Origin of the sequence: Mesorhizobium sp. M0870, assembly GCF_040319775.1 — a bacterium.
Lineage (GTDB): Bacteria > Pseudomonadota > Alphaproteobacteria > Rhizobiales > Rhizobiaceae > Mesorhizobium.
In genome coordinates, this window is the sequence record NZ_JAMYOI010000007.1 from 108932 (window position 1) to 223078 (window position 114147).

At 61.9% G+C, this 114147-nt stretch carries 112 protein-coding genes, 2 tRNA genes, 3 pseudogenes and 1 riboswitch (2 of these 118 only partly in view); of the genes and pseudogenes, 70 read left to right on the forward strand and 47 right to left on the reverse strand.

Features of this window, described 5'->3' with window-relative positions:
• Nucleotides 1-926: the 5' portion of an NADH:flavin oxidoreductase/NADH oxidase gene (locus tag NKH97_RS11065; RefSeq protein ID WP_352796727.1), read on the reverse strand. It extends 178 nt beyond the left edge of the window; only the first 926 of its 1104 coding nucleotides appear in the window; it begins with the start codon at nt 924-926; the stop codon falls past the left edge of the window.
• A 225-nt stretch (nt 927-1151) separates the two neighbouring features.
• Between NKH97_RS11065 and NKH97_RS11070 the strand changes: the two genes are divergently transcribed.
• A complete protein-coding gene (locus NKH97_RS11070; protein ID WP_352555253.1) occupies nt 1152-1730 on the forward strand; it encodes an NUDIX domain-containing protein in 579 nt (192 codons plus the stop codon).
• Between the two features lie 44 nt (nt 1731-1774).
• On the opposite strand, the gene NKH97_RS11075 is transcribed toward NKH97_RS11070, so the two are convergent.
• Nucleotides 1775-1859 (reverse strand) — tRNA-Leu (locus tag NKH97_RS11075).
• Between the two features lie 373 nt (nt 1860-2232).
• On the opposite strand from NKH97_RS11075, the gene tig reads away from it, so the two are divergent.
• A complete protein-coding gene (gene tig / locus NKH97_RS11080; RefSeq protein WP_352555251.1) occupies nt 2233-3699 on the forward strand; it encodes a trigger factor in 1467 nt (488 codons plus the stop codon).
• A 160-nt stretch (nt 3700-3859) separates the two neighbouring features.
• On the forward strand, nt 3860-4384 hold the full coding sequence (locus NKH97_RS11085) for a hypothetical protein (RefSeq protein ID WP_023810444.1): 525 nt from the start codon (nt 3860-3862) through the stop codon (nt 4382-4384).
• 254 nt (nt 4385-4638) lie between these two features.
• Here the strand turns inward: NKH97_RS11085 and NKH97_RS11090 are convergent, their stop codons facing one another.
• The 8 genes from NKH97_RS11090 to radC all read right to left on the reverse strand — a co-directional run bounded on the left by NKH97_RS11090 (nt 4639) and on the right by radC (nt 12754).
• A complete protein-coding gene (locus NKH97_RS11090) occupies nt 4639-5955 on the reverse strand; it encodes a M20 family metallopeptidase (RefSeq protein ID WP_352796731.1) in 1317 nt (438 codons plus the stop codon).
• Nucleotides 5955-6914, reverse strand: coding sequence for an ABC transporter permease (locus NKH97_RS11095; protein WP_128303348.1), 960 nt, complete (start codon nt 6912-6914; stop codon nt 5955-5957). The genes NKH97_RS11090 and NKH97_RS11095 overlap by 1 nt, the downstream gene beginning before the upstream one ends.
• Nucleotides 6911-7858 (reverse strand): ABC transporter permease, encoded by a 948-nt coding sequence (locus NKH97_RS11100; RefSeq protein WP_352440213.1) that lies wholly within the window; start codon nt 7856-7858, stop codon nt 6911-6913. Before NKH97_RS11100 ends, NKH97_RS11095 begins: the two co-directional genes overlap by 4 nt.
• Before the next feature lie 47 nt (nt 7859-7905).
• Nucleotides 7906-8892 (reverse strand): autoinducer 2 ABC transporter substrate-binding protein, encoded by a 987-nt coding sequence (locus NKH97_RS11105; RefSeq protein WP_027036878.1) that lies wholly within the window; start codon nt 8890-8892, stop codon nt 7906-7908.
• A gap of 33 nt (nt 8893-8925) precedes the next feature.
• Nucleotides 8926-9696, reverse strand: a complete 771-nt coding sequence (locus NKH97_RS11110; protein WP_023810449.1) for an ATP-binding cassette domain-containing protein — start codon at nt 9694-9696, stop codon at nt 8926-8928.
• Nucleotides 9697-9723: 27 nt separating this feature from the next.
• Complete coding sequence (locus NKH97_RS11115) at nt 9724-10497, reverse strand: glutamine amidotransferase (RefSeq protein WP_023810450.1); 774 nt, start codon at nt 10495-10497, stop codon at nt 9724-9726.
• A gap of 59 nt (nt 10498-10556) precedes the next feature.
• A complete protein-coding gene (locus NKH97_RS11120; protein ID WP_352440215.1) occupies nt 10557-11738 on the reverse strand; it encodes a carbohydrate kinase family protein in 1182 nt (393 codons plus the stop codon).
• A gap of 254 nt (nt 11739-11992) precedes the next feature.
• A complete protein-coding gene (gene radC / locus NKH97_RS11125; protein WP_023810452.1) occupies nt 11993-12754 on the reverse strand; it encodes a RadC family protein in 762 nt (253 codons plus the stop codon).
• 251 nt (nt 12755-13005) lie between these two features.
• Here radC and NKH97_RS11130 point away from each other — a divergent pair, with 251 nt between their 5' ends.
• The 3 genes from NKH97_RS11130 to NKH97_RS11140 are packed head-to-tail and all read left to right on the forward strand — an operon-like array spanning nt 13006 to nt 15985.
• Nucleotides 13006-13860 (forward strand): MipA/OmpV family protein, encoded by an 855-nt coding sequence (locus tag NKH97_RS11130; protein WP_352796739.1) that lies wholly within the window; start codon nt 13006-13008, stop codon nt 13858-13860.
• A 41-nt stretch (nt 13861-13901) separates the two neighbouring features.
• Nucleotides 13902-14663, forward strand: coding sequence for a response regulator (locus NKH97_RS11135; protein WP_032900681.1), 762 nt, complete (start codon nt 13902-13904; stop codon nt 14661-14663).
• Nucleotides 14660-15985, forward strand: coding sequence for a sensor histidine kinase (locus tag NKH97_RS11140; protein WP_352440217.1), 1326 nt, complete (start codon nt 14660-14662; stop codon nt 15983-15985). Before NKH97_RS11135 ends, NKH97_RS11140 begins: the two co-directional genes overlap by 4 nt.
• 27 nt (nt 15986-16012) lie before the next feature.
• Here NKH97_RS11140 and map read toward each other — a convergent pair whose 3' ends face one another.
• Nucleotides 16013-16840, reverse strand: a complete 828-nt coding sequence (gene map, locus NKH97_RS11145) for a type I methionyl aminopeptidase (protein WP_013532002.1) — start codon at nt 16838-16840, stop codon at nt 16013-16015.
• Between the two features lie 200 nt (nt 16841-17040).
• On the opposite strand from map, the gene NKH97_RS11150 reads away from it, so the two are divergent.
• The 11 genes from NKH97_RS11150 (at nt 17041) to NKH97_RS11200 (ending at nt 23894) form a co-directional block, all read left to right on the forward strand.
• A complete protein-coding gene (locus NKH97_RS11150) occupies nt 17041-17463 on the forward strand; it encodes a hypothetical protein (RefSeq protein WP_352440218.1) in 423 nt (140 codons plus the stop codon).
• 113 nt (nt 17464-17576) lie between these two features.
• Entirely contained in the window at nt 17577-17702 is a 126-nt protein-coding gene (locus NKH97_RS11155) for a hypothetical protein (protein WP_352440219.1), read from the forward strand.
• Nucleotides 17703-17862: 160 nt separating this feature from the next.
• Nucleotides 17863-18159 (forward strand): DUF982 domain-containing protein, encoded by a 297-nt coding sequence (locus NKH97_RS11160; protein WP_352440220.1) that lies wholly within the window; start codon nt 17863-17865, stop codon nt 18157-18159.
• Between the two features lie 215 nt (nt 18160-18374).
• Nucleotides 18375-18638 (forward strand): DUF6074 family protein, encoded by a 264-nt coding sequence (locus NKH97_RS11165; protein ID WP_023810460.1) that lies wholly within the window; start codon nt 18375-18377, stop codon nt 18636-18638.
• Between the two features lie 327 nt (nt 18639-18965).
• Entirely contained in the window at nt 18966-20147 is a 1182-nt protein-coding gene (locus NKH97_RS11170; protein ID WP_081734815.1) for a pilus assembly protein TadG-related protein, read from the forward strand.
• A 19-nt stretch (nt 20148-20166) separates the two neighbouring features.
• Nucleotides 20167-20592, forward strand: a complete 426-nt coding sequence (locus NKH97_RS11175) for a TadE/TadG family type IV pilus assembly protein (protein WP_050592670.1) — start codon at nt 20167-20169, stop codon at nt 20590-20592.
• Nucleotides 20582-20989: a TadE/TadG family type IV pilus assembly protein gene (locus tag NKH97_RS11180; RefSeq protein ID WP_023810463.1), complete on the forward strand. Its 408-nt coding sequence runs from the start codon at nt 20582-20584 to the stop codon at nt 20987-20989. The genes NKH97_RS11175 and NKH97_RS11180 overlap by 11 nt, the downstream gene beginning before the upstream one ends.
• Nucleotides 20990-21383: 394 nt before the next feature.
• Nucleotides 21384-21626 (forward strand): hypothetical protein, encoded by a 243-nt coding sequence (locus NKH97_RS11185; protein ID WP_081734816.1) that lies wholly within the window; start codon nt 21384-21386, stop codon nt 21624-21626.
• Between the two features lie 114 nt (nt 21627-21740).
• Nucleotides 21741-22043: a DUF1330 domain-containing protein gene (locus NKH97_RS11190; RefSeq protein WP_023810464.1), complete on the forward strand. Its 303-nt coding sequence runs from the start codon at nt 21741-21743 to the stop codon at nt 22041-22043.
• A gap of 451 nt (nt 22044-22494) precedes the next feature.
• Complete coding sequence (locus tag NKH97_RS11195; RefSeq protein ID WP_127297149.1) at nt 22495-22794, forward strand: hypothetical protein; 300 nt, start codon at nt 22495-22497, stop codon at nt 22792-22794.
• Nucleotides 22795-23066: 272 nt separating this feature from the next.
• Entirely contained in the window at nt 23067-23894 is an 828-nt protein-coding gene (locus NKH97_RS11200; protein WP_164892885.1) for a class I SAM-dependent methyltransferase, read from the forward strand.
• A gap of 492 nt (nt 23895-24386) precedes the next feature.
• On the opposite strand, the gene NKH97_RS11205 is transcribed toward NKH97_RS11200, so the two are convergent.
• On the reverse strand, nt 24387-24686 hold the full coding sequence (locus tag NKH97_RS11205) for a hypothetical protein (protein ID WP_245273186.1): 300 nt from the start codon (nt 24684-24686) through the stop codon (nt 24387-24389).
• A gap of 38 nt (nt 24687-24724) precedes the next feature.
• A complete protein-coding gene (locus NKH97_RS11210) occupies nt 24725-24943 on the reverse strand; it encodes a hypothetical protein (protein ID WP_352440221.1) in 219 nt (72 codons plus the stop codon).
• 769 nt (nt 24944-25712) lie between these two features.
• Here NKH97_RS11210 and NKH97_RS11215 point away from each other — a divergent pair.
• Nucleotides 25713-25945: pseudogene (locus tag NKH97_RS11215) on the forward strand (hypothetical protein).
• A 155-nt stretch (nt 25946-26100) separates the two neighbouring features.
• On the opposite strand, the gene NKH97_RS11220 reads toward NKH97_RS11215, so the two are convergent.
• On the reverse strand, nt 26101-26343 hold the full coding sequence (locus tag NKH97_RS11220) for a DUF6894 family protein (RefSeq protein WP_023810468.1): 243 nt from the start codon (nt 26341-26343) through the stop codon (nt 26101-26103).
• 656 nt (nt 26344-26999) lie between these two features.
• Here NKH97_RS11220 and NKH97_RS11225 point away from each other — a divergent pair.
• The 5 genes from NKH97_RS11225 (at nt 27000) to NKH97_RS11245 (ending at nt 31383) form a co-directional block, all read left to right on the forward strand.
• A complete protein-coding gene (locus NKH97_RS11225) occupies nt 27000-28226 on the forward strand; it encodes a tyrosine-type recombinase/integrase (protein ID WP_352796750.1) in 1227 nt (408 codons plus the stop codon).
• Nucleotides 28223-29071 (forward strand): hypothetical protein, encoded by an 849-nt coding sequence (locus NKH97_RS11230; protein WP_352796752.1) that lies wholly within the window; start codon nt 28223-28225, stop codon nt 29069-29071. Before NKH97_RS11225 ends, NKH97_RS11230 begins: the two co-directional genes overlap by 4 nt.
• 179 nt (nt 29072-29250) lie before the next feature.
• Entirely contained in the window at nt 29251-29523 is a 273-nt protein-coding gene (locus NKH97_RS11235) for a helix-turn-helix transcriptional regulator (protein ID WP_352796753.1), read from the forward strand.
• 1 nt (nt 29524) lies between these two features.
• Nucleotides 29525-29797, forward strand: a complete 273-nt coding sequence (locus NKH97_RS11240; RefSeq protein ID WP_352796756.1) for a hypothetical protein — start codon at nt 29525-29527, stop codon at nt 29795-29797.
• Between the two features lie 2 nt (nt 29798-29799).
• On the forward strand, nt 29800-31383 hold the full coding sequence (locus tag NKH97_RS11245) for a hypothetical protein (RefSeq protein WP_352796759.1): 1584 nt from the start codon (nt 29800-29802) through the stop codon (nt 31381-31383).
• Nucleotides 31384-31702: 319 nt separating this feature from the next.
• On the opposite strand, the gene NKH97_RS11250 is transcribed toward NKH97_RS11245, so the two are convergent.
• From NKH97_RS11250 to NKH97_RS11260, 3 genes are all read right to left on the reverse strand, one after another.
• Nucleotides 31703-32683, reverse strand: a complete 981-nt coding sequence (locus NKH97_RS11250; RefSeq protein ID WP_352796761.1) for a TIR domain-containing protein — start codon at nt 32681-32683, stop codon at nt 31703-31705.
• Between the two features lie 133 nt (nt 32684-32816).
• Nucleotides 32817-33407, reverse strand: coding sequence for a hypothetical protein (locus NKH97_RS11255; protein WP_352796763.1), 591 nt, complete (start codon nt 33405-33407; stop codon nt 32817-32819).
• Nucleotides 33404-33943 (reverse strand): hypothetical protein, encoded by a 540-nt coding sequence (locus NKH97_RS11260; RefSeq protein WP_352796766.1) that lies wholly within the window; start codon nt 33941-33943, stop codon nt 33404-33406. Before NKH97_RS11260 ends, NKH97_RS11255 begins: the two co-directional genes overlap by 4 nt.
• A gap of 434 nt (nt 33944-34377) precedes the next feature.
• Here NKH97_RS11260 and NKH97_RS11265 point away from each other — a divergent pair, with 434 nt between their 5' ends.
• From NKH97_RS11265 to NKH97_RS11280, 4 genes are all read left to right on the forward strand, one after another.
• The gene (locus NKH97_RS11265; RefSeq protein ID WP_352796768.1) at nt 34378-34575 is read left to right on the forward strand and encodes a hypothetical protein; all 198 of its coding nucleotides are present in this window, start codon (nt 34378-34380) and stop codon (nt 34573-34575) included.
• Nucleotides 34572-34991, forward strand: coding sequence for a hypothetical protein (locus tag NKH97_RS11270; protein WP_352796771.1), 420 nt, complete (start codon nt 34572-34574; stop codon nt 34989-34991). Before NKH97_RS11265 ends, NKH97_RS11270 begins: the two co-directional genes overlap by 4 nt.
• Entirely contained in the window at nt 34988-36496 is a 1509-nt protein-coding gene (locus tag NKH97_RS11275) for a terminase large subunit domain-containing protein (RefSeq protein WP_352796774.1), read from the forward strand. The genes NKH97_RS11270 and NKH97_RS11275 overlap by 4 nt, the downstream gene beginning before the upstream one ends.
• Before the next feature lie 75 nt (nt 36497-36571).
• Complete coding sequence (locus NKH97_RS11280; RefSeq protein WP_352796777.1) at nt 36572-37264, forward strand: hypothetical protein; 693 nt, start codon at nt 36572-36574, stop codon at nt 37262-37264.
• A 169-nt stretch (nt 37265-37433) separates the two neighbouring features.
• Here NKH97_RS11280 and NKH97_RS11285 read toward each other — a convergent pair whose 3' ends face one another.
• From NKH97_RS11285 to phaC, 6 genes are all read right to left on the reverse strand, one after another.
• A complete protein-coding gene (locus NKH97_RS11285; RefSeq protein ID WP_352796780.1) occupies nt 37434-39275 on the reverse strand; it encodes an ATP-binding protein in 1842 nt (613 codons plus the stop codon).
• A 50-nt stretch (nt 39276-39325) separates the two neighbouring features.
• Nucleotides 39326-39841 carry an ABC-three component system middle component 5 gene (locus NKH97_RS11290; protein ID WP_352796783.1) on the reverse strand — a complete coding sequence of 172 codons (516 nt, stop codon included), beginning with the start codon at nt 39839-39841 and terminating at the stop codon, nt 39326-39328.
• Nucleotides 39828-41294, reverse strand: coding sequence for an ABC-three component system protein (locus tag NKH97_RS11295; RefSeq protein ID WP_352796786.1), 1467 nt, complete (start codon nt 41292-41294; stop codon nt 39828-39830). The genes NKH97_RS11290 and NKH97_RS11295 overlap by 14 nt, the downstream gene beginning before the upstream one ends.
• 482 nt (nt 41295-41776) lie before the next feature.
• Nucleotides 41777-41851, reverse strand: a tRNA-Glu gene (locus tag NKH97_RS11300).
• Between the two features lie 241 nt (nt 41852-42092).
• Complete coding sequence (locus NKH97_RS11305) at nt 42093-43340, reverse strand: YcbK family protein (RefSeq protein ID WP_023810470.1); 1248 nt, start codon at nt 43338-43340, stop codon at nt 42093-42095.
• Nucleotides 43341-43556: 216 nt separating this feature from the next.
• Nucleotides 43557-45392 (reverse strand): class I poly(R)-hydroxyalkanoic acid synthase, encoded by a 1836-nt coding sequence (gene phaC, locus NKH97_RS11310; RefSeq protein ID WP_023810471.1) that lies wholly within the window; start codon nt 45390-45392, stop codon nt 43557-43559.
• 97 nt (nt 45393-45489) lie between these two features.
• Here phaC and NKH97_RS11315 point away from each other — a divergent pair, with 97 nt between their 5' ends.
• From NKH97_RS11315 to recJ, 8 genes are all read left to right on the forward strand, one after another.
• Nucleotides 45490-45882, forward strand: coding sequence for a hypothetical protein (locus tag NKH97_RS11315; protein ID WP_023810472.1), 393 nt, complete (start codon nt 45490-45492; stop codon nt 45880-45882).
• Between the two features lie 44 nt (nt 45883-45926).
• Nucleotides 45927-47144, forward strand: a complete 1218-nt coding sequence (locus tag NKH97_RS11320) for an LL-diaminopimelate aminotransferase (protein ID WP_023810473.1) — start codon at nt 45927-45929, stop codon at nt 47142-47144.
• Between the two features lie 47 nt (nt 47145-47191).
• Nucleotides 47192-48505 (forward strand): homoserine dehydrogenase, encoded by a 1314-nt coding sequence (locus NKH97_RS11325; RefSeq protein ID WP_023810474.1) that lies wholly within the window; start codon nt 47192-47194, stop codon nt 48503-48505.
• Between the two features lie 134 nt (nt 48506-48639).
• Entirely contained in the window at nt 48640-48996 is a 357-nt protein-coding gene (locus NKH97_RS11330; protein ID WP_352796791.1) for a hypothetical protein, read from the forward strand.
• A gap of 71 nt (nt 48997-49067) precedes the next feature.
• Entirely contained in the window at nt 49068-49235 is a 168-nt protein-coding gene (locus NKH97_RS11335) for a Thivi_2564 family membrane protein (protein ID WP_352796793.1), read from the forward strand.
• A gap of 197 nt (nt 49236-49432) precedes the next feature.
• Nucleotides 49433-50416 carry a class II fructose-bisphosphatase gene (glpX, locus tag NKH97_RS11340; protein WP_352440226.1) on the forward strand — a complete coding sequence of 328 codons (984 nt, stop codon included), beginning with the start codon at nt 49433-49435 and terminating at the stop codon, nt 50414-50416.
• 73 nt (nt 50417-50489) lie between these two features.
• Nucleotides 50490-50723 carry a DUF6434 domain-containing protein gene (locus NKH97_RS11345; RefSeq protein ID WP_023810478.1) on the forward strand — a complete coding sequence of 78 codons (234 nt, stop codon included), beginning with the start codon at nt 50490-50492 and terminating at the stop codon, nt 50721-50723.
• A 180-nt stretch (nt 50724-50903) separates the two neighbouring features.
• Nucleotides 50904-52688: a single-stranded-DNA-specific exonuclease RecJ gene (recJ, locus tag NKH97_RS11350; RefSeq protein ID WP_352720258.1), complete on the forward strand. Its 1785-nt coding sequence runs from the start codon at nt 50904-50906 to the stop codon at nt 52686-52688.
• A 7-nt stretch (nt 52689-52695) separates the two neighbouring features.
• Here the strand turns inward: recJ and NKH97_RS11355 are convergent, their stop codons facing one another.
• The 3 genes from NKH97_RS11355 to folE all read right to left on the reverse strand — a co-directional run bounded on the left by NKH97_RS11355 (nt 52696) and on the right by folE (nt 54884).
• Nucleotides 52696-53670 (reverse strand): patatin family protein, encoded by a 975-nt coding sequence (locus NKH97_RS11355; protein WP_352440228.1) that lies wholly within the window; start codon nt 53668-53670, stop codon nt 52696-52698.
• A gap of 81 nt (nt 53671-53751) precedes the next feature.
• Entirely contained in the window at nt 53752-54213 is a 462-nt protein-coding gene (gene hisI / locus NKH97_RS11360; protein ID WP_023810481.1) for a phosphoribosyl-AMP cyclohydrolase, read from the reverse strand.
• A 35-nt stretch (nt 54214-54248) separates the two neighbouring features.
• Nucleotides 54249-54884, reverse strand: a complete 636-nt coding sequence (gene folE, locus NKH97_RS11365) for a GTP cyclohydrolase I FolE (protein ID WP_023810482.1) — start codon at nt 54882-54884, stop codon at nt 54249-54251.
• 239 nt (nt 54885-55123) lie between these two features.
• Here folE and NKH97_RS11370 point away from each other — a divergent pair, with 239 nt between their 5' ends.
• The gene (locus NKH97_RS11370; protein WP_352552879.1) at nt 55124-55561 is read left to right on the forward strand and encodes an iron-sulfur cluster assembly scaffold protein; all 438 of its coding nucleotides are present in this window, start codon (nt 55124-55126) and stop codon (nt 55559-55561) included.
• An 18-nt stretch (nt 55562-55579) separates the two neighbouring features.
• On the opposite strand, the gene NKH97_RS11375 is transcribed toward NKH97_RS11370, so the two are convergent.
• A complete protein-coding gene (locus NKH97_RS11375) occupies nt 55580-56485 on the reverse strand; it encodes a LysR substrate-binding domain-containing protein (RefSeq protein ID WP_352552880.1) in 906 nt (301 codons plus the stop codon).
• A gap of 90 nt (nt 56486-56575) precedes the next feature.
• Here NKH97_RS11375 and NKH97_RS11380 point away from each other — a divergent pair, with 90 nt between their 5' ends.
• The 7 genes from NKH97_RS11380 (at nt 56576) to NKH97_RS11410 (ending at nt 62034) form a co-directional block, all read left to right on the forward strand.
• Nucleotides 56576-56734: a hypothetical protein gene (locus NKH97_RS11380; protein ID WP_081734812.1), complete on the forward strand. Its 159-nt coding sequence runs from the start codon at nt 56576-56578 to the stop codon at nt 56732-56734.
• Between the two features lie 85 nt (nt 56735-56819).
• Nucleotides 56820-57194: a membrane protein insertion efficiency factor YidD gene (gene yidD, locus NKH97_RS11385; protein ID WP_023810485.1), complete on the forward strand. Its 375-nt coding sequence runs from the start codon at nt 56820-56822 to the stop codon at nt 57192-57194.
• Nucleotides 57195-57341: 147 nt separating this feature from the next.
• Nucleotides 57342-58169, forward strand: coding sequence for a class D beta-lactamase (blaOXA, locus tag NKH97_RS11390; RefSeq protein WP_352796801.1), 828 nt, complete (start codon nt 57342-57344; stop codon nt 58167-58169).
• A gap of 175 nt (nt 58170-58344) precedes the next feature.
• Nucleotides 58345-60321, forward strand: a complete 1977-nt coding sequence (gene thrS / locus NKH97_RS11395) for a threonine--tRNA ligase (protein WP_352673713.1) — start codon at nt 58345-58347, stop codon at nt 60319-60321.
• Between the two features lie 86 nt (nt 60322-60407).
• Nucleotides 60408-61346 carry a lysophospholipid acyltransferase family protein gene (locus NKH97_RS11400; protein WP_023810488.1) on the forward strand — a complete coding sequence of 313 codons (939 nt, stop codon included), beginning with the start codon at nt 60408-60410 and terminating at the stop codon, nt 61344-61346.
• Between the two features lie 108 nt (nt 61347-61454).
• Nucleotides 61455-61730, forward strand: coding sequence for a type II toxin-antitoxin system ParD family antitoxin (locus NKH97_RS11405; protein ID WP_023810489.1), 276 nt, complete (start codon nt 61455-61457; stop codon nt 61728-61730).
• Nucleotides 61720-62034 (forward strand): type II toxin-antitoxin system RelE/ParE family toxin, encoded by a 315-nt coding sequence (locus tag NKH97_RS11410; RefSeq protein ID WP_352440234.1) that lies wholly within the window; start codon nt 61720-61722, stop codon nt 62032-62034. The genes NKH97_RS11405 and NKH97_RS11410 overlap by 11 nt, the downstream gene beginning before the upstream one ends.
• Nucleotides 62035-62068: 34 nt before the next feature.
• On the opposite strand, the gene NKH97_RS11415 is transcribed toward NKH97_RS11410, so the two are convergent.
• Entirely contained in the window at nt 62069-63031 is a 963-nt protein-coding gene (locus NKH97_RS11415; RefSeq protein ID WP_027036844.1) for an RgsD C-terminal domain-containing protein, read from the reverse strand.
• A 158-nt stretch (nt 63032-63189) separates the two neighbouring features.
• Between NKH97_RS11415 and NKH97_RS11420 the strand changes: the two genes are divergently transcribed.
• Nucleotides 63190-63774: a nitroreductase family protein gene (locus NKH97_RS11420; RefSeq protein WP_352440235.1), complete on the forward strand. Its 585-nt coding sequence runs from the start codon at nt 63190-63192 to the stop codon at nt 63772-63774.
• Nucleotides 63775-64383, forward strand: a complete 609-nt coding sequence (locus NKH97_RS11425; protein WP_352796808.1) for a flavin reductase family protein — start codon at nt 63775-63777, stop codon at nt 64381-64383.
• Here the strand turns inward: NKH97_RS11425 and NKH97_RS11430 are convergent.
• On the reverse strand, nt 64380-65111 hold the full coding sequence (locus tag NKH97_RS11430) for a TetR/AcrR family transcriptional regulator (RefSeq protein WP_352796810.1): 732 nt from the start codon (nt 65109-65111) through the stop codon (nt 64380-64382). The two genes, NKH97_RS11425 and NKH97_RS11430, sit on opposite strands and share 4 nt — an antisense overlap.
• 108 nt (nt 65112-65219) lie before the next feature.
• Between NKH97_RS11430 and NKH97_RS11435 the strand changes: the two genes are divergently transcribed.
• The gene (locus NKH97_RS11435) at nt 65220-65894 is read left to right on the forward strand and encodes a methyltransferase family protein (RefSeq protein ID WP_352552893.1); all 675 of its coding nucleotides are present in this window, start codon (nt 65220-65222) and stop codon (nt 65892-65894) included.
• A 7-nt stretch (nt 65895-65901) separates the two neighbouring features.
• On the opposite strand, the gene NKH97_RS11440 is transcribed toward NKH97_RS11435, so the two are convergent.
• Nucleotides 65902-66783, reverse strand: coding sequence for an HpcH/HpaI aldolase/citrate lyase family protein (locus tag NKH97_RS11440; protein ID WP_352796813.1), 882 nt, complete (start codon nt 66781-66783; stop codon nt 65902-65904).
• Between the two features lie 3 nt (nt 66784-66786).
• A complete protein-coding gene (locus NKH97_RS11445) occupies nt 66787-67239 on the reverse strand; it encodes a MaoC family dehydratase (protein WP_023810497.1) in 453 nt (150 codons plus the stop codon).
• A 150-nt stretch (nt 67240-67389) separates the two neighbouring features.
• Between NKH97_RS11445 and NKH97_RS11450 the strand changes: the two genes are divergently transcribed.
• Complete coding sequence (locus NKH97_RS11450; RefSeq protein ID WP_352610678.1) at nt 67390-68514, forward strand: DUF2336 domain-containing protein; 1125 nt, start codon at nt 67390-67392, stop codon at nt 68512-68514.
• Here NKH97_RS11450 and NKH97_RS11455 read toward each other — a convergent pair.
• Complete coding sequence (locus tag NKH97_RS11455) at nt 68511-70577, reverse strand: FUSC family protein (protein ID WP_352796817.1); 2067 nt, start codon at nt 70575-70577, stop codon at nt 68511-68513. The two genes, NKH97_RS11450 and NKH97_RS11455, sit on opposite strands and share 4 nt — an antisense overlap.
• A gap of 45 nt (nt 70578-70622) precedes the next feature.
• The gene (gene parE, locus NKH97_RS11460; protein ID WP_352664626.1) at nt 70623-72677 is read right to left on the reverse strand and encodes a DNA topoisomerase IV subunit B; all 2055 of its coding nucleotides are present in this window, start codon (nt 72675-72677) and stop codon (nt 70623-70625) included.
• Nucleotides 72678-72914: 237 nt separating this feature from the next.
• Here parE and cpaB point away from each other — a divergent pair, with 237 nt between their 5' ends.
• The 10 genes from cpaB (at nt 72915) to NKH97_RS11510 (ending at nt 83087) form a co-directional block, all read left to right on the forward strand.
• Nucleotides 72915-73841: a Flp pilus assembly protein CpaB gene (gene cpaB, locus NKH97_RS11465; RefSeq protein WP_352796820.1), complete on the forward strand. Its 927-nt coding sequence runs from the start codon at nt 72915-72917 to the stop codon at nt 73839-73841.
• 59 nt (nt 73842-73900) lie between these two features.
• Entirely contained in the window at nt 73901-75319 is a 1419-nt protein-coding gene (locus NKH97_RS11470) for a type II and III secretion system protein family protein (RefSeq protein ID WP_502897076.1), read from the forward strand.
• Nucleotides 75320-75323: 4 nt separating this feature from the next.
• Nucleotides 75324-75593, forward strand: a complete 270-nt coding sequence (locus NKH97_RS11475) for a hypothetical protein (protein ID WP_128303365.1) — start codon at nt 75324-75326, stop codon at nt 75591-75593.
• Between the two features lie 49 nt (nt 75594-75642).
• The gene (locus NKH97_RS11480) at nt 75643-76857 is read left to right on the forward strand and encodes a CpaE/TadZ family protein (RefSeq protein WP_127297210.1); all 1215 of its coding nucleotides are present in this window, start codon (nt 75643-75645) and stop codon (nt 76855-76857) included.
• Nucleotides 76854-78278, forward strand: coding sequence for a TadA family conjugal transfer-associated ATPase (locus NKH97_RS11485; protein WP_352796826.1), 1425 nt, complete (start codon nt 76854-76856; stop codon nt 78276-78278). The genes NKH97_RS11480 and NKH97_RS11485 overlap by 4 nt, the downstream gene beginning before the upstream one ends.
• Nucleotides 78279-78282: 4 nt before the next feature.
• Nucleotides 78283-79248 (forward strand): type II secretion system F family protein, encoded by a 966-nt coding sequence (locus NKH97_RS11490; RefSeq protein WP_352630171.1) that lies wholly within the window; start codon nt 78283-78285, stop codon nt 79246-79248.
• 1 nt (nt 79249) lies between these two features.
• Entirely contained in the window at nt 79250-80212 is a 963-nt protein-coding gene (locus NKH97_RS11495; protein WP_127322803.1) for a type II secretion system F family protein, read from the forward strand.
• A gap of 96 nt (nt 80213-80308) precedes the next feature.
• Nucleotides 80309-81115: a PA3715 family protein gene (locus NKH97_RS11500; protein ID WP_352610686.1), complete on the forward strand. Its 807-nt coding sequence runs from the start codon at nt 80309-80311 to the stop codon at nt 81113-81115.
• Between the two features lie 160 nt (nt 81116-81275).
• Nucleotides 81276-81746: a hypothetical protein gene (locus NKH97_RS11505; RefSeq protein WP_023810509.1), complete on the forward strand. Its 471-nt coding sequence runs from the start codon at nt 81276-81278 to the stop codon at nt 81744-81746.
• A gap of 165 nt (nt 81747-81911) precedes the next feature.
• Nucleotides 81912-83087, forward strand: a complete 1176-nt coding sequence (locus NKH97_RS11510; protein ID WP_023810510.1) for a GGDEF domain-containing protein — start codon at nt 81912-81914, stop codon at nt 83085-83087.
• Here NKH97_RS11510 and gcvP read toward each other — a convergent pair whose 3' ends face one another.
• The 3 genes from gcvP to gcvT are packed head-to-tail and all read right to left on the reverse strand — an operon-like array spanning nt 83088 to nt 87390.
• A complete protein-coding gene (gcvP, locus tag NKH97_RS11515; RefSeq protein ID WP_352440247.1) occupies nt 83088-85898 on the reverse strand; it encodes an aminomethyl-transferring glycine dehydrogenase in 2811 nt (936 codons plus the stop codon).
• A gap of 17 nt (nt 85899-85915) precedes the next feature.
• Nucleotides 85916-86284 carry a glycine cleavage system protein GcvH gene (gcvH, locus tag NKH97_RS11520; protein ID WP_128303368.1) on the reverse strand — a complete coding sequence of 123 codons (369 nt, stop codon included), beginning with the start codon at nt 86282-86284 and terminating at the stop codon, nt 85916-85918.
• Between the two features lie 5 nt (nt 86285-86289).
• On the reverse strand, nt 86290-87390 hold the full coding sequence (gene gcvT / locus NKH97_RS11525; RefSeq protein WP_352630168.1) for a glycine cleavage system aminomethyltransferase GcvT: 1101 nt from the start codon (nt 87388-87390) through the stop codon (nt 86290-86292).
• 149 nt (nt 87391-87539) lie between these two features.
• A riboswitch (glycine riboswitch) is annotated at nt 87540-87626 on the reverse strand.
• A 243-nt stretch (nt 87627-87869) separates the two neighbouring features.
• Here gcvT and NKH97_RS11530 point away from each other — a divergent pair.
• Nucleotides 87870-88871: pseudogene (locus tag NKH97_RS11530) on the forward strand (hypothetical protein).
• Nucleotides 88872-88910: 39 nt separating this feature from the next.
• On the opposite strand, the gene NKH97_RS11535 reads toward NKH97_RS11530, so the two are convergent.
• Together NKH97_RS11535 and NKH97_RS11540 are read right to left on the reverse strand one after the other, a co-directional pair.
• Nucleotides 88911-89639, reverse strand: coding sequence for a GntR family transcriptional regulator (locus tag NKH97_RS11535; protein WP_352796833.1), 729 nt, complete (start codon nt 89637-89639; stop codon nt 88911-88913).
• Between the two features lie 8 nt (nt 89640-89647).
• A complete protein-coding gene (locus NKH97_RS11540) occupies nt 89648-90928 on the reverse strand; it encodes a D-amino acid dehydrogenase (RefSeq protein ID WP_352796835.1) in 1281 nt (426 codons plus the stop codon).
• A 218-nt stretch (nt 90929-91146) separates the two neighbouring features.
• Here NKH97_RS11540 and NKH97_RS11545 point away from each other — a divergent pair, with 218 nt between their 5' ends.
• On the forward strand, nt 91147-91941 hold the full coding sequence (locus tag NKH97_RS11545) for a maleate cis-trans isomerase family protein (RefSeq protein WP_352796838.1): 795 nt from the start codon (nt 91147-91149) through the stop codon (nt 91939-91941).
• A 40-nt stretch (nt 91942-91981) separates the two neighbouring features.
• On the opposite strand, the gene NKH97_RS11550 is transcribed toward NKH97_RS11545, so the two are convergent.
• The 5 genes from NKH97_RS11550 to NKH97_RS11570 form a co-directional block, all read right to left on the reverse strand.
• Entirely contained in the window at nt 91982-92773 is a 792-nt protein-coding gene (locus NKH97_RS11550) for a molybdopterin-binding protein (RefSeq protein ID WP_352796841.1), read from the reverse strand.
• A 1-nt stretch (nt 92774) separates the two neighbouring features.
• On the reverse strand, nt 92775-93653 hold the full coding sequence (locus NKH97_RS11555) for a cytochrome b/b6 domain-containing protein (protein WP_352796844.1): 879 nt from the start codon (nt 93651-93653) through the stop codon (nt 92775-92777).
• A gap of 97 nt (nt 93654-93750) precedes the next feature.
• The gene (locus tag NKH97_RS11560; protein ID WP_352773284.1) at nt 93751-94428 is read right to left on the reverse strand and encodes a DUF1345 domain-containing protein; all 678 of its coding nucleotides are present in this window, start codon (nt 94426-94428) and stop codon (nt 93751-93753) included.
• Nucleotides 94429-94451: 23 nt separating this feature from the next.
• Complete coding sequence (locus NKH97_RS11565; protein WP_352773287.1) at nt 94452-94922, reverse strand: YaiI/YqxD family protein; 471 nt, start codon at nt 94920-94922, stop codon at nt 94452-94454.
• A gap of 67 nt (nt 94923-94989) precedes the next feature.
• The gene (locus tag NKH97_RS11570) at nt 94990-96117 is read right to left on the reverse strand and encodes an S-(hydroxymethyl)glutathione dehydrogenase/class III alcohol dehydrogenase (protein ID WP_127270241.1); all 1128 of its coding nucleotides are present in this window, start codon (nt 96115-96117) and stop codon (nt 94990-94992) included.
• Nucleotides 96118-96315: 198 nt separating this feature from the next.
• Here NKH97_RS11570 and NKH97_RS11575 point away from each other — a divergent pair, with 198 nt between their 5' ends.
• The 3 genes from NKH97_RS11575 to NKH97_RS11585 all read left to right on the forward strand — a co-directional run bounded on the left by NKH97_RS11575 (nt 96316) and on the right by NKH97_RS11585 (nt 102834).
• On the forward strand, nt 96316-98328 hold the full coding sequence (locus NKH97_RS11575; RefSeq protein ID WP_352773290.1) for an acetyl-CoA carboxylase biotin carboxylase subunit: 2013 nt from the start codon (nt 96316-96318) through the stop codon (nt 98326-98328).
• A 107-nt stretch (nt 98329-98435) separates the two neighbouring features.
• Entirely contained in the window at nt 98436-101963 is a 3528-nt protein-coding gene (gene dnaE, locus NKH97_RS11580; protein ID WP_352773293.1) for a DNA polymerase III subunit alpha, read from the forward strand.
• 67 nt (nt 101964-102030) lie between these two features.
• Nucleotides 102031-102834 (forward strand): potassium channel family protein, encoded by an 804-nt coding sequence (locus tag NKH97_RS11585; protein ID WP_352440260.1) that lies wholly within the window; start codon nt 102031-102033, stop codon nt 102832-102834.
• Nucleotides 102835-102846: 12 nt separating this feature from the next.
• On the opposite strand, the gene NKH97_RS11590 is transcribed toward NKH97_RS11585, so the two are convergent.
• The gene (locus tag NKH97_RS11590) at nt 102847-103728 is read right to left on the reverse strand and encodes a DMT family transporter (protein ID WP_352796852.1); all 882 of its coding nucleotides are present in this window, start codon (nt 103726-103728) and stop codon (nt 102847-102849) included.
• A gap of 197 nt (nt 103729-103925) precedes the next feature.
• Here NKH97_RS11590 and NKH97_RS11595 point away from each other — a divergent pair, with 197 nt between their 5' ends.
• Nucleotides 103926-104432 carry a hypothetical protein gene (locus tag NKH97_RS11595; protein ID WP_352440262.1) on the forward strand — a complete coding sequence of 169 codons (507 nt, stop codon included), beginning with the start codon at nt 103926-103928 and terminating at the stop codon, nt 104430-104432.
• On the opposite strand, the gene NKH97_RS11600 is transcribed toward NKH97_RS11595, so the two are convergent.
• A complete protein-coding gene (locus tag NKH97_RS11600) occupies nt 104429-105757 on the reverse strand; it encodes a DNA polymerase IV (protein ID WP_352440263.1) in 1329 nt (442 codons plus the stop codon). The genes NKH97_RS11595 and NKH97_RS11600 overlap by 4 nt on opposite strands.
• A 65-nt stretch (nt 105758-105822) precedes the next feature.
• Between NKH97_RS11600 and NKH97_RS11605 the strand changes: the two genes are divergently transcribed.
• Complete coding sequence (locus NKH97_RS11605; protein ID WP_023810530.1) at nt 105823-106398, forward strand: GNAT family N-acetyltransferase; 576 nt, start codon at nt 105823-105825, stop codon at nt 106396-106398.
• A gap of 107 nt (nt 106399-106505) precedes the next feature.
• Complete coding sequence (locus NKH97_RS11610) at nt 106506-108029, forward strand: hypothetical protein (protein WP_352796857.1); 1524 nt, start codon at nt 106506-106508, stop codon at nt 108027-108029.
• A gap of 17 nt (nt 108030-108046) precedes the next feature.
• Here the strand turns inward: NKH97_RS11610 and NKH97_RS11615 are convergent, their stop codons facing one another.
• Both NKH97_RS11615 and NKH97_RS11620 read right to left on the reverse strand, forming a co-directional pair.
• Nucleotides 108047-108700: a hypothetical protein gene (locus NKH97_RS11615; protein WP_023810532.1), complete on the reverse strand. Its 654-nt coding sequence runs from the start codon at nt 108698-108700 to the stop codon at nt 108047-108049.
• On the reverse strand, nt 108697-108996 hold the full coding sequence (locus NKH97_RS11620) for a DUF3572 domain-containing protein (protein ID WP_127296144.1): 300 nt from the start codon (nt 108994-108996) through the stop codon (nt 108697-108699). The genes NKH97_RS11615 and NKH97_RS11620 overlap by 4 nt, the downstream gene beginning before the upstream one ends.
• A gap of 225 nt (nt 108997-109221) precedes the next feature.
• On the opposite strand from NKH97_RS11620, the gene NKH97_RS11625 reads away from it, so the two are divergent.
• The 5 genes and pseudogenes from NKH97_RS11625 to NKH97_RS11645 all read left to right on the forward strand — a co-directional run.
• A complete protein-coding gene (locus NKH97_RS11625) occupies nt 109222-109593 on the forward strand; it encodes a response regulator (RefSeq protein ID WP_013531932.1) in 372 nt (123 codons plus the stop codon).
• Between the two features lie 33 nt (nt 109594-109626).
• A complete protein-coding gene (locus NKH97_RS11630) occupies nt 109627-111000 on the forward strand; it encodes a PleD family two-component system response regulator (RefSeq protein ID WP_023810534.1) in 1374 nt (457 codons plus the stop codon).
• A 522-nt stretch (nt 111001-111522) separates the two neighbouring features.
• A pseudogene (locus NKH97_RS11635) lies at nt 111523-112991 on the forward strand (FAD-dependent monooxygenase).
• Nucleotides 112992-113130: 139 nt separating this feature from the next.
• Entirely contained in the window at nt 113131-113865 is a 735-nt protein-coding gene (locus tag NKH97_RS11640; RefSeq protein ID WP_352796861.1) for a FadR/GntR family transcriptional regulator, read from the forward strand.
• A protein-coding gene (locus NKH97_RS11645) for a PLP-dependent transferase (RefSeq protein WP_352440268.1) crosses the window boundary here: on the forward strand, nt 113862-114147 show its 5' portion. Its footprint extends 902 nt past the window's final position; only the first 286 of its 1188 coding nucleotides appear in the window; the start codon lies at nt 113862-113864; the stop codon falls past the right edge of the window. The genes NKH97_RS11640 and NKH97_RS11645 overlap by 4 nt, the downstream gene beginning before the upstream one ends.

Below are 114147 nucleotides of genomic sequence, written 5' to 3' on the forward strand. Positions count from 1 at the left end.
TGCTTGGGGTCGTCGATCAGGCCGACGGCACGGGTCGGAATATCAGCACCCTTGCGCACCGCCTCCGCCAGATGCACCTGATAGCCGGGGCCGGTGGGCAATTTCTGCAACGGCGAATTGCCGCCGCTCGAGCAGCAGAGATAGGCAACGCCCTCGTCCTTGAGCGCTTTGGCCACTTCGATCGCGTCCGCCACGTCGAAGCCGCCATCGACCCAATCCATCACCGACAGCCGCGCGCCGAGCATCAGCTTTGGCGTAGCCTTGCGCACCGCCTTGGCGATTTCGACGGCAAGACGCATGCGGTTTTCCAGCGAGCCACCCCAGCGGTCCGAGCGCTGGTTGGACAAGGGCGACAGGAACTGGAAGATCAAATAGCCATGCGCGGCGTGCAGTTCGATGAAATCGAAGCCGGCGCGTTCGGCTCGCCTTGCGGCCTCGGCGAAGCGTTCGATGAGCTGCAGGATCTCCTCGTCCTCTAGTGCGTGCGGCACGTTCCAGCCGGTGTCGTAGGGGATGGCCGAGGCGGAAACGGTCTGCCAGGGATCCTCGTTTGGCTGCAATGGCCCGCCGCCTTCCCACGGCTTGCGGTTCGAAGCCTTGCGGCCGGCATGGGCGAGTTGGGAGCCGAATTTCGTGCCGGGTGCGGCGACGCGTCGTGCGGCGTTCAGTGCGCGGCGGGCGGCGGCTTCATTGTCTTCGGAATAAAGGCCGAGGCAGCCATGGGTAATACGCCCGCGCCGCTCGACATCGGTCATCTCGACTGTGACCATGCCGGCGCCGGACATTGCGAGATTCATCCAGTGATGGAGATGCCAGTCACTGGCCGAGCCGTCGTCGGCGGAATACTGGCACATCGGCGCGACGGCGATGCGGTTGGGAAAGGTGAGGCCGTCGAGGGTGATCGACTGGAAAAGCGACGCTGTCATGAGAAACTCCGGGAGGGTTCGCAGCTATTTAGGCGACCGATGGCGCCTGCGCCAGACACGAGGCGGTGAAAGGGGTTCTGGACCAATCACTGACGGGATTGCCGAAATGCCGGTTCGCGGATAGGCCTCGGCAATGCATGGCGCCCAAAAGTGGCCCCGGTTTGGGAGAACGACACGCATAAAACAGGAGCATAAAGCGCGACGCGCTTTTGCATGGAGACCACGATGGAAGATCGTATTCGCGTCCGTTCGGAGGAAATCCTCTCCGACGACTGGGCCGTCCTGAAGAAGACCGTTCTCGACTACCGTCGGCGCGACGGTCAGTGGGAGACGCAAATCCGCCAGACCTATGATCGCGGCGATGGCGCGGTGATCCTGCCTTACGACCCCTTGCGTTCGACCGTGCTTCTGGTGCGCCAGTTCCGCTATCCCGCCTACGTCACCGGCCACCGCGAGCCGCTGATCGAGGCCTGTGCCGGCCTGTTGGACGAAAACGATCCCGAAACCTGCATCCGCAAGGAGGCGGAGGAAGAACTCGGCTATCGGCTGCAGAACGTCGAGCGGCTGTTTTCGCCCTATATGAGCCCCGGCAGCGTCACCGAACGTCTCTGGTTTTTCATCGCCCGTTATTCACCCGCCGACCGCATCTCGGCCGGCGGCGGCGCGCAAGAAGAGGGCGAGGACATCGAGGTCCTGGAAATGCCGCTCGACGAGGCCCTGGCCGGCATCGCCGATGGCCGTATCCTCGACGCCAAGACCATTATTCTGATCCAGCATCTGAAGCTCAATCCGATCGCTGCCTGAACCGAGCTTCGGTGGCCGCCACCCGAAGCTCGCAGAGCGAAGGGTGGTGCGGATGAAGGGACTCGAACCCCCACGCCTTTCGGCACTGGAACCTAAATCCAGGGCGTCTACCAGTTCCGCCACATCCGCATGGACCGGCAATCCCATGTGGCCATCATTCTGTCAATGTCAGAGACAAGATGTGGGTCAGCGACAAGATGTGGTCAGGCCCGAATGCTGGTTATTCGCCGGAATGCGAAGACTGTTGAAAATTGGCCTCGCCTGTGACAAAAGGCGTGTCAAATGTGACGGGACGCGACGATCCGCTTCTGCAGAATGTGATAAGAAGTAGGAAAAACAAGAACTTATTCACATTTTGGAACGCAGTTTGGGAGAGTTTGAGCCGGGTTTTCGGTCAAATCGCCAGGTTCCGTACCAAAAGCCATTCCCGGCAAGAATATACCGGCAGGCTGTGAACGGCAGAGGCCGTGGCAGTCTCATTGGTGAAAACAAAGGTTTTACGATGCAGGTCACCGAAACGCTCAACTCCGGTCTCAAGCGAGAGATCAAGATCACCGTGCCGGCCGGTGACATGGAAGCCAAGCTGATGGCGCGGCTTTCGGATGCCCGCAACAAGGTCCGCATCAACGGCTTCCGTCCCGGCAAGGTGCCGGTGCAGCACCTGCGCAAGGTTTACGGCAAGTCGTTCATGGCCGAAGTGGTCAACGAAATCCTCAACGATTCGACCCGTTCGATCATTACCGGGCGTGGTGAAAAGGCTGCCATGCAGCCCGAAGTCATCATGACCGAGGATGAGAAGGAAGCCGAGAAGATCCTGGCCGGCGGCGCCGACTTCGAATTCCGCCTCAACTACGAGATCATCCCGGCGATCGAGATCAAGGACTTTTCCGACATCAAGGTGACACGCCAGGTGTTCGACGTTCCGGATACCGAGATCGACGAGCAGGTTCAGCGCGTTGCCGAATCGGCGCGCAGCTATGAGCCGAAGACCGGCAAGGCCGCCAATGGCGACCGCGTCACCATCGACTATGTCGGCAAGATCGACGGCGAGGCCTTCAATGGCGGCGCCGGCACCGATCAGCCGCTGGTGTTGGGTTCGAAGGAATTCATCCCCGGCTTCGAGGATCAGCTGGTCGGCGCCAAGGCCGGTGACGAAAAGCAGGTCACCGTGACTTTCCCGGAAAACTACCAGGCCGCGCATCTGGCCGGCAAGGAAGCGACCTTCGACGTCACCGTCAAGGAAGTGTCCCAGCCCGGCGCGCTGGAAATCAACGACGAGACCGCCAAGAACCTCGGCCTGGAGTCGCTGGAGCGCCTGCGCGACGTCGTACGCGGCCAGATCGAGAACCAGTTCGGCGCTATGACGCGCCAGAAGGTCAAGCGCCAGCTGCTCGACCAGCTCGACGCGGCCTATTCGTTCGAGGCGCCATCGAAGCTCGTCGACGCCGAGTTCAACAACATCTGGGCGCAGGTCAATCGTGACCTGGAAGCAGCCGGACGCACCTTCGCCGACGAAGAGACGACGGAAGAAGAGGCGCGCGCCGAGTATCTGCGGCTTGCCGAGCGCCGCGTACGCCTTGGCCTGGTACTGGCTGAAATTGGCGAGAAGGCCGGCGTCACCGTATCGGACGAAGAGCTGCAGCGCGGCCTGTTCGAGCAGGTGCGCCGCTATCCGGGCAACCAGCAGCAGGAAGTCTTCGAGTTCTACCGCAACAACCCGGAAGCGTTGAACACGCTGCGGGCACCGATGTTCGAGGAAAAGGTGGTCGACCATCTGCTCGGTCAGATTTCGGTCACCGACGTCAAGGTCAGCAAGGAAGAGCTGATGGCCGACGACGAAGAGGACGAGACCGCCGTCAAGGCGAAGCCGGCGAAGAAAGCCGCCGCCAAGAAGGCCGACGCCAAGAAGGCCGACGACGCGGAAGAGCCCAAGAAGAAGGCTGCGCCGAAGAAGAAGGCCGCCGAATAACACCAGCGCTCCGCTGAAACAGGAAGGCCGCCGTCGAGGTGGCCTTTTTCGTTGCCAAACTGCAACAGCCGCCATGCTTCGCACGCGACGGCCTGTGGCGACCAAGCTTTGATCATTATCTGCGCTTCTATTGCAAGCCGCTTGGTTGTTGGAGGGCGTGTTGAGACTGTTCGTCGAATTGGGACACGCTTCGGCAATCGCGCTGATGCTTGTCTCGGTCTGCGGCATTGCCCAGGCCGGCACGGTGCCTGACAACTGGCGGTTCGGCACGAGTGAAGACGGCCTCGTCACGGCCTCGCTCTATGCCACCAACAAGCTGATCACCGGCGGCGGTGCCTTGAGCTACAGCCCGATCCTGACGATTGCCTGCCGGGTAAACGGCGAGCCGCATTGGACTGAATGGCTGCAACTGAACGACGCTGTTTCGGCCAGCCGCAAGATCACCATGTCGATCACGGTCGATCAGGAGAGCAAGTTCGATGAAAGCTGGTCGGTCGGGCCGCGCGGCCGGATGCTGGTGCGCGATGGAGCCGACGGCATCAGGCGCCTTGTCGCCGCGAACCGGCTCCAGCTTTCCTGGCGGTTCGGGCTGCTGGCGGGGCGCGGCGAGGCCGATTTCGACCTCGCCGGGTTCGGCGAAGCGGTCAACCAGGTAGCCGGCAGCTGCAACACCGATCCGCCGTGAACGGACCGCAACGGGCACGGCTTGCTGCACAGGCGTTCAGCTCAAATCACGTGCGCAAGCTCGCCGGGTGTCAGAACGCGACGACGTCACCAGGCAGGGGCGCAACCATGCCTGCAGTGCGGCAAAGATCGATCACTTGCCGCATGGCGGGAACTCGAGGGCGTGCCGCCGCCGGTCGATGACCAGAAGCTGCGGCTCCTGTCGAAGGGCCATGGCCCCTATGCTGCGTTGTCGCACTGCCAATCGTCTGCCCGCTAGCGGCACCATTTTTCGACGGCAATTGCAATTGCCTTGGTGCAATCGACGAGATCGCGCACCGAAACGCGTTCGTTCGGCTGATGCGCCTGCGCGGGGTCGCCGGGACCGAAATTGACGGTCGGGGTGTTGCCGAGGCCGGTCGGCAGGCCGATGTCGCTGTGCGCGCCAAAGCCACTCAGGACCGGCGAGAGATTGGCTTCTTTGACGGCCTCCTGGAAGACGCCGACAAAGGGATTGTCCGCTGGGATCTCGGCGCAGTCGGCGTCGAGAATCCATTCGACGCGGGCAGGGCGCTGGCGAAGATAAGGGTCTGCCTGGCAGACATTGGCTATGTGCTCTTCGATTTCGCGTTTGACGTTGCCGCCCAATTTGAACTCGTCATGCTCGCTTGGCAGATACTGGGCGTCGATGATGATCTCGCCGCGCCCTGCCACGGAGGACGGATGTTCGCCGGCGCTCATCTGGGTGACGATGATCTGGTTGGGCAGGTCCATCAACGGATGGTTCTTTCTGGGATCGAACATCCAGCGCCGGTTGAGGATGTCGATGCCGTCGAGGATCTGCCGGCAAAGCTGGACGGCATCGACCGGGCCGCTCGAATACCAGGCATTGGGCGTCAGCTCCGCATGCCCGCCTATGCCGTCAATGATGATCCTCCCCCACAGAATGCCGTGACAGAGCGGTGCGATCCTGTTCGCGGTCGGTTCGGTCATGATGCCGGCGTCGGCGTGAAAGCCGCGATCGACCATGGCCAGCGACCCCATGCCGCCGATTTCCTCATCGACCACGGTGGTGAAGACGACGTCTCCGGACAGGGGAATGTCGAGTCCCCTCAGGATCTCGACGGCCATCAGCATGCAGGCGACGCCGCCTTTCATGTCGACCGTACCACGGCCGTGTAGAAAACCGTCCTTGAGGACGGGCTGGAACGGGTCGGTCGTCCAGTGACCGGCGGCGCCGGGCGGGACGACATCGATATGGCCGGTCAGCATGATGGAGCGACCGCCGCCCGTGCCCTTCAAGACGCCGCCGAGATTGGGCCGGCCTTCGAACGTCCTGCCTTTGTTGGCGCCGGCCCGCCCCTTGTATTTTTCGTAGAGTGCTGGGCCGTCCGGGTCCCATAGATCGGTCGAGAAGCCTAGCGCCTCGATCCGCTTTTGCAGATAGAGCTGGCAATCACGCTCGCCGGGGCCGGCCTCCTTTGGATCGGATTTCACGATCGAGGGGAAGGCGACGAGATCGCTCAGCGTTTGGACGATACGGTCAGCGCTTGCTTCGACGCGCGCGGCAATGATCTCTTCCATGGACGGCATCATGATCTCCAACGTTGGGAAAGTCGGTCGGCGAGAAGGACGAAAACCAGAAGGGCGCCGACAATCCCCACCTGCCAAACCGTGTTGATGTTCAATTGCAGAAGGCCGGTCTTCAGCGTGACCAGCAGCAGGACGGCCGCGAACACGCCGCCGACGCCGCCACGCCCGCCGGTGATGGCGATGCCGCCGAGCATGGCGGCAGTCAGCGATTCGAGTTCGAGGTTCTGGCCGATATTGGGCCTGCCGCTGCCGAGCCAGGCGATCGAGACGAGTCCCGCGGCGCCGGCGAGCGCGCCACTCAAGGCGTAGAGGACCAAGCGAACGCGATCGACCGGAATACCGACCAGCCTGGCCGAGCGTTCGTTGAAGCCCATGGCGTAGATCCAGCGCCCCCACGCTGTCGAGAGCAGCACCAAACCGGCTAGCGCAAAGCAGGGGATGGCAAGGGTGAGAAAGGGCAGGGGAATGCCCATGACGACGCCGCGCCCCCACACAAGCAGCCAGGAGGGCACGCCGGCTTGGGCCGCGCCGCCGGTAATGGCAAGTGCAGCGCCGGAATAGACGAAGAAGGTGCCGAGCGTCGCGATGAAGGGGAGAAGCGCGAGCCCGTTCACCAGCCATCCGTTCAAGGCACCGAGCATCGCGCCGGCCAGGATGCAGACGGCGGGCAGCAGGACCGGCGGCAATCCCAGCTTGAGGCAAAGCATCGCGACGATGGCGGACAGCGAGACCGCGCCGCCGACCGAGAGGTCGATGCCGGCGCCACCGGCCATGATGACCAATCCCTGCCCAAGGCCGACCAGGGCCAGGATCGTCGAGAACTGAAGAATGGTGGTGACAGTGCCGAGATGGAAGACAGACGGCTTGAGCGCCAGCAGGCCGACAATGACGATCAGCCAAAGGGTACAGAGCAAAGCCAGGGTAAGGGCCGGGCCCTGCAGGTTGCGGAACGTTTTCATGCGCGGGCTCGTTGAAATCTGCCGAGCGGCAATCGGTTGCAAACAGCTTCGAAGCCAAGCACGCCGATGATGAGAACGCCGGTGACGACAGGCTGCCAAAGGGAGGGGACACCGATCAGCAGCAGACCGTTTTGCAGGATTCTAAGCAGAAGCACGCCGAGCACGGTGCCGATCAGGCTGCATCTGCCGCCCAATATGCTGGTGCCGCCAAGAATGACCGCGGCAATGGCGTCGAGCGCCAGCGTGCTGCCGATCGTCATCTCCACATTGCGATAGGTGGCGACATAGAACGTGGCGGCAATGCCAGTCAGCACACCGCTGATGGCGAAGGTCATGAAGCGGATCTTGATCACTGGGATGCCAGAAAGCCGCGCTTTTTCCTCCGAATTGCCGATCGCCAGCAGATGCAGCCCATAAGGGGTTCGCCGCAGCGCCAGCCAGACGGCCAGATAGGCAGCGGCAATCACCAGGGCAGGGACGGGGACGCCGAGCACGCTGGTTGCAAGAAGATCTGTAAGGCTCGAGGGCAGGCCCGAAAGCCATTGCCCTCCGAGAAGTACGAAGACGGCGGTGCGGTAGACACCGAGCAGGCCGAGTGTACCGACAATTGCCGGAACGCGGCCGAGGACAACGACGGCGGCGGTCACGCATCCCAGCACCGCACCGACCAAAGGACCCGCAATGAGCGCCAGCAGCGGATTGCCGCCGGCGCCGAGCACGCGCCCGATGGCGATCGCCGCCAGACCCATGACGATGCCGATCGAGACATCGATGCCGCCCATGGCGAGCAGCAGGGTCATGCCAAGGCCGATCAGCAGCAGTTCGACGCTGTTGCGCAAGACCGTGGCTGCATTGCCTGATGTCGCGTAGTGCGGCGATGCGACAGAAAAGATGACGATCGCCAGCAAACAGGCGACAAGCAGAGACCACTCCCGCCCGTTCATGGAGAAGACACCGTTTCCAAACTGCCGCACTACGTTCATCTCAGAGCTCAGAAGTTGAACTTGTCGACATTGTCCTTGGTGAAGACAGCCGGCGGCCCGAGAAGCAAAATGCCCTTGGCGGCATCATAGGTGACTGGCTTTTCCAGGCCGGCGACCTTGTTTTCCGCTTCGAAGCTCTTGCCGTCGATCAGCTGTTTGCCGGCCCAGACCGTGAGATAGCCGAGTTGCTCGGGATCCCAGAGCACGGTGAAGCCGAAGGCTCCGCTCTTCAGGTAGGACCGTGCCGTGTTCGGGCTGCAATAGCCGGCACCGATGACCGAGCCGATCTTGCCTGCGGTTTCGATGGCCTGGGCTACGCCCGGGCATGTCGAGGAGGCGACGGCGATGATGGCCTTGATGTCCGGGTTGGCCGCCATCAGATCGCCTGATATTTGCGCGGCGCGTTCGGCGGTGCCGCCGGCGAATTGCGGCGCGAGCAGCTTCAGCTTCGGATATTTGGCGGTGGCTTGCTTCTGCATGAAGCCGATCCAGGCGTTGAGATTGGACGCCGTTGCCTCGCCGGAGACGATGCCGATGGTTGCGTCCTCGCCGACGCGCTTGACGAGTTCGTCGACAATGGTTGTGCCGAGGCCTTCGTCGGTCGCCTGCGCCACATAGACGGCGCGGCCGCTGTCGGGCGCGTCGCTGTCACTGGTGAACAGCTTGATGCCTTTCGCCTTGGCGCTCTCGACCACGGGTGCGATGCTGGAGGCATCGAGGACGCTGACCGAGATCGCCTCGACGCCCTGATCGATCAGGTTCTGGACGATCTGCAACTGGTCGACCGGATTGGTGTCGACGGGACCGGAATAGATGAAATCGACGCCGAGATCCTTGGCGGCGCGATTGCCGCCGGCTTCCATGGCGTTGAAGTAAGGGATGCCGATCAATTGCGGAACGAAGGCGACCTTGTGTTTGTCCGCGGCATGCGCCGCGGTTGCAATGGCGAGTGACAGTGCGGATGCGGCGAGCACTTTCTTGAACTGTGAAAGCATTGTGTTTGAACCTCTCTGGAAATGACGTGCGTTTCAGTTTGTTTTTTCAAGCGCCCGCACGTCGGGATGAGCGCCTGTTATGAGCGAAACGACTTCCTCGTGATCGGTATCGGCAGCCAGCCGTTCGGCCACCTTGCGGCCGCGCCGGAACACCACGATGCGGTCGGCGACCTCGAAGACCTCGGAAATGTTGTGGCTGATGAGCACAACGGCACAGCCGCGCGCGGCAAGCCGCCGTGTCAGCGCCAGGACCTTGCGCGTTTCGGCAACGGCAAGGGCCGCAGTCGGCTCATCCATGATGACCAGCCTGGCATTCAGATTGAGCGCCCGGCAGATTGCGACGGCCTGGCGTTGCCCGCCCGACAGACTGCCAACAGGCGCTTCTGGATCGGAAATATGAGCATCGAGCTCCTTCAGCAGGCCGTCGACGCGCTGGCGCATTTCTTTGCGCTTCAGGAACGGAATGCCCAAAATGGAGCGTTTCAATTCACGGCCGAGAAAGACGTTTTCTGCGATCGACAGGTTCTCCGAAAGCGCCAGTTCCTGAAAGATCGTCGCGATCCCCGATGCCGCGGCATCCTTGGGCGAGTGAAAGGCGACCGGATTGCCCTCGATCACAAGCTCCCCACCACTGGGCGGATGAGCGCCTGCCAGGATCTTGATGAAGGTCGATTTGCCGGCGCCATTATCGCCGAGAAGCGCCAGCACCTCGCCGGAGCGGATCTCCAGATCGACATTTGCCAGCGCGGTCAGAGCGCCGAAGCGCTTGGCGATGTTTCTGGCGACAAGAAAGGGCTCTGTCATGACGGGTTCCCCGACGATTGCGGACCGCTAGGCGTTGCTGACCCAGCGCAGCACGTTGGTCCAAAGCCTCGCGTAGCCAGGCCATTCGACAAAACTGTTCGGCAGCCAGTGAGGACCGATGTCCGACGTCCAGACCAGCGTACGCCCTTCGCCATGGCGCCCGGTGACCAGCAGGGGATGGCCGCCCTGGTCCTGCGGCAGCCGTGCCAGGACCTCGACATCGTCGCGATCACGGGCGATGACCTCGTTGGCACCGAGCAGCAGCGGCCATTCGCCCTCGATGCCGGCAAAAAGCGGGTGGTCTCTGGAACCAGTGATCTCAGGACGAAAGCCCTCCGGAATTTCGAGCCGGTCATCGTTGGGAAGGCAGGTCACCGGCAGCGCCTCCTCGACCGCCGTGCGATGCCAGCGCGCCTTGCCGTCAATGCCCTGGAAGCTGAAATAGCCGCCGATCATGATCAGGCCGCCGCCGGCCAGCGTCCAGTCGCGCAGCAGCTTGAGCCGGTTGGGAACCGTTTTGCCGTGGAGCCAGACATCGGGGTGGAGCAGGAGCGAATTCGCGCCAATGTCGGACAGGATGATCGCCCTGTATTGCGACAGCCCTTCCATGGTGAAAGGCAGCTTCTCGACGGCCTCGTGAGCGGGCATGTAGTCGAGATCGAATTCGCTGCCCTTCAAGGCGTCCACCAGGGGTGTTGCGCCCAGGTGAAAGGTGACGCTGCCGAACTGGTCGAACCCCTTGTAGTGGGTCGCCGAACTCACCCAGCTTTCGCCGACAAGAAGGACTTTTGTTTTCGCCATGATCATACTCTCCTGATTTCGTCGGTCGCGCCGGGTCGAAACGTCGATAAGCCATTGTTTCAACTGGCCATCACGGCATTGTTCGCCAGGGCCGCAGCCTTCAGCGTGGCAAAGTCTGCGATGTAACCCTGCGCGCCTTCGACCGTTGTCGTCAGGCTCGCCCCGATCGCCGCGTAGCGCGCGGCGTCGCCCAGCGACGCGCCATGCAGCCAAAGGGCAAGGAAGATGCCGGCAAAGCTGTCGCCGGCGCCTGTCGCGTCGACGCGATTGACCGGCAGCGCCGGCACCTCGATCTGCGGACCACCATTCGCCGGAAAAACGACGGCGCCGAACTCGCCGAGGGTGAGCACGACCGTTCCCCGTTGTTTGATGCGTGACAGCATCAGCCGCACCTCTTCGATCGTCGTCGCCATGCGGCTGCGAAAGCCGAAGATCTCCCGTATCATCACATCGTTGATGAAGGTCAGATCGATCTGTTTGACCATCTGCGAGAAGGTTTCCGGCGTGCGGGCGCTTTTGGGAAGACCGGCCGAATGCAGGCTCACCTTCCAGCCCGCCTGATGAAAGCGCGCGATGGACGCGGTCATCGTCTCGTAGTGAAAGCCTTCGATATGAAGGCAGGCCGGACGTTGCTCGGGCTGGATATCCAGATTGGCTGTCAGGTCGACCTCGCCAAGCTCGAACGGTTCGCTGATGATCGTCCGGCTGCCGTTGCGCTCGATGATCACGATCGCCTGGGAGAGGCGGTTGTTGGGCGTGTTGCGGATCGGCAAGGCGTGGACACCCAGTTTCGAAAGCGCGCCGAGCGCCCAATCGCTCTCTGGATCCTGGCCGACCGCTGTCGCCAGCTCAACGTCCAGCGCGTAGGGAGCTCCGATGCCGGCGGCGGCAACCGCGAGATTGGCCGCGGGGCCACCCAACGCCTTGTCGATGTGGCTGGCGGTGATCCGGTCGTCGCGATGCGGCAGCACGTCGACGCGGCACAGGAAGTCGACACTCACCCTACCGGCGACCAGAAGTCTTGGCAGATGGTCGAGATTCTTTGGCCTGCGTGGTGCGCGGCCCGGCAGTGAGCGCGCAAAGGAGCTCGGCCGATACATCAGCGCGGCAACCGCCTTCTCGATGCGGTCGCGCGTGCCTTCCCTCAGGCTGGCCGTTCCATTGATGAAGTTCGACACCGTGCCGATGGAGACACCGGCGGTTCGTGCGACATCCGCTATGGTCGGGCGCTTGCGTTGCAATGGCGGAGTTCCAATTGAAGCGTTTCAAAACGGTAGCAGCGAAAATGCGATGCCTCAACGGAATTATCTTCTAAAAATCAAAGAGAGAATTCTTCTAGATTGGAAGATTAATCCAGAAATAGCGGATACTGGGATCCTCTTTCCAAGATTGAACAATTTTCAAATTTTTTGGCAAAAGATTGTGCAAGCGAATTTCCTGCACTTCATTCGATCGCCCGGGCTTGATCGGGCGGTCGTGGCATGCCCCCGGCCCGTCAGATCAGCAACAGGCCCTTCATGCTGGCGTATCCCTTGCGCCCGATGATGATGTGGTCGTGCACCGCGATGCCCAGCCGCTTGCCCGCCTCGATGATCTCCTTCGTCATTTCGATATCGGCTCGTGAGGGTGTGGGGTCGCCTGACGGGTGATTGTGGACCAGGATGATGGCGGTGGCCGAGAGTTCGAGGGCGCGCCTGACCACCTCGCGCGGGTAGACGGGCGTATGGTCGACGGTGCCTGTCTGCTGAACCTCGTCGGCGATCAGCGCGTTCTTCTTGTCGAGGAACAGGATGCGGAACTGCTCGCGCGCCTCGAAGGCCATGACCGACCGGCAATAGGCAAGAAGCTGTGTCCAGGACGAGAGGACTTCGCGACTCTGCACCTCTCCGCGCGCCATGCGCTGCGCGGTTGCCGCGACGATCTTGAGATCGAGCGCCACCGCAGGGCCAATGCCCTTGACTTCCTGCAGGAGGCCAACCGGCGCCCCGAGCACTTCGGCCAGCGTGCCGAAGCGTGCCAGCAGCGCCTTGGCCGCCGGTTTGGTGTCGGCACGAGGGATCAGGCGAAAGAGCAGAAGTTCCAGAAGTTCGTAATCGGGCAGGGCATCCGGCCCCGCCAGGGCAAAGCGCTCGCGCAAGCGGTCGCGATGGCCGAGGTAATGCGGCTTTTCGTCGAGCGTCGCCTTGGCTTTCGCCGCAGGCCGCATCGGCGCTTCGGAGAAGAAACTCCGCTCGTCGTCGTCGCTTGTGTTCCCCATACACCGCCTACATTGCTCCAGCACAGACATTAGAACTGTTCTGGCCGGGATTGAAACAGTTCTGTTCCCCGATCGCGAGACGATCCACGGCAGATCGTGGTAGCTCCCGCTGTCAGTCTATGGCTTCCCTATACGGCAAGATGAAACCACGATTGCGCAACAAAACTTAACATCACTTAACGCATGCGGCCACTTTCACCTGACATGTTGGCGCCATCGGAGGCTCGTGGCCTCGCTATACTGGAGCGCGCATGTTCGCCAAAATTGACTCTGGACTATTTGCCGGCCGGGCATCTCTCGCGGCCATGGCAATCCTGCTTTCGACGCATTCGGAGGGCGCGCTGGCGGCAGACGCCATTGCGGTGAATTCCGATGATTTTACCCTGCCGCCCGAGCCTTCCCGTTTCGGGCGTTTCGAACAGAAGCTGGCCGACTGGCATGTCGTGCTTGGCGGCGGCGCCATCATCGTCCCCAAATACGAAGGCAGCAATGAGTTCAAGATCATGCCGGTGCCTTTCGTCACGGCGACATTCCTTGACACGGTGACGATCGACCCGACAGGCGCCAACATCGCCGTCTATGAACAAGGACCGTTCGCGTTCAGCACTCGGCTTGGCTATGAGATGGGCCGCAAGGAAGACGACTCCGACCATCTGCGCGGCTTGGGGGACGTCGACATGGGCGCGACGGTCGGCGTGAAGGCAGCGGCGAAGTTCGGTCCGGCCGAAATATTCGCGCAACTGGACAAGACCATCGGTGGCAGCGATGGCCTGGAGGGCAGGGTGGGGATCGAGGTGATCCGGCCTCTGTCTCAATCGTTGATGATCGGCGCCAGCGTGTCCGCCGTCTTTGCCGACGAAAATTACATGCAGGCCTATTTTGGCGTCACGCCCGAACAATCTCGCTCGGGGCTGGCGCGCTATGATGCCGGCGCTGGTTTGAAGCGCGCCGATTTTTCGATTTCCGCCACATATATGCTTGACGAGAACTGGATGGTGCGCGGCGAAGCGGGGGTCGGCGTTCTCTTGGGTGATGCTGCCGACAGCCCTGTTGTCGTCGAAAAGATCCAGCCTTCAGGAATGCTTCTCGTCGGATATCGGTTCTGACGCCTACCCAGGCACCAAATGCAGGCTAGACAAACTCCGGAATGGCACAGCAACGGCACCAAAGCGATTTGAGCGCCGAATCCAGGTCGGCAAGGCAAGGTTCGCGCATCCTCATTGTCGAAGACGATCTTGAGATCGCGCGCATGCTGGGCGAGACGCTCACCGACAACGGCATGATCGTGGAAATTGCCGAGAGCGGCGTCCAGATGAATGCCGCGCTTCGCAACCAGAAATTCGATCTCATCGTGCTCGATGTCATGCTGCCGGGCGAAAACGGTCTCAACATCTGTCGCCGTCTTCGTGCCGGAACCAACATTCCGATCCTGATGCTGACCGCGCTCGGTGAGGAAATCGACCGCATCTTCGGGCTGGAAATCGGCGCGGACGACTATGTGACGAAACCGTTCAGCGCACGCGAACTGACGGCCAGGATACGGGCGCTGCTGCGCCGTACAGCCTATGCTCCAGACGAGCGGGACTGGTCGAAGGTGCTTCGTTTCAACGGCTGGCGCCTCGATCCCATACGACGGCAATTGCATGACCCCAACAATGCGCGGGTTACGACCACGACGCATGAATTCGACCTGTTGCTTGCGTTTTGTCGCAATGCAGGCCGGGTTCTCTCGCGCGAGGAACTTCTGGGCGTAACCCATGCCGGGCTCGCGGGGCCGATCGAGCGTAGCGTCGATGTCCATATCAGTCGAATCCGCAGGAAGATCGAAAAGGATGCGCGCGATCCGGTGCTTTTGAGGACTGTTCGGTTGGGTGGCTACATCTTCACCGCGACGGTGGAGGAAGCATGAGGGGTTTCATCCGCCGTTTCTTGCCACAGTCCGTGCGTGGGCAGTTTGTGGCAATCATTTTCATCGCGGTGATCGTGATCATGTTCGTCGGTTCGGTCGTCGAGATTTTCATAGAGAACGTCGACCTTCCCGCCGCGGAAGATAACGCAAGGCGTGCGGCCGTTGTTGCTGCCTTGTTGCAAGAAACGCCGGCGGAGGCGCGTGGGGCAATTCTGGCGACAGCAAAGCGGGCCGGCTTTGATTTCGAGATATTGCCCAAGGACCAGATACGCGGCATTCCCCAGTCCTATCTGCAATGGCGAAGTGTCGAATGGCTTTTGCGTATCGACAGGGGGACGGTTGATGGACGCTGGCTAAGGATCGGCGGCCGATACGCATTTGTCATCGATTTGGACCAGCAGGACGTCCTGGCCCATTTCGGCATGCCCGATTCCTGGCTGACATCGGGCCTCGTCCGTGCCTCGTTCTACAGGTTCATGGCTTTCGTCGCCTTGCCCGTGCTGATCTGGCTGTTTGCGGTTTGGGCCGTGACGGATCCATTGAAGCGCATCTCGGCAGCAGTCGGTTCGGCCGAGATCGAGAATGGCGAACAGCTCTTCGTCGAACACGGCTCCATTGAAATGGTGGGCTTGGCGCGCGCCCTGAACAGGATGAGGACGCGCATCCGCACCATGATCGAAAATCGCACGCGCATGTTGCGCAGCGTCAGTCATGATCTGCGCACGCCGTTGACGCGGCTGCGGCTTCGCGCCGAGCGTATGGATGATGGCCCAATCCGAACCGCAATCCTGTCCGATGTCCAGCACATCGAAATCTTGATCGACGAGACCCTGACCTATCTGCGCAACGATGTTTCGACGGAGAAGCTGCAGCGCGCCGACATTGCCAGCGTTCTGCAAACCGTCTGCGCCGAATTCTCCGATGTCGGATTTCCTGTCTCATATTCCGGGCCGGACCGGCTCCTGGGCTGGTGCAAGCCCAATGCATTGGCGCGTGCCATCGCCAATCTTTGCGACAACGGGGTCAAATTCGCTGGCAATGTCACGGTCGCCTTGACGGCGACCGGCACGGCGGCGCGCATCACGGTAGGGGATGACGGGCCGGGTATTCCGATGACGGCACGTGCTCGTGTTTTCGAACCATTCTTCAAGGAAGATGCGTCGCGCGGCATTGCATCGAAGCATGGCTTCGGTCTGGGCCTCTCGATCGTTGCCGACATCGTCCAGGGGCACGGCGGCAGGATCGAATTGGAGGACAACCAGCCCAGCGGACTGGTCGTTACCATCGACCTGCCGAATGCTGCGGATTTGCAGTCGGCATAGACGGCCTCCTGCCGGGTAGATGCGCCGCTAGGCCGGCAGGCCGGGGCGATCGAGCTTTTTGGGCGACAGCGTGAAAATCTCGCACCCTGTGTCGGTCACGCCGATCGTGTGCTCGTACTGCGCCGACAGCGAGCGGTCGCGCGTCACCGCGGTCCAGCCGTCCGACAGAACCTTCACATGCGGCCTGCCCAGATTGATCATCGGCTCGATGGTGAAGATCATGCCTGGCCGCATCTCGACGCCCTCATTGGCGCTGCCGTAATGCAGGATGTTCGGCGCGTCATGGAACAGCTGGCCGACGCCGTGGCCGCAGAAGTCGCGCACCACCGAGCAGCGCTCGCCTTCGGCAAAGGTCTGGATGGCGGCGCCGATGGCGCCGGTGCGGGCTCCCGGCCTGACCGCCGCAATGCCGCGCATCAGGCATTCATGAGTGACTTCGAGCAGGCGCTCGGCGGCGCGCTTGATCGTGCCGACCGGATACATGCGCGAAGAATCGCCGTGCCAGCCGTCGAGGATGTAGGTGACGTCGATGTTGACGATGTCGCCATCCTTGAGCGGCTTGTTGTCGGGAATGCCATGGCAGACGACATGGTTGATCGAGGTGCAGGACGATTTCGTGTAGCCGCGATAGTTGAGCGTCGCCGGCAGCGCGCCGTGGTCCATGCCGAATTCGAAGACGAAGCGGTCTATTGCTTCGGTGGTGACGCCGGGCTGGACCATCGGCACCAACTCGTCGAGGCAGCGTGCGGTGAGATCGCATGCCTTGCGCATGCCGGCAAAGCCGTCCTCGCCATAGAGGCGGATCTGGCCGGTATTTCTGAGCGGGGCCGTGGCGGCGTCGAGATAGGTGACCATTCTGTCCGTGTAGCGGGTAGGGCTCTGCAGGAGAGCCAGCGTGAAAATTTCCCCAGATTTGGCACTTGAGGGCAAAAGGTTCAAGGAAGAACTGTTTGATGCAGCCGCGCGCTTCCGGATATTTGCCTCGCATCGGCGATGTCTTACCGGTTTTTGCCCGGTTTGCTTCCCTTTCCGGCCGTGGTGCGTTAGGGCGGGTGATGTTTTCGAGATCGCGTCCCTTCGGGGCGGCCAGGCAAACCGGATGGCCTGAAGCGCCGCTGACGGCAGCGTGCTCATGCCTGATGCGCATGGTGCTGCTGGCGATGCTGTGCTTCGGCCTGCCGGCGGCGTCAGCCTTTGCGGGGTCTGCGCCAAGCGGTGCCAGTGTCGGTGTCGAGCGGTCGGGCGAGGTGGCGGCGCTGCTGCGTGTCACCGGCAAGGCGCAAGCGCTGGAAGTTCGTGCCGGCCGTCCGCTCCTGGTCAAGTTCGCCGGCGGCCATCCCGCGCTTCCGGTCCCTGACGCTGTTTTTCTTTGGGCCGAAGGAACATCGCAAAGAGCGATGGTTTCGGGATATGGGGCCGCCTCGGTTCCCGGGGCGCGCACCAACCAGCCGCGCGCACCGCCGACCATCACGGCCTGAGCGGTCCAGAACCGTACCCTTCACCTCATCGTTATTCCTGTTTGCGTCGTGATCGTGCGGCGGCTGTCGGCCGCGCAGCGGTCGCGCGGCGCGTCTTTTTCCGGATCATTTCAATGCAACAACGCATCAAGACATTCAAAACCCTGTCGCGCGCGGCCTCGGCTGCCACGTTCCTCTCCGTCCAGATTGCCGCCATTCGCATGGCCTTCGGCGCGGAGACAGATCTGGCGAACCAGTGAGCACGTGTCGCCCAAGGCATATCATCGGTGCGTGATTGTTTTGGGCGACGTGGCGGTCCAGCGACCCAAGTGACGACACATTTCTGGACCAAAAGCCCGGCAAAGCAACTTTTGACGACGAATGGCGTTGCCTCGGTGACGCCAGTTCGGGAGATAGGAAATGGACAGACTGCAATTCGAGGTGCCGGTGCGCATCGCACCCGCGCCCGGCCTGCCAGTCGAGGAGATTTACGGCGTCGAACAGGCGCTCGACTTTCTCCAGGACTGGCCTGTGCGCCGTCAGGGCCCGATCTATCAGAAGGCGTTCAACGCCTGCTTTGGCGCTACGGTGGACGTGGTCAAGACCGAGGATGCGTGCCGGGCCTTCATGGCGTTTTGCCGGGCGAGCGGACTGATGGCCAGGGATATGATGACGCCGCGCAAGCGCGGCGGTGAGGCGAGGGCGTTCCAGGCGTAAGGCCGTCGCCCGTTTCGCCTGGCTCGATTGGCACGCCAACGAACGCGGTTGAACGCCCATGAGGATCTCGCACGCGCCTGCGCGGGTCTCGTCCGCGATGACTGCACCAGGATGCACCATCGTCGGCGCCGTTAAGCTTCCGTTTCCATCTTCCCGGCTATGCCATTGCTTGTTGGCAGTGGTTGATTCGTTGCATCAGTCTCATGGTTCGGAAGATGTCTCCAGAAAAAGTTCGTGCATTCCCGATCGACCGTCAGGTATTCTTGGTTCGAGAGGTTGCTGCCAAGCTCGGCAATCTGCATGGCGAGACCGCCACCTCCTTCTGGAGGGCCAAAGCGTCGGAGTTGCTCGATCTTGTGGTCGGATCCGGCAGGGACAGAACGGCAGCCAGCGATGAAGTGCGCAGGTTTTTCCTGGCCGTGCAGCGAGAGATGTTGGCTGATACGGTCGCGGAGTCGATGCCAATTCTTTCCGCTTGAAGCAAATCCTGAACCTCCATCCTCCACACATGCATCAGTAATTTGTAAATACGCTTACTCCGGTGTGTTTTTCGGAGACCCGGTCGTTGTTCGCGCGGTCTCGGCTGCGAATCCGGCAATTTCCCGCCGGCCTTGAGGGGCGGCCCACTCTGAGACATCGATGCGCTTGCGCGTTGGTCAGCCAGCGAAACACTTCTTTTTTGAAGCCAATGGACCACTGCTCAAAAATGCAACGAACTTTTTAGCCATTCGTTCATCTATGCGTGCTTTCTAATTTAAACCATGGCCTTGAGTAGCTTCACCCGTGTTCGGCTTGTAATGGACGCCATGCGCCGCAGCACGGGCGCGAATGTCGCTACGATTTTTGCCTTGACCTTGCCGGTCGTTGTCGGCGCTGCGGGCTTCGGCGTCGAGACCTCCTATTGGTACTACAACAGCCTGAGATTGCAGGCGACGGCCGATGCAGCCGCTTATGCCGGTGCGCTCGAACAGATCTCGGGTTCCGACAAGCCGACGATCGTCGCGGCCGCGACCCAGTCCGCGGCGTCGAACGGACTGGGCTCGGGCACGATCGTCGTCAATACGCCCCCAGCGTCCGGACCGAATACGGCAAAAAAAGCGGTCGAGGTGATCGTAGGCCAGAAGCTCGACCGGATGTTCACCCTGATCTTTACACAGGAAAAGGTTCCCGAACAGGCGAGGGCGGTGGCCGTCATTACCGATGCCTCGAGTGCCTGCATGCTCGCGCTCGATCCATCCGCTTCGCAGGCAGTGCTGTTTTCCGGCAGTACCAGCGTTAAGCTCAGCGGCTGCTCGGTCATGTCCAATTCGATCGCCTCGGACGCCATCAAGCTTCAGGGCTCGGCCGGTCTGCAGGCCGATTGCCTGATATCGGCGGGCGGTGTCTCTCTCAGCAATCCCGTCAGGACCGTCTGCGCGGCCCCGATCACCCAGGCACTGCCTGCCGGCGATCCCTTTGTCGACCTGCCGGCCCCGGTGGCCGGGACCACCTGCCAGAACGACAACAAGGCGACGCTCGGTCCAGGCACCTATTGCAGCGGCATGAACCTAAAGGGCAATGTCACGCTTTCGCCCGGCGTCTATGTCGTCCAGGGCAGTTTCAAGATAAACGCCAATGCGGCCATCACTGGCAGCGGGGTGACCATCTTCATGTCGGGCAGCTCGACTGTCAGCATGAATGGCAATGCGTCCGTGAACCTCAGCGCGGCGACTTCGGGCACCTACTCAGGCGTTCTGTTCTACGGCGACAGGACCGGCATGAGTGCATCCAGCACATTCAACGGCACGGCGGACTCGCTTTTGACCGGGGCGATCTATTTCCCCAAGCAGCAAGTGAACTATCTTGGCAACTTCTCGGGCAAGGGCGGCTGCACCAGGGTCGTCGCCAATACGATTCAATGGTCCGGTAATTCAACCATCAATCAGGATTGCTCAAGCCTCGGAGTGCCCAACATTCCAGCCGCGCGGTCCGTGGCACTTTCCGAGTAGCCCCGTGGGGCGCCGATCGATGCCGAACCTTGGCGATGATTCGGGCGTTGCGGCGGTCGAGTTCGCGATGGTGCTGCCCATTCTGTGCCTGGTGCTGCTTGGTATTCTGGACGGCTGGTCCTACGTAACGAGTTCACTGTCGATGCGCGCCGGTGTGAAGACCGCCGCGAACCTGGTCATGAGCGGATCGACCGATGATGCGGCGACCCAAGCTCTTGCCATTGCGAGCTGGGAAAATCGGCCGGAGGACGGTCAGGTCACGCTAAGCCGCATCCGTATGTGCGGGGCGACGGTGGTCGACGTGTCCACCATGTGCAGTGGGCCGAAGGTGCCGGCGGTCTATGTCCAGATACAGGCATCGGGCACCTGGGTGCCGCCAATTGCCTTCGGCCCATTTGCCACTTCCACTGTAATCGGTCACCAGGAGATGATCCGTGTCCGCTAGGGTAAGCGCGTTCCGGCAGGATCGATCGGGCGGGGCCGGGCTGGAGTTCGCGCTAATCGCCCCCTTCCTCGTCATGCTGCTGTTCGGGATCTTCGCTTTTGGCTGGTCGATGCACTCGGTCTCCAGTGTTCGCTATACGCTGGAGACGTCAGCGCGCTCGCTGCAGCTTAAGAACACGCTGACCCAGGCCGACATTCAATCGATCGCCACGCAGAAATTGCAGGCCTTGGGGTTTAAGGACGTGAACGTCACCATCGCCATCGACCCGGTGAGCGGCGGCTTCCGCATGGCGCATCTGACCGCGGCCTATGCCTTCGTCATCGACTTTCCCTACTTCAGTTCCTTCCCCATCAACTACGCGACAACCGTTACCGTGCCGCTGCTTGGCAGCGGCTAGGCTGTGGCCTGATAGCTTCGCGTGCTGGGGCTCTGCTTACTTGTACGCCTTGAGCGCGATTAGACCACCGAGAATGGTTATCGCCATCAGGATCAGCGCCCACGACACGACGTTATGCGACAGACGCCTCCGGCGGCCGCGCAGGGTCCGGTCCCGCTAGCGTTTGGCCTGATCAGCCCCTGTGTTTTGTCGATCCACATCCTTCCCCACGAGCAGAATGCGACTCATGCCGGCTGGTGTCCAGATCGGCACCGGTTTTGGCGGTCGCGCTGCAAGCCTGGCTCTCAGCCTGCTTTTGATGGCAAGGGGCTAGATAATATATTCATTAGTGCTAATATTGAGATGACGTTACGTCATGTCGGACCATCTATCGGGTGCAATAAAGGGGGTTCCAATGAGAGTGGCTGTATTTTGCGCGGCTGTGGTTTTCGCTGCGACTGGTGTCGCTGATGCCAAGGAAAAGAAGGTGGCGGTCAGTGATGCCGCCGCCTTGTGTTCCACCAACCCGTCAGCCAAGAAGCCCGTTCCAAATCTGGACTGCGGTGTCACCGGAACCGCCAAATCGCAAGATAGCGGCGCAAAGGCAGAGCCGCGCCTCGGATACGACTCCAACCCGTGGATTGTAACAGGCTTTTGACTTCGCATGGCGAATGCCGGTTGAAGCGCTGAAGAGAGTCGTCTTGACCGACGGGCGCCGCCCCCTGGGAGTGGAACGCAAGGGTCGGGCGCCGTTGAGAAGAAGGATGCGCAAATGGCCGCCTATCTGATCGCGGATGTAGACATAAAGGACGCTGCCGTGTTCGAGGAATACCGGCGGGATGTGCCGGCCACCGAGGAGCGTTATGGTGGGAAATATCTAGGTCGTGGCGGTGCGACCAAGGTTTTGGAAGGTGATTGGGAGCCACACCGTTTGGTAATTATCGAATTTCCCGACATGACGTCATTGATGGGCTGGTACAATTCGCCGGAATACGCGCGCCTTATCGAAATCCGTAAGCGTTGCGCCAACACCAGGATAATTGCGCTTGAGGGGATCGCAACACCCACTGTTTGACAGTGGTGACTCGGCTCCGCCTTCATCAGGCAGAATCCGGCTTTTGCCCGAATCCGCACACCGCGAAGTCAGCTGTTTAAAGCCGGGAAACCAGGCAATAAATACGGGCTTACCACCACTGCGGGGCTTTCTCATCATCGCAGTGCCGAGAACCCAACTCGACCGTGCAATTGAAAAGCCCGCCACGGGGGCGACCTGCGGCGGGCTCTTGGAGCGGCTACATCCCTGAGGAATCGACCACTTTGTAGCAGGATTATGACCCGTGTGACCGCGTTAGCCTATGGTGTGATCGCGGAAGACAGGTCTTCGTTGAAGATAACGGCAGAGAGCTTCCCAGTGGCGGGCCATAGGGCAATCCCAGGTGCGGACCTCTGGATTGCCCATTTTTCTTGGAACCGTCGTGCCGCAGCGAAGTTCGGTACCAAAGGGACATTCCGAAATGGAGTTGATCATGAAACAGGTTCTTTTCGCTTCAGCCATTATGGCACTGTCAACTGGCCTCGCATTTGCGCAATCGACCGACACGACCACAGGCGGATCGTCGACCTCGACAACCAAGACCATGCCGAGCACTACGACCGATCAGGGCACGGATTCGACCACCACGAGTGGAACGAACTCGAACTCCGCCAAGGACTGCGCTCCGGGTCAACAAACTGGCAGCGCCAAGCAGGCCGCCCCAGGTCAACAGGACACCGATGCTAACTCGGCTGCTCCTGGTCAGATGAAAAAGACCACGGAAGGCTGCTGACCTGCCTTTGGACTGTCCCAGGTTGATGCATAGCGGTCGATTCTCAGGATGTAGCCGCTTTCGAAAAGCCTGTCGTGCTAGGCCGCCAAGCCGGGTTCGCCTCGCTGAAGGACTTCTGGGAGGTCCAATGAGGATGCGCCTAGACACCCTTTCAGCCGCCATTTATGTTAGACATCTCTAAAGTGCAGATGAGCCGCTCGGCTTTAGAGTGCGCCAAGGGCCTGCATTCGAGCTCTAACTTGTTGTGCTTTTTCATCCGGGGGGACACCAGTATGACAAGCGAACGTCAGCACGAATACGAACTGGGGCATTCGGAAAGAGAACTGAAAAGGCTTGCGACGCAGGCGACATTGGTTGACCCGATGACACGGAATTACCTGCGGCGAGCTGGTCTCCGAGCGGGAATGCATGTCCTTGACGTGGGGAGCGGCGCCGGGGATGTCGCCTTTCTCGCGGCTGATGTTGTCGGACCCACAGGTCTTGTCATCGGCTCTGACAGGTCGGCGGAGGCTCTTGACGCTGCTCGGGCGAGAGCCGCGCAACGTGGTTTGGAGAATGTAATCTTCCACCAATGTGATCCTGCCACCTTCACTTTCGATGTATCGTTCGACGCTATCGTGGGCCGATACGTATTAATGTTCTCGCCCGATCCCGTCGAAATGTTGAGGGGCGTTGCGCGGCATCTTGCTCCCGGCGGCGTGATAGTATTCCACGAAGTCGATTGGACCGGCGCTGCCTCATTTCCCTCCGTCCCGACCTACGACAACTGCTTTCGATGTATCGTTGAGACATTTCGTCGGGTAGGGACCAACCCAAACATGGGCCTGCAACTCCATTCGACCTTCCTCAAAGCCGGGCTGCCGGCCCCTAGCATGGCGGTAAGTGCTCTAGCCGGAGGTGGATCAGACAGTCTGAGCGGCATTGATCTGATCTCCGATCTCGCAGCGATCATGGCTCCGGTCATGGAGCAGATGGGCGTTATCACAGCTTCAGAACTCGGTCCCGAGACGCTTCAAGATCGAATTCGCGCAGAGGTTTATGCAAGCGCAAGCGTGGTGGTCGGCCGATATGAGGTGGGTGCCTGGTCGCGACGAATGTAAGCACCATGATCATGCCTATGCCTTCTACGTCGCTTTCCTCGCCGAGCCGCCGCTTGATGTCACGGGCGGCGCTCGTGCGGGATATCGGCCCTCCAGCATTCAGCCCACGATGACCTGAAAGCCGGCCCATCGCCTCCTGACAGTCAATCTCAGGGTCACTCGCGCTCATGGTGCGTTGATCATGCGTTTCCTTCCACAGTGCTGTCCTCGTCCAATGCATGCGGAACCGGCAGATACGCATTAGCGACAGCCAATCGCCCACTATCGTTCGGATGGTCCGCCCTCCTGAGCCCCATTTCTTCCGCCACGCCCGACAGGGGCTCTTGGACCCTCGGGTCAAGCGCTGGGTTACGTTTCGGAGCATCAGGGCCGCTCGTAGGAGCATTACCAGAAGGTCCGCGCGGGAAAGGTCGGCGGGCGGGTTCTTTGTTAAAATCGCCCGGCAGCCCGAAAAAAGTTTTCCAGACCGGTGCGGATTTGTTCCCAACCCCACTACTGCTGCTCGGGCATTTCAGTATTTTCCTGAGGGTCTTTTTTCACGCCTGGGCTGGGTGACGTGTCCGCTGGCGCATTACCGCCCTGGTTTTGCTCAGGAGCACGCTTGAACGGTGCCGTCTGCCAAGAGCCGTTCGATAAAGGCGTGAGTACAAAGAATGCTATCAGGCCTAGAAAAAGGACGGCGATAACCGCCACGCCCCACGCCATGAGTCTTCGCGTGCCACGCTGTTCTTGCCTGCGAGATAGATTGTCCGCCATTGCTCCGGCCTTTCGTGACGTGGCGCTGGTGAGCAACGCGCCTTCCCGAACTCGGTTCCGCCCGTCGTCCGACATCAGGCTTCGCCTTGAGGCGGCTTCCCGTCGCAGTGACGGTCTGCGGTTTCTGCTTTCTGCTCCGGGGGTGGCCTCTCCGCTCGAATCACCGGTTCCAGGTCGTTGGGAAAATTGGGCGCGTCGACTGGCAGTTTCGGCAGCAAATCTTTTTCGTCCGGTGATAGCGACGGAAGTATCTCTGCCACCTCGGCCAGGATGTCGTTTACGATCCCGTTCATTGCGTGCCTGCTGCGAAAATATCTCCTCTCGAACTTCGCTATTGCATCAAAGTTCCGGCCCATAAGGATGCTTCGTCATTCAGTGGCACGGGACAGGACCGGTGAATTGGCCAATGTTCGAACCCTGCTGGTGATCTGATTTCCATCCAAGGTTTGGCCCGCTGCCGAACGGTGGGGGCTTTTTTATGTATTAGCGGAACCTGATATGTCGAGGCGGGTTGGAAATGGCGGCAGCGTCCCCCGCTGCCGGGCCGAGGCTCCAAGCCCCGGCCGGGTCCGCCTCTGCCCGCCAGTGGGGGCGGACCCACTGGAACACGCTCCGAAAAGGAGGTTTGGATCGCGCTCGGTTTCCCTGGCGGAGCAGAACATCGGAAGGCCGTCACTGCTCCCTCAGGGCGACAAAATTGATGGGAACATTTTAGCAAACTGTAAATTGAAGGTTCTTCTGCAGGAGGCCAAACTGTCCCAGCGGAGCGTCGACAAAGACCGGTTGGAGCGCGCAGACCGTGAGGCAAAGATTGCTAACGCGGCCGAGAGAGAGGCGCGAGATACAAAAACTGCCCGACTTCGAGAACAACGCCTTGCTGCCGAAGCCAAGGCTTCACAAATCAAGAAAGGTCGATCCGGGTGCTAGGTCGCTTTAGCCGCTGATGCTCGCGCTCGATGCTCGGCTGCTTGATCGGGCCGACTACGGTCGCTTGCCAGCCCGATGGCGATGAGGAATATAATCCTTCCGTTGCGGCGATCCCCTCAAACGGAGTTCGCACAAATGGCCCGATCGAAACCTTCCAAGCAGTTATCACAGGTTGAATCGAGCGCTTTCTGGTGGCAGCGGAAGCGCTGCACCTGAGCATCGTCAAGCCGTTCATATCGCCGCTCTGCGACCACTACAGACAGACACGCGTCTTACATGAGGTGCTTTTGAAAGCCGTGCGGGATGTGACCGGAAGGGAAGTCGAGTTCATCCGGTGGAACACTACTGGGCCGGTGCTACCCACTTAAGGCCTGACGTGTCGGTTAGTCCTTCTAGCAGCTTGCGCGACTCTGCGATTGTGCGGCGCGTCTCCGCGATGGCCGAAAGCATGTTGTCTGCCTCAGCGACCGCATGTCGCTGGCGTCGGTGCGCCGCCATAATGAATAGCTCTAAGGCGATGTCCTCATCCATCGGGCAGTTCACGCACCCACTCGAACGTGACCTTCACGGTGAATAGCGGCTTGCTGGTGTGGTCGCGGACACGGATGGCAACTTTCCTGAAAGTTTCCGGCATCTGGTCTTTGGCTATTTCGAGTAACGCTGTTGCTGCCTCATCTTCAGCGGCTTTCCGGCTTTTAAGCTCGGTGCCTTCAGGGTCGGGAAACACTTCGCCATCGTCCGTTAGATCAAAGAAGAAGCGGGCCATATGGCCTTAATTCCTAACCCCGAAAAAGGTTTCCTTGTTGCTACTTGCTGGTTATCCAGTCCACCAAGCCAACTTCGATCTGCTCGCACCCGACATATTCGCGGACCAAGCATGAGGACATTGACGCGCTGCTCTGGTCGTTCCTACCGGAAGAAGTATTGGAAGAGGCGGTCAACGCTTCGGAAGGCGGCGCAGCCTGAACTGTCGCGTTTGGCCCGCTACCTCACGGTGGCGGGCTTTTCTCAGTCACGTTGATTCGGTTTGTGCGCGAACGTCCGCTGAAATTCGCTGCGCTTATTCGACGCTTATGTGACGAATGGGGTACAGATTCGGCTAAGTCGTTGAAAGATCTGGTACGCCCAAGGGGAATCGAACCCCTGTTACCGCCGTGAAAGGGCCGCGTTTCGACACCTTTGTTAGCCCCGGCTAGCTCCGGCAAACCGAATTAAATCACTGATGTTAATATTTTTTCGGCGCCGGCGAGTAGCGGGGGCTAGCGCGGGAGCCCCCTGGCATATTAACCTGATTTTTAACCCGATTGGCCGGGGATGCTGGAGATCAGGTAAGTGGCGAGAACTGTCAGGGACGCTAAACTTGAGACGAGGGCGGCGCGGTCGAGGCTGCCGAAGGGGGACGATCCGTACTGGCGAACGCTGGTGCCGGGCGAGCTTCATCTGGGATACCGCAAGAGGCGCGCCGACGCACCGGGCAAGTGGCTGGTCAGACGCTACCTAGGGGCGGTTGAGAAGGGCAAGAACCCCTACCAGAAGGAGACGATGGGCCTTGCCGACGACTATCGGGAGGCTGACGGCGTTACGGTGCTGTCCTACGCCGACGCACAGCGGATGGCGCACGACTGGGCGATCGCGGCGTCGCGGGCAAAGGCCGGCACGTTCCCCCGGCATCCGACAGTGCGCGACGTGGTTGAGGACTACGTAGCGTTCCTGAAGGCCGAACGGCGAACCGGCCGCGATGCCGAGCGGCGCGCCGACAATTTCATCATGCCGCAGCTTGGCGGCCTGAAGGTTGGGGATCTGACTACCGACTGCCTGGTCCAGTGGCGGGACGCGCTCGCGGCCGCGCCGGCCCGCCTGCGCTCCCGCAAGGGCAAGGACCAGCGCTATCGGCCGGCCCCGGCCACGCCAGGCGAGGCCCGCGCTCGTCGAGCAACGGTCAATCGGACCGTCACCGTGCTCAAGGCCGCGCTGAACCGCGCGTTCGAGCACGGGCGGGTGAACGACGACTTGGCGTGGCGGCGGCTGAAGCCCTTCGACAAAGTAGACGTGGCCCGACCCGGCTACTTGTCCGTCGCCGAGGCCCAGCGCCTGATAAACGCGGCGAACGCCGCCAGCGGCTTTCGCGACGTTGCGCACGGCGCGCTCCTGACCGGGTGCCGTTATGGTGAACTCTGCCGTCTACTGGTCGGTGACTTCCAGCGCGGGCGGATCGTGGTTCGCGAATCCAAGAGCGGCAAGCCGCGCGATGTGCGCCTGACCGACGAGGCAGCAACGTTCTTCCGGGCGCTAACGAGCGGACGCTCCGCCGACGCGCTGATGTTCAGCCACGCCGACGGCTCAGCCTGGGCGAAGTCGCATCAGGCGCGGCCGATGCGAGATGCCTGTGCGGCTGCGATGATCGTGCCGGCGGTTGGTTTCCATCAACTGCGTCATACCTGGGCGTCGCTCGCCGTCATGAACGGTATGCCGCTGATGATCGTGGCCGAGAACCTAGGCCACACGGATACCCGTATGGTAGAGAAACACTACGGCCATTTGACCGAGGATTATCGCGACGAGGCGATCCGCACCAGCGGGCCGCGTTTCGGCTTCGTGACCCCCAGTAACGTCGTATCCATCAAACCGATTAACAGGGGGGCAGCATGAACATAAGCCGCCCCGATTTCCACGCGCCTATCGAAGTGCTGTGGGAGTGGGCCGACTGGCGCGGCGATGCCGACTTCTTGGAGGCTCAGAGTAGAATGGGCCAAAATGAGGTCGAGCTCGGCGAAGCGCCAGCAGCCGACGCAAGCAACGCATCGGGGGCAATCGGTACCTTCCCGGCAAAGCGCCCCTCCTCAGAAAACCGCCTCGCCCTGACCGTCGCCGAACGCCGCGCCGTGACCGGCAGCGCGCACCGCCGAGCTAGAAAAGAGAGGGACTCATGGTGGCCAATCATGGACCAACTCGCGACCAAATGGGTGTCCCGTGACTTTCGCCGCGTTATAGCCCGGCTGATCGAGGCTAACGTTCTTCACGACAACGGGAAGGTTCCCTACTCGCTCGACCGGGACGACACCAAACGGCACATGCGCATGTACCGCGAACTGCTGAGGCACCACTACGGCGACCGCGATATTGTTATAGCAGTGAAGGCAGCCGGGCGAGCCATCTTGTTGCCGAAGGAGTTCAGGGAAAAGGCCTACGATCTGGTCGCGCTCGACCTGTGTATGGAGGAGGGGGGCTTCGTCCGCCCATCCGAGATCACGGACTTCGCGGCATTTGCGCAAAAATATCTTCCCACCATGAAGAAGCTCGTGCGCTCAGCCTGCGAGAACGATGGCGCCAAGCGCAAACCCCGCCTTAACGAGAGTAAGAAGGGGAAGGCAAAGACAGACGAGCAGGAAAGCAGACGAGGCCGCATGTCCATAATTCTCGATGACGTTCGTCGTTCCCGCTTAATCGAAGAAGGCGAGGAAGAAACAGCCGCGCACTCAGCTGGCGGGGAGTGACGCGGCAGCCCAGACAAACGATTTTCTTTTTCATGCACTCCCGCAAAGCTGAAAGGCCCGATATTGAAATGCGGTGCAGATCGGCAAATAAAAGCCCCGCGCTCTGAGCGCGCGGGGCTATAACTTTCAGTAGTTGCGGGCTAGCCTAAGCTTATAGTAGGTATAGGAGAAGCTTAGCTATGAATTCGACATCCACAAAGGATGAGGCGGATCGCGATGGTTACTCCATCCCCGAGTTCTGCCGACGCTTCGGTATCTCGACTCCGACCTATTACAAAATGCGCGCCGAGGGGTGCGCCCCACGTGAGATTCGCCTGGTAGGCTCAGTCGTGCGCATCAGCGCCGAAGCCATCCGCGACTGGATCGCCGACGCCGAGGACGAAGAGTCAAACGCCGTTCAGCGTGCCAAGCTGAAGGCGCGCTCGATGTATGCTCTTTCCGCTGGGCGCTGACATGCAGATGAACGTCTTCCCCCCGGAAATCGAGCGTCTGAGCACCCAGCGAATTGGTCGGAACGCCATTTGGAGAATTAGCCTCGCCGATGCAGGCACGATGACCCTACCGGCGAAGGAGATTCTACGGTACCGGAAATTCCACGGCCGTTGCATGGAGCGTCTGCTGACCGTGTTTGCCCATGTGGAATCGAGCAGGTGGGCCTATCAACTGCTCCTGGCTCTCTGTCAGACGGCAGCAAACGAGGCCGAGCAGCAACCGGGGGATGAGTAAAGGTGAACGCCGATTCGGCACTGCCATCGGGCAAGGCCAACGGCGACACGGCCGAGCGTCTGCTCGACTTGTTCGCCGGCGCACAGGGCCGCCACGGCACCTACGATCCGGCGCGCCTCCACCTCGTCGGCGACAAGATGGAGATGAAGGACGAGAAAGGGCAGGGACCGCGCGACGTGCCGGGGCCACCCACGATCGACCACTGGCAGCGTCACCTGGATGGGAAGGCCCCGCTTGGCGTGAGGCCGCCACGCGAGGACGGCAAGTGTCGGTGGGGCGTCGTCGATGTCGACACATACGGAGTGAGCCACGCCGCCCTCGTCGCGCGGATCGAGGCTGAGCGACTTCCTCTCGTCGCTTGCCGCTCGAAGTCGGGCGGCGCGCACCTGTTTCTGTTTCTGAGCGAATGGTCATCTCAGGCAACGGTGAATGAGACCTTGAGGGCGATGGCAGTGTGGCTGGATTTGCCAGCTGACACGGAGGTCTACCCCCCGGCCAGCGGCGAGGGGAATTGGCTCAACATGCCATACTTCGGGGGCGACCAGACGGACCGCTATGCCGTGAAGAAGGGCGGCCTCGCCATGTCGCTCGCGGAGTTCCTGTACGCGGCTGAGCGATCCTGGATGTCTGCCGAAGATTTCGGTCGTCTATCAAAGCCCACCCGCCGCACCGATCGCGCTAGTACCGGTGAGGGGAAAGTTGGGAGGGCAGCTCGCGATCTCGGAAGGTACTCGGCCGAGCTTGCCAGCAAGCGAGAGGGTGGCCGAGCGAAGCTGCTCTACGGACGCGCCAAGGACATGGGGAAAATGATCAGCGCGGGTTGGATCGACGAAGACGCTGTGTGGAGCGCGCTTCTGCAGTCGGCGACCGCTGGCAGCGCCGATCCTCTGCCGTACGGCGAGGCCAGCGGTCACATCAAAAGGGGCATCGAAGACGGGAAGAAGGAGCCACCTCCCGACGACGATGACAATCGATATCCGATCGTTGAAAGCATCGTCATCTGGCGAGGCGGCGAGGAAACCCTGTGGGAGATCACGCTGACCGGGCACGGCACCGTCACGCTTCCGGTCAAGGAGGCAATGCACTACTGGACCTTCAACATGCGATGCGCCGACAAGCTGCGGACGTCCTTTCGCCAGATGAAGGCCGACGCGTGGAATGATCAGATCGCAGCTGCCCTCGTGGTTGCGGAGGAGCGGGAGATTCCACCCGACGAAACCGTCCAGGGCATGTTCGGCGGCGCGCTGCGCGAGTTCTGCATGCACAGGCATCGCGGCGATAGCGTCGAGGACCTCATGCTGGGTAGGCCCGCCCAGGTAGACGACGATAGGCGCATCTACTTTCGCTTTGAGGACTTTCACCGGTTTCTCGACAGAAAGGACTCCGGCCCGTTCAGGAGTACAAAGCGCCAGGTCCTCGGCAGGCTTCTGACCGAGATTGGCCGCGAAGGCGTCGACCACGGGAAGACGACCAAGAAGCTGAAGGGGGTGACCACTGAGGTTCGGTGGATAAGGAGCGATCTATTCGAGAGCATCGACCCGTTTCGGCACGAGGACCTTCCACCCATCCCGGGGGAGCCGATCTAATGGTCGCGCTGAAAAGCCGAGCAAAGTATTTCCATGCCATGGTCGGCTTTGCCGGCTACCCTCGGTGGCCCTCCGTTACGTGTGCGCGTAAAGGACCTAAAGCCGTCAAAGCGGTTACCGCCGCGCGCGGCTATACGGGCGGGTGTACGCGTAATAGTGGCTTTTCTCGCCCCCCGGGAGCGCCCGCTGCGCTGTGGCCCCCCGGCATCCGCTGCTGGGGCCGCTGGCGGACCGCAGGGCTCGCCGGCGGTGGCGGTCGGTACTTACCTCGGGGCGCGCGCCGCACGCGCCTGCGGGGCGCTGCGCCGGCGCGGCGCCTTCAGCGCAAGGGTTGCTTGCGGATGGGGCCTACGATGATGCCCTCTCGTTCGAGCACCTTCCTGATCTCGTCGACTTTGGCGTTGATGTTACCTTTCGGAAAGCGAATCTGGCCCAGCCCTTCAATGTTCGAGAACGTTTCACAGCCTTCTTCGACGAGAACGATTGCGCGCTCGAAGCCAAGCTTCCCTTGAAAGAGACCAGCCTCGTGGACGACGTTCATGCGTGCGGTAATCTTTCCGTCACGCGTCTCGTCCTCCCCGGTCATCACAAGAAAGGCGAAGTCGGCATCTTCGAGCATCGTCTTGAGCCGCTCCTTATTCGACAATCCAGCAACGGCCTCGCGGTTGAACTCGTCGTGTTCGAGGCCGAGCCGTTCGACGAGGTAGTCCTTGAGGTCTCGCCAGACGGCCGATCTGCCATGGCCAATGAATATGCGCTTATTGTTCGTGTCTGCCATCTGTTGCTCCATGCTTGCCGCATCAGGTAGCGCTTGCTCGACTTCGTCCCATCCCAAGCTGGTCAGTCCGTAGAAATCGTTGGAACGAAAGCGCACGAGGTCGTCCTTCAGAGCTTCGTCTAGGATGTGAGTCACCGCGTCGCCATCCACGGCACCGATCAAGCCAGCCAAGTTTTCAGGCCAGCCGACTTCTACAAAGCCCATTCGGTCGTCGTCCAGCTGGCCCGCTATCCAAAGTAGAAAGTGATCGACCTGGGCTCGGGCAGGCGGAAGTTTCTCACCGCCCCATAAGTCCAAGTTAGACGAGTCGATAATGGGCCAAGGGTCGCCGCTTCTGCGCCTTACTGCATGGCTGAGCCGCGCCCGAAACATCCGATTGATGACCCGCGTGCGCATCATCTCGATTGCCGATCCGGTGACCTCGTACTGACCACACCGCTCGCAATCGACCTGCCCCATGTCGTAGCTGCCGCCCGTATCGGCGCTGGCCCGACAGATCGGGCATTCTCCATTAAGCATCATCTCAGCCGCTCAGTTGCTGTTGCCGGGCACCGCAGTCACCACACTCCGTCTCGTTGTTTGGTGGCAGGTTTCCGTTTTTGGTGGATGGCCGCGCGGAGCATCGCCGGGGTGTCGGCGCGCCCTGTGATCGTAGCTACAGCCGCCGTCGAGCGAGCCGAACCAGATAGGCTTCGTAGGCGGGCACGTTGGCGATAAGCCGGGTCACTCTGTCGGAAAGTTGGATACCATGCGGAGCCTTTTTGAACGATGAGGGTCGCTGAAATCCGTCGTAGCCAAACGTGTTCTGGGCAGCGTTAGCGAGTTGCCGGCACCAGTCGCGAATATGGCTGACGTGCTGGAGAAGCATCGTCGTGTCGTTGCGGTCGGAGGTCAGTTGTCCATGGAAGATCTTGTTCCGGGCGTCCATGGCGTCGCTCAATTGGTTCCGCAGCCCCTGGTGCTGCGTTCCGATCAGCGCGGCGATGCCCGTGCCAGATAATTCGCCGATGCCGGCCTCGAAATGACGGAAGTAGATGCGCCCTTGCGCCCCGAGTGCATCACGGAGAGGTTTGACATCCTTAGGTTCGAATGCTGTCGACTGGAATACAAGGTAGGTGAATAGTCTCCTCATTTGCCGCTCTGCGCGCAACAGGGAGAGCGAAAATGCATCTACACCTTTTGTCACATGACCAGAGTTGGTGATTTCAACAACCGGTTGGAAATCTTCCTCGCAGCTTGCAGTCATTCTATGTCCCTCACCATTTTCGAGTCAAAGCTCACCAAAGCGGTATAACTTTGGATGATGGCACCGGTTACGTACACTTTCTTTGTCTTTCCATCCACTGTCTTCGCGACGGTAGCGCCCACCCCGTTTTTAATGGCCCAACCCAATTCGATGTTGATTCGGCCTTTGAGCGGGTTGCCATGCTTGTAGGGGCTATCTTTCACGTACTTCTCATAGTCCGATGCCCACTTTTCGTCGGACATGCATAGCTCAAGTGTGCGCCCGGTGAGGTCGGGTCCGAACTCGCCGTTCCTGCATAGTCGCTTTGCGGTCTCAACGGCCCGTTCAACAAGGCTCTTCATCAACTGCATGCGCATCGCGTCCGTTGCCGCGATAAGTTTGTTGACCATGACGTGCTTCTCCAGAATCTGCTGTATGAGTTCGCTCATATCGATTCCTTGCTCTTCTGCCTCTCGCTTGAGACCAGTGGCGACCACCGTGTCGAGACTTGCCACAACCCTCGTGGTTGATTGTCCGAACTCTATTTCAAGACTCATAGCTCATGACCTCCCGGTTAATGTCGACCTCTTCGTAAGATCGATGCCATCTAATAGCACGATGGATGGCCATCGTCAATATGATCGATTGCAACTGGTGTATCATTGATGCCATCCTCCTGCCGTAAGAGGGGCATCCAGAGCTTTAGCGGGGGTATGTTTCTCGCGTCGGGTACCTACGTTCGATCTCTCAACTTGTTACGTTCGCGCGAGTGATAGCTCCGCCCCTACGCGGCGGAAACGAGCGCCCGCGTTAGCCAGCAAAAGCTAAGATAATCAAATACTTAGATCCGATATTTAAGCTATACTAGCCTCCGTCAGTAAATATGGAGGTTAATATGGCGCCTATTTACCCCTCCGTTCGCCCCGGAGCGGCACCGGGCAAAGGTCTTAGGTCGTCGGCCATTCGCTCTCGCACGGCCGAAGGGCCAACGATGAAGACATCGGGTGTCGGCGCCGACGACCTTATCCGCGTTTTGCGCCCTCGCGCTGTCCGCCTCTATCGCGACTGCATGACCGTTGGCGCGTTTGCGGCCGAGGTCGGAGACCTTCGCGCCGCGCTGCGGCAACTCGTCAGCAGTCACAAGGCCGGCCTCATAGGGTTCCAGTCCGGAAGGCGAATCCCGAAGTGACGAAGGCTCCGGCATCAGGCGTTAGGCCGGTGTATCCGGACACCCATCGCACCCGCATCACAAACGGCAAGGACCTGCTTCCGGGCGTCGATGGTCGTACGTTCTGGGTCCGCCGAATGCGCGACGTGATGGCACTGCATGTCTCCGACCTTGGCGGTGTCGAGGCTTGCAGCGAGGCCGAGAAGAGTATCATCAGGCGCGCCGCTGCCATAACCGTTGAGATGGAGCGGCTGGAGCGTGTCTTCGCACTGGCCGGGGACACAGGACCCGACCTCGACGCGCTCAGCTTGTACTCGCGTCTAGCCAACACACTGCGCCGTCTTCTCGACATGACCGACCTTCAGCGGCGGTCGCGCGACATCACCCCGACGATCGACGAGTACATTCACGCCGTCGCCCAGGAGGCGGTCGCATGAACATCCTGCAGGCGTGCGCCGATCCCAATCTCTTCGGCCCGTGGTTTCGCCGCCCAGCGACTTGGCGTGTCTGGTTCACCTATCTGGCAGTGCTGTTCGGCCTGCCATTGGACGACGACCAGTTGGTTCTGTTTCGGAACCACACTGGGCGCTTGAACGCGCCGACTGAGCCGTCCGCTGAGGCTTGGCTTGTGGTTGGTCGGCGCGGCGGCAAGAGTTTCGTGATGGCGCTGATCGCCGTCTACCTTGCTTGCTTCCGCCAGTATCGTCACCACCTTCAGCCGGGGGAACGCGCCACCATCCTTGTCATAGCTGCCGACCGGAAGCAGGCTCGGACCATCATGCGCTACGTGCGGGGCCTTCTGACGAACATCCCAATCCTGTTTATGATGGTGAAGAACGAGACGGCCGAGGCCTTCGACCTGAACAACTCCGTGACGATCGAGGTTGGCACCGCTTCTCACCGTTCCACGCGCGGCTACACGTTTGCCGCTGTCCTGTGTGACGAGCTTGCCTTCTGGCGAACCGACGACAGCGCCGAGCCCGACTATGCCATCCTCGATGCCATCCGCCCCGGCATGGCGACGATTCCTGGTGCCATGCTGTTGTGCGCTTCCAGCCCATATGCCCGGCGCGGTGCGCTGTGGGACGCATTCCGTCTGCACTGGGGACGGGAGGCCGGTCCGCTGGTCTGGCGTGCCACGACCCGAGAAATGAATCCCTCGGTGCCGCATTCTGTCATTGATGAGGCCATGACGCGGGATGCCGCTTCCGCTCGTGCCGAATACATGGCCGAGTTCCGCACCGACATGGAGATGCTCGTCACTCGCGAATCCGTCGCGGCCTGCGTCTCCCCCGGCGTTCGGGAACGGCTGCCGGTGCAGCGCGGACGGTACGTCGCTTTCGTCGATCCGTCGGGCGGTAGCGCCGACAGCATGACGCTGGCCATTGCGCATGCCGAGGGCGACGACGCCGTACTGGATGCCGTCCGGGAGGCGATACCACCTTTCTCGCCAGACGCTGTCGTCTCAACCTTCGCGGCCCTTATCCGCTCCTATGGGATTCGTTCCGTCACGGGTGACCGCTACGGAGGCGAGTTTCCGCGCGAATTGTTTCGTCGCTACGGTGTCGACTACCGCCTGTCCGAGCGGAACCGCTCCGATCTCTACCTTGCACTAGTCCCGGCGATCAATTCGCGCCGCGTGGACCTCCTCGATGTCACTCGGTTGGAGAGCCAACTGGTCGGGCTGGAGCGGCGGACCAGCCGAAACGGCCGAGACATCGTGGATCACCCCCCGGGCGGCCACGACGATCTAGCAAATGCAGTCGCGGGAGCACTGACGATGGCGAGTTCAGCGGCCAAGGCGATTGTACTCGTCGGATCAATCGGCGGTTACGGTGGCAGCGGGCTCATCTCCTGGCGCGAAGCAGGAGACGACCGGCAACCGCGCGCATGGGTGCGCCGCTACCTGACCGAAGATGAAGCCGGGGGGCTGATGCAGTGACCCGGGACCGAGTTTCTTCAAGGTTAGCGAGATCAGCATGGCGGCTGATCTTGCTTCAAATGAGAGGATTTCCAAATGCCGAAACAGATCACTGAAATCGAGATCGAAGCTCGTATTGCACCGGCGTCGACCCGATGGCCAAACACTGCAATACACTGGGAGAAGCTAAAGGAGGCCGTGGCCGCCGTGCGCGCGCTGATCACCGCCGTTGACGCGAACTGTCGCGGGGTGGAGCAAGATAGTGACCTCAGTCCCGAGGGTATCTATCGGAAGCGCGCCGAAATTGGCCGCCGTGCTGTCAGAGACCTTACTGAATTCACGCCGCTCCGCTCGGCCGAGAGCGCGGTTAGCAGGGCTGTTTCGCTGTTCGAGACGGGAATGGTGGACCTCCCAAAGCCCCCGTCTGGGATAGCCGAAGTTGCGCTCGCTCAGGAGCTTCGCGCGCACGTGCGAGCCCAGGAAAACCCCGCTGGTTTCGTGTTGAATCATCTAGACGACGGGCGGGTGGTTGGGGCTGTTCTGCACGCCCCCGGCTTTCTCTCCGGGCTTAAGGACGAAGGTCTCAACGTAATCAGAGATCGAGCTAGATCGGCTCTGCACCCCGAGCACGTCCAGCATCGCAAGGAAGCCGAGGACGCTCTTGACGTGTTGCGTAAGGGGATTGCGGCAGCCCAACGTATGATCCTGGCCAGAACGGAAACTCGCATCGACCGGGACGGCAAGGTCCGCGGCATTCGAGAGCCAGTGCCAGGTGGAATAGCGGCCTGAAAAGGACCTCATCGGCGGGTCGCCACAAGTGGTCATTTAGCTCGTGATCCGGAATTAACCGGAGTCGGCAGTTTCCAGCATGTGCAGGAGCCGGGGGATCGCAGGAAGTGGAAGAGCTGGCATCGTGACAGGCAACTTTCTCGACGATCCCATGTGCGGGAATACAAAACTAAATCGCGAGTGAAGGTGCCGCTCGAGTATATTTTCGTCCGACGACAAGCGCGCTCCCTTCAAATTCGGGCGCAATCCGCGACGTCGTGAAAATAATCTGGTGGTCAGTCTTGGCAGCCGCCGAGCGCTTGACCAGAATTCGCTGAAAATTCCAAGACCGTTCCTCGACCATACCTTTGTCTTCAATATTGTCGAATAGCATCCATCTGGGGAGAGTGAATTTATTGTCATTTAGCGACGCAAATAGCATGCCGGCCGCGAAGCTATTCTTGAGAATTACCATGCCGCTCGCACTCCCGGCTCGATTTTTTTCGTTGTTAATCGCGATCCAATCACCCGAGAATTCGAATGTCACATGACTAACTTCGCCGAAGTCACTGTGTTCTTCCAAATCTTCGTCAAGAAGCGATTTCGTCTGCGTGGAGATAGCTGAGTAGGCGATCTGCTTCCGTGCGCCCTGCTGCCGGGATATTGCCGCGATTTGGTCCTTCAACCGCGTGATCTTGGTGTTGAGGTCCTCCTTTGCGTCGGAAGCGTCCTGAATTTGTTTCGCTATTTCCAATCGTCGCTGCAGACTTTCCAACTCGCTATCGATAAAGCCGACCTTTCGACTGAGTTCGGACACTGCGGCCTCGCGATGAGTGGCTCCACCCGAGCGCGCCAGTTCGATCGTCGCGGCAGCACGACGAAGCTGGACACGCGCAACCCTAAGCGAGGAAATTGCAGTGGCCTTCTCTTGCTTCCGCGCCCCCTGTAGAGCGATCGATTCTCTCAGCTGCATCTGAAGGTCAAGCTTGACAGCCAGGACCCGGGAATCCTCGGCACCATCCTGGTGCGGCGCATCGCAAAGATGGCAACGCTCGGACTCCCTCGGTGCTACAGGGGTGAAGCAAGACGGGCAGAACGCGAACTCGAGATGCCCGAGCGCGAAGAACGTACCGGCAGCATCGTCGAATTCACGCAACGATTGTTGGACATGTAGCAAAAAGCTGTCGGCATCCTCAATTTCGAACCCGAGCGTCTCAAGCTTGGTTTCCCAGCGGTTCACTTCGCGACGTGCGAGATTGAACTCCCGAACCGCTTCCCGGCGTATAGACTTTACATCCTCGCCTGGCTGCGCCTCGGCGTCCTCGACGAGCCGCCCGATGTCGGCCAGCAGCCTGGTGCGCTCCGATGAAAGATTGGCAATCGCCTGCGTGATATGCTCTGAAAGGATATTTTCGCCGTATCCCGCTGCCACGCTAACAAGGCTTCGAAAGCGGGTGACAGCTGCGTCGTAATCCTTCGTAGTTTCACGTAGTTCAATCTGGCGGTCATAGAGTTCGTATCCGCCAATACCAGCAAGAAGCTCGCCGACCGCCTGCTTAGTCTGCCAGGTGTCGAAGTTCTCGACACGAAATATACGCTGCACGGGGGTCATCTGGTCGACATAAAGAAGGCGAAGCAACTGGTGCATCGTGATGTTGCTGCTGCCATCACTGACGGCATCTGGTAGACCGATTGCGCGAAACAGAACTTGGCTGAAGCTGTAGCCATGGTCAGGTCTGCGATATGCTAGCTGCTGCCAGCGGTCCTCGGGCGCCGAGAGTGCGTCCTCCATTGCGCCGAAATATATATCCATCGGGCGACCAGCGGATTCGGAAACGTGACGCCTCGTAGTTAGAATTCCAGCTGGGGTGGCGATCTGGAGTACTACCGCTTCCGCACGCCCTGCTACAGGTTTCCATTCCTTTAGGTCGCCGCCAAGACCGAAGAAGATGAAATCCGCAAGAGAACTCTTTCCCGAACCATTCGACCCATGGATTATATTCACGCCGTGATGAAAGAGCTCGTCGTACATCACCTTTGTCCCGCGGAAGACTAGCATCCGCTCGATTCGGAGGAATGACATCACAGTACCGGTCCCCGTGCCGGCAGTGCCGACCGTTTGAAGATATTGTCGGTGCCGGAAGTTGGCACCGGGGCGAGCCCTTCGACCAAGAAGATCATCAGCGCGCGCTCCTGGTCGTTCGCCCACTGGACGCGCTTCCACAGGTCCTCCGGGACCAGCTCTGCGTTTAGATCAGCGCGCCGTTGCTGGATTTCGCCGCTGCGCAGGATTCCGCGTCCGCCGAGATGTGTCAGCGCTGTTGATTGATAGAGCTGCAGATCCTGCCAAATGGAAGCGGTGCCTGGCAGCCTCACGAAGACATTTTCCGGCGCTTCTAGCCGGAGTTCGCGAAATTGCGCTTTGACCGGCGATGGCAGGGAAATACGGTATAGCAACGGGGGGTAGAGCAGGAACATATCCAGCACACGCAGCCGGTCGAGCGACATTGGCAGAGCCTTTACCGCAAGGATTCGTAGCATCCGAAAGGCGCAGTGATACGGATCCCGGGAGGCGTGCCAGATCCTAAGCTGCATCATTATCCCACCTGATGTGGCAATTGCCGGCGAGATAGTAGAGTGCGCTGTCGACTAGCGACGCCGAGATCTCGTGCCCCAGCGTCGAGTGGACGACTGAGCATGGGCCCACGATGTCGCGCTGGACCGCCTCATCGATCATCGCACTGTCCGCGCCTTGATGTATTAGTCTAGCGATGTGGCGGTTGAACCTTGTTTCGACGTCGGCCATTAGTTTCGTATACCGGGTCACCGCAGAGGGCTGCGCTATGTTTCGGCGCAGCATCATGTTGAAGCGCTCTTTTTTTCGATTGGCATCGTTGACCTGATACGTTCGGCCGACATCAAGGAGCTTCTGCGCCAGGTCGCGTCGATCAGTCTCCGCAGTCGTCGTATAATATTGATAATCGGTAAGAATATCGGTCGCGAGCCCATGGGGGACCGGGACTTCATCGGCGAGACCGTTTGATTCGTCTCGTTTTACTCTAGTTAATTCCACTCCGTCTAAACCGATGGCGCAGCGCGGGTCTAGGACACGCTCTGCGCTCGCGGACAACGACTCGGCCAGGCCGGCTCTATCAACAACATAAGTCCCAAACGTCGACATCGGTACGAGCGCAGTGCTTTCTGTCGAAGGTTCGAGCGCATCCAAACCGGGCGCCACGAGGCCCCCACCGGAGGGCGGCGAACCATTCGAAGCACGAATCGGCGCTAGCGTTGCGATCAGCTTCGAGATTGACACATACAACGGGGCGTCGCGGTTGGTGGGCTTACAAATCCGGATATGGTCCGCTTGGACAGCAATTGGATCCGCTCCATAGACGTTGGGGTTGGCCGTGACCCTGTCGACCACATGTAAGCCCCAAGTGTGCTCGGTTTCATAATAGGGCTTGATGATTACTGAGTGCTTAGTCGCCCAAGTTCGAAAAAATTCGTGGAGATCGATAAGTGCGTCGTCGCTATAGGCGAGCTGCTTGACCACTTTGCTCTTGAAATTTCTGACGATTGTATCGAGTGACTGGGCAAGGCGAGCGCCTTGATGGGGTGTTCCGAGAAACGCAATGCCCCGTACGGATTGTGCAAGATCGTTGAAGGTACTGTTCGCGGAGTCGCTACATTTTCGGATCAACTGTTTAACGATCAGTCCACCGAGGCTGTGGGTCACGAACATCAGTGCTGGAGCAGGGGCCTTTCTGCTGACCAGACTGTCTGCAAGTGAAATGGCAAGATCTTGGATTGATGCACCTGGGCCGGTCAAGAGCGCGTGAAACAGCTCGGTATCGTAACCTGCAGTGTAGACATTACAGTTCGGAAACTCTTGGGCGAGCCAGCTGAGCCAGAAGCTATCTTCACTGTCGCTCCAGCTTGTGAAGCGATCCCCAATCAAACCATGCAAAAACACAATGTCCAAGGCCGCCTTGTCCCAAGGACAATCACGAGATCCTGAAGAAATATACGTTGGTATTTCAGTCGACATGCCGGCCACCCCCGTACAACGGCATCGACTACTAACGACTCGTCGTCAAGCCTGCTAGTCACGTTCACATCAGAATATCGATTGTGCAAGATGATCCCCGCGCGGGTGTGACTTGGGGTCATGCGTCCCCGTCGCAATTAGCCCAGCATCTGCAGTTTCAGGCCAGGCGCGGTTCTCGGCAACTTTGCGGCCTAGCCGTCCCTCACAGCCAGCGCAGGTGAGTAAAGAACGAAATGACCGCTATGGATCTGATAGCTCATTGTCGTAAACCCGCCATTCAGGGGGCGAGCTTCGTGGGTCGCTCCTGGCGTCCTCCGTACGCACCGTGTGAGCCGCAGCTGACGGGGGCAGTCGCCCGGCAGCCAACGCAGGCGGCTCGATTCTCGCCGAAAGCGGCCCGCGTTATTACCCCGGTTTTAACCCGGAGGTGTCTGGGGACACCGAGGGAAAAAACCCAACCCGCTGATTTGGTTGAAATTTTCTGGTACGCCCAAGGGGAATCGAACCCCTGTTACCGCCGTGAAAGGGCGGTGTCCTAACCGCTAGACGATGGGCGCGCTCAGACGAAGCGGCTTATACTGGCGTTGTGCGCAACCGGCAACCCGTCAGGTGCCACCTTGGACAACTTTTTTCCGGGCCTGCCAAATCAACGATTTCCCGAAGTTGGCGAGCTTGACGATTAGCGGGGACGCCGCATCGCTCTGCTCCGGAATGATGAAGTTGGGAAGGCTTCGGCCAATCCGATATTCGGGATGCCCAACGGAACGATCTTGGCCGCCAGCCGATCTCAGATCCGCGCTAGCCGTCACCGCCGCTGCGCCGGCGGCAGCGCCAGTTCCAGTCGCGCTCGGGGCCGACGTCGACGTGAACCGATTCTGTGTGGCAGTAGGTGCCGACGCCGCCGCGGCCGGGCATGCTTCTGATGTAGCTCGCCAGTTCCCATTTCGAAACGCCGGGCACCTGGATGTCGGCGGCGGCGCAATACATGTGCAGCGAATTTTTGGCGCCGTTGGCGCGCCGGTTGCGGGCCGGGTCGCGATAGCCTGACGTCACCGTCATCTTGCGGCCGTAGTGGCCTTCGATCGTCTTCAGCACACGCACCAGCGACGGCTTCAGGCAGGCCACGTCGACGCTCTCGTTCTGCTTGAGCAGCCCGTTGGGCGCCAACCGGGCCATGCCGGCGGCTGACGCAACCTGATAGGAGCCGCCGATTGGCCCCTCATCCTCGTTGAGGTCGACGTCGCTTTCGTCATCGAGGCCGGACTTGCGCTTGATCTCGAACAGGGCCGTTTGGCGCACGCCGGGCAGGGCATCGCTGCCAGTGACGTGGCCGGTATCGCCGCCGAGCGAAGCCAGCTGCACCGGCTTGGCCGTGGAACTGGCCGAGGCAAGCGTGATGATCGGCTTTGCCGCTGCTGGCGCCGCTTTTGCCTGCGCCGGGGGCTGCTCGCCCGTCCGGGCGTTGCTGATGATGGGGGCTGGTGTCGCCGAGGCTGGCGTTGCGCCAAACATCGAGGCGAGGAAGCCTTTCTTCTTTGGTGCTTCGGCCTGCGGCATCTCGCCAGCTGTCACATAGACCGGGTTGTTCATGGCCGGAACGGCAGCGGGCTTCGGCGCCGCCACGTCGCCGTCGACCGCGGCAATCTGCTGGGCGACCGCGTCGGTTTGGCGCGCGGTCTGTGCCTGCTGCGTCAGCGATTGCGGCGTGTTTCCAACGATGGTTTCGGCGCCCGCCGGCGTGGTCAGCGGAAAGGCAGCTCCCGGTTTGGACATAGGCACGTAGGCGACTTTTTCAGGCAGCGCCGTATCGCTTGCCGTCATCACCGTCGTCTGCTCGGTCGTGATATCAGACGAATCGGAGGCGATCGCCTTGCCGCTGGAGGCCGCGTTTATGTCCGATGCGGTGGCATTGTAACCGGGCATTCCGACCGACATTGTCGGGTCGCCAGCCGAAGTGCAGGAGGCCAGAAGCAAGGAGCAGAGCGCTGCCACAATGGCGCGGCGTTCTCCCTTTGCGAGGCTCCATCCTGCTGATTTCAAAGTCAAATTCCCCCTCGATGTCCGGTCGGTATATCCTTGGCGCCACACGCATGCGTCGATGCCAGGGTGACCTTTGTCTCCGATCCGGAAACGAGACCTGTGTCAAATCCGCAAGCCTGAAAGTATTTTTGCGGTGATTGCCGAATTACGGCCGCTTGATGGTTGACGACACCATTTCGCCCGCTTTTGGCGGTCCGTCAACTCACCACACATTACAGTCCGTTACACACGTACTTTCACATAGGTGCCGGGAGCATCACCCAAGGTTTTCATATGCTTGCCCGGTTTGCGGGCAGGCACGCGCGTGTTGTCCTTGGCCTCTATCCAGTCTTGCCAGTGCGGCCACCAGGATCCTGGATGGTCGGTGGCATTGGCTATCCACTGGCTGAAGTCGCCCGTCGGCATACCCCCGGTCCAATACTGGTATTTGTTGGATGCCGGCGGATTGACGACACCGGCGATATGGCCCGATCCGGCCATCACATACTCGACTGTGCCGCCGAAATATTTCGAGCCGAGGAACACCGAAAGCGCCGGCGCGATGTGATCTTCCTTGGAGGCGAGGTTGTAGACCGGGATGGTGATGTCGCCGAGCGAGACCGTATGGCCCGCCAGTTCCATCGTGCCTTGCGAAAGGTTGTTCTCGAGATAGCAGTTGCGCAGGTAGAAAGAGTGATTGGCCGCCGCCATGCGGGTGGAATCTGCATTCCAGTAGAGCAGGTCGAAGGGCAGGGGATCCTTGCCGCGCATGTAGTTGTTGACGACATAGGGCCAGATCAGGTCGCCTGAGCGCAGCATGTTGAAGGCGGTCGCCATCTTGGTGCCGTCGAGATAGCCTTTTTCGCTCATCGACTTTTCCACAGCGGCGACCTGTTCTTCGTCGACGAACACTTTCAGGTCGCCGGCATGGGTGAAGTCGACCTGCGTGGTGAAGAACGTAGCCGATTTTATGCGGTCGTCGCCCTCTTGCGCCATCAGCGCCAGTGCCGCCGCCAAAAGCGTGCCGCCGACGCAATAGCCGATCGCGTTGACGTCGCGTTCGCCGGTGGCCTTCTCGACCGTGTCGAGGCCATATTGCAGACCCTCGCGGATATAGGCTTCCCAGCTCTTGGTGCCGTGGCGCTCGTCCGGATTGATCCAGGAGATGACGAACACGGTGTGGCCCTGTTCAACCGCCCAGCGAATGAAGGATTTCTGCGGGTTCAGATCGAGGATGTAGAATTTGTTGATCCATGGCGGGCAGATCAGCAGGGGCCGCTTGAGCACCGTCTCGGTGGCCGGGTCGTACTGGATGATTTCGGCGACGTCGCTGCGGCCGACCACCTTGCCGGGAGTGGTGGCGATGTTCCTGCCGATCTCGAAGGGGGAGTAGTCGGCCTGCCGCAGCTTCAGGTCGCCCTTGCCGGCGGCGATGTCCTCGGCCAGCATCTTCATGCCGCGCACCAGGTTTTCGCCGTTCGAGGCGACGGTTTCACGGAACAGTTCCGGATTGGTCAGGATGAAATTCGACGGCGAGATGGCGTTGGACACCTGCTTGACGTAAAAGCCGGCCTTGTGGCGGGTGTGCTCGTCCAGACCTTCGGCGTGCTCGACCAGATCGGCCGCCCAGCGCGAGGTGACGAGATAGGCCTGCTTGAGGAAATCGAAGAAGGCATTGCGGCCCCATTCCGGGTCGAGGAAGCGCTTGTCCCCGCGCTCCGGCTTGACCGCGTCCTCGGTGTCTTGCGCGGCGTTGCTGGTGCGCTGAATGGCGTTGGCCCAGACCGTCATATAGCCGGAGAACAACCGCGTCTGCGCTTCCAGCGCGCGCTGCGGATCGGCAAGCCAGTATTCGCTGAGCTTGGAAAAGGTCTTCACCATATCGACAACGGGCTCGGCGACATGGTCGCGCACGTCGCCTTTTTCGCGCGGCTCAGCCCAGGCGGAAGCTGCCTTGCCGGCCTGCTCGATCATGCGCGCCATGTTCAGGGCGAAGCGTTCCGGGTCCTTCACCAGATATTGCTCGACGGTCGAAGGCTCGTCATCTTCCGCTTTGCCCGAATCGGGTGTTTTGGACATGGTTGGCGGGGTTCCTCCCGAGGCCTTTTCTTGACATATTAACATGGGACATCCGACCGGGCCAATCTCGCTCTACCTCGGCTGCCAGGGAAACAATATGACGATTAATATTGGCGAGACTGTTTTTTTCGGTGCCGGACGTTTTTGCCGCATCGGCGTGGCGATCGTCCTCATCGGGATTGCCGGGTGCTCGAGCACCAACACGAATGGCCCGACGCCTGTCGCTGCGGGTGCGGGGCCGAAGGATACCGGCACCTTTCCGAACCTGAACATCAAGCCGCAAGTGGCGGCGTCGCAGTTCACCGAAGCCGAGAAGAACGCCAAGCTCGCGCAATTGAAGGCGGATGAGAATGCGCAGGCGGCAAAGGGCGGCGGCCCGAAGGTCGCCAACCAGGCGGCGCTGACGGATCTGGCCAAGAAGCATGGCGACGAAACGCTGAGGCAGATCGAAGCCAAATGCGACCCCACCCTCGACCCTACCTGCAAATAAGTATATAGCGCGCGCCCAACACCCCTTCGCTGTCTGGAACTGCCATGGAAGAATTTCACAAGGTTCGCCGGCTTCCGCCTTACGTGTTCGAGCAGGTCAACCGGCTGAAGGCCAGCGCCCGATCGCGTGGCGCCGACATCATCGACCTCGGCATGGGCAATCCGGACCTGCCGACGCCCAAGGCTATCGTCGACAAATTGTGCGAGGTCGTGCGCGACCCGCGCACGCATCGCTATTCCTCGTCGCGTGGCATTCCGGGCCTGCGTCGCGCCCAGGCCGCCTACTATGGCAGGCGCTTCGGCGTGAAGCTCAACCCCGACACGCAAGTGGTGGCCACGCTTGGCTCCAAGGAAGGCTTCGCCAACATGGCGCAGGCGATCACGGCGCCCGGCGACGTGATCCTGTGCCCGAACCCGACCTATCCGATCCATGCCTTCGGCTTCATCATGTCGGGTGGCGTCATCCGCTCGCTGCAGGTGGAGCCGGACGACGGCTTCATCCCGGCGCTCGAGCGCGGGGTCAAACATTCGATCCCGAAGCCGCTGGCGCTGATCCTCAACTATCCGTCGAACCCGACGGCGCTGGTCGCCTCGCTCGATTTCTACAAGGATGTGGTCGCCTTCGCCAAGAAGAACGACATCATCATCCTGTCCGACCTTGCCTATTCGGAGATCTATTTCGACGGCAATCCGCCGCCTTCGGTGCTGCAGGTGCCTGGCGCGATCGACGTTTGCGTCGAATTCACCTCCATGTCGAAGACCTTCTCCATGCCCGGTTGGCGGATGGGCTTTGCCGTCGGCAACGAGCGGCTGATCTCGGCGCTGACGCGGGTGAAATCCTACCTCGATTACGGCGCCTTCACGCCGATCCAGGTGGCGGCGGCACACGCGCTCAACGGCGACGGCGCCGACATCGCCGAGGTGCGCGATATCTATCACAAGCGCCGCGACGTGATGGTCGATGCCTTCGGCCGCGCTGGCTGGACCATTCCGGCACCGGCGGCATCGATGTTCGCCTGGGCGCCAATCCCGGAGCCGTTCCGACATCTCGGCTCGCTCGAATTCTCCAAGCTGCTCATCGAACATGCCGACGTGGCCGTGGCGCCGGGTGTTGGCTTCGGCGAGCATGGCGACGAATTCGTGCGCGTCGCTCTGGTCGAGAACGAGCACAGGATCCGGCAGGCGGCGCGCAACATCAAGCGCTTCTTGTCGACCAGCGCCAAGCAGCCCAACAATGTCGTGCCGCTCTCCGCTCATCGGTAAGCTTGCCGCAGACGATTTCGATCGAATTTTGAGGGACGTCGCCGGATATGGCTGAAGCATTGCGTGTTGGAATTGCCGGCCTCGGCACCGTTGGCGCGTCGGTGGCGCGCGTGCTGCGCGACAAGGCGGTGGAACTGACCCGCCAGTGCGGCCGCGACGTCATCGTCACCGCCATCTCGGCGCGTGACCCGAAGCGCGATCGCGGCGTCGATCTCAGCTCGGCAGAGTGGTTCGACGATCCGGTCAAGATGGCGCAGACCGCCGAAATCGACGTGTTCGTCGAACTGATCGGCGGCGACGAGGGTCCGTCGCGCTCATCGGTGAAAGCGGCACTCGAAGCCGGCCGTCATGTCGTCACTGCCAACAAGGCGCTGCTGGCCAAGCATGGCGTTGCGCTGGCCGAAATCGCCGAGAAGAAGGGCGTGCTGCTCAACTACGAGGCGGCAGTGGCGGGCGGCATTCCCGTCATCAAGACCATGCGCGAGGCGATGGCCGGCAATTCGGTCACCCGCGTGTTCGGCATCCTCAACGGCACCTGCAACTACATCCTGACGCGCATGGAGGCCGAGGGCATCTCGTTTGATGCTTGCCTGAAGGACGCGCAGCGGCTGGGCTATGCCGAAGCCGATCCGACCTTCGACATCGAGGGCCACGACACCGCGCACAAGCTGTCGATCCTGACCAGCCTTGCCTTTGGCACCAGGATCGCCGCCAATGACATCTACATGGAGGGCATCTCCAACATCACCCAGGCCGACATCCGCGCGGCCGCCGATCTTGGCTACCGGATCAAGTTGCTGGGTGTCGCCCAGCGCACCGAGAGCGGCATCGAGCAGCGCGTGCATCCGACGATGGTGCCGACCGCATCGGTCATCGCGCAGGTGCATGGCGTCACCAATGCGGTGGCGATCGAGACCGACATTCTGGGCGAACTGCTGCTATCAGGCCCCGGTGCCGGCGGCAACGCCACCGCCTCGGCCGTCATCGGCGACATCGCCGACATCGCCAAGAGCCGGCCAGGATTCCAGCATGGTCCGGTCTTCGGACGGCCGGCGAAGGAGCTGAAACCCTACAAGAAGGCGCAGATGCGCAGCCATGCCGGCGGCTACTTCATCCGGCTGACCGTGCATGACCGCATCGGTGTGTTCGCGGCAATAGCCAAGCGCATGGCCGACAGCGATATTTCGCTGGAATCGATCGTCCAGCACGCGGTCAACGGCGAAGCGGCGGCACAAAAAACGGTGATCCTCGTCACCCACGAGACGACCGAGGCCGCCGTGCGCAAGGCCGTCGATGGCATCACCAAGGATGGCCATCTGACCGACAAGCCGCAGGTCATCCGCATCGAGCGGGCAGGGTAGCTTTTGCCCGATAGGCCCCCTGCGGGACAGGGATCCCGCAGGCATTGAGGTCCGGTCTGGTGGGGACAGCCGCCACACGGGAACGAATTGGTGTCGTCGCCGTTCTCTTGGTCAGCAACCAGAGGAACCGCTTCATGGCCGATACCAACAAGCCCGACACCCCTAATATCGACGACATCCAGAAGACGCTGGAAAAGCAGATCGCCGATTTGCGCCGGGAGATCACCAAGATCAACAAGAGCATTTCGGCGCGGGGCGCGGAAATGCTCGATGACGCCAGCGAACAGGCGTCCGAGTTCTACGACACGGCGGCGAACCGCGCGTCGCGACCCGCACAGCAGTTGCGCAGCCAAGCTCAGTCCGTCTCGGAAGTAGCGCGCGAAAACCCCGGTACGACGACTGCCCTGGTCGGCGTGATCGGTTTGCTCGGCTTTATGGCCGGTTTTGCCATAGGTCAGTCGACGAACGATACGTCGCGCCGCTGGTATTGACCACGGCGCGATAGGGCCGGGTTTGCCGGCTCGTTTCCTTGTTTCAGCACATCATTTTTAAGGAGGGCACTGTGGCTTCATCCGCCTTGATCAGCATCCTGATCACATCCCTCGTCATCATCCTCGTTCTCTATCTTGTTCAGCGCCTGCCGCTCGACGGCCGGATGAGGCAGATCGTGCAGGTTATCGTCCTCATAATCGGCATCATTTCGCTGCTCAAATATCTTGCGGTTTTCTAGCGCCGAAGAGTCTAACTTTCGCCTTTCAAGGCCGGCCCGGTTCATTGCGGCTGGCCTTGTTTCAAAAATGCGTTTTAATCGATTGATATTGCTGACTATTCGATAAATCTTCCGCAGGTCTTGCCGTTGTCATGCTCGTTTGACAAAACAGGCCCGCCTCAGGCGGGGGGCCGCATTGGCAACGAGGAAATCACCAGATGAATGTGGCCCAGAACATCGTCGCCGGCCTTGACCGGATACTCACCATGGAACTGGTGCGCGTCACCGAACGAGCCGCCGTCGCGGCCGCCAGGCTGCGCGGGCGCGGCGACGAAAAGACGGCCGACCAGGTAGCCGTGGATGCCATGCGCCAGGAGCTCAACCGGCTTTCCATCAAGGGCACGGTGGTGATCGGCGAAGGCGAACGGGATGAGGCGCCGATGCTCTACATCGGCGAGGAAGTCGGCACTGGCAAAGGTCCGGCCGTCGATATCGCGCTCGATCCGCTCGAAGGCACGACGATTTGCGCCAAGAACCTGCCCAATGCACTCGCGGTCATCGCGATCGCCGAAAAGGGCAGCCTGCTGTTCGCGCCCGACGTCTACATGGACAAGATCGCCATCGGTCCGGGCTATGCGGACGGCGTCATCGACATCGATGCCTCGGCGGCTGAGAACATCGCCAGCCTCGCTCGGGCCAAGGGCGTCGCTGTATCGGAAATCACCACCTGCATTCTCGACCGGCCGCGCCATGCCAAGCTGATCGATGCCGTGCGCGCCACGGGGGCCGCGATCCGGCTGATCGGCGATGGCGATGTCGCCGGCGTCATCCACACCACGGACCCGGAAGAAACCGGCATCGATATTTATCTGGGCACTGGCGGAGCACCCGAGGGCGTGCTGGCCGCTGCCGCGCTGCGCTGCACCGGCGGCCAGATGCAGGGCAGACTGATCCTCGACACGGCGGAAAAGGTTGCTCGCGCGGCAAAGATGGGTATTTCCAATCCGAAACGGGTCTATCGGACGGAGGACATGGCGCGCGGCGATGTGTTGTTCGCGGCCACCGGTGTCACCGACGGCAACATGCTGGCTGGCGTCAAGTTCGGCCACAATTACATCACCACCCACACGATCGTGCTGCGCTCGTCGTCGCGGACGGTGCGCGAGATCAAGGCCCGCCATCAGGATCTGGATAAGTTCTGACGCTCGCTTGCGAAGCCGCCTTGCAATTGTTAGCCATTCGGGCGCATCCGATGATGGCTGCAGGGATTTGACGATGAAACCGTTCGACTGGCATGCGGATCCGATTTCGCGTGCCACCGCCATCACAAAGTCCTATCGCAACACCCAGAATGTGCGTCGCTTTCTCATCCGGGAATGCGGCAACGCATTCATGTTCGACCGGCCTTTCATGGCCTGGCTCAAGGACGGTGTGGAAAAGACGATGGGCGATGCGGCCGACGAATGGCTTAGGCGACAGGCTGAAAAGCGGAAAGCGCAGTTTTCTTGACCTATTCCGGGACGGCGCACACCCGTGAATCGCATGGCTTTGCCCGCCTTTGGCCTATAGAGCGTCGCGTGAACGTGACGCGCTTGAAATTGTTGCCAATGCAGGTCGTGGCCTCAAAACCGCTGCGCACTTATGGGCGGCATGCATTGTCGTGCGGCCAACGATGAGTTGGCAAAGCGTATGACCGGCGAAAAACGCCTCTTCCTCGATGTCAGGCAGTCGGTATCAGGGGTTTCCTGGGAACATCGGCTGACAGAACGCCAGGACATGATTGCGCTCGCCATCGCGCAAGGCCATGGCGTGCCCGACATCGTCGCGCGGGTGCTTGCCGGCCGTGGTGTCACCGCCGAACAGACCGAGCGGTTTCTCGACCCGACGATCCGCGATCTTCTGCCGGATCCGGCATCGCTGACCGACATGGACAGGGCGGCGGCCCGCATCGCCGCCGCAGTAATGGCCAGGGAAAAGGTGGCGATCTTCGGCGACTATGATGTCGACGGCGCCGCCTCGTCGGCCTTGCTGAAGCGGTTCCTCGCGCATTTCTCGGTGCCGTCGGAAATCTATATCCCGGATCGCATCTTCGAGGGCTATGGTCCCAATCCCGAGGCCATGCGCGAACTGGTTTCGCGCGGCGCGACACTGATCGTCACCGTCGATTGCGGCACCAACAGCGCCGTTTCAGTCGATGCCGCCAACGAGGCCGGGGCCGATGTCGTGGTGCTCGACCACCATCAGGTCGGCGGTGCCTTGCCGGCGGCAATTGCCGTGGTCAATCCCAATCGCGAGGACGACCTTTCCGGGCAAGGCCATCTCTGTGCCGCCGGTGTGGTCTTCCTCGCCCTAGTGCAGACGGCGAGAATCCTGCGCGGCCGCATGGCCGATGCCACACCGCCGGACCTGCTTTCGCTGCTTGATATCGTCGCCTTGGCCACAGTCTGTGACGTGGTGCCGCTGACCGGCGTCAACCGAGCCTTCGTGGTCAAAGGGCTGCAGATGGCGCGCCAGCAGAAGAACGAAGGGCTGGCGGCGCTGGCACGGGTGTCGCGCATCGGCGAGCCGATCAGCACTTTCCATCTGGCCTATCTGATCGGGCCGCGCATCAATGCCGGCGGACGCATCGGCGATGCCGCACTTGGCAGCCGGCTGCTTGCGACCGACGACCCGGTCGAGGCGCGCACCATTGCCGAGACGCTCGACCGGCTCAACCAGGAACGGCAGTTGATGGAGCAGGAGATGCTCGCGGCGGCGCGCGCCGAGGCCGATGCAGAGCTTGCCGGCGGCAATGGCCCGGCTATCGTCGTCACCGCCAACAACAGCTGGCATCCGGGTATTGTCGGCCTGCTCGCTTCGCGATTGAAGGACCACGCCCGCCGGCCGGCCTTCGCCATCGCCTTCAACACTGTGGGCATCGGCACCGGTTCGGGCCGCTCGGTCTCGGGTTTCGACCTCGGCCGGCTGGTGCGCGAGGCGGCCGTTGCGGGGCTGATCGTCAAGGGCGGTGGCCATGGCATGGCGGCGGGCATCACCGTGGAGCGGGCGAAGCTTGGTGAGCTCAGGGCGTTTTTCGAAGAGCGGGCGGCAGCCGACGTGTTCCGCCTGCAGGGCGAGGAAAGCCTGGCCATAGACGGTGCGCTTGCCGCTGAAGGCGCGACGCTCAGCCTGCTCGATGCGCTGGAGAAGGCCGGACCCTTCGGTGCCGGGCACGCTGCCCCCGTTTTCGCGCTGCCGCGCCACCGACTAGCCGATGCGCGGCCGGTCGGCACCAACCACATCCGCGTGGAGCTGCAATCGGAAAGCGGCGGCCGCATCCAGGCGATCGCCTTTCGCGCCGTCGATACCGCGCTTGGCGAATTTCTGTTCAAGAACCGGGGCAAGACGATCCACGTCGCCGGTTCGCTGTCGGGAAATTACTGGAACGGCAACCGCACCGTGCAGTTTCGCATCACCGATGCGGCGCGTGCGTAGGTTTTGATCAGGCGAGAACGGTCTGCAGCCGGGTCAACTCGCCGATCTGGGCCATCGTCGCCTGATAGCCGATGTTGATCGCCTCGTCGGCGCGGTGGAACTCGGTCAGGCCGATATGGCTGAGCTTCGGCTGCAGCGACATATCGGGCGGGTCGCCGGCAAGCCTGGCACGCGAAATGCGGTCCTGGATGATGTTGAAGGCCTCGACCATGACGCCGGTAATGCCGAGCCGCGTCTGATGCGACTGGTGCTCGGCGTCGACCTTGCCGGGCCTTGGTGCGTCCTTTTCGATGACCAGTTCGCCGGCGCTGTGTTTTATCACCGCGGCACGGCCGAACAGATCATAGTGAAGGTTGACCGCCACGACGAGCGGCTGCTCGTACGCGCGGCAGACCGAAACCGGTACGGGGTTGACCAGCGCGCCGTCGACCAGCACGCGGCCATTGCAATTCACCGGCTCGAACACGCCGGGAAGCGCATAGGAGGCGCGCATGGCGGTGATCAATGAGCCGCTCGACAGCCAGATTTCGTGGCCGGTGCGGATTTCGGAGGTGACCGCCACGAACGGCTTGGTCAGGTCCTCGAAACGAATGCCGGCCATGTGCTCGCGCAGCCTTGCATCGAGCTTCATGCCGCCGAACAGGCCGCTGCCGCGCAAATTGAGATCGAGCAGGCCGAAGATGCGGCGCTTGGTCAGGCTGCGGGCGAATTCTTCCAGTTCGTCCAGTTTACCGGCGAGATAGCAGCCGCCGACCAGCGCGCCGATCGAGGTGCCGGCGATCATCGATACTTCGATGCCGGCTTCGTCGAGCGCGCGCAGCACGCCTATATGCGCCCAGCCGCGGGCGCAACCGCCACCCAAGGCGAGCGAAATGCCTGTTTTCTTCTGGGAGTTCGTTTCGGACGCGCCGCCTGACGAGGACAGGCCGTTGGCCTCCCTGACATCTGGTCTGTTACGCAATGACGCCCACTCGAGCATCATGATCTCCCTTGTCCCACGGCTACTATACGAGCGGGCCGTATCGAAATGATGAATCTGTGTGGTCGGTGTCAGGCAGAAGGTTCAAGCTAGTGGTTTCCGATACGTTTTTTCCGCATCGAACAGCGGCTTGCTGCCGTCGTCGGCAAGCGTCCCCTTGCCATCGATCAGCCCCACCGTCCGATAAAAGCATGAACGCCGGCCAGTGTGACAGGTTGCGTCGTGGCCCAACACTTTGACGCGCAACCATATGGCATCCTGGTCACAATCCGTGAGCATCTCGACGACATGCTGAAAATTGCCTGATGTTTCGCCCTTTTTCCAAAGTTCGTCGCGCGAGCGCGACCAGTAGTGGGCTATGCCGGTCTCCAGTGTCAGTGCCAGTGCTTGCGCATTCATATGCGCAACCATCAACAGCATGCCGTCCGCGGCGTCTGTCACGATGACCGTGACCAGCCCGGCTGCATCGAAGCGCGGCGAAAACACCGCGCCTTCCTCAAGCGCTTTCTTGTCTGACGGAGCTTTTGGAAATTCCAGTGCCGACATCGCCGGTCCTTGTTTTGATGGCCGGCGAGGGCCGATCAGACCCCGCCGCCGCGCACCATGGTGACGAAACGGACCTGCTCTTCGGGCGTGTCCTTGAAAACGCCGGTGAAGGTCGAGGTCAGCGTGGTTGAACCCTGCTTGCGGATGCCGCGCATGGCCATGCACATGTGCTCGGCCTCGATCATGACGGCGACGCCGCGCGGATTGAGCACGTCCTGGATGACGCCGGCGATCTGCGCCGTCAGCGCCTCCTGGGTCTGCAGGCGGTGGGCGAAGATATCGACGACGCGGGCGATCTTGGACAGGCCGACGACCTTGCCGTCCGGAAGATAGCCGACATGCGCCTTGCCGATGATCGGCACCATATGGTGCTCGCAATGTGAATGGAATGTTATGTCCTTGACGATGACCAGATCATCGTAGCCGGCGACCTCCTCGAAGGTGCGGCCGAGCTCGTCGGCCGGGCACATGTCATAGCCGCCGAACATTTCGCGGTAGGCCTTTGCCACCCGCTTCGGAGTGTCGACCAGCCCTTCGCGGTCCGGATTGTCGCCGGTCCAGCGCAAAAGCGTGCGCACGGCGGCTTCGACTTCGGCTTCGCTCGGCCGGTCGGTGACCGGCTTTTCCATATAGGCTGACTGTGGCATGAGCTTCTTGATGACGGCATCCATAAAGGCGTCTCCCGTAGTCCCTCTCGGCGGAGGAACGAGTTGAACGGACCACGACCTTTCGGTGTCGGAAACTCGCCCCGTTTCCAGCCCCGTAAGCGGCGTGAACTTCCCGGCAAGGACATTGGCTTTCGTCTTCTTGTCGATACCGGACTGCCACCATTATATAAGGTCATAGCGAGCGAAAGGAAGACACGACAGCGGCAATCGCTGTTCGCTTGGCGGCGACGGATTGGAAAATAATGATAAACGAGGTCTACAACGCGAAAATTCTCGGTTTTGCCGGGAACATTGGCCGCATCGGCCGGCTCGATCATCCTGACGCAACCGCCAAGGCGCACTCCAAGCTATGCGGTTCCACGGTCACCGTCGACCTCAAGATGCAGGACGGCGTGGTCACGGACTTTGCCCATGATGTGAAGGCCTGCGCGCTCGGCCAGGCGTCGTCATCGATCATGGCGCAACATGTCGTCGGCGCGAGCGCCGAGGAATTGCGCGCGGTGCGCGACACCATGCTGAAGATGCTCAAGGAAAATGGCGCCCCGCCGGACGGTCGCTTCGCGGACCTCAAATATCTGGAGCCGGTGCGCGATTACAAGGCCCGTCATGCCTCGACCATGCTGACTTTCGACGCCGTGGTCGACGCCATCGGCCAGATCGAGAAGCGCGCCGAAGCCTGAGGGCCGGCAACCGACCGTTTACAATGCACGTCTGCTTTCGGCAAATTCGCCGCGTACCCAGTCCGCGAACGCGGCGGCCGGCTCCGACAGATCGCGCAAGCTTCTGGCCACCAGCCAATAGGCGCCGGATGCGACGTCGATGTCGAACGGCTTGACCAGCGCGCCGGACGCGATTTCTCCGCCGATCTGCAAGAGATCGCCCAGTGCAACGCCATGTCCGAGCAAGGCGGCCTGCTTTGAAAGCGACGCATCCGCCAGCATCGGCCCGCGCGCCGGCACGGCGTCGGCGGGCACGCCGGCCGCTTCGAACCAGCGCGCCCAGCCCTGGCGGTTCTCCTCGTGCAAAAGCGTGTAGCGACCAAGATCGATCGGCTTCTCGAGGGCGGGGCCCGAGGCAAGCAGCGCCGGCGATAGAACAGGTGAGTCGACTATCGAAGCAAGTTGCTCGGCTTCGCTGCGCGGCCACGCGGTGGCATGTGCGCTGAAGCGCAAGGCAAGCTCCGGCTGATCGCTGCGGAACTCGATCAGCCTTGGGTCGACCTCGAGCGAGATGTCGATGTCAGGCCGCAATTGGCGAAACCGGTTGAGCCGTGGCACCAGCCACACGGATGCAAGCGATGGCTCGACGCTGACACGGACCACGGACTGCGCCGGTGTCGCCACCAGTTCTCCAAGCAAGGTATCGATGGCGTCGAAACTTCTGACGAGCTGATCCAGCAGACGCCGGCCGGTGTCGGTCAGTTCGACGCGACGATGGTGACGTTCGAACAAGGGCTGGCGCAGGAATATCTCGAGCTCGCGGATCTGCCGGCTGATCGCTGCCTGCGAGACGAAAAGCTCCTCGGCGGCCCGGCTGAAGCTCAGATGCCGGCCCGCCGCCTCGAAGCTCCTCAATGCCGTCAGCGGCAGGCGCCCGCGCTTCATTCGCATAACCCAGGATTATCCGAAGTGGAAATTATACTCGTTTGAAGGCGAAGGCCAGCGGCCGTCTAATCGCATCAAAGGAGACCGACCATGATCCAGTTGCTGAGCATCTTTGGCGATGTCATGCGGATCGCAACGTTTCAATGGCGTGACAGAAGACAGCATGAAAAGCGTTACGAAGAGCCGACCAGTCGTGGCCGGTGGGTGGCTTCGGCTGACTGGCAGCCGTTTCGTCGTTTCCGTCCGTGACGGTGGGGCCATGCAGGGCGCGGGGATTGCGTTCTCCAGTAGAAGTCCACATCTATCGCGTGGGAAACGCGAAACGGAGACTGTGGTGCGCGACCAGCATGGGCATGCGCATATCGCCCGGCCGCCGAAACGCGGCCGTAACTGGCCCGGTCCATGGCGCAAGACGCCGGGCCGTCTCCTCGGCACGTCGCTCGTGCGCCTCTACCAGCTGACATTGTCGGGCTTTGTCGGCAATTCCTGCCGGCATCTGCCGACCTGTTCGGAATATGCCCATGAGGCGATCGCCCGCCATGGCCTGTGGGCGGGCGGTTGGATGGGATTTTTCCGAATGCTGCGCTGCGGGCCATTCGGCACGCATGGCATAGACCTCGTGCCGGAGGTGCTGGAGGATCGTTATGTCTGGTTCACGCCATGGCGGTACTGGCGGATCGGCAGCAAGCGCGGCGAAGCGCAGGGGTGATCGCGTCAGTCAGGTCCCGCCGGCTCTGCCCGTTTACGATCCGGTAGGGTTAACAACAGCCTGCACAAAGACTGCGCATTTGAGACAAAATCGAGACAAGAGACCTCGCTAAGCCGCTCCCGAACCCCCTTCTGGAGCGAGCAGAAAATGCGCAATTTCGACCGTCTTCCCTTCATCTTTGCCGGGATACTGTTCCTGCTCGCCTGGCTGCTGGGATTTCCGCTGCGCGCGCAATCGGCGCCGCTGGGGGATGTGCAGTGCACGGTGATCGCCGATGCGGCGAGCGGCAAGGCGCTCTATCAGGACGGGGTGTGCGACGAGCGGTTCAGCCCGGCTTCGACGTTCAAGGTGCCGTTGTCGCTGATCGGCTATGACAGCGGGATCCTGAGCGACGAGCACACGCCGAGCTGGGATTACAAGCCTGAATTCAACGCGGTGAAGCGGGATCAGAAGACCGTCGATCCGGTGGTCTGGGAGCGGGATTCGATCCTGTGGTTTTCCCGGGAAATCACCCGCCGGCTTGGGTCTGAGAGTTTTGCCGGTTATGTCTCGAAATTCGACTACGGCAACGCCGATGTTTCCGGCAATCCCGGCAAGAATGATGGTTTGACCAAGTCCTGGGTGAATTCCTCGCTCAAGATCACGCCGGTCGAGCAGGTCGAATTCCTGCGCAAGCTGCTGGCCCGCAAGCTGCCTGTCTCGGCCAGGGCTTACGACATGACATCAGCCATCATCCCGACCTTCCAGGCCGGAGGCTGGACGGTGCAAGGCAAGACCGGAAGCACCAGGCTGCGCAACGACGTCGACAAGGTTCAGGACAAGCGTTCGCTCGGCTGGTTCGTCGGCTGGGCGCAAAAGGATGGCCGCCAGATCGTCTTTGCGCGGCTTGTCGCCGACACCAACCGCACCGACATGCCCAAGGGCCTCAAGACCCGCGCCGCGTTCCTGAAGGACCTGCCGCTCCTCATCAAATGAACGCTGACATTTGAGCCGGGCTTTACGGAGGCGGAATCTGTCCATAAAAGACAGCCGCTGCCGGACGCATCCGGCTTTTCCCTATGCATATCGTAACCCAAAACCGCCATACACTTTTGGGCGACATGCATTTCAACCACCCGCGCTCGTTTGCGGGACTGGATAGGAGATATATATGCTGAATTCCGTTTCCCTGACATTTCCCGATGGCTCCGTCCGCGAATACGACGCGGCGATGACCGGTGCCGGCCTCGCCGAATCGATCTCGAAATCGCTGGCCAAGAAGGCGGTCGCCTATGCGATCGACGGCACGGTTCGCGATCTCAGCGATCCGCTCGGCAAGTCCGGCAAGGTCGAGATCGTCACCCGCGACGACCCGCGCGCGCTGGAGCTGATCCGCCATGACGCGGCCCATGTGCTGGCGGAAGCCGTGCAGGAATTGTGGCCGGGAACGCAGGTGACCATCGGGCCGGTGATCGAGAACGGGTTCTACTACGACTTCGCCCGTAACGAGCCGTTCACGCCTGACGATTTTCCGGTGATTGAGAAGAAGATGCGCGAGATCATCGCGCGCAACAAGCCGTTCACCAGGGAAGTCTGGTCGCGCGACAGGGCGAAAAAAGTCTTTGCCGACAAGGGCGAGCGCTACAAGCTGGAGCTGATCGACGCCATTCCTGAGGATCAGGATCTCAAGATCTATGCGCAGGGCGACTGGTTCGACCTCTGCCGTGGCCCGCACATGGCCTCGACCGGGCAGATCGGCAATGCCTTCAAACTCATGAAGGTGGCCGGCGCCTATTGGCGCGGGGATTCGAACAACCCGATGCTGACCCGCATCTACGGCACGGCCTGGGCCGACCAGGCGCAGCTCGAAGCCTACCAGATGATGCTTGAGGAGGCCGAGAAGCGCGACCACAGGAAGATCGGCCGTGAGATGGACCTGTTCCATTTCCAGGAAGAGGGACCGGGCGTCGTCTTCTGGCATGCCAAGGGCTGGAAGATGTTCCAGAACCTGGTCAACTACATGCGCCGCCGCCTCGACGAGCAGGGCTATCAGGAGGTCAACGCGCCGCAGGTGCTCGATAAGAGCCTGTGGGAGACGTCAGGCCATTGGGGCTGGTATCGCGACGCCATGTTCAAGGTGACGGTCGCCGGCGACGACACCGATGACGACCGGGTCTTCGCGTTGAAGCCGATGAACTGTCCGGGCCATGTGCAGATTTTCAAGCATGGGTTGAAGTCCTATCGCGATCTACCCGTAAAACTTGCGGAATTCGGCAATGTGCATCGCTACGAGCCGTCGGGCGCGCTGCACGGGCTGATGCGTGTGCGCGGCTTCACGCAGGACGATGCGCACATCTTCTGCACCGAGGAGCAGCTGGCCGCGGAGTGCCTGCGCATCAACGACCTGATCCTGTCGACCTATGCTGATTTCGGTTTTGACGAAATCAGCGTCAAGCTTTCGACGCGGCCCGACAAACGCGTCGGCACCGACGAAGCCTGGGATCACGCCGAAGCAATCATGGGCAGCGTGCTGGAGACGATCAGGACACGATCCGGCAATCGCATCAAAACCTCGATCAATCCGGGCGAAGGCGCCTTCTACGGACCGAAATTCGAATATGTGCTCAAGGATGCTATCGGCCGCGAATGGCAGTGCGGCACGACGCAGGTCGACTTCAACCTGCCGGAACGGTTCGGCGCCTTCTATATCGGCTCCGATTCCGAGAAGAAGCAGCCTGTGATGGTGCACCGCGCCATCTGCGGTTCGATGGAGCGCTTCCTCGGCATCCTGATCGAGAACTATTCCGGCCATTTCCCGCTGTGGTTCGCGCCGCTGCAGGTGGTGGTGGCGACGATCACCTCGGATGCCGACGGCTATGCGACCGAAGTGGTGGCAAAGCTGAAGGCCGCCGGGCTGTTGGCGGAAGCGGATTTGCGCAACGAGAAGATCAACTACAAGGTCCGCGAACACTCGCTGGCCAAGGTTCCGGTCATCCTCGTCTGCGGCAAGCGCGAGGCGGAAGAGCAGACGGTCAACATGCGCCGGCTGGGCTCACGCGACCAGGAATCGCTTGGCCTTGACCAGGCGATCGCGCAATTGACCGAAGAAGCCGTCACGCCCGACCGCAGGCGCAAACGCGCTGCCTGATCGGCATAGTTTTTCGGCCAAATGGCGGTGGAGCGATCCACCGCCATTTTCATATCCTTGTCACGCCGACCTTGTAACGAACCCCTATGCTCAAGCTGAAATCGCGCGAACGACCCTTTCCCGAGCTTTCCTATGCCAATCCGCGCCAGCCGGCGCTGACGCGCTGGTTCATCCATTCGATCGAAGGCCTGTCGGGCCGCGACCGCTACACCGCGCTTTACGATTTTTGGCGCCGCCAGGTCGTGCCGACCGGCGAGCGTGTGTTCAGCCGCATGCTCGACCTGATCGACGTCCGCGTGCGGACGGCAGATCAGTGGCCGCCAGCGCAATTGCCTGATACGCCGCTGGTGATCGTCGCCAATCATCCGTTCGGCATCGGTGACGGCATTGCCGTGCTGTCGCTGGCCGAGCAGCTCGGACGGCCGTTCCGGGTGATGATCCACAAGGACCTGCTCAAGATCCGCGAGATGGAGCCCTACTCGCTGCCGATCGACTTTTCCGAGACCAAGGACGCGCTGAAGAACAACATGGCCGTGCGCCATGAAGCGGTGCGGCTGCTGAAGGAGGGCGTCACCATCGTGGTGTTTCCGGCCGGCGGTGTCGCCACCGCGCCAAAAGGTTTTGGCCGGGCGCGCGACCTGCCGTGGAAGATGTTTCCGGCCCGTCTCGTCCAGGAGGCCAAAGCGTCGGTCATCCCGATGCATTTTTCCGGGCAGAACGGCAGGCTGTTCCATCTGGTCAGCGGCCCGATGAACATGGCTGAGAGCGACGGCCGGGTGGCGAAATTCATCGGCAAGGCCTCGGTGACATTGCGCACGTCGCTGCTCATCCACGAATTCGCGCGGTTGTCCGGCAAGGCGATCGACGTGCGTGTCGGCAAGATGCTGAGCTGGAGCGAACTGGAGCCATTGCGCGACCGCAAGGCGTTGCTCGACCGCCTTTATCGCGGCGTGTTCGACCTTGCGCCAGTCGTGAGGCGCCGCCGGATTCCGTTCCTGCCGGCGCGGACCAAGCTGGCTGCTTGAGGCAACAAACGTCCGGCTCACGAGGGGCCGAGACTCGACCGTCCGTTCAGAAAATAGTATGACACTGTAACGTTGCGGTGCTATAAGGAGGCAAGAAACGAACTTGCCATGAGAACCAGCAAACCAATCACCGTGACCCTCGGCCGCCAGCAGAGCAGCGTCGACGCACGTCTGGCCTCGGGCGCCTACGATTCCGCCAGCGAAGTCATGCGCGCGGCGCTACGCGCCCTCGATCGCGAGGAGCAGATCATCACCGCTGTTATGCACGCCAAGGTCCAGGAAGCCCTTGACGACCCGCGTCCGGACATCCCGGCAGAAGACGTCTTCAAAGCGTTGCGCGCCCATCATGCGGACCGCATGAAGGCCTCTAAGCGTGACGCATAAGGTCGTCTTCAGGCCAGCGGCTCAAGCCGACCTCTTCGCCATCTACAATTACATCGAAAACGACAGCGGGAATCGGCGTGCCGGCGACTATGTCAACCGCATAGAGGCCGCGTGTATGGCGCTGTCCACCTTCCCGGAGCGCGGGACCGTGCGCGACGCTGTTGGCCCCGGCGTCCGCATCGTCGGTTTTGAACGCCGCGTATTTATCGTTTTCCGGGTCAACGGTGACACCGTGGTCATCCTGCGTGTGCTCTACGGCGGACAGGATTATCCGGCCAGTTCAGAGGATGAAGCAGACACCTGATTCCTCTGGTAGGGATTGCGAACTGCAGTCTGGTCTAATCAGCACCTTCTTCGGGATCCATCGCCGCGGCCTCGGTGGCCAGAACCTCGATTTCCTGGTTCTGCCCGGCCACGACCGTGAAATCCTTCTGGTAGATGCGGTCGCGGTTCTTGGCGATGATGGTGTAGTCGCCCTCGGCCAGCACCATAGAGGCGAAGGCGCCGACAGTTTCCTTGATCGGATCGCCGGACTCATTGAGCAGCGACCAGGAGGTATCGGCGATCGCCTCGCCGCCGGTTTCGCGCACCAGCTTCATCGTGATCTCGGCGGCGTGGTGCTCGACGGTCGCTTCGGTCAGCTTGCCGGCCTCGACACGGATGTCGGAGCGGATGACCGCGTTGACCGCGCCATAGGTCGAGACGACATGGTAGATGCCGGCGTTGAGCCGCACGACGCTGTTAGGCTCGACATCGGGAATGATCAGCGCGCGGTCGCCATTGGCCTCGGCGGTGCCCTCGTAAATCGAAAAGCGCAGCTTCTTCGGTGGAATGCGCACGCCGCCGGACAGCACGGCGTCGAGCTTGAGGCCACCGGCGTCGAGCACGAGGCTTTCGCGCTTGGCGTCCTTGCCGACAGTGATGCGCTTGGTGGCGCCGGCCCGGCCGTAGGAGGCGTGAACCAGATAGCTGCCAGGCTCGAGCTGGAAGACGGCGGTGCCGCCATGGGAGGAGGCGACCATCGGCAATTTGCCGTTGACGGCTTCGGGCTTGAAGACCCGCCAGACGATGCCGCGCGTGATGTCGGAACCCTTGTCGGTCAACTGGGCGGACAGCGTGATGGCGCCGCCGCCGCTTAGTGCCAGTGACGTCTCGCCTTTCGGCGTCGCGTAGCTCGAAATTCCCGGAAGCTTCAGGTCGCTGACACCGTCGACGTTCTGCGCCATGGCGAACGAAACCGGCGCCATCAACAGCAGGGCACCGAGCCAGATCAGGAAAAGACGGACAGTCCCCTCAAACATGCCTTGCGTTGAAGCCCATGGCGGTGGCAATTTCAAGGCTTAAGAGTCCGATCGATACGACTCTCTTCCGTCCGGCGTATCCCGCGCCAATGCCCGAGCCGCCGAATTCCCGATGGTGCGCTTCAGCTCAAAACAGAATGTTCAGGAGACTTGCGCCCATGGCGTCGCCGATCATCGATTTCCTGCTGACCCGAAACTCCGCTCCGATCCCCGATCTGAAGCAGCCGGCGCCGAGCGATGCGGAGATCGCGACGATGATCACTGCTGCCTCGCGGGTGCCCGACCATGGCCGATTGGAGCCCTGGCGCTTCATCGTCTACCGTGGCGACGCCCGCGTCGAGATCGGCAGGCAACTGGCAGCGCTTGCAGAGCAGCGGGAGGGCCCATTGCCGGAAGGCCGCCGCAATCAGGAACTGGCGCGGTTCTCACGCGCGCCGCTGGTGATCGGCGTCGTATCTGTCCCCCGGGAGAATCCAAAAATCCCGCAATGGGAAATGTTCCTGTCGGGCGGCATGGCGGCGATGAACCTGATGATAGCAGCGAATGCGCTGGGCTATGGCACCAACATGATCAGCAACTGGTATTCGGATGTACCGGAGGGCAGGGCGCTGCTGGGGCTGGCGCCGCAGGAGCGCGTCGTCGGCTTCATCCATATCGGCTCCTATGCCGGCCCGGCGCCGGAGCGGCCGCGGCCCGATCCGGCAAAGCTTTACGGCGACTATTCGGGGCGGTGGGCGGGCTGAATGTTCTACGAACCCTCAAAGGGCCACGGCCTGCCGCACGATCCATCGAAGGCGATCGTGGCGCCGCGTCCGATCGGCTGGATTTCGACGCTGAACGGAGCCGGTGAGATCAACCTTGCTCCATACTCCTTCTTCAATGCCGTTTCGACACGGCCGTTCATTGTCTGGTTCTCCTCCGAGGGCGAGAAGGACAGCGCCTCTTTCGCGCAGGAGACCGGTGAGTTCGTCGCCAATCTGGTCAGCCGCGATCTTGCCGACAAGATGAACCGCACATCGGTCAACGCACCGCGCGGCGTCAATGAGTTCGCCTATGCCGATCTCGCCATGGCGCCGTCGCGCCTCGTCGCGCCGCCGCGCGTGGCGGCAGCGCCGGCTGCGCTCGAATGCCGGGTGACGGAAGTTTTTCGGCCAAAGGCGCTGGACGGATCGCCGACAAGCGCTGTGATTGTTGCCGGTGAGGGGGTCGGCGTGCACATCGACGACGCCTTCCTGACAGACGGCCTGTTCGACATCACCAAGGCCGGCAATGTCGCTCGTCTCGGCTATATGGACTATGCCAGCGTCGACCAGGTGTTTTCGATGCGCCGGCCGCGCTGGGACAAGGACTAGATATCAGGCTTGGCCAGCGCCTTGCCGGCACTCTTTCGCCGCCTGGCCGTCATGACGGTGCGCACATAGCCGGGCTCGCCGATCCGGATGCTTCCATCGGGCAGGCCCAGTATGCGGTCGAGAGCGATCTCGTAGAGCCTGACGCGTTTCTCCAGGGCCTCGATCGCGATCTCCATGTCGGCGTCGCTGCCGCCGGCAATTGCCTTGGCAACGACGTCATGCGTGGCCATGCCGAACTGCATGACGATGTCGGCAACACCTTCCGGATCGAAGGTCCTGAAAGTGCCGTCTTCGATCCCTTGCCTGATGATCTTGACCAGCAGAGGTGAAAACGACGCGCTGGCGGCCAGATTGATACGGTGGAAAAGCACCAGATTCTCAGGCCGAAACATCGTCTCGAAAAGAGTCCAAGCTTCCGGCGCGGTCTCGATCTTGGCCCGCCGCGACTGGCTGAGCAGACCATTCAGGCGGCCAAGCGGGTCTAGGCCCGGATCGTCGATTATGTCTTGCACGCCAGCCAGTGCCTGTCTTGCAAAGCGATCGGCCAAGGCTTCCAGAAGAGCCTCCTTGGAGGGGAAGTAGTGATAGAAGGCGCCCTTGGAGACGCCGGCGGACGCAATCACGTCGTTGAGGCTCGCTTTGTCATAGCCCTGCGTCAGAAAAAGCGTCTGGGCATGGTCCAGAAGTTCTTCTCGCCTGAACTCTGGATGCTTGATGACACGGGGCATGATGAACCTTCTGCACAGCTCGCTTGAATTACAGACCGTCGGTCGGTATGGTAGACCGATGGTCTAAAATTGCCAGCGCAAGTGAGCGGATATCATGAAAGGCCGATCATGATCGCGAAATTGGTCCTTCAAACATTCGTCTGGTTTGGCGCCATGGGCGCCTTGCTCTTCCTGTCGGCCGGCACGCTGCACTGGCCGGGGGCCTGGGTCTATCTGGTGGGGATGGTGGGGCTCAGTCTCACCTTGGGCGTGGCGCTGGCAAGGCGCGATCCCGGCCTGATGAATGAGCGGCTGAGTTCTCCCATCCAGAAGAATCAGGACACGGCCGACAAGGTCCTGCTGTCCATACTACTGTTCGCCATCTTTGGTTCGCAGATATTCATGGGGTTCGACGTCCGTTTCGGCTGGTCCGTGGTTCCCGTCTGGGTGCAGGTGGTCGGCGCGCTCGTCCTGCTGCTCGGAATCTGGATCTGCTATCTGACGATGCTGGAGAACAGTTTCGCGGCGCCCGTGGTGAAGATCCAGGATGAACGCGGACAACATGTGATCTCCACGGGGCCTTACAGCTACGTCCGCCATCCGATGTACGCCGGCGCCATCCTCTTCTTCGCCGGCACGGCACTTCTGCTTGGTTCCTGGTGGGGGCTGGCGTCGGTACTCGTGATCGTCGTTCTCCTGGCCATCCGCACCTTCATTGAAGAGAAGACGCTTCGCACCGGCCTGCGCGGCTATGACGACTATGTGGCCCGGGTCCGTTACCGCCTGATCCCGTTGGTTTGGTAGCAGGCGCTCAGGCGGAAACACCTGCCGCCTTTGCCCGCGCCAGAAGCCGCTCGGCTAGCCGCAGGTGCGGGCGGTCGAACATCCTGCCGTCGATGCTGACGACGCCGGGACTTCCCGCTGCCGCGAACGCGGCAACGATTGCCGCCGATTGTCTCACGGCGTCGACCGACGGCGTGAAGGCGGCGTTGATGACCGGCACCTGATCGGGGTGGATCGCCATCTTGCCGGTGAAGCCATCGCGCTCGGCCTCGGTGCATTCCGCTTCGAAGGCCGCCATGTCGCGAAAATTCGGGAAGACGGTGTCGATCGCCTCGACCTCCGCCGCACCGGCGGCAAGTATGGTCATGGTGCGAGCGTGACGGAACACGTCCGTGTAGCGGCCATGCTCGTCGCGGGCGCTGCACGCGCCGATCGCCGCCGACAGGTCTTCAGCGCCCCAAGTGAGGCCGGCAAGCCGCGCGCTTGTCCCGGCATAGGTCGCCGCCGCGAGCACGCCTGCCGGCGTTTCTGTGATGATCGGCAGGATCTTGATCGCGCCGTCGGCCAAGCCGTTTTCGGCCTCGCGCACCCTGAGCTTTGCCGACAGGTGCTGCACATCCTGGCCGCTGTTCGACTTGGGCAGCATGATGCCGTCGGGTTTCGCCGGAACCAGTGCGGCGAGATCGTCGTCCGTCAGCGCGGTCGACAGGTCGTTGACCCTGACATAGATGGCTGAACTGGTTTGCGCCCTGCGTTCCAGGATGAAGCGCGCCGCCACCTCGCGTGCCAGCGCCTTGTTGTGCGGTGCCACGGAATCCTCGAGGTCGACGATGACCACGTCGGCGCCGACACCAAAACCCTTTTCCAGTTTCCTCTGGGAATCGCCAGGGATGAACAGCAGCGAACGCATGCGTCAGATCGCCTTCTTCAGCATCATCGCTTGCCTAGTGCATTTGGCGACGAGATCGCCATGCTGGTTGTAGGCGCGATGCTCGAATTCGACGATGCCGCGATCGGGTTTCGACCTGGACTCGCGCACCGAGATGACTGTCGTCTCAACGCGAATGGTGTCGCCATGGAAGACCGGATGCGGAAACACGGTCTCCTTCATGCCGAGATTGGCGACCGTGGTGCCGACTGTGATGTCATTGACCGAAATGCCGATCATCAGGCCGAGCGTGAACAGCGAGTTGACCAGCGGCTTGCCCCATTCGCTCTTGGCGGCGAAATCGAAGTCGATGTGCAGCGGCTGCGGGTTCAGCGTCATTACCGAAAACAGCATGTTGTCGCTTTCGGTAACGGTCTTGCGCAGCGTGTGCTGGAAGACATGGCCGACAACGAACTCTTCGAGATAAAGCCCGGCCATTTCTTTCTCCTCAGGTGCTTGACGGTGATAGGCGCTGCAAATCAGGCTCGCAAGCCAGTTAATGAACATGGTGAACGGTTCGTAAACCAATTCTGCCTACGGTCGTCAGTGGGGTCAGAAGCTTCTGACAAGGGGCGTAAGCAGGCGGGCATGGTTGTTGTTTCGCATTTCCTGAAATGGATCTACACGGCCAGGGTGTCGGAGCGTGCCGCGGCGGCGAGCGCTCTGGCCCGGGCCTATATCAATTCCGAATTGCCTTTCGAGGACCGTTGCGCCGCCGAGGCGGCGCTGACGCTGTTGCTCGACGATGCCTCGTCGAAGGTGCGGCTGGCGATGGCCGAGGCGCTGTCGATGAGCCACCACGCGCCAATGCAGATCATCAGCGTGCTGGCCTCCGACCAGCCGGAAGTCGCCGGCGTGGTGTTGGCGCGCTCGCCGCTGCTCACCGACGCCGACCTGATCAACCGTGTGGCTTCAAGTCCGAAGGCGACACAGAAATTGATCGCCGAGCGGCCACTCGTCTCGATGGCGCTGTCGGCGGCCATCGCCGAGATCGGCGAGGCGGACGCCTGCGCCGTGCTGCTCGCCAACAGCGGCGCCGACATCGCCTCGCTCAGCTTCCGCCGCATGGCCGAACGACATGGGCACCTGCCGCTGGTGCGCGAGGCGCTGATATCGGATATCAGGCTGCCGGCCGACTGCCGGCATATGCTGCTCGTCAAGCTTGGCGAAATGTTGAAAACGTCGCCACTGGTGATGGCGATGATGGGCGCGGCGCGAGCCGACCGCGTCATGCGCGACGCCTGCGTCAAGGCTTCCGTGACGCTGATCGAAGGCACGCGCCAGGAAGAACATGCGGCCCTGATCGAGCATCTCAGGCTGCGTGGCGACCTTACCGCGAGCTTTCTGATCCGCACCATCGCGCATGGCAAGGTGGATTTCTTCGGCTCGGCGCTGGTCGCGCTCAGCCAGCAGTCCGAACAAAGGGTAAGGGCGCTGCTGGCCGGTGGGCACGACGTGGCCTTGCAGGCGCTGTTCCGCAGCGCCGGACTCGCCGCAGTCACCCATGCCATCATCCTGCGTGCGCTGAAGATCTGGCGCGAGGTTGCCAACGGCAAGCGCATCGCCGGTGTGCAGGAGGTCAGCTGGCTGATGCTCAAGGAAGTGGGTGGGCAATCCGCCGAAGGCGATCTTGCCGCCTTGATCAAGTCGATCCATCTCGATGCGCTGCGCGAGAACGCGCGAGGCCACGCGCTGGCGATAGCGGCAGCTTAACCTTTATCCCTCGCGAAAAAGTCGGGGAAATCCTCCATCGCGGCGGCGATGATGCGCAGCGATGCCGCGATCTGCAGCAATTCGCTGGTGCCGTTTCGCTCGGCGATGTTCGCTGCGTACTGCCGGGCGACGGCGACGGTCGAGGTCTGCGGATCGCTGGGGGCGCGGAAAAGCAGTTCGCGCGCCAGTCCCCTCAGGAAGTTGGCGATCGAAAGCGCGGTCTCGGATGGAATGGCATGGCTTTGGCTTGCATCGCGCAGCCGAAGGACCTCCAGGCCGACGGTGACGGCGGCGACTCCGCCGCCCAGAACCGCATCGCCCTTCTGACCGGCATTCTGCACCAGCGGCATCAGCTGGTTGATGCGGTCGTAGGCGAGGCTCTCGAAGGCCGAACGTCTCGGCACGCGCTCATGCAGGCAAAGCCGCGCCAGATCCTCGCGCATGGCGCGCACGATGCGGTTGGCCGCGAGCCACGGATCGGCGGGCAGCACGACGATGAAGACACCGATCGCCAGCAGGATGCCGACCAGGATCGACGCCGAACCGGCGAAGAAGGGTCCGGGATCGTAGGTCATCGCCTGGTGCGGGCTCAGGAAGGCAAGGAAGTTGATGGCGAAGGCCGTCGCCACGCCGACATAGCGTGGATTGGCCATGGCCAGCGCCGTCGGTACAAGGATGGGCACGACAAACAGCATGAACCAGCCGAAGCCGGGCAGGGCAGGCAATGCGATCTGGCCGACGAGAAAGGCAAACGGCAGCGCCAGAAGCGTTCCCTTGAAGAAACCCCAGGCGACCTGCACAGGGTCGGGGCGAGCAGCAAACAGGCTCGATACGACAGCAACGAGAATGACCGTACCGGCCGCTTCCGACCATTTCGTCGTCAGCCAGAAGGCCGCGACCAGCAGCGTGGCAAGGGCAGCACGCAAGGCGTTACGCGATGCGCCGGCGTAATCGCGATGCACCACCAGCGCAGGCTGCCTGCTGCCCCGGGCCGGACGTGTGGCAGGCGCGCGCAGGGCGTCGAGGCCGCGCAGCACCTGCTTGAGCGCATCGGCGAAATCGGCGGCGATGGTCAGGCGGGTGATAGTGCCGATCCTGTCGTTGCCCTGGTCGGTCGAGGTATCGGGCATTTGCCGGGCGTTTCCGGCAATCGCATCGAGCCGAGCCACCCACAGCGCCGTATCGTCCAGCGCGCCGGGCTTGGTCGCCAGCTCGCTGACCAGCGATTGTAATTCCGAGCGCACCGGAATGAGCGCCGCATTCTTCGGGGCGGCGTGCGAATGCAGCGCGCGTGCCGCCGAGAGCGCGGAGAGCAGCTGTCCGATGGTGCGCCGGACTGGATGGGCGCGCGGCGCGAAGCTTGGCGCTTCGAGCCTGGCATAGGCGCGCGTCTCGCCGAGCGTCTGGGCATCAGTGATCAGCTTTCGGTGCAGCGCGGACAGCGTTCCCGGGTCGCCGCCGGAGAACGCACCGCCGGCATAGGTGGCAAGATCAAGGATGCAGCGTTTCAGGCGCGAGACGATGGCGTCGCTGGCCAGTTTTGGCAGGATCAGGCGGCTGGTCAGGCCGGCGCAGACAATGCCAAGCACGATCTCGGCACAGCGCGCGACCGCGAGGTCGACGACGAGATGCGGCTGTCCGAAAGCGGGCAGGCCGATGATCATTGCGGTGTAGCCCGCGAGGGCGGCGCCATAGGCTTCCGGATTGCGCAGCAGCGACGAGACGAAGGTGCAGATGCCGATCCAGACGGCAAGCACCGTTACCAGCACCCAGGGGTTGGTGCCGCAAACGGTGGTGATGCCGATCGCGGCGATGCCGCCGACCAGCGTGCCGAGCAGCCGGTAGAAGCCCTTCGCCAGTACCATGCCGGCAACCGGCTGGGCGACGATGAACACCGTCATCATGGCCCATTGCGGATGGTCGAGCTTCAGCGCATAGGCGGCTAGCAGAGCGATCAGGCCAGCCGAAACAGTGCGCAACGAGAAAATCCAGTCCGAACGCGTCGGTTGCGTCAAGCCGGCTAAACTCGTCTCGAAATAGCCTTTCAGCCGCGCCCAGGTCACATGCTCGTCTCCGCAACTGGAGCCTTGTTATGGACCGGCTGGTGGCTAGATATCCAGCACTTCCGTCTCGGCGAATTCGGCGCGTTCCTGGATGAAGCGGAAGCGGGCTTCCGGCTTGGTGCCCATCAGCGCATCGACGGCATCCTTGGTCGCCGCCTCCGCGTCGATGACGTCGATCCTGAGCAGCGTGCGCTTCCTCGGATCCATGGTGGTCTCCTTGAGCTGCGCGGCCATCATCTCCCCCAGACCCTTGAAGCGGCCAAGCTCGACCTTGCCGCGCCCGGTGAACTCGGTGCGCAGGAGTTCGTCCTTGTGCGCGTCGTCGCGGGCGTAGGCGACCTTGCCGCCTTGCCTGATCGAGTAAAGTGGCGGCACTGCGAGATAAAGGTGGCCGCCGCGCACCAGCGCCGGCATTTCCTGGTAGAAGAAGGTGATCAGCAGCGAAGCTATGTGGGCGCCGTCGACGTCGGCGTCGGTCATGATGATGACCCGGTCGTAGCGCAAATCCTCGTCGCGATATTTCGACCGCGTACCGCAGCCGAGCGCCTGGATCAGGTCCGAGATCTGCTGGTTGCCGGCGAGCTTGTCGTTGCCGGCGCTGGCGACGTTGAGGATCTTGCCGCGCAGTGGCAGCACCGCCTGGCTGGCGCGGTCGCGCGCCTGCTTGGCCGAGCCGCCCGCCGAGTCACCTTCGACGATGAAGAGTTCGGCACCGGCCGCGGCATTCTGCGTGCAGTCGGCAAGCTTGCCGGGCAGCCGCAATTTGCGCACCGCGCTCTTGCGCGACACTTCCTTTTCCTGGCGTCGGCGCACCCGCTCGTCGGCGCGCGCGATCACCCATTCGAGCAGCTTCGACGCTTCCTGCGGATTGTCTGCCAGCCAATGATCGAACGGGTCGCGGATCGCGGTCTCGACAATCCGAATGGCCTCGATCGTCGCCAGCCTGTCCTTGGTCTGGCCGACGAATTCCGGCTCGCGGATGAACACCGACAGCATACCCGCCGCCGAGATCATGACGTCTTCCGAGGTGACGATCGAGGCGCGCTTGTTGCCGACGAGATCGGCATAGGCGCGCAGGCCCCGCGTCAGCACGTTGCGGAAGCCGGCCTCGTGGGTGCCGCCTTCGCCGGTCGGGATGGTGTTGCAGTAGGAATTGATGAAGCCGTCGCCGCCGAACCAAGTCACCGCCCATTCGAGCGCTCCATGGCCGCCTTGTTTCTCGCTCTTGCCGGCGAAGATCTCGCGCGTCACCTGGAACTCGTCGCCGAGCGATGCCTTGAGATAGTCCTTCAGGCCGCCGGGAAAGTGGAATTCCGCCTTGGCCGGCGTCTGGTCCTTTTCCTTGATCAGCGACGGGTCGCAGGTCCAGCGGATTTCGACGCCACCGAACAGATAGGCCTTCGAGCGCGTCATGCGGTAGAGCCGCGCCGGTTCGAATGCGGCGCCCTTGCCGAAAATCTGCTCGTCGGGGTGGAAGCGGGTTTTTGTGCCGCGCCGGTTGTGCACCTCGCCCAAATGCTCCAGGCCGGTCACGGGAATACCGCGCGAAAAGCGCTGGCGATAGAGTTGGCGGCCGCGTGCGACCTCGACCTCGAGATGGTCCGACAGCGCGTTGACCACGGACACGCCGACGCCATGCAGGCCGCCCGATGTCTCATAGACCTTCGAGTCGAACTTGCCGCCCGAATGCAGCGTCGTCATGATCACTTCGAGCGCCGGCTTCTTGAACTTCGGATGCAGGTCGACCGGAATGCCACGGCCATTGTCGGTAACGGTGAGATAGCCGTCGGCCGAGAGTTCGACATCGATGAAGGTGGCATGGCCGGCCACCGCCTCGTCCATTGAATTGTCGATGACCTCGGCGAACAGATGGTGCATCGCCTTGTCGTCGGTGCCGCCGATATACATGCCTGGCCGGCGCCGCACCGGCTCCAACCCTTCCAGCACCTCGATATCGGCGGCGCTATAGCCCTCGCTGCCATCCTTGGTCGCGGCAGGACGCCTGGTGGCCTGCACCAGCGGATCCGCCGGGCGCGCCGGCGCGCGAACCGGCTGCGGCTGCTTGTCAATTGTGCCGAAGAGATCGTTGTTGTCGTCCATGCCTGCCATAGGGTCCGGTGCTGCGAATCACCTCGCGATACTGCCACGCTTTTCAGCGCCAAGCGACCGAGGTTCCTGTTCCGTTCGGGGATCTGGCCCCTCTTACCCCAAAACCATTCGATAACCAAGCCGGCGGAAATAGGTCAAATGCCTCCGCGCAAGATTCCTGATTCTTTAACAATGCCGCCTAGCGTTAGCCCAACAAAACAAGAAACTGTGGGCATCAGGGGTTTCGGCGTGAGGGGCAAGGCCATATCGATGATCGGCATCGCCGCCGTTTTCGGCGCGATCTCGATCTTTGCCGCGGATTTCTGGGTCAAAAGCCAGGCTAAAGCCGATTCCGAAGAGAAGACGGCGTCGATCACAGCGCCCGTCGCACCCAAGATCGAGTTCAAGACCATCGTGGTGGCGAATGCCCCACTGCGCTACGGCATGGAACTCGACCGCTCCAAGCTCAGCGAAATCCCCTGGCCGCAGGATTCCCTGCCGCAGGGCGCCTTCGCCACCATCGACGGATTGCTCGGCGAGGGCAGCCGCGTGGTGCTGTCGCCGATCGAGATCAACGAACCGTTGCTGCTGACCAAGCTGTCCGGGCCAAACGGCCGCGCGACGCTCTCCAACATGATGACGCCGGGAATGCGGGCGGTGACAATCCGCACCGACGAGATCGCCGGTGTCGGCGGCTTCGTCACGCCGGGCGACCGTGTCGATGTAGTGCTGACGCGCGATGCCGGCGAAATCCAGGAAGTGTCCAAGAACGCGCAGGGAGCGTCCGGATCGACGGTCACCTCCGAGATCGTCGTGGCCGATGCCAAGGTGCTGAGCGTCGGGCAGGGCGCCGATGAGCGCCAGACGACGCCGCAGATTTCCAATTCGGTGACCATCGAGGTGACGACAGACGGCGCGCAGAAGGTGGCGCTCGCCCGCACCGTCGGCACCTTGTCCCTGTCGCTTCGGTCCGCCAGCGAAGGCGGTGACGGCAAGGGCGGCGTCACCACCATCTCTTCGTTCGGTGGATCGGTCGCCTCGAACGTGCAGGCCGCTTCCGGTTCGCTGTTCGATGCCGTGGTGAAAGAGCCGGAGAAACCGAAGTTCAAGACCGTCATCGTGACGCGCGGCACAAAGGCCGAGGAATACCAGGTTCCTTCACGGGACCAGAAATAGAAGCCAGTGGGGACTGGGCGAGGGACGGGACAATGTTCGGGCTGATCACATATAGGGTCATGGGGCGGTTGCGCGTTTTGCGCACTGTCGCTGTCGCAGCTTCGCTGGCGGCCGCCGCGATGCTGGCCTTCGGCGCCTCGGCGAGGGCCGACAACGACATCGTCTATGTGTCGTCGACCAAGAATGCGTCGATCAAGGTTGCCAAGGGTAAACCGAAGACGATCATGACGAGTGCCGCCTTCTACCAGATCGTCATCGGCGATCCGGAGATCGCCAACGTCAATCCGCTGACCGATAAGTCCTTCTATGTGCTCGGCAACAATCTCGGCACCACCGGTATCGCGCTGTTCGATGAGAAGAAGCAGCTTGTCGGCACCGTCGACATCGAGGTGACGCTCGACACCGACCAACTGGCCAGCACCATTCGCGCCAGCGTGCCGGATGCCAGGATCAAGGTCGGCTCGGCCAATGGCCGTGTCGTCCTGTCGGGCGAGGCGGATGATGCGGTCGCCGCCGAAAAGGCAAACAAGATCGCGACGCGCTTTTCCGGTGCCGAGGAGGTGATCAACTCGGTCAACATCTCGTCGTCGCAGCAGGTCCAGCTCAACGTCCGCTTTGTCGAAATCAACCGCCAGGCGGGCCAGGATCTCGGCGCCAAATACGCCGCCAATTTCGCCTATGGCATGGGTGGCCGCGACGTCACGCTGCCGGCCGGATCGATACAGGGCGCGGGAACAGGCGAGATCATCGGCAAGCTGCTGTCGAATGGCGTCTCCATCGATATCGCCATCAAAGCGCTGGAAGAGCGCGGCTTGGCGCGGCGGCTGGCCGAGCCGAACCTGATCGCCCGGTCCGGCCAGACGGCGAGCTTCCTCGCCGGCGGCGAGTTCCCGATCCCGGTCTCCGAGGACGACGGCAAGATCTCGGTCAGCTACAAGAAGTACGGCGTCAGCCTGGATTTCACGCCGACGGTTCTGAAGGACGGGCTGGTCAGCCTGGACATCGCGCCGGAAGTCTCCTCGATCGACGCGTCTGCCTCCTACAACATAGGCAGCATTTCGGTGCCCGGTTTCATCGTGCGCCGTGCCAGGACATCGGTCGACCTGAAGAACGGCCAGAGCTTCATGATCGCCGGATTGCTGCAGTCGCAGAACGACATCACCACGTCGCGCATTCCCGGCCTCGGCAAGATGCCGGTGCTTGGAGCGCTGTTCTCGTCGAAATCCTATCAGCGGCGCGAGACCGACCTCGTCATCATCGTCACGCCCTATCTGGTCAAGCCGGTCGATCCGTCGAAGAAGCTCGTCGAGCCGACAGATGGCACGCAGCCGGCCAGCAACGCCGATTATTTTCTCAACAACACCGAGGAAGTGAAGGGCGCCGATACCGGTCGCACCGTGGCGCTGGCAGACGGCCGCGTCACTCAACCTGCAGCGGCCGCTTCGGCTGGGCATTTCCTCGACCTGCCGAAGGATTGAAGCCATGCGTCTGGTCTTTGGATCGAGCGTCGCCTTGCTGCTGGCCGGCTTTACCGCTGGCTGCACCAGCGACGACTATGTGCGCAGCGAAGGGCCGACGGCCGGCGCCGGAAATGCGCAGGCCGCCAACACCGTCATGCAGATGGTCGATCCCTGGAAATACGGGGTCCAGAACACCAGGCTCCTGGTGCCGGCCCAACGAGGCAGTGCCGCGGCCGTAACACCCGATCAGGCGGCCGGTGCCAAGGCGTCGCAGTCCAGCACGACCAATTGATCCCACGGGCAACTGATCCAACGGTCGATCGACCTGACAGGCTGACAGAATGGCAAACGGCATCAAGACCAGGAAGATCCTGCTCGTATCGACCGACAGGACGTTTGCGCAGGACACGCGCACCGCGTTTTCCGCCTCCGAGATCATACAGCTCTCGACAGTGGAGAAGAACGTTACCGAGTTGCGCGGCGAGATCCAGGAAGCCGACTTCGGCGCCATCATCGTCGACATGGATGCGGCAAGGCTGGAGGAGGTCGAGTCGCTGCAGCGCATCATGCGCCGGCTGGAGGACAAGGTTCCTGTCGTCGTCGTCACCCAGGAGTTCAACGCCGCCGCGGTGCGCATTCTCGTGCAGCTCAAGGTCGCGGATTTCCTGGTCAAGCCGATCACCACCGCCGATCTGGTGCGCTCTGTCGTGCGGGCACTGCAGGGACCCGGGCGCGAGGAAAACAGCGAGTCGCAGATCTACACCTTCATGCCTGCCGCGGGCGGCGTCGGCACCACCACGCTGGCGCTGCAGACCGCTTTCCAGCTGCATCACTCGGTGACGCGCGGCGCCTCGACCTGCGTCGTCGATCTCAATTTCCAGCAGGGCGCCTGTGCCGAATATCTCGACCTCGAACCGCGTTTCGACATCACCGAGATCGAGAACCAGCCCGAGCGTCTCGACCGGCAACTGCTCGACGTGATGCTGTCCAAGCATGCCAGCGGGCTGTGCGTGCTGGCGGCACCGGCGCATCCGGCAGAGATGCGCTCGTTCAAGACTGATGTCGTGGTGCGCATGCTGGACCTCGTTTCGGCCTATTTCGACAATGTCGTCATCGACATGCCACGCACCTGGTTTCCATGGACGGAAACCGTGCTGCTCGGTTCCAACAAGCTCTACATCGTCGCGGAAATGACGGTGCCGTGCCTGCGCCACACGCAGCGGCTGATCCAGGCGGTCTACGAGACTGCCGGCAAGGAAGTGAAGCCGAACGTCATCGTCAACCGTTTCGAACAGAAGATGTTCGACAACGGCATCAAGCAGGCGGACGTCCAGGAAATTCTCGGCGAGCATTTCGTCGGCGGCATCGCCAACAACTACCGGCTGGTGCGCGAAGCGGTCGATCGCGGCGTGCCGCTGCACGAGATCGATCCGAACGCCAATGTCATCAACGACCTGAAGAAGATCATCCTGCCGGAAGAAGCGGTCCCAACCCGCGCGAAATCGCGCTCGCTGTTTGGCATGGGCCGTGGATTGCTGAAGAGGAAAGCCGGATGACCAGCCGCTTCTCCGCCCTGCAGAACCGAGATGCGCGTCCGCAGCGGCGCGCGCCTGAGACGACGCCGGTCGCCCATCATGCCGTCGTCATTCCGACCAGCCGAAAGGCTTTGCCGGCAAAGCCGGACACAGCGCCGGCAAAGAATGCCAACAAGGTGCTCGATGCGCGCGTGCGTATCCACCGGCTGCTGCTCGAAGAGATCAATCTTGTCGCGCTGGAGCGTTTACCGAAGGATGAGATGCGCCGGCAAGTGCATGATTTCGTGTCGGAAAAGACCAAGCAGGAGCGGATGGCGATCAACACCGTCGAGCTTGACGCGCTGGTCGACGACATCGTCGACGAGATGGTCGGCCTCGGTCCGCTCGAGCCGCTGCTCAAGGACCCCGACATCAACGACATCCTGATCAACGGCCACATGAACTGCTTTGTCGAAAAGAAGGGCAAGCTGCAGCCGGTCCACATTCCGTTCAAGGACGAGGCGCATCTCCTGCGCATCGTCAACAAGATCGTCGCCGCGGTCGGTCGTCGCGTAGACGAATCGCAGCCGATGGTCGACGCCCGCATGCTGGACGGCTCGCGCTTCAACGCGGCCATCCGCCCGGTTGCGGTCGATGGGCCGCTGGTGTCGATCCGCAAGTTTTCCAAGAACAAGCTCGGCCTGCACAAACTGGTCGAATTCGGCGCCATCACCCAGAACATGGCCGAAGTGCTGGCGGCGGCCGTGCATGCCCGCAAGACGACGATCATTTCGGGCGGCACCGGCACCGGCAAGACGACCATGCTCAATGCGCTGTCGGCCTTCATTCCGGAAGACGAGCGGCTGATCACCATCGAGGACGCGGCCGAACTCCAGTTGCAGCAGCCGCATGTCGCGCGGATGGAGACACGTCCCGCCAACATCGAAGGCCATGGCGAGCTGAAGCAGCGCGACCTCGTCAAGAATGCGCTGCGCATGCGCCCCGACCGCGTCATCCTCGGCGAGTGCCGCGGCGAGGAGGCATTCGACATGCTGCAGGCGATGAACACCGGCCACGAAGGGTCGATGGCGACCATCCATGCCAACACGCCGCGCGACGCCATTTCGCGGCTCGAGCAGATGCTTGGCATGACCGGCATGCCGATGACGGTGCAGTCGATCCGCAGCCAGATCGCCAGCGCGCTCGACCTGATCGTTCAGCTGACGCGCCTGTCCGACGGCAAGCGCAAGGTGACCAGTGTCGCCGAGGTGACCGGCATGGAAGGAGATGTCATCCAGATGCAGGAGATCTTCCGCTTTGTGCGCACCGGCATGGAGGCCGACGGCAAGATTCTGGGGCACTACGAGGCGACCGGCATCCGGCCGCGGTTCCTCGAGGATCTGCGCGCCATGGGCATCGAGTTCCCCGGGCGATATTTCGAACCCGGCCGGCCGCAGGAGTAGCCAAGTGTTCGACGGGCTCAGCGCGATCTATGTCGTCTATGCCGCGGCTGCACTGACCGGCATCCTGATCGCTGAGGCCTGCTACCTGCTTTATGCCGGCCGCAGCGACAAGCGCACCGCCATCAACCGGCGCATGAAGCTGCAGGAAAACAAGATCAGCCAGGAGCAGGTGCTCGTCCAGCTGCGCAAGGAGCGGGGCCTTGACGCGGGCACGCCGCTGTTTTCGCCGGACCGGTTCCGCGCTCTGCGAATCCAGTCGGGCATGATCATGCCGCTGTCGAAATTCCTGATGATCACCTGCGGCGTGGCATTCGCCGCTGGTCTGGTCGCCATCTGGTACGGCTTGCCACCGCTGATGGGGCTTGTGCTGTTTGTGGTGCTTGTGCCGGTGCTGCCAGTGATGACGCTGCGCTTCAAGCGCAAGCGCCGGGTGAAGCGGTTCGGCATGCAATTGCCGGAGGCGCTGGAACTGATCACGCGTGGCCTGAAGGCCGGCCATCCGGTGCCGGTGGCGATCGCCATGGTGGCGCGCGAGATGCCCGACCCGATCGGCACCGAGTTCGGCGTCATCGCCGACGAGGTGACCTATGGCTCCGATCTGGTTTCGGCGTTGAACTCGCTGTTCGACCGGGTCGGCCAGGAGGATCTGCCGCTGTTCGTCACCGCCGTCTCGATCCAGACCAGTTCGGGCGGCAATCTGCGCGAGATCCTCGATGGCTTGGCGACGACGATCCGCGAGCGCGGCAAGCTGCGCCGCAAGGTGCGCGCAATTGCGACAGAAGGCCGGATGTCGGCCTACATACTGACGGCGGTGCCGGCGTTGCTGTTCACCGCCATCATGGCGCTGATGCCGGGCTTCTACAGCGACGTCTGGGGCGAGGCGAAAACCTGGTACCTGCTCGGTGGGTCTATCACCTGGCTGATGCTGGGCAATCTGATGATGTTCAAGATGTCGAATTTCAAGTTCTGACATGCAGGGCTTCATCGAATTCCTCGCCTCGCTTGCACCGACCTCGTTGATGCCGGTGGCCATCCTGCTGCTGGCGGCGGGTGCTGCCGCTGTTGCCTGGCCTGTTGTCATGGCGAAGGGCGACCGCAACGAGGTCATGCGCCGGCTCAGGGTCGACAACGGTCCCGTGGCCGCCAAACCAGAGCCGGTGCAGAAGAAGAATACCGGCGTCGTGCGCGAGAAGGCGGTGAAGCGGGCGCAAGAATTCTACGCCAGGAGCGATCCGGAAAATGTCGCCCGGCTGCGCATGAAGCTCATCCAGGCGGGCTACATGGAGCCGCGTGCTGTCGGCACGTTCTTCCTGATCCGGTTCAGCGCGATGATCGGCACGGCAATCGGTGTGTTTGTGCTCAACCGGTGGATGGCCAGCCCGGACGCGACGATGGCCAGCCGCTGGACCTTCGTCATCCTGTCGGGAGCGGCCGGCTATTTCCTGCCCGGCCTGGTGCTGAGCCAGAAAGTGCGGGAACGCAGGCGTGAGTACCGCAACGGCTTTCCCGATTTCATGGACCTGATGATTGTCTGCTCGGATGCCGGAATGAGCATGGAGGCCGGCATAGAGCGCGTCTCCAAGGAACTTGCCAAGACCTATCCCGCGCTCAGCCAGAACCTGCAGCTGGTGTCGTTGGAGCTGAGGGCAGGGCGCAGCCTTGACGATGCGCTGAAGGCGCTCGCCGACCGCCTCAGCCTGGACGAGGTGCGTTCCTTCGCCACGCTGCTGCAGCAGTCCAAGGAACTCGGCACCAGCCTGTCGGGGGCGCTGCGCGTCTTCTCCGACGACATGCGCCACAAGCGTATGTCGTTGGCCGAGGAAAAGGCGCACGCTCTGCCGGCCAAGATGTCGGTGCCGGTGGTTGTGTGCATCCTGCCGGTAGTGCTGATGATCGCGGCCATTCCAGTCATCGTCAAAATGACGGCGCACTAGCGAGCGCTTCACAAAAGCCCTAGCAAGGGGCTGACAACCATTGTTCTGACCGAACCCGGCTTTGCAGGTGAGAAGTCCATGCTGCTGCGCACTCTCTTGCTCGGCCTTGCCGCGGCCAGCCTGTCGCCCGCCTGGGCCGTGGCCGACGATTGCGGCGATGCCGCCGCCTTGGTGCAGCAGGCCTATCCCAAAGCTCGAAAGAACGCCGACGGCACCTCGTTCACGCTCGAACCCCACACCAGCATCGCCCTGACATTCGCGTATGGCGATCCGCCGGGGCTGGTTTGCAAGATCTGGCCCGCCCATGACGACCTGCTGTTGGTCGCAGTGCCGCTGATGGAGGGGTCCCAACCCAGCGACTACGCGCATGCCGGCGATATCGAGCTTTTGATTGTCGACAGGAAGAGCCGGCAGGTGCGCCAGCGCTTGCTCCAGCCCGGGCTGATGAATGATGATGCCATCGCCATCCGCAAGGTCGAACTTGATACCGGCCGCTATGCGCTGGCGCCCGATGTTACTGCCTTTGGCCTGCGCATCGAAATGGCGAACAATTCGCTGCCTAATCCCTTCAGTGAAACCGACCTGCGGCTCTATGCCGTCGATGGCGATTCCCTGAGGATGGTGCTCGATGGCCTGGTCGTGGGCGGCAATGGCGGCGAGGGCGATACCAATTGCGCCGGATACTTTCATACTAGTCGGGTTAGCCTGGCGATGAGCCCGGCCAAACATCATGGCTACCACGACATAACGGTGGTCGAGCAAATGGATACTGACAATCCGTTGCCCGACAAGGATGGCGAGTGCCAGTCCCATCCCGGCAAGTCCGTGAGCCAAACCTACCGGCTGCGCTATGATGGCAGCCGGTATACGGCTCCTGCGGGGCTCAAAGCCCTGGAGCCGTGAGGACGCCGCTGGCTGCGACTGAAGCAGCGTGGCCTGGTGGTTAATGGCTGGTGTGCCCGAAACCAAATTTTGGTGACGTTTCGGCACCAAAGTTTAAGCGTCGCTGATATAATGTGTTTCCTGAAGAACGACCCGGCAAATCGGGCGATGAGGCAGGGGCATGCGTCACAGTAACTTCACGGCAATGGCCGCGATTTCGGCCGTCTTGATGATGTCTGGCTGTACAACGGGCGGCGTCGACACCACCAAGACCACCGCCATCCAACCGGCGGCAAAGGACATCGACACCTCCGATCTGGCGCAAGGCAAGGCGCAGTTTCGCGACGCCAATTACGGCCTCGCCGAAAAGCACTTCCGCAAGGCCGTCGAGTTGAAGGCCGACAATGCGGAGGCCTGGATGGGGCTCGCTGCTTCCTATGATGAACTCGGCCGCTTCGACTTCGCCGACCGTGCCTACGGCCAGCTTTTGAAAGTCGCCGGCCGCAAGCCGCAGATCGTCAACAACATGGGCTATTCGCAACTGCTGCGCGGCAATCGCAAGAAGGCCAAGGCGCTGCTGCTCGAAGCGAAGGCCGGCATGGCCGATCCCACCGTCGTCAACGCCAACCTCGCTCTCTTGAACAAGGGTTGACCTCGCGTCGTCCAAGGGTCCGGTTTCGGGACACATGGCATCGAACGTTTTGTAAACCCTATCCGTAGGTTGCATCGATAGATCGGCTGAAAACCCATATCTGAGGGCTGCCGCTGACCTTAGAGTGCAGCGCAACCGCCGACGCTCGAGAGGCCCTTGCCCGATATGCTGGACTTCAGTTCGCTCCTGCTCGCAGCTGCGCTGTCGGGCATCTGCCTCAGCGTCACCATGTTTGCGATCTGGTTCACCGCGCCCAAGGCAGGCTTCGTGCTGACGGTGGCGTGCGGCATTCTGGTGCTCGTCGCGCATGTGATCCTGTTCTGGCGATACACCAAGGATCCCGATCCGCTGCTCTGTCAGATCGTGCTTGCGCTGCTCAGCCTGGGGTTCCTGATCCTCTGCGTGTCGGCCATGCAATATCTGGGCGTGCCCGGCCACAGACGCGCCGTTGCACCGGCGCTTGCCGCCATGGCTGTCTGTGCGGCAGTGACCTTCCTGGGGCTTGACGGTGTCGGCTTCATCGTCACCTACGCCACGGTGACGGTGCTTCTGTCGGCGATCGGCGCCATGTTTTGGATCAATGGCAGTCACGATCGCCGGATCCTGCTGGTGGTTTCGTTTCTGAGCGGCACCTGCGCTGTGTCGTTTGCGCTTTGTGGCGTGGTTCTGCTGACCAAGGGGCAATGGACGCTCGCGGTCGCGCCCGACAACTGGGCCGAACGACTGAATTCCGTCGTGGCGGTGGCTTGCATGACCGGGCTCGGCGCATTGACGCTCTCCCTCCACCATCTGCAGGCGCAGATCGAGCTGAAGGCCGAGACCATGACCGACCCGCTGACGGGGTTGATGAACCGGCGGGCGTTGACGTCGCTCTACGGCGAGCGGAGTTTCGGTCCGTTCATGTCCGTCGTCATGTTCGACCTCGACCACTTCAAGCGGACGAACGATGTCTATGGCCATCCGGTCGGGGACCAGGTCTTGTGCCGCTTCGCCGCGGTCATCAAGAAATATGCCAGGACCGGCGTCGACGCTTTTCGCCTGGGCGGCGAGGAATTCGCCGTCGTCATGTCGCGAATGACGGAAGAGAAGGCCCATGATCTCGCCAGCAAGATCTGTGTGGCCTTCGGCACCGAGATCGTCGCCACCCAACTCGGCAAGTTGCGCAGCACGGTCAGCGGCGGCATCGGCTTTGGCGAGGCAAGCGGCAGCAGCCTCGATGAGGTGCTGACCGAGGCCGATGCGGCGCTCTATGCCGCCAAGCGCGCCGGGCGAAACTGCGTCATCAGCCGTAAAAGGACAGGCAAGGCCGAACCTATCAAGCCGGCCTTGCGCTCCGCGTAATTATTCCGCCGCACCCAGATAGTCCGACAGTGGCGGGCAGGAGCAGACCAGGTTGCGGTCGCCGGCGACATTGTCGATGCGTGACACCGGTGGCCAGTATTTGGCTGCCGTGTCGGCGTCGCCGGCGGGATAGGCCGCCTCCAGGCGCGAGTAGGGATGCGTCCACTGGCCGGCCAGCACCTCGGCGGCGGTGTGCGGCGCGTTGACCAGCGGATTGTCGGCCAAAGGCCATTCGCCCCTGGCGACTTTCGCTGCCTCGCCTGCGATGGCGATCATCGCCTCGCAGAAGCGGTCGAGTTCCCGCTTGGGCTCGGATTCGGTCGGCTCCACCATCAGCGTGCCGGCGACCGGGAAGGACATGGTCGGCGCGTGGAAGCCGTAGTCGATCAGCCGTTTGGCGACATCGTCGACACTGATGCCGGCGCTGTCCTTGAGCACGCGGGTGTCGAGGATGCATTCATGCGCGATGCGATCGTGCCTGCCCTTGTAGAGAAGCGGGAAATGCGGCGCGAGCCGTGTCGCCACGTAGTTGGCCGAGATGATGGCGGTCTCCGTCGCCTGCTTCAGTCCGGCGGCGCCCATCATGCGGATATACATCCAGGTGATCGGCAGGATCGAGGCACTGCCGAATGGTGCGGCCGACACGGCGTGCGCCGAACCTTCGGTGACATGTCCCGGCAGATAGGGCTGCAGATGCGCCTTTACGCCGATCGGGCCGATGCCCGGGCCACCGCCGCCATGCGGAATGCAGAAGGTCTTGTGCAGGTTCATATGACAGACATCGGCGCCGATATCGGCGGGCCGCGCCAAGGCGACCAGCGCGTTGAGATTGGCGCCATCGAAATAGACCTGGCCGCCATGCTCGTGGATAAGGGCGCAGAGGTGGCGTGCACCTTCCTCGTAGACGCCATGCGTCGAGGGGTAGGTGAACATCAGTGCCGCGAGATTCTTGGAATGCTCGTTGGCCTTGGCTCTCATGTCGTCCATGTCGATATTGCCGTCCTCCAGGCAGCGCACAACGACAACGCTCATGCCGGCCATCGCCGCACTCGCCGGATTGGTGCCATGCGCGGAGGAGGGGATCAGGCAGACGGTGCGATGGCCTTCGCCGCGTGAGCGGTGATAGGCGCGGATGGCTAGCAGGCCGGCATATTCGCCCTGGCTGCCGGCATTGGGCTGCAGGCTAACGGCGTCGAAGCCCGTGATCTCCGACAGCCATCCTTCCAGTTCGCCGATCATGGCGCGATAGCCGGCAGAGTGTGCGGCCGGTGCGAAGGGATGCAAATTAGCGATTTCAGGCCAGCTTACCGGCATCATTTCCGCCGCCGCGTTGAGCTTCATGGTGCAGGATCCGAGCGGGATCATGCTGCGGTCGAGCGCCAGATCCTTGTCGGCCAGCCGGCGCAGCAAGCGCATCATGTCGGTTTCCGACTTGTTCTCATGGAACACAGGCTGGGTCAGGAACTCCTTGCCGCGCGGCTTGCCAGGTACGGTGCTGTCGGCCGACGGAGAGGCCTTGGCGCCGAACAGGGCGGCGATCGCATCGAGATCGGCATCGGTCGAGGTCTCATCGAAGCTGATGCCGACATGGTCGGCATCGATGACGCGCAGCAGCCGGCCGGTCTTTTCAGCCGCAGTGGCGATCTGCGCCGCCTTGCCCTTGGTCTCCACCGTCACCGTGTCGAAACGGCTGGCGCCGATCACCGACACGCCTGCCGCTTCGAGGCCGCTTGCCAGACGATTGGCCAGCGTGTGGATGCGCCCGGCAATCGCCTGCAGCCCGGCGGGGCCGTGCCAGATCGCATAAGCCGTCGCCATGTTGGCAAGCAGCGCCTGTGCGGTGCAGATGTTGGAGGTCGCCTTGTCGCGGCGGATATGCTGTTCGCGTGTCTGTAAGGCAAGCCGGTAGCCGGGCCGGCCTTTGCTATCGGTGGATTGGCCGACCAGGCGGCCAGGCATCAGCCGCGTCAACTTGTCGGAGACGGCGCAATAGGCGGCGTGCGGCCCGCCAAAGCCCATCGGCACGCCAAAACGCTGCATCGGGCCGACGGCAATGTCGGCGCCAAGCTTGGCCGGCGCATCGGTCAGCGCCAGGCCGAGCGGATCGGCAATGAAGACGACGATGGCGCCGGTCGCACGCGCCTTGTCGATCGCCGCCTTGTGGTCGCCATAGACGCCAAACGTATCCGGCCAGGAGACGAGCAAAGCAGCGGTGTTGTCGTCGATCGTCTCGCCGTCGATCTCGATGCCGAGCGGCTCGGCGCGGGTACGCACGACGTCCAGTGTCTGCGGGTGTGGCGTGCCGGCAAGTGCGATCTTGGTGCGCTTGTCGCGGTGGTGGCGCAAGGCGATGCCTATGGCTTCGGCGACCGCGGTTGCTTCATCCAGCAGCGAGGCCGACGCCACCGGCAGACCGGTCAATTCCGTGACCAGCGTCTGGAAGTTGAACAGCATCTCCAGCCGGCCCTGGCTGATCTCGGCCTGATAGGGCGTGTAGGCCGTGTACCAGGCCGGGTTCTCGAACAAGTTGCGCTGGATGACCGGCGGCACATGCACGCCGTGATAGCCGGCACCGATAAAGCTCTTCAGCACCGTATTCTTGGCCATGGTCGCCGACAATTCGGCCAGCGCTTCCGCTTCGCTGGCCGGTGCGGGCAGGGTCAGCGGCAAGTCGAGGCGGATCGACTGCGGCACGGCCTGGCTGATCAGCGTCTCGATGGACGGAACGCCGATCACGGCAAGCATGGCTCTGACATCGTTGACGCTCGGGCCGATGTGGCGGGCCGAGAAGGGAGTGAGTGCTGCGGTCATGTCAATCCGTCCTGATATCAGCCGATATGGGCTTTGTAGGCGGCCTCATCCATGAGGCCCGCGAGCTGGCTTTCGTCGGCAAGCTTCATCTTCCACAGCCAGCCGGCGCCGGTTGCCGCCGAGTTGACCAGTGACGGGTCCGACGACAGCGTGCTGTTGGCTTCGGTGATCTCGCCATCGACCGGCGCGTAGACATCGGAAGCCGCCTTGACGGATTCGACCACGACGGCGGTGTCGCCCTTGGTCAATTTCTTTCCGGTCTCCGGCAGTTCGACGAAGACGAGGTCGCCGAGCTGCTCCTGCGCATAGTCGGTGATGCCGACAGTGGCGATGCCGCCCTCGACGCGGAGCCATTCGTGATCTGATGTGAAATAGGTCGTTGCCATTGAGATCATCCTTTGCGGTAGCGATGCGGTGTGAAGGGCAGGGAGCTGATATCGACTGGGATTTTCGTGCCGCGAACATCGGCGAAAACCCGTATTCCCTGTTTGGCCAGTGGCGCCGTGACATAGCCCATGGCGACCGGATGGCCGGCTGACGGGCCAAAGCCGCCTGATGTGACATGGCCGGCGGGCGTGCCGTCGGCGTCAAAGAGCGCGGCGCCGGCGCGCACCGGCTGGCGGCCTTCCGGCTTCAGCCCGACGCGCTTTTGCGCTGGTCCTCGTTCCACGGCGGCGCGGAGCGCATCGGCGCCGATGAAAGTGCCGGAAGCGCGGATGTCCTTTGGAATTGCCCACATCAACGCAGCGCTGGCCGGATCGGTCTCCGGCGTGATGTCCTGGCCATGCAGGCACAGCCCTGCCTCCAGCCGCAGACTGTCGCGGGCGGCCAGGCCGATCCACAGCACGCGTTCATCGCCGAGCAGCTTCGCGACGAGGTCGCGCGCATCGGCTTCCGACAGGCCGATCTCGAAACCGTCCTCGCCGGTATAGCCCGACCGGCTCATGAACCAGTTCTTGCGCGGTTCGACACCATGCATGAACAGCAGCGAGCCGGTCTCGATGCCGGCGCGCGAAAGGGCGGCCCAGGCTTCAGGACCCTGGATGGCCAGGAAGACGCGGTCGAGCGGCTCGACCCTGGCGTCGAAATCCGCGGCAAGTGCACGCAAATGCTTTTCGTCGGCGACGGCGTTGCCTGCGTTGGCGACCACCATGAACCTGCTATCGCCAAGTCTGGTGACGATCAGGTCGTCCAGAATGCCGCCTGCCTCGTTGAGGAAAAATGACAGTTTGGACTGTGAGATTTGGAGTGCGCCTGCATCCAAGGGGCAAGCGCGGTTGAGCAGCGCAACCGCCTCCGGCCCGCTGACTTCGAACAGCTTCATATGCGAGATGTCGAACAGGCCGGCCTGTTCGCGGGTGTGAAGATGTTCCTTCATGACGCCCGCCGGATAGGTCAGCGGCATCGACCAGCCGGCAAAAGCGCCAAAACGCGCACCGGCGGCCACATGGATGTCTTCGAGGGGTAGGTGTCTTGTATCGTCGCCCGTCATGTCGTCTCCAGAGTCGCACGCAATCGGCCGCGAATGGCGACCAGTCCGTGCCCCTCTGTCTGAAGCCTGAGAGACTCGCGCAGCCGGAGCTCTGTCAGCGGCGCTTACACCTTCGGCGCGGGGGCAAGCCCCGACTTTCCAGAGTGTCTTTCCCGTCTACGGTTCTTTTGCCTGAGAGATTTCGGGCGATTTCCCCTTCGGCGACAGCTCTCGCTGTTCTCTCCCGCAAACAGGTAGGACTCAGACCCTGAGTCCTCGACGCGCCATCCATAGCTCGCGCGCGACGGCTTGTCACCTGTCAGCGACATCTAAAGCGCGTGCATGCCATTCTTCAAAACCGCGGCACGTTTTTGGGCGACATGCGTTGGCCGACAAGTCTTCGCTAACCACGCCGTTTGCCGGTTTTTCAAGACACTGCTGATATGTTGGCTTGTATGACGCTTGGGGCCGGCGCTTGGCGACGGCGGACCGGGACGACAATGGGCGAATTGATCATGAGCGCGCCGGTGGCCGGGCTGACCTCGAAAAGCCGCATCGCCGCGGAGGACGTGGCGATGTTGCGCCATGAAGTGTTCGGCGATGGCGTCGTGACGCGCGGCGAGGCCGAGGCGCTGTTCGCGCTCGATGCAACGGCGAAGGACAAATGCCAGGAATGGCCGCCCTTCTTCGTCGAGGCGGTTACCGACTATATCGTCCACCAGGAAAAGCCGTCGGGCTATATCTCGCAAGACAATGCCGACTGGCTGATCCGCACGATCTCGCGCGATGGTATGGTCGACAGCCGGACCGAGCTCGAATTGCTGGTGCACGTGCTGGAACAGGCGAAATCGTCGCCGAGCCAGCTTTGCGTCTATGCGCTGGAGCAGGTGGCGCATGCCGTCATTGACGGCAAGGGGCCGCTGATGCTCGGCGGCGCGCTGGCTCCCGGCCTCATCGCACAGGCGGAGGTCGAGCTGCTGCGCCGGATCCTCCGTGCCCATGACGGCGACGGCAACATCGCCATCACGCGCGCCGAGGCCGAGGTGCTGTTCAAGATCAACGAGTGCACTGCTCAAGGGCACAACGATCCGTCCTGGAACGAGCTGTTCGTCAAGGCGATCGCCAATTTCGTCATGTGCTCGGCCGGCTACGAAGCACCGACGCGCGATGTGGCGCTGCGCCGCGATGCCTTCCTCGAACATGCCGATCCGGAAATCGGCGGCTTCTTCAGCCGCATGATCTCTGGCGGCCTTGCCGGCATCATGGAAGCCTATCGGTCTCCAGGCGACATCGAGGCCGAGTGGGAAGCCAGGAACAGGGCGGCCGAGGCCCTGGCCCGCCGCGCCGAGACGATCGATGCCGGCGAAGCCGGCTGGCTGATCGAACATATCGGCGTCGACAGGCCTCTTTAGGAGAACGAACGCGCGCTGTTGACCCTGATCAAGCACGCCTCACCGGAAATCCATCCGGCGCTGAGGCCGCTGCTCGACAAGGTTGCCTGAGCGGTAGGGGTTGCCTCGGTCAAAGCCGGGGTTGCCCGATTAGATCTGGTCGACGTCGATGTATATCCTTGCCAAGCCTTCCCTGACGGTCGACATGGCATCGGCGACGCTGATGGCGATGTGGTCGTGCATGAGCCTTGCGGCCCTGTCGGCATCGCGGGCTACCATGGCTCGGGCGATTTCGCTGTGTTCGGTGTAGGTCGTCGACAATCGCCGGTGCTTCTCCACTTCGATCGTGCGAACGAAATGGATGCGCGTGTTGATGCCTTCGAGCATGCGCGCCAGTTCGGGATTACCTGACAGCCTGGCGATGCGGATGTGAAATTCCTCGTCCCTGGCGGTCAGTTCGGCGCTGGAAAATGAGTCGGCGCGCGCCATGGTGAGCGTCCACCAGTCGACGAGCGCGGCAAGCTTCTCATCTGTCGCGCGCTGGATCGCCAGCCTGACGGAGCGCTCCTCGAGCACCGCCCGCACGTCGGAAAGATTGACGATCTCGTCTACATCGAAGCCCCGGCAAAAGAAGCCGCGATTGGTCTGGAAAGTGATGAGTTCTTCTGTGACCAACCGCTGGAGCGCCTCCCGGATCGGGCTGCGGCTGACATTCAGCCTGGCGGCAAGCGCCACTTCGTTGATGCGCTCGTTCGGCTTGAAGCGATAGTCCATCGCCATGCGACGGATTTCTTCATAGACACGCGGGCCGGTCTTGATCGGCTTGGATGGCAGGGCCGCGCTGTTGCCCTGGTTGGTTTGCCTGGTGGGTCGGAGCATGGCGTCGGTCAAGCCTTTGCGGCGCTTGGTTCGGCGAACCGCGCCCGTGTGGGAAGGATGTCATCGAGGGCGATTGGTGCCGCCCGGCCGGCGATCAGATCGGCGACGATGCGGGCCGATCCATGTGCCATGGTCCACCCGATATGACCGTGGCCGGTGTTCAGCCAGAGATTTTTGATGTTGCGCAGGCCGAGGATCGGCAGGTTGTCGGGCGTCATGGGCCTCAGGCAGGCCCGCATCTCGGCGCGATCATAGGCGATGCCGCGCGGGAACAGGTCCTGCGTGACGCGCTTCATGAAGGCGAAATCCGAAGGCTTGTGGCTGCGATCATAGCCTGCGAATTCCGCGGTGGCGGTCACGCGGATGCGATCGCCCATCGGCGTGATGGCGACGAGGTTGTGCTCATCGATGACAGGGAGTTTTGGAGCCAGCGCCCGATCGACGATGGGAATGGTCAGGGAATATCCCTTGACCGGGTAGATCGGCAGACCAAGGCCGATCTTGCGGGCGAGGACGGGGCTCTCGGCGCCGAGACACAGAACGTAGGTGTCGGCCAGAAACTCTCCCTTGTCGGTGACGACCTTGGTGATCGTTTCCTTTCTGCGTTCGATCCCCACGATCCTGGTCCCTGTCAGGATCTTGCCGCCCCTATTTTCGACGATGGCCGCCAGCGCGCGCGTGAACTTGGCGGCGTCGCCGGTTTCGTCGGTCGGACACAATACGCCGCCGGCAATGTTGTCGCGCGACGAAGCCAGCGCCGGCTCGCGGTCAACGATTTCCTGCGCGTCTACGATGCGGATCTCCTGGCCGTCGGCTTCCAGCAGGCGCATGTTGGCGACGCCCTTGTCGAGCGCCTGATGGCTGCGGTGGAAATAAAGAATGCCGTCCGACGTCCTGTCGTACGGGATCGCCTCTTCCCTGACGACCGCCTGCAGGACCGATTGGGAATGGACTGCAAGCCGGTGTTTGAGCAGAGTGTTGCGACGTGCTTTGGCGGCCGTGCATTGCATGAGGAAGCGCAGCGACCAGCTGTAGAGATGCGGGTCGGCGGAAAGTTTGAAGCGAAGCGCCTGGTCCTTCAGGAAAAGCGACTTCAGCAGGATTTTTGGCGCGGCTGGCGATGACCAGACGAAGGAATGGCCGGGCGCGATCATGCCGGCATTTGCCCAGCTCGCGCCCTCGGCCACCTGCGGTGCCTGCTCGAGAACGGTGACCGCGTGGCCGTCCTTTTGCAACTGATAGGCCGTGGTGATCCCGACAACGCCGCCGCCCAAGATCAATACGCGCATCGCTGTCCCGAATGGTTGTCGTTTCTATTGTCGACAATTCAATAGGACGCTGGTCATTGTCAACGGCACGTGGGTCGACGATCGATTCACCGTTCAGACAGGGCGAAATTCCGGCATTTCTCGGTTGCCAAAATTCGAACGGAGCTCTTGACACGTTTGGCAAAGTTGTCGTTTCTATTGTCGACAATTCTGATTGGCATCAGGAAGGGGACTGTGCCATGGACGCCCCGCTTAGCCGCGCCGACGACACGCTTGTCCTCGACAAGGAACACATTCCCTTCACGACCGACGACGGCATCGGCACCCGCGCCAATCTCGGCCTGCTCGTCCTTCGGACCGACCAGACCATCGAGGATGAATTCCGCTATGCGCTGCCCGCGCGCGCCATCGCGCTGTACGAGGCGCGGCTCTACAGTGATGTCGAGATCACGCCTGAAAACCTGATGAAGATGTCGGCCGTGATTCCGGGAACTGTCGGGCTCTTGCCGGACGTCAAGTTCGATGTGATCGGTTTTGCCTGCACCTCGGGAGCGCTGGTTATCGGCGAGGACAAGGTCGCCGAACGCGTTCACGAGGTGCTGCCGGGCGTGCAAGTGACCAACCCGGTGACGGCGGCGCGGGCGGCGCTGAAGGCCCTGGGCGTTTCGCGGATCGCGTTGCTCACCCCTTATTTGGCGAAAATCAATCATTCCTTGCGGGCATCGCTGATGGCGCGGGGGATGGATATTCCGGTCATGGGCTCCTTCAACGAGGCGGACGACAATGTCGTTGCACGCATCACGCCGGCATCGGTCAAGCAGGCCATTTTGGAGATCGGCGCGTCGAGCGACTGTGAGGCGGTGTTTGTTTCCTGCACGAGCATGCGCGTTGCCCGCATCATCGAGGAGGTCGAGAAGGAACTGGGGAAACCGGTAACCTCGAGCAATCACGCCCTTGCCTGGCACATGCTGCGGCTCGGCGGCATTGGCGAGCAGATCGCCGGAAAGGGCGAACTGTTTCGCCGCTCGCTATAGGTTGGCCATCTTTGGGGCCGCAGCGTTTGCGGTGTGCGATTCAGATTCCGCCGTACCAGTCATAACCATTGTCTTCCCAATAGCCGCCGCGACCGCCGCCGACAGTGGCGAAGCCGTCGACCAGCTCGATCTTGTAGAGATATTTCGGCATCTTGTAGCCGAGTTGGCGCTCGACGCGAACCCGCAGCGGCGCGCCGTTCTCGACCGGCAGCGGCTTGCCGTTCAGGCCATAGGCGAGGATCGTCTGCGGGTGACGGGCATCGATCAGGTCGATGCTGCCGTAATATTTGATGTCGCCCGACAGGCTGCGGTCGATCGTGTCGAGGCAATGGAACATGACGTAGCGCGCCTGCGGTTTGACCACCGCCTGGTCCAGCACCAGCGACAGCGGCGTGCCGGTCCATTTGGCGATGCAACTCCAGCCTTCGACGCAGTCATGGCGCGTGATCTGGGTGCGGCTCGGCATGTTCTGAAGCTGCTCGCGGGTCAGCGACAATGGTTTCTCGACCAGCCCTGAAACCTCCAGCCGCCAGTCGGCAAAGTTGTTGGCGAGCAGGCTCTTGTAGACGTCATCATCGGGCGCAGTGACACCGTTCGGCCGCTGCGGCTGGCGGATGTCGGCCTCGGTGAATTCCGGCGCCAGCGCGTCACGTCCGGCAAGCAGGCGCTGTGCCCGGTATGTCAGGTCATTGGCGTTTTCGAGGAAACTGCGCAGGCCGCTGCCAACACCTAGCTGACTGTCGAAGGCGTCGCAGCCCGACAGCATGATGCCGGAGACGCCAAGGCTGGCACCAGTCAGGAATTTGCGGCGGCTGATCTGGAATTTTGCCATGTCAGGCACTCCTCTCGGCTGTATCGTCCTGTGCGGGAGGATCTGTCCGATACCAGCCGGTAATGATCGAGCGCAGTTCGTTGATCGGGCCGGCGGCCAGGATCATCAGGATATGGACGACGAAGAAGGCGACCAATAGCACCATGACGGTGAAATGGATGGTGCGTGCCGTCTGCCGGCCACCGAGCAGGTCGTTGAAGAACGGCAGCACCGAATTCATGCTCGGCGACATGGCCAGACCGGTGATGATCATCAGCGGCAATAGCACGAACAGCACGCCGCCATAAGCCATCTTCTGCAGCGTGTTGTATTCGCGCGTGTGGTGGAATTTGAGCTTGGCGTGGTCGACGATGTCTTGCGGCAATCGCTTCAAATCGTCGAGGCGTGGCGCGAGATCGCGCCGCAGATGGCCGTTCACGGTGCTGGCGACAAACCAGACGATCAACGTCGTAGTGAGTATCCAGGCAAAGAAGAAATGGATGACGCGCGCGGTGCCGAGATCATAGTAGGACGGGATGGTCGCCCAGGACGGAAAGGCACGGGACGTCTCCTGGCCGGCCGGACCCGACCAGCCGAGCACCCCAGTGGTGTCGAAGCGATGCCCGAAGATTTCGGTGTAGCCGCGCGGACCCGCATCGGAATTCTCGGCGCCGATGGCGAAGATGGTGTTGTTGTAGTCAAAGCCCGATTCTTTGCCGATATAGAGCTGCGGACGGGCATTGAAGATCTGCAGGCCTGACAGCAGCATGAAGAACAAGGAGATGGCCCAGAGCCAATGCGTCAGCCGCGTCCAGCGAGACTGCCGGTAGATCAGCGTTTTGTCGTTCGACGCAGAAGCGCCTGGATCGGCGGCGGATTGGCTTCTGGCAACGGATTCCATCGTCTTTCGTCTCCCGGCCTCGCGGCATGGCCTGCGCGTTCATTGTCCTCCTGATACGTCGCGATCCAAACCGATGTTTCATCCGATCACGGATTTATTACGGACCGCCCAGGCTGACGGCGAGATTGACGGCAGCGGCGACGATGACCGTGTTGAAGAAAAACGACAGGATGGAATGGACAAGCACGACACGACGCATATGCGTTGTCGAGATGTTGGTATCGGCAGTCTGTGCGGTCATGCCGATCACCGTCGAGAAGTACAGGAAATCCCAGCCCTCCGGCCGTTTGTCGCCCGGAAACAGCAGTCCGCCGACCGGGATTTTCTTCCTGGTCTCGGCATCCACCGCATCGCCGTCCATCCAATAGACATGGGCATAATGGAGCGCCGCCATGGCATGAATGGTGAACCAGCCGAGCGGGATCGACAGCAGCGCGAAGATGAGCTCGATGGGATGGCTTCTGTCCTTCTGATTGATCAGCAGGAACAACGAGATAACGGCGACGCCGACGACAACAAGCGTCACGGCGAAGATGACCAGCACCGGCTGGTCTGTGGCACGCGCATTCCTGCTCAGATACCTGCCGGTGAACTTCGGCATCTGGGCGACGACGAGAATTACATAAGCGGCAAAGAACGCGTTGGCGCCGATCGAATAGGCAAGCGGGGCGTGCAGCAGCAACGCCACGAGAAGCGCGAAGACGCCAACGCAGGCCGACACAGCGAACAGCATGTGGCGCTGCATGGGTTTGTCTATCGGAGCTTCGGCGGCCATGGTGGTTCCAGCCCTGGATAGCATTAATCCGGTGTGGCCGATTTCACGGCCCGCCGCAAGATGCGGTCGAGCTCGCCAAGAAACCGCGACCGGTCCTGCGGGGCAAAGCTGGCATTGTAGCCCTTGCTTTCGCCTGTCTCGCGCAGATGCTGCTTCAGGTCGCGCATCGCCACCGCCATGCCGATCGTTTCCGGCGTGAAGGGGCGTCCGGTCGGCCCAAGCACATGGGCGCCGAGCGCCACCGCGCGGGCGGCCAGCGGAATGTCGGCGGTGATCACAATGTCGTTGGTGCGTGCATTGTCGACGATCCAGTCGTCGGCGGCATCAGCGCCCTTGGAGACCACGACATTGCGGACCATCGGATCGCGCGATGGCCGCAGGCCGCCATTGGAGACGAAGGTGACAACGACGCCATGCCGGTCGGCCACTTTTTCGACCTCGGCCTTGACCGGGCAGGCGTCTGCATCGACGAGAATGGCGGGGAGTTCGCTCATGTTTCTTTTCTCCTCCCATTGTGAACCACAGAGGTCGCGGCCTGTTGGTGACGGCCTGTGATCTTCCTCAGTAAACCACGACGCTTCTTATCGATTTGCCCTCATGCATGAGATCGAAACCCTTGTTGATGTCCTCGAGCTTCAGCGTGTGGGTGATCATCGGGTCGATCTGGATCTTGCCGTCCATGTACCAGTCGACGATCTTGGGCACATCGGTGCGGCCGCGCGCGCCGCCGAAGGCGGTTCCCATCCAGGTGCGGCCGGTGACCAGTTGGAACGGCCTTGTCGAAATCTCCTGGCCGGCACCGGCAACGCCGATGACGACCGACTTGCCCCAGCCGCGATGCGAGGCTTCCAGCGCCTGACGCATCACCTTGGTGCTGCCGGTGCAGTCGAATGTGTAGTCGGCGCCGCCGATCTGGTCGGCGCCACGCTTGGTCATGTTGACGAGGTGGGGCACGACATCGCCGTCGATCTCCTTCGGATTGACGAAATGCGTCATGCCGAACCGCTCGCCCCACTCCTTCTTGTCGTTGTTCAAATCGACGCCGATGATCATGTCGGCGCCGGCAAGTTTCAGGCCCTGGATGACATTGAGGCCGATGCCGCCGAGACCGAAGACGACCGCGGTGGCGCCGATCTCGACCTTGGCGGTGTTGATCACAGCACCGATGCCGGTGGTGACGCCGCAGCCGATGTAGCAGATCTTGTCGAAGGGCGCGTCGGGGTTGACCTTGGCCAGCGCGATCTCGGGCAGCACGGTGAAGTTGGAGAAAGTCGAGCAGCCCATATAGTGAAAGATCTTGTCCTTGCCGATCGAGAAGCGCGATGAACCGTCCGGCATCAGCCCCTGGCCCTGCGTGGCGCGGATGGCCGTGCACAGATTGGTCTTTCGCGACAGGCAAGAATGGCACTGGCGACATTCGGGCGTATAGAGCGGGATGACGTGGTCGCCCTTCTTGAGCGAGGTGACGCCCTTGCCGATATCGACGACGACGCCGGCGCCCTCATGGCCGAGGATGGCTGGAAACAGGCCTTCCGGATCGGCGCCAGACAGCGTGAATTCGTCGGTGTGGCAGATGCCGGTCGCCTTGATCTCGACCAGCACCTCGCCCTCGCGTGGGCCGTCGAGATCGACCTCCATGATCTCCAGCGGCTTTCCGGCGGCGACAGCGACAGCGGCGCGGGTTTTCATCAGGCGTCCTCCAATGCGGATTTTTTTTCAAGGTTTCAGGTTTTGCCGACACGATCAACTGGCAGCTCGCTCCCCGACTGGGCCACAGCGATGAATTGGAATCGCAAGTCGATTGAAAGGCAGTGAATTGCATGGTCGGCTTGACCCTGCAAGCACAGGCCATAAAAGGAACGGCCGACCCGAGGGATGACATTTCGCATGTTCACCAAGATCCTGATCGCCAATCGCGGCGAAATTGCCTGCCGCGTAATCAAGACGGCGCGCAAGATGGGCATTGCCACGGTTGCCGTCTATTCCGATGCCGATCGCGATGCCATGCATGTCGAGATGGCCGACGAGGCGGTGCATATCGGGCCTTCGCCAGCCGCGCTGAGCTATCTCGTCCCGGAAAAGATCATCGCCGCCTGCAAGGAAACGGGGGCTCAGGCCGTGCATCCCGGCTACGGGTTCCTGTCCGAGCGGGCGGCCTTCTGCGAAGCGCTGGAAGCGGAAGGCATCATTTTCATCGGCCCGAAGCCCAAAGCCATCAAGGCGATGGGCGACAAGATCGAATCGAAGAAGTTTGCCAACGCCGCCAAGGTTTCCACCGTGCCCGGCTGGCTCGGCGTCATCGAGAATGCCGACCATGCCGAAAAGATCGCCGGCGAAATCGGCTATCCCGTGATGATCAAGGCTTCGGCCGGCGGCGGCGGCAAGGGCATGCGCATCGCCTGGAGCGAGGCCGAAGTGCGCGACGGCTTCGACCGCGCGCGCTCGGAAGCCAAGAGCTCGTTCGGCGACGATCGTCTCTTCATCGAGAAATTCATCGTCGATCCGCGCCACATCGAAATCCAGGTGCTGGCCGACGCGCATGGCAACGCGCTCTATCTCGGCGAGCGCGAATGCTCGATCCAGCGACGCAATCAGAAGGTCGCCGAAGAGGCGCCATCGCCATTCCTGGACGCCGCGACACGCAAGGCCATGGGCGAGCAGTCGGTGGCGCTGGCCAAGGCCGTCGATTACCAGAGCGCCGGCACGGTCGAATTCATCGTCGACAAGGACAAGAACTTCTATTTCCTTGAAATGAATACACGATTGCAGGTCGAGCATCCGGTGACGGAGCTCGTCACCGGCATCGATCTGGTCGAGCAGATGATCCGCGTCGCCGCCGGCGAAGAGCTTGGCCTGAAGCAAAGCGACATCAAGCTGAACGGCTGGGCGGTGGAAAGCCGGCTCTATGCCGAAGACCCTTACCGCAACTTCCTGCCTTCGATCGGCCGACTGACGCGCTACCGGCCGCCTGAGGAAGGACAATTCGGCGATGTCGTCATCCGCAACGACACCGGCGTCACCGAAGGCTCCGAAATCTCGATGTTCTACGATCCGATGCTCGCCAAGCTGTGCACCTGGGCGCCGACGCGTCTGGAGGCCATCGATGCCATGTCGGAAGCGCTCGACAGCTTCGTCGTCGACGGTATCGAGCACAACATTCCGTTCCTGGCCGCCTTGATGCAGCATCCGCGTTGGCGGGAAGGGCGGATATCGACCGCTTTCATATCGGAGGAATATCCCGACGGCTTCGCGCCGGTCGTACCGAACGACGATGAGAAGGCCGTGCTGGCGTCGATCGCGACCGCGGTGGAACTGCTGCGCCGTGACCGGCTCGACCGGCTGGGCGGGCGGTTGGCGCCGCATTCGGGAGCTCTGAAGCGCGACTGGGTGGTAAAGATCGGCGATGACTATCTGTCGGCGTCGATCATCGAGGGCATGATTTCCATTCCGATGGAAATCGATCTGTCGATCGATGGCGGCAGGGCGTTGACGGTGGCATCAGACTGGCGGCCGGGCGACCTGGTCTGGCGCGGCACGGTCGGCAAGCGCAAGGTTACGGCTCAGGTCAGGCCGGTTGCCAACGGCTTTCGCATAGCCTGGAAAGGCATGTCGGTGACCGCGGGCGCCATGCTGCCGCGCACCGCCGAGCTGGAAAGGCTGATGCCCGAAAAGGTGGCGCCGGACACGTCGAACCTGCTGCTTTGCCCGATGCCTGGCCTTGTCGTGTCGATTGCCGTTGCCGAAGGCCAGGAGGTCAAGGCCGGCGAGACCTTGGCGGTGGTCGAAGCGATGAAGATGGAAAACGTGCTGCGTGCTGAACGCGACCTTGTCGTCTCCAAACTCAACGCCAAGCCAGGCGACAGCTTGGCCGTGGATGCGGTGATCATGGAGTTTGCGTAAGGCTGGCCGGGCAGGCAGCCTGTGATCAGCAGCGGTTTGTGCTGGACTGGCATCGCGCGGTCCCGGACAATACATCTCCATCGACTCAAGGACCTTCACACAGCACCATGGCCGACGAAAAACTTCCCCGCGATCCCCTGAAGCGCGAAGCAGCGATTGCTGCGGCGCGGCCGGAGGCCCCGGCGCGGCCCTTCGTCCATCTGCGCGTGCATTCGGCCTATTCGCTGCTGGAAGGCGCCTTGCAGATCGGCAAGGTGGTGGCTCACGCGGTCAAGGACGAAGCCCCGGCCATCGCCGTCACCGACACCAACAATCTGTTCGGCGCACTGGAATTCGCGCAGAAGGCGGTGAAGGACGGCATCCAGCCGATCATCGGCTGTCAGACGGCGCTCGCCTTTTCCGGCGAAAACAGCGATGGCCAGCGCGACCGCAGGCGGCAGGGCCCGGATATGCGGCCGGTGGTCCTGCTCGCCGCGACCGAAGCCGGCTATTCCAATCTGGTCAGGCTGGTTAGCCGCGTCTACCTCGAAACGCCGCCGGGCGAAGCCGTGCACCTGACCACCGAAATGATGGACGGCTATTGTGACGGATTGATCTGCCTCAGCGGTGGGCCGCGCGGACCGATCGGCACCGCGCTCAAGGAAGATCGCCGCGACCTGGCCGAAGCCCGGCTTTTGACCCTCAAGGAGATGTTCGGCGACCGGCTCTATGTCGAGTTGGACCGGGTTTCCGGTTATGACCGCGTGATCGAAAAATCCTCGATCGATCTGGCGTATGCCCATGAACTGCCCCTGGTCGCCACCAACGAGGCGTTCTTTTCCTCTCGTGACGACTATGACGCACATGACGCGCTGATCGCCATCGCCGAGGGATCGGTCGTCGCCGCCGACAATCGTCGCCGGCTGTCGCCGGACAATTTCCTGCGCAGCCAGGCCGATATGGCGCGGCTCTTTGCCGATCTGCCGGAGGCGATCGACAACACTGTCGAGATCGCGCTGCGCTGCTCCTACTATCCCAGGAATCGCAATCCGATCCTGCCGCGCTTCACCGGCGGCGATGTCGCCGACAATGACGCCGCGGTGCAGGCGGAAGCCGACGAACTGGCCCGCCAGGCGCATGAGGGGCTCGACGCGCGCCTCGCCATGCATGGCCCAACCGCCGGCTATACGGTCGAGCAATACCGCGAGCGGTTGAACTTCGAGCTTGGCATCATCACCAAGATGAAGTTTCCCGGCTACTTCCTGATCGTTGCCGACTTCATCAAATGGGCGAAGGCTCAGGGCATTCCGGTCGGGCCGGGCCGCGGTTCGGGCGCAGGCTCGCTGGTCGCCTATTCGACGACCATCACCGACATCGATCCGCTGCGCTTCTCGCTTCTGTTCGAGCGCTTCCTCAATCCCGATCGCGTGTCGATGCCCGACTTCGACATCGACTTCTGCCAGGATCGACGTGAGGAGGTCATCCGCTACGTCCAGCAGAAATACGGTCGCGACCAGGTCGGCCAGATCATCACCTTCGGTACGCTGCAGGCTCGCGCCGTGCTGCGCGACGTTGGCCGCGTCCTGCAGATGCCCTATGGCCAGGTCGACAAGCTGTCCAAGATGGTGCCGCAGAACCCGGCCAATCCGGTCAAGCTCGCCGACGCCATCGCCAACGAGCCGCGCTTTGCCGAAGAGGCCGAGAGGGAGCCGATCGTCCAGACGCTGCTCGACATGGCGCAGAAGCTGGAAGGCCTCTATCGCCACGCCTCGACCCATGCTGCCGGCATCGTCATCGGCGACCGGCCGCTGTCGGAACTGGTGCCGATGTACCGCGATCCGCGCTCGGACATGCCGGTCACCCAGTTCAACATGAAATATGTCGAGCAGGCCGGACTGGTGAAGTTCGACTTCCTCGGCCTGAAGACGCTGACCGTTCTGGAGACGGCGGTGAAGCTGATCCGCCGGCGCGGCATCGAGATCGACCTGGCGACGATCCCGCTCGACGATCCCGAGACCTACGCCATGCTGTCGCGCGGTGAAGTGGTCGGCGTGTTCCAGGTGGAAAGTGCCGGCATGCGCAAGGCGCTGATCGGCATGCGGCCCGACTGCATCGAGGACATCATCGCCCTGGTCGCGCTCTACCGACCGGGGCCGATGGAGAACATCCCGACCTACAACGCCCGCAAGCATGGCGAGGAGGAGATGGCGTCGATCCATCCCAAGATCGACCATCTGGTGAAAGAGACGCAAGGCGTCATCGTCTATCAGGAACAGGTGATGCAGATCGCGCAGGAGCTGTCCGGCTATTCGCTCGGCGAAGCCGATCTGCTGCGCCGCGCGATGGGCAAGAAGATCCGCGCCGAGATGGACAAGCAGCGCGAGCGCTTCGTCTCCGGCGCGGTCGAGCGTGGCGTTGGCAAGCCGCAAGCCGACTTCATTTTCGACCTGCTGGCCAAGTTCGCCGACTATGGTTTCAACAAATCGCACGCCGCCGCCTACGCGGTCGTCTCGTACCAGACCGCCTATCTCAAGGCGCATTATCCGGTCGAGTTCCTGGCGGCGTCGATGACGCTCGACATGGGCAACACCGACAAGCTCGCCGATTTCCGCCAGGACGCGCTGCGCCTCGGCATCGAGGTTCTGGCGCCGTCGGTGATATCGAGCTTCCGTCCCTTCGAGGTCGGTGAGAACCGCATCTACTATTCGTTGGCTGCGCTCAAAGGCGTCGGCGACGCGGCGGTCGAGCACATCGTTGCCCAGCGTGGCGAAAAGCCGTTCAAGAACCTCGCCGATTTCTGCGAGCGGGTAGATCCCAAGATCGTCGGCAAGCGCGTCTTCGAAAGCCTAATCATGGCCGGCGCGCTCGACTGCTTCGGCCACGATCGCGCGTCGATGATGGCGGGGGTGGAACGCATGATGGGGCTGGCTTCGCTGGCGCAGCAGAACGCCGTTTCCGGCCAGCATGACATTTTCGGCGCCTCCATCGGCGCCCAGTCGCAGGCGCTCAATCTGCCGGCGACAGAGCCATGGCTCGCCGCCGACCGGCTGCACCGTGAATTCCAGGTGGTCGGCTTCTATCTCTCGGCGCACCCGCTCGACGAGTACAAGGCGGCCCTGCAGAAGATGCGGGTGCAGACGTGGGCCGAGTTTTCGGCGGCCGTCAAGCGCGGCGCCGCCGCCGGCCGTCTTGCCGGCACGGTGACATCCAAGCAGGAGCGCAAGACGCGCACCGGCAACAAGATGGGCGTCATCGCCTTCTCCGATACGTCAGGCCAGTACGAAGCCGTGCTGTTTTCCGAAGGACTGGCGCAATATCGCGATCTGCTCGAGGCCGGCCGCTCCGTGGTCATCACCGTTGCCGCCGAGGACAGGCCGGAAGGCGTCAATCTGCGCATCAACTCAGTGCAGTCGCTGGAGGACGAGGCAAGCCGTATCCAGAAGGCACTTCGCATTTTCGTGCGCAACGCCTCGCCGATCAACACGCTGGCCGGCCAACTGACCGTCAGGGGCGAAGGCCAGGTCAGCTTCGTGCTGATCAAGGAAGAGGGCGAGGGGGAAATCGAGATCGAGCTGCCGAACCGCTACCGGATTTCGCCGCAGATCGCCTCGGCGATGCGCGCGGTGCCGGGCGTGGTCGAAGTGGAGTTGGTGTGACCCCCGCTCTTTCTCGCGCGCGGCAATCAGCCGGGCGGTCGCTGCCGCGAACGCCAGCGCAGTCAGCATGAAGCCGGCACAGAGGAACGGGTCGCAGACGGTTTCAACCTTGGCGCGGCTGCGTGACAGGCTGCGCAGGCTCTATCATGGGCGCACGCCGGCCGCTTTCCGGTTCCAACTGGTGGCCGTCGTCATCGACCTCGCCATCATCGCCTTCTTCATCGCGACGCCGGTTCTTCAGGACAAGCCGTCATTCCTCTGGCTCGACTATTCGGCGGCCGCGCTTGTCGCCGCGGACCTGGTCGCCCGGCTGCTTGCCTCCAAAAACATGCTGCGGCTGATGAAGCAGCCGACGTCGTGGGTCGATGTCTTCATCCTTTTGACGCTGCTGATGCCGACGGCGTTCGCCAATCTCGCCTTCCTGCGCATCCTGCGGCTGTGGTCGCTGTCGCGCAGCGGTTCGCTCTGGCGGCATCTGGAGATGCGCGGCCTGCGGCCGTGGCGCGAGGCCAGCCACGCGGTCATCAACCTCTTGACCTTCCTGTTTGTCATCACCGGCTTCGTCTACACGTTCTTCTTCCGCACTGGCGCCGGCCTGGAGAACTATATCGACGCGCTTTATTTCACCGTCGCCACGGTGACGACGACCGGCTTCGGCGACATCGTGCTGCCGGGCATGGCCGGCAAGCTGACGGCAATCGTCACCATGATCATCGGCATATCGCTGTTTGTCAGACTGGCTCAGGCGATCTTCCGGCCAGCCAAGGTTTTGTTTCCCTGTCCGCAGTGCGGCTTGCGGCGGCACGAGCCGGACGCCGTGCATTGCAAAGCCTGCGGCCATCTCCTCAACATACCCGACGAAGGGAACTGACGGCCGGCGGGACTACGACGCCGCCACTTCGGCCGGCTTCATTGGCCTGCGCTGAAGATTGAGCAGATTGCCCATCAGGATCAGCAGCGCGCCACCGGCGGTGAAGGCGTCGATCTGCTCGCTATAGAGCAGCCAGCCAATCAGCGCCGATAGCGGCACGCGCAGGAAATCCATCGGCGAGACGATGGTCGCGTCGGCATAGCCAAGCGCACGGGCCATGCAGAAATGCGACGACATGCCGGTGAAGGCGATCAGCACGATCCATGGCCACAGCTCCAGTGGCGGGTTGCGCCACGTATAGAGCGCCGGGATGAGACCGACCATCGACTGGATAATCAGCATCCAGCAGATGATGCGCACGACGCTGTCCGTCCGGGTCAGCGATTTGATCGTGACCACCGAGATGCCGAAGCAGGCCGCGGCACCCAGCACGACGAGATGTCCAGGATCGATCGAGCCGACACCGGGGCGCACGATGATCACCACGCCGATCAGCCCCAGCCCGATCGCTGCCAGCTTGGGCCGGTTGAGCCTTTCGCCAAGAAAAATCACCGCCAGGATAGCTGTCCAGATCGGCGTGGTGAATTCGATCGAGATCAGCACGGCCAGCGGGATCAAAGTGAGGGCGTAGAGCCAGGCCGCCTGGCCCGTGTAGTGGATGACGTTGCGGGCGACGTGGGCAATGGGGCGCCGCGTGCGCATGGCTTGAAAGCCGCCACTCGTCATCACCAGCGGCAGAAGGATGAAGAAGCCGATCACAGAGCGCAACTCCAGCACCTGGAAGACGTTGAGCTCCGCTGTCGTGGCTCGGCCGGCGACCGTCATCCCAAGGAAGGAAGCGATCGACAGCGCCATCCAGAACGCGGCCTTGGGGATCGAGGGTGTGGGTGCCATTCGCGCTATGTCGCAGGCCAGGACTTCTGCCGCAATCGCTACGCAAGGCATTCTTCTGGGCCAGTCGCGACTGCCTGGATGTTGTAAAACAGTCATGTGGCGGGCGGAACCTGAAACGGCAAGTGGCGTTGAATCCCGATGGTCAGCCGTGCTGGCGGACCGTCCCGCCTTTTAGAAGATCGACAGGGAGAGCTTCGATGAGATCCTTCGCGCAATTCGCGCTTGCCGGCGGTTTACTGGTTGCGGCAGGGGCGGCACATGCCGACGAGACGCAATTTCTCCAGTCGTTCAAGGGCAATTTCGCCGGCAGGGGTATCGTCAAGGTCACCACCGATGCGCCGACCGTGAACGTGTCCTGCACGTTCAGCTCGAACGCGACATCGACCTCCCTGTCGCTCGACGGCAATTGCCGGGGGCTTGTCGTGGTCACGCGTGCCATCAGCGCGGATCTGAAGGCCAGCGGCGCCAAATACAGCGGCACCTATGTCGGCTCTCGCACGGGACCGGCACAGCTCAACGGCAGCCGTTCGGGCAACGCGATCAACCTGGGCATTCGCTGGGCCAAGGAGGTCAATGGCGACCGAAGGGCGCAGATGAAGGTCGAGAAACGCGGCGAGAACGGCATGCGGCTGACCGTCATCGACACCGACCCGAAAACCGGCAAGAGCGTGGTGACGAGCAGGATTGATCTGCAACGCACCTAATCCTCAAGCGGCTCCGGCGGATGGGCGTCGCGGCCCTTGCCGAATGTGTAGCCGGTTTCCACCGCCTTGCGGCCGAACTTGTCGCGCAGGGCATCGATGGCGCCTTCGGCCATGGCGCGCTTGCGCGATTGGATGTCGACCAGATCGGGCGGGTCGGCCTTGTCGTCGTCCGAAAGGTCGCTGACGCCGATGCCTAGCAGCCGATATTTCGTGCCGTCGGTTTCCTTGCGCAGAAGCTCCACCCCGGTCTGAAAGATGCGGTCGGCGAGCCGGGTCGGATCGCCGAGCTGGCGATTGCGCGTGCGCAGCTTGAAATCCTGGCTCTTCAGTTTCAGCACCACAGTGCGCCCGGCAATGCCTGACTTTTTCAGCCGTGCCGAGACCTTTTCCGAAAGACCCCTGAGAACCGCGACCAGTTCCTCCAGCGAAGCGATGTCGGTATCGAAGGTGGTTTCGGCCGATACGCTTTTGGCGTCCTGATCGGGATCGACGCGGCGGAGGTCCTCGCCGCGCGAAAGGTGGTAGAGCCGGTCGCCCATCGTGCCGTAGCGGCGCATCAGGTCGCCGCGATCCATCTGCTGCAACTGGCCGATAGTGCGGATGCCGTCACGCTCCAGGGCGGCGTTGAATGCCTTTCCGACACCCCAGATCATGGTCACCGGCTGCGCCGCCAGGAAGCCGACTGCCTCGGCCTCGCCGATGACCGAGAAACCGCGCGGCTTGCGAAAATCAGACGCAATCTTGGCAAGGAACTTGCAATAGGACAGGCCGGCCGAAACGGTGATGCCGATCTCCTTCTCGACGGCCTGCGCGAAGCGCGCCAGCACCACAGCAGGCGGCAGGCCGTGCAGTCGTTCGGTGCCGGCGAGGTCGAGAAACGCCTCGTCGATCGACAGCGGCTCGACCAGCGGTGTCAGCGCTTGCATCATGGCGCGCACTTCGCGGCCGACGCGCACGTATTTTTCCATGTTGGGGCTGATGACGACCGCCTCCGGGCAGGCTTCGAGCGCCTTGAACATCGGCATGGCCGAGCGGACGCCCTGGATGCGGGCGATGTAACAGGCGGTGGAGACGACGCCGCGCTTGCCGCCGCCGATGATCAGCGGCTTGTCCTTGAGCGCCGGATTGTCGCGCTTTTCGATCGCCGCATAGAAGGCGTCGCAATCGATATGGGCCAGATGCAGCCGGTAAAGCTCGGGATGACGCACAAGCCGGGGGCTGCCGCAGCGCTCGCAGCGGCGCGTCGGGCTGCGCTGAAACATCAGGCAGTCGCGGCAAAAACCGTGATCGGGATTGTTGACAGGGGCCGCCATCGCTGCGAACATAAAGAGAACAGAAGCAATGGTACGACAGTGCAAGGCCAGCGACAAGGCTGGCCTGGGGAGAACGCATGAGCACGACCATAGCGCCGCTTGCGCCCGAGCTTTGGGCTGAATTCGAGGACCTCTTCGGCAAGCAAGGCGCCTGCTACGGCTGCTGGTGCACGCATTTCCGGCTGGCGCCGGCGATGCGCCGCGAGAGCAGCCGGGAACGCAACAAGGACCACATCAAGGCGCGTATCGAAGCCGGCCCGCCGCCCGGACTGCTGGCATTCGAGGATGGCCAGGCGGTTGGCTGGATGCAGATCGGACCGCGCGCCGACGTGCCCGAATGGAACAATCAGGGCAGGGGGTCGGCACCGGTCGATCCTGCCGACGCGGGGGATGCGGCCGTTTGGGCGATCTCCTGCTTCTTCATCCGCGCCAAGGCGCGCGGCAGGGGCATCACGCATCGCCTCGTCGAAGGCGGCATAGGTTTCGCCCGCCAGAATGGGGCCCGGCTGCTCGAGGCGTGCCCGATGGACCTGTCTCGCGATTCGCGCTCGATCGGCCTGTTCGTCGGTTCGTCACGGGTCTTCGAGAAGGCGGGTTTCGAGCGGCTGGTGGAACGCAAGGCCGGTCGCCCGCTGATGCGGCTGGTGCTTTGATCGAGATGGTCTGCCCGGGTGCCGTTGTCGATCTCACCTTGCGGTTGCAGCGGTAATTTCATACCAGACGGACAAAGTCTTTCTTCTAGGTCAAACGGAGAATTCGCGTGAACCGTGCCCTGCCATTCGTGTTCCTTCTTGCGTTGAGTGCCCCTGCTTTCAGCCAGACCGCCGACAGTCAGGGTGCGAAGCAATTGTCCGACGACTTGTCCCGCTATGTCGGCAAGCAGGCCATCGACAAAGGCATTTTGAAGGTTTCGCTCGAAGGTGGCGCCTACAAGATCGTGTTCGATTTCAAGGCACTTGCCGCATCATTTCCGGACCAGAAACTGCTGAAGTTCGACTTCGCGCCCTATGCCTTGATGGTCAAGCCGCGCAGCGACGGGTCCTGGGATGTCTCCATGGATTTCTCCCAAACCGCCTCCTTCGAGTTCAACGGACCCGAGGGGCTGCAAAGCACTCAGTTTTCGATCAAGGACGGCAAGGGCTCGGGCGTCTACGATCCAAATCTGGCGGCCTTCACCAGCGGCACCAGCTCGATGGCCGGCATGACGATGGCATCGAAGGATGCCAAGCAGCACATGGAAGCCAGCACGGGCGCCGGCATCGCGACCGTTGCCGCGACCAAGTCGGCGACCGGGGGCGTCGATTTCACAACCTCGCAGAAGGTGTCGAGTTTTGTCGAAGCGATCAATTTCGATGACCCCGAGAGCGGGCTGAAATTCCCGGTCACCGTCAGGTCGCCTGAACTGTCGGTCGAAGCCAGCGGCAAGGGCGTGCGGACCAAGCCATTGCTCGATCTCCTGGCATTTGCGGTGGCCAACGAGGACGAGGCGACGCTGAAGGACAACCAGGCGCAGCTCAAATCGCTTCTGCTCGCCGCCTTGCCGCTTTGGCAGCGTATCGACGGGACCTACGGTTTCAAGGATTTTGCGGTGGAAAGCCCGGTCGGCAATTTCGGCGCCACCCAGCTCAGCACCGTGTTCGGCACCGATGGCGTCGCCCAGAACGGCACGATCACGTACGGCATCAAGGCATCGGGGCTGACCGTGCCGACCCAGCTTCTGCCGAGCTGGAGCGTGGGGTTGTTGCCCACCGATGTCGATTTGAACTTTGGCGGCGCCAATATCGATCTCGACAGCATGGCGAAGAAGGCGATCGAAGCCTTTGATCTCAATAAGAATCCACCGCTGTCGGCCGAATTCGGCGAGCAGCTTAAAGTCGACTTCATGGCCAAAATGCCGAAGGTCGTGCTTGGCCACAGCACCGTGAAGAACAAGGACACGGAGATCGCGCTGGAAGGCGAGATGACATTCCCAGGCGAAAAGCCCGAAGGAAGCGTAACCGTCGATGTCGCCGGCTTCGACAAGCTTGTCGAAGGCCTGCAGGAAGCGGCAAAGTCGGAACCGGAGGTTGGCCAATACGTGCCAGTCGCTCTCATGGCGAAGGGCTTTGGCAAGACGCTGCCCGATGGCCGGCTGGAATGGATCGTCAATGCCAAGGCCGATGGCTCGGTCACCGTCAATGGCGTCATGCTGAAGCCCGCCGATCCGGCCGTGGACGACAGCGTGGATGATGGTGACGGCGCCGATGACAGCGGAGACGACAGCGGCGGCGCAGGTGCGAACTGAACCCCTGAAGCTGGAGTTCAGAGCCCCAGCGCGCTTGCGATCTTGGGCGCTGCCTCGTGCCAGTCCTGGACGACGACCACATCGTCCGTCACCGGCGGCAGGAATGCGCGCAGCGAATTGTCGGCCATCAGGTGGAACAGTTCGGCGTCGGCGACCGATTCCCGTACCGACGCCAGATTGTGCGGCTGATCGTCGACGAAAACCACCGGTCGGCCGGCCCTGCCGCGAAGCTTGGCCACTGCCGGTCCTTTGGCCATTTCAGTGGTCAGAAGCGGGTAGCTCAGCCCAAGCGCGTCGAGATGGACGCGACGCACGGCACGGTGCTTGTGCGGCATGGCCGTCAGCAAGATGATTTCCGCGCGGTCGCCAAACCCTGCCAGGGCTTCTGCAGCGCCGTCAGTAATGTTTTGCCAATCGGCTTGCGCGTCAAAGAAATCGGCCAGCAGTGCCGTGACTTCGGGCTGTTCGATCAGGCGGCCGCTAGCGGTCTCTGCTATGTTGCCGGTCAGCCGAAACGAGGCCAGCGTCAGGCCATAGCCGCGCGCCTTGAGGAAATTCGGAAACGGCCGGATGAATTCGAGCACGACATCGTCGACATCGAGGACAAGCAAGGGTCGGTCGTCGGCTACCAGTTCTTCAATCTGGCGCGCGGTTTCCGGATCATCGCTCATATGGAATGCTCGTGGTTGTCGTCGCCCAGCGGCAGCGACCGCAGCGCCTTGCCGACAGCAGCCGGCGGCGTGCCGGTTTCCTCGGCAAAGCGCATCAGCGTCGGCTCGTGGGCAAGAATGAACTGCAGCACACCGGCCATGAATCCCGGTTCGCTGGCGGCTTTGCGGATTGAATGCGCCTCTATGCCGGTGATCGCCAGAAAGCGCGGCAGCAGCTCCGGATCGGAGGCGACGAAGCCCAGGGCCTTCACGGCAATCGATTCCGCTTCTTCACGCATTGACGCTGCGTTTGCCATCACTACCTTCGGTGCGTGGAATGAGTCTCTCCCGCAATAATGGCAAGAGTTGCTGGCGGCAAGCGGTTAGAGCGGCGCCCGAGGTGGAATCCAAACAGCTTTTCGCACGGTGGATTTCCGTTTCGTCAATCATATTGCCGTAAAGTGAAGCAGGGTTTGGTGCGTTCAGACATGGGCGCATGACGGTCGCCTTCGAAGCGGAAGGGCAGCCGGGACGGGAAATCGATGCCGAAGAAGGTTATGATCGTCGAGGACAATGAGCTCAATATGAAGCTCTTTCGGGACCTCATCGAGGCAAGCGGTTACGAGACCGTGCGCACCCGCAACGGTCTGGAAGCGCTCGATCTGGCGCGCCAGCACCGGCCGGATCTGATCCTGATGGATATCCAATTGCCTGAAGTGTCGGGGCTTGAAGTGACCAAATGGCTGAAGGAAGACGACGAGCTGCACGTCATCCCGGTCATTGCGGTGACCGCCTTCGCCATGAAGGGTGACGAGGAACGTATCCGCCAGGGCGGCTGCGAGGCTTATATTTCGAAGCCGATCTCGGTGCCGCGTTTCATCGAAACCATCAAATCCTATCTGGGCGATGCGTGATGTGCCCTTTCAGCCGAGCCGGAGCCTTGTGAAATGACTGCGCGGATCCTCGTCGTCGACGACATCCCTGCCAATGTGCGGCTGCTGGAAGTCCGGCTGCTGGCCGAATATTTCGAAGTGCTGACCGCCACCAACGGGCCGGATGCGATCGAGACCTGCGAGAACGGCAAGGTCGATGTCGTGCTGCTCGACGTGATGATGCCGGACATGGACGGCTTCGAGGTCTGTCGGCGGCTGAAGAGCGATCCGGCGACATCGCACATTCCGGTGGTGATGATCACTGCGCTCGACCAGGTTTCCGACCGCGTCCGCGGGCTCGAGGCCGGCGCCGACGACTTCCTGACCAAGCCGGTCAACGATCTGCAACTGATGACGCGAGTCAAGAGCCTGGTTCGCCTGAAGTCGCTGACCGACGAGTTGCGGCTGCGCGCCTCGACGACGCGCAACATCGGCATCGAGGAGTTGCTCAGCCGTAATTTCGCATCCGAGGACACGACGCCCAAAGTGCTTTTGATCGACGAACGCAAATCATCCGTCGAGCGCATCCAGAAGATGCTGCGCGACCGGGCCGATCTCGACGTCACACATGATCCGCATGCCGGTTTCTTCCAGGCCGCCGAGACGTCCTATGAATGCGTGATGATCTCGACCGCGTTCGCCGATTTCGATCCGCTGAGGCTCTGTTCGCAGTTGCGCTCGCTCGATCGCACCCGTTTCGTGCCGATCATCCTGCTGGCGGAGGAGGGCGAGGAGGAACGCATCATCCGCGGCCTCGAACTCGGCATCAATGATTATCTGATGCGGCCGATCGACCAGCAGGAGTTGACGGCGCGGCTGCGCACCCAGGTGCGCCGCAAGCGCTACAACGACCAGCTGCGCGCCAGCGTCACCCAGACCATCGAAATGGCGGTGACCGATGGACTGACCGGGCTGCACAACCGCCGCTATCTGGACAGCCATCTGCAGACGCTGTTCGATCGCGCCGTGGCGCGGCGCCGGCCGCTGTCGGTGATGATCACCGACCTCGACCGCTTCAAGGCGATCAACGACGCGCACGGTCATGACGGCGGCGACGAGGTTCTGCGGGAATTCGCACGGCGGCTGCGCAAGAATGTCAGGGGTATCGACCTTGCCTGCCGTTTTGGCGGGGAGGAGTTCGTCGTGGTGATGCCGGACACCGAGGGCGCGGTGGCCGAGAAGGTAGCCGAGCGCATTCGCGCCGAAATCGCCCAGGCAGCTTTTGCCATCGGCCAGGACGGCAAGGCGATCGAAGTCACGGTCAGCGTCGGCGTGTCGTCGGTGCTGAAAGGCGTGGACACGGTGGCGGCGCTGATGAAGCGTGCCGATCTCGCGCTCTACGAAGCCAAGAGCGGCGGCCGCAACCGGGTTGTTGCCAAAGCCGCATAACCGGCCAAGGCTCCGAATATCCAGTCAACCCGACAGGGTTACCCGTTTACCTTAATCCAAGCGATTCGCGAGCCTTGGTTAAGAAACTGTTGATTTTCATAAGCTCTTGCGCAACTGTGCAGGCCAAGACGAAGCCGGCACGAGGATAGAAAGCCGGCTCCGATCCCTGGGAATACCCCATGATGCTCAGGTCCGCCGCATCTCCTGGGTCCGTGGGGTCGGCCGGCCGGCGCTGGCACATAGTGGCCTCCTCGTACCGCTGCCAAACGCCGACCGGCCCCCTTCTCTCCAAAAGAACATCAGAACGTGCCAAAGCACGGAGGAATCTGCGTTTCTGCAGGTGAAATCGGAACACCCGTTCTAGCCGTTCCTACACAGTTTCGCTGTGAGGGCAGCCAACGATGAGGGGAAGAATACCCCTTCCATTTCATACATATGGCGCACAAGAGGCTTGCGGCAAGACCCGGCTCCTCCCGTAAAACCGCGACCCAAGCCAGGGTGCGGAAAACGGGAGTTATGATAATGATTTCAGATCATGCGGTTGTGATCGCCGGGGGTGGTCCGACGGGATTGATGCTGGCAGGCGAACTGGCGCTGGCAGGCGTGGACGTTGCCATTGTCGAAAGGCGACCGGATCAGAAACTGGCAGGATTGCGCGCTGGCGGCCTGCATGCGCGCACTCTTGAGGTGCTCGACCAGCGCGGAATTGCGGATCGGTTTCTTTCACAGGGACAGATATCGCCGTCCGTGGGCTTCCACATGATCCGGTTAGACATCAGCGATTTTCCCACGCGCCACAATTATCTGCTGGCGCTGCGGCAAAACCACATCGAGCGCATCCTGGCCGACTGGGTCGGCGAGTTCAAGGTGCCGATCTATCGCGGACACGAGGTTGCGGGGTTTGCCCAGGACGCCAGCGGCGTCGATGTCAAACTGTCCAACGGCCACCGGCTGAAGACGACATATCTGGTTGGTTGCGACGGAGGCCGCAGCACCGTTCGCAAATCAGCCGGTATTGAGTTCGCCGGATGGGATCCGACGATGAGCTGGATGATTGCCGAGGTCGAGATATCGGAAGAGCCGGAATGGGGCTTCCGCAGCAACGCCTTCGGAATTCATGCCCTGGGTAAGATCGAGGACGGCAAAAAAGTTGGCGTCGTGCTGACGGAACCGAACCTGGAGGCGCGCGGCGACCCGACCCTGCGCGAGCTCAGCGAGGCGCTGACTGCCATCTACGGCACCGACTTCGGGGTCCACAGCCCGACCTGGCTCTCCCGCTTCACCGACATGACGCGCCATGCTGCCGCATACCGCGACAGGCGCGTGCTGCTGGCGGGTGATGCCGCGCACATCCATCCGCCAATGGGTGGGCAGGGCCTCAACATCGGCGTGCAGGATGCGGTGAATCTTGGATGGAAGCTGGCCCAAGTCATCAAGGGGATATCGCCGCAAAGCCTGCTCGACAGCTATCACGCCGAGCGTCATCCGGTTGCCGCCCGCGTGTTGCGCAATACGATGGCACAGGTCGCGCTTCGCCGCACGGATGACCGCAGCAAGGCCTTGGCCGACACTGTTGCCGAGTTGCTCGGCATGGATGAAGCCCGCAAGAAAATCGCCGCGGAGATGTCTGGTTTGGGTGTCCATTACGACCTTGGCGAGGGGCATCCACTGCTTGGGCGGCGAATGCCCGATCTCGATCTGACCACCGCTGGCGGACCGTTGCGGGTCTTCACCTGCACGACGCGCAGCCAGTGTTGCTCAACTTCGGTGAGCCCGGCAGGCTGGACCTCGCGCCCTGGGCTGATCGGGTCCGGCAGATCGACGCCGGTTACGCCGGTATCTGGGACCTCCCGGTGCTCGGGAGGGTCGCCGCGCCCTGCGCCGTCTTGATCCGGCCCGATGGTTATGTGGCTTGGGCCGGGGCGGGAACCCAACAGGGGCTGGTGGACGCGCTGACCACCTGGTTCGGGTCGCCTGCTGCCTCAGATTAGCAGATACGATCGAAGCGCAATCGCGCGACCGCCTTGAAAATATTGCGTCGCTCCCTCCGACAGTGCTCCTGACAGTTGGTTGACAGGAGCTTCCTTCTGTGCAGAAATTGGTTGGACCATTGGACCACTTGGAGGAAATGTGGACCAGAACAGCCTGCCACCCATCCAGACGACGGCGCGCGATGACGCCGTGCTGAAGGCGTTGGTGGGCTTTGTTCGCGCCGAGGCCTTGCAGCCGGGCGAGCGGCTTCCAACCGAGCGTATTCTGGCCGAGCGGCTGAAGGTCAGCCGCAACACCGTGCGCGAGGCGCTGACACGCTGGGAAGGGCTCGGCCTCGTCGAGCGCCGGCAAGGCAGCGGCACCTATCTCAAGGCGGCCGTCTCGCCAGATATGCTGCACATGCCGCTGACGCTTGCCGGCGGCAATGATTTCACCAGCCTGATGCAGACGATGGAGATTCGCCGCGCGTTGGAAGCAGAGGCCGCGGCCCTTTGCGCCGAACGGGCCAGCCAGGCAGATATCGCCGAAATCGCACGCAAGCTCGACATCATGGAGCAGGCGTTCCGCACGCGCGACGGCATGTCGGCGGAAGAGGATTGGGAATTCCACCAGGCGATCTACCGGGCCTCGGGTAATCCGCTGTTCGAGCAGATCATCGCCGCCATGTACGAGTTGTTCCACCGCTTCTGGGAGCATCCGCTCGGCGTGCGCGACTTCGGCCACGCCAGCTTTCCCTACCACCGCACCATCTACGAATGCATCGCCGCGCACGACCCGCAGGGCGCCCGCGCCGAGGCGCTCAAGCTGATCGCCACCGTCGAGGACGACCTCAAGCGCGGTGCCGCCAAACTCAAACTTTCGAGCCAGACATGAACGAGCATCCATCCGGTTTCGATCACGACTATCTCGCCGAGGCGGCGACACTCTTGGCGCATGACGAACCGTTTCCCGGCGGTGCGGTGGTGCCGCCGATCTACCAGACCTCGCTGTTCACCTTCGCCAGCTATGCCGAGATGGCCGATACCTTTGCTGGCAAACGAAAGCAGCCGATCTATTCGCGCGGCGACAATCCGACGGTGATGGAGTTCGAGGCGCGCGTGGCAGCGCTTGAGGGCGCAGAAGCCGCGCGCGGCTTTTCCAGCGGCATGGCGGCGA

Coding starts and splice junctions, on each gene's coding strand:
- NKH97_RS11540 (WP_352796835.1), bottom strand. CDS start 90,928: ATGCGCGTATTGATCTTGGGCGGCGGCGTTGTCGGGATCACCACGGCC.
- NKH97_RS11445 (WP_023810497.1), bottom strand. CDS start 67,239: ATGGCCGGGCTTTATCTCGAAGAGTTCGTTGTCGGCCATGTCTTCCAG.
- NKH97_RS11505 (WP_023810509.1), top strand. CDS start 81,276: ATGCGTCACAGTAACTTCACGGCAATGGCCGCGATTTCGGCCGTCTTG.
- NKH97_RS11265 (WP_352796768.1), top strand. CDS start 34,378: ATGAAGACATCGGGTGTCGGCGCCGACGACCTTATCCGCGTTTTGCGC.
- NKH97_RS11495 (WP_127322803.1), top strand. CDS start 79,250: ATGCAGGGCTTCATCGAATTCCTCGCCTCGCTTGCACCGACCTCGTTG.
- NKH97_RS11195 (WP_127297149.1), top strand. CDS start 22,495: ATGAAACAGGTTCTTTTCGCTTCAGCCATTATGGCACTGTCAACTGGC.
- NKH97_RS11560 (WP_352773284.1), bottom strand. CDS start 94,428: ATGGCCGCCGAAGCTCCGATAGACAAACCCATGCAGCGCCACATGCTG.
- NKH97_RS11280 (WP_352796777.1), top strand. CDS start 36,572: ATGCCGAAACAGATCACTGAAATCGAGATCGAAGCTCGTATTGCACCG.
- NKH97_RS11115 (WP_023810450.1), bottom strand. CDS start 10,497: ATGGCGAAAACAAAAGTCCTTCTTGTCGGCGAAAGCTGGGTGAGTTCG.
- NKH97_RS11510 (WP_023810510.1), top strand. CDS start 81,912: ATGCTGGACTTCAGTTCGCTCCTGCTCGCAGCTGCGCTGTCGGGCATC.
- NKH97_RS11220 (WP_023810468.1), bottom strand. CDS start 26,343: ATGGCCCGCTTCTTCTTTGATCTAACGGACGATGGCGAAGTGTTTCCC.
- NKH97_RS11415 (WP_027036844.1), bottom strand. CDS start 63,031: ATGTTTGAGGGGACTGTCCGTCTTTTCCTGATCTGGCTCGGTGCCCTG.
- phaC (WP_023810471.1), bottom strand. CDS start 45,392: ATGTCCAAAACACCCGATTCGGGCAAAGCGGAAGATGACGAGCCTTCG.
- NKH97_RS11535 (WP_352796833.1), bottom strand. CDS start 89,639: ATGCTCCGACCCACCAGGCAAACCAACCAGGGCAACAGCGCGGCCCTG.
- NKH97_RS11250 (WP_352796761.1), bottom strand. CDS start 32,683: ATGATGCTTAATGGAGAATGCCCGATCTGTCGGGCCAGCGCCGATACG.
- NKH97_RS11480 (WP_127297210.1), top strand. CDS start 75,643: ATGGCAAACGGCATCAAGACCAGGAAGATCCTGCTCGTATCGACCGAC.
- NKH97_RS11295 (WP_352796786.1), bottom strand. CDS start 41,294: ATGTCGACTGAAATACCAACGTATATTTCTTCAGGATCTCGTGATTGT.
- NKH97_RS11090 (WP_352796731.1), bottom strand. CDS start 5,955: ATGCCGTCCATGGAAGAGATCATTGCCGCGCGCGTCGAAGCAAGCGCT.
- dnaE (WP_352773293.1), top strand. CDS start 98,436: ATGGCCGACGAAAAACTTCCCCGCGATCCCCTGAAGCGCGAAGCAGCG.
- NKH97_RS11140 (WP_352440217.1), top strand. CDS start 14,660: ATGAGGGGTTTCATCCGCCGTTTCTTGCCACAGTCCGTGCGTGGGCAG.
- NKH97_RS11370 (WP_352552879.1), top strand. CDS start 55,124: ATGATAAACGAGGTCTACAACGCGAAAATTCTCGGTTTTGCCGGGAAC.
- NKH97_RS11110 (WP_023810449.1), bottom strand. CDS start 9,696: ATGACAGAGCCCTTTCTTGTCGCCAGAAACATCGCCAAGCGCTTCGGC.
- NKH97_RS11485 (WP_352796826.1), top strand. CDS start 76,854: ATGACCAGCCGCTTCTCCGCCCTGCAGAACCGAGATGCGCGTCCGCAG.
- NKH97_RS11550 (WP_352796841.1), bottom strand. CDS start 92,773: ATGGCAAAATTCCAGATCAGCCGCCGCAAATTCCTGACTGGTGCCAGC.
- NKH97_RS11155 (WP_352440219.1), top strand. CDS start 17,577: ATGCAACAACGCATCAAGACATTCAAAACCCTGTCGCGCGCGGCCTCG.
- NKH97_RS11425 (WP_352796808.1), top strand. CDS start 63,775: ATGTTCTACGAACCCTCAAAGGGCCACGGCCTGCCGCACGATCCATCG.
- NKH97_RS11105 (WP_027036878.1), bottom strand. CDS start 8,892: ATGCTTTCACAGTTCAAGAAAGTGCTCGCCGCATCCGCACTGTCACTC.
- NKH97_RS11070 (WP_352555253.1), top strand. CDS start 1,152: ATGGAAGATCGTATTCGCGTCCGTTCGGAGGAAATCCTCTCCGACGAC.
- NKH97_RS11210 (WP_352440221.1), bottom strand. CDS start 24,943: ATGAACGGGATCGTAAACGACATCCTGGCCGAGGTGGCAGAGATACTT.
- NKH97_RS11240 (WP_352796756.1), top strand. CDS start 29,525: ATGCAGATGAACGTCTTCCCCCCGGAAATCGAGCGTCTGAGCACCCAG.
- NKH97_RS11320 (WP_023810473.1), top strand. CDS start 45,927: ATGGAAGAATTTCACAAGGTTCGCCGGCTTCCGCCTTACGTGTTCGAG.
- blaOXA (WP_352796801.1), top strand. CDS start 57,342: ATGCGCAATTTCGACCGTCTTCCCTTCATCTTTGCCGGGATACTGTTC.
- NKH97_RS11235 (WP_352796753.1), top strand. CDS start 29,251: ATGAATTCGACATCCACAAAGGATGAGGCGGATCGCGATGGTTACTCC.
- NKH97_RS11175 (WP_050592670.1), top strand. CDS start 20,167: ATGCCGAACCTTGGCGATGATTCGGGCGTTGCGGCGGTCGAGTTCGCG.
- gcvP (WP_352440247.1), bottom strand. CDS start 85,898: ATGACCGCAGCACTCACTCCCTTCTCGGCCCGCCACATCGGCCCGAGC.
- NKH97_RS11275 (WP_352796774.1), top strand. CDS start 34,988: ATGAACATCCTGCAGGCGTGCGCCGATCCCAATCTCTTCGGCCCGTGG.
- NKH97_RS11095 (WP_128303348.1), bottom strand. CDS start 6,914: ATGAAAACGTTCCGCAACCTGCAGGGCCCGGCCCTTACCCTGGCTTTG.
- NKH97_RS11545 (WP_352796838.1), top strand. CDS start 91,147: ATGGACGCCCCGCTTAGCCGCGCCGACGACACGCTTGTCCTCGACAAG.
- NKH97_RS11200 (WP_164892885.1), top strand. CDS start 23,067: ATGACAAGCGAACGTCAGCACGAATACGAACTGGGGCATTCGGAAAGA.
- radC (WP_023810452.1), bottom strand. CDS start 12,754: ATGGGGAACACAAGCGACGACGACGAGCGGAGTTTCTTCTCCGAAGCG.
- NKH97_RS11630 (WP_023810534.1), top strand. CDS start 109,627: ATGACTGCGCGGATCCTCGTCGTCGACGACATCCCTGCCAATGTGCGG.
- tig (WP_352555251.1), top strand. CDS start 2,233: ATGCAGGTCACCGAAACGCTCAACTCCGGTCTCAAGCGAGAGATCAAG.
- NKH97_RS11375 (WP_352552880.1), bottom strand. CDS start 56,485: ATGAAGCGCGGGCGCCTGCCGCTGACGGCATTGAGGAGCTTCGAGGCG.
- map (WP_013532002.1), bottom strand. CDS start 16,840: ATGGTCACCTATCTCGACGCCGCCACGGCCCCGCTCAGAAATACCGGC.
- NKH97_RS11440 (WP_352796813.1), bottom strand. CDS start 66,783: ATGCGTTCGCTGCTGTTCATCCCTGGCGATTCCCAGAGGAAACTGGAA.
- NKH97_RS11135 (WP_032900681.1), top strand. CDS start 13,902: ATGGCACAGCAACGGCACCAAAGCGATTTGAGCGCCGAATCCAGGTCG.
- NKH97_RS11405 (WP_023810489.1), top strand. CDS start 61,455: ATGAGAACCAGCAAACCAATCACCGTGACCCTCGGCCGCCAGCAGAGC.
- NKH97_RS11165 (WP_023810460.1), top strand. CDS start 18,375: ATGTCTCCAGAAAAAGTTCGTGCATTCCCGATCGACCGTCAGGTATTC.
- NKH97_RS11170 (WP_081734815.1), top strand. CDS start 18,966: ATGCGCCGCAGCACGGGCGCGAATGTCGCTACGATTTTTGCCTTGACC.
- glpX (WP_352440226.1), top strand. CDS start 49,433: ATGAATGTGGCCCAGAACATCGTCGCCGGCCTTGACCGGATACTCACC.
- gcvH (WP_128303368.1), bottom strand. CDS start 86,284: ATGGCAACGACCTATTTCACATCAGATCACGAATGGCTCCGCGTCGAG.
- folE (WP_023810482.1), bottom strand. CDS start 54,884: ATGGATGCCGTCATCAAGAAGCTCATGCCACAGTCAGCCTATATGGAA.
- NKH97_RS11380 (WP_081734812.1), top strand. CDS start 56,576: ATGATCCAGTTGCTGAGCATCTTTGGCGATGTCATGCGGATCGCAACG.
- parE (WP_352664626.1), bottom strand. CDS start 72,677: ATGGACGACAACAACGATCTCTTCGGCACAATTGACAAGCAGCCGCAG.
- NKH97_RS11475 (WP_128303365.1), top strand. CDS start 75,324: ATGCGTCTGGTCTTTGGATCGAGCGTCGCCTTGCTGCTGGCCGGCTTT.
- NKH97_RS11160 (WP_352440220.1), top strand. CDS start 17,863: ATGGACAGACTGCAATTCGAGGTGCCGGTGCGCATCGCACCCGCGCCC.
- NKH97_RS11230 (WP_352796752.1), top strand. CDS start 28,223: ATGAACATAAGCCGCCCCGATTTCCACGCGCCTATCGAAGTGCTGTGG.
- NKH97_RS11325 (WP_023810474.1), top strand. CDS start 47,192: ATGGCTGAAGCATTGCGTGTTGGAATTGCCGGCCTCGGCACCGTTGGC.
- NKH97_RS11585 (WP_352440260.1), top strand. CDS start 102,031: ATGAAGCCGGCACAGAGGAACGGGTCGCAGACGGTTTCAACCTTGGCG.
- recJ (WP_352720258.1), top strand. CDS start 50,904: ATGACCGGCGAAAAACGCCTCTTCCTCGATGTCAGGCAGTCGGTATCA.
- NKH97_RS11565 (WP_352773287.1), bottom strand. CDS start 94,922: ATGAGCGAACTCCCCGCCATTCTCGTCGATGCAGACGCCTGCCCGGTC.
- NKH97_RS11345 (WP_023810478.1), top strand. CDS start 50,490: ATGAAACCGTTCGACTGGCATGCGGATCCGATTTCGCGTGCCACCGCC.
- NKH97_RS11450 (WP_352610678.1), top strand. CDS start 67,390: ATGGTTGTTGTTTCGCATTTCCTGAAATGGATCTACACGGCCAGGGTG.
- NKH97_RS11330 (WP_352796791.1), top strand. CDS start 48,640: ATGGCCGATACCAACAAGCCCGACACCCCTAATATCGACGACATCCAG.
- NKH97_RS11615 (WP_023810532.1), bottom strand. CDS start 108,700: ATGAGCGATGATCCGGAAACCGCGCGCCAGATTGAAGAACTGGTAGCC.
- NKH97_RS11555 (WP_352796844.1), bottom strand. CDS start 93,653: ATGGAATCCGTTGCCAGAAGCCAATCCGCCGCCGATCCAGGCGCTTCT.
- NKH97_RS11185 (WP_081734816.1), top strand. CDS start 21,384: ATGAGAGTGGCTGTATTTTGCGCGGCTGTGGTTTTCGCTGCGACTGGT.
- NKH97_RS11620 (WP_127296144.1), bottom strand. CDS start 108,996: ATGGCAAACGCAGCGTCAATGCGTGAAGAAGCGGAATCGATTGCCGTG.
- NKH97_RS11590 (WP_352796852.1), bottom strand. CDS start 103,728: ATGGCACCCACACCCTCGATCCCCAAGGCCGCGTTCTGGATGGCGCTG.
- NKH97_RS11130 (WP_352796739.1), top strand. CDS start 13,006: ATGTTCGCCAAAATTGACTCTGGACTATTTGCCGGCCGGGCATCTCTC.
- gcvT (WP_352630168.1), bottom strand. CDS start 87,390: ATGACGGGCGACGATACAAGACACCTACCCCTCGAAGACATCCATGTG.
- NKH97_RS11430 (WP_352796810.1), bottom strand. CDS start 65,111: ATGCCCCGTGTCATCAAGCATCCAGAGTTCAGGCGAGAAGAACTTCTG.
- NKH97_RS11600 (WP_352440263.1), bottom strand. CDS start 105,757: ATGTTCGCAGCGATGGCGGCCCCTGTCAACAATCCCGATCACGGTTTT.
- NKH97_RS11255 (WP_352796763.1), bottom strand. CDS start 33,407: ATGACTGCAAGCTGCGAGGAAGATTTCCAACCGGTTGTTGAAATCACC.
- NKH97_RS11570 (WP_127270241.1), bottom strand. CDS start 96,117: ATGAAAACCCGCGCCGCTGTCGCTGTCGCCGCCGGAAAGCCGCTGGAG.
- NKH97_RS11595 (WP_352440262.1), top strand. CDS start 103,926: ATGAGATCCTTCGCGCAATTCGCGCTTGCCGGCGGTTTACTGGTTGCG.
- NKH97_RS11400 (WP_023810488.1), top strand. CDS start 60,408: ATGCTCAAGCTGAAATCGCGCGAACGACCCTTTCCCGAGCTTTCCTAT.
- NKH97_RS11290 (WP_352796783.1), bottom strand. CDS start 39,841: ATGATGCAGCTTAGGATCTGGCACGCCTCCCGGGATCCGTATCACTGC.
- thrS (WP_352673713.1), top strand. CDS start 58,345: ATGCTGAATTCCGTTTCCCTGACATTTCCCGATGGCTCCGTCCGCGAA.
- NKH97_RS11605 (WP_023810530.1), top strand. CDS start 105,823: ATGAGCACGACCATAGCGCCGCTTGCGCCCGAGCTTTGGGCTGAATTC.
- NKH97_RS11100 (WP_352440213.1), bottom strand. CDS start 7,858: ATGAACGGGCGGGAGTGGTCTCTGCTTGTCGCCTGTTTGCTGGCGATC.
- NKH97_RS11260 (WP_352796766.1), bottom strand. CDS start 33,943: ATGAGTCTTGAAATAGAGTTCGGACAATCAACCACGAGGGTTGTGGCA.
- NKH97_RS11355 (WP_352440228.1), bottom strand. CDS start 53,670: ATGATGCTCGAGTGGGCGTCATTGCGTAACAGACCAGATGTCAGGGAG.
- NKH97_RS11435 (WP_352552893.1), top strand. CDS start 65,220: ATGATCGCGAAATTGGTCCTTCAAACATTCGTCTGGTTTGGCGCCATG.
- NKH97_RS11285 (WP_352796780.1), bottom strand. CDS start 39,275: ATGTACGACGAGCTCTTTCATCACGGCGTGAATATAATCCATGGGTCG.
- NKH97_RS11575 (WP_352773290.1), top strand. CDS start 96,316: ATGTTCACCAAGATCCTGATCGCCAATCGCGGCGAAATTGCCTGCCGC.
- NKH97_RS11150 (WP_352440218.1), top strand. CDS start 17,041: ATGTTTTCGAGATCGCGTCCCTTCGGGGCGGCCAGGCAAACCGGATGG.
- NKH97_RS11315 (WP_023810472.1), top strand. CDS start 45,490: ATGACGATTAATATTGGCGAGACTGTTTTTTTCGGTGCCGGACGTTTT.
- NKH97_RS11190 (WP_023810464.1), top strand. CDS start 21,741: ATGGCCGCCTATCTGATCGCGGATGTAGACATAAAGGACGCTGCCGTG.
- NKH97_RS11625 (WP_013531932.1), top strand. CDS start 109,222: ATGCCGAAGAAGGTTATGATCGTCGAGGACAATGAGCTCAATATGAAG.
- NKH97_RS11420 (WP_352440235.1), top strand. CDS start 63,190: ATGGCGTCGCCGATCATCGATTTCCTGCTGACCCGAAACTCCGCTCCG.
- NKH97_RS11470 (WP_502897076.1), top strand. CDS start 73,901: ATGGGGCGGTTGCGCGTTTTGCGCACTGTCGCTGTCGCAGCTTCGCTG.
- hisI (WP_023810481.1), bottom strand. CDS start 54,213: ATGTCGGCACTGGAATTTCCAAAAGCTCCGTCAGACAAGAAAGCGCTT.